We start from the raw sequence: 112726 nt of genomic DNA, 5'->3' as shown, positions 1-112726 counted from the left end.
CGGCTCGGGCAGCTTCTCAGGGCTCATATGGGTTCCAACTCTCCAGTGCGGGCGCCAGCTTCCCGAAACCCTCGGTGAGTGCGGCGAGCGCTTCGCCGATGCGCCAGGCGGCGCGGTCGCGCGGGCCGACGGGGTTGGAGACCGCGCGGAGCTCAAGGACGGGCACACCATGAGCCGCGGCCGCCTCGGCGACCCCGAACCCCTCCATCGCCTCGGCGAGGGCGCGGGGGTGCCGGGCGCGCAGCTCGGCGGCGCGGGCGGCGGTGCCGGTCACGGTGGAGACGGTGAGCACCGTCCCGGTGCGTCCACCCGTGGCCGCAGCGATCGCTCGTACGAGTGTTTCTGGTGGACGGTGGCTGATGGTTCCGAAGCCGAGTCCGGTGACGGGGACGAAACCGTCCGCGGTGTCGGCGCCCAGATCCGCCACGGTGATGTCGTCGGCGACGACGAGCGACCCGACGGGGGCGTCGGGCTGGAAGCCGCCCGCGATACCGGCGCAGACGACCAGGTCGTACGGCTCGCCGCCGAGCGCGGCCGCGGTGAGCGCGGTGGCGGTGGAGGCGGCGGCGCGGGCGGGGCCCACACCGGCGGCCAGCAGGTCGTACCGGTGTGCCGCGCCCGCTCGGTGGAGGGTCACCCCGGGGAGCGGGATCTCACGGGTCGGGGCGGTGAACGCCCCGGCCACCGCGTCCCGCTCGATGGGGACCGCGGTGGCGACGAGGACACGTACTCCTGCGGAAGACGTGGTCAGGAGTCCTTCTTGAGCTTGAAGGACCACAGGCCGGTGACCGTCTTCTCGCCCTCCTTGATGGAGACGAGCGTGGAGTTGCCGCTGGCGCCGTACTGGGCGTTGAAGAAGACGCTGCCCGGGATCGTCCGGTACGTCTTCGTGCTGGAGTCGGTCAGCGGCTGACCGTTCATCAGGATCGTCCAGCCCTTGTCCGCGATCTCCGGGTCCACGCCGAACCGCACGGTCTCGTCGGGGTCGACCTTGATGGACTTGATGTCCTCGGACTTCAGGCACTTCGCCAGCTCCGCGGTCTTCACCGCCTTGCCGTCGTTGTAGCAGTCGGTCTCGGAGCTCACCGAGTTCTTGCCGACCGTGATGGTGGCACGCGGCGTCGGCTTGTCACAGGCGGACAGGACGAGAAGTCCGGCGGATACGGTGCCGACGACGGCAACGGCGCGACGGCGGCGCGCAGCGCTGAGTCCATTAGCGGCTCTGCCGCGGGGCAGGGATGTCATGGTGGAAGGCTATCGGGCACGTCCACCGCTCTCCCCACGTGGGGTACGGCGTGCCGTCCCGTCCCCCGGGCGGGCGCCCGCCTCAGGCCACCCGCGGCCGGGCATGTCCCCCGCGCCGCGCCGAGCTCAGCAGCCCCCGTACGGTCGTCAGCCACCCCGCGGCGACGATCGCGGCCGCCACGGAAAGCCCGAGCGTGCCGTTGAGCGGCAGCGCGATGCCGATGCCGCCGCCGATGACCCAGGCCATCTGCAGCAGCGTCTCGGAGCGGGCGAAGGCGGAGGTGCGGACGAGTTCCGGGACGTCCCGCTGGATCAGCGCGTCCAGGGACAGCTTGGCGAGAGCCTGCGCGAACCCGGCGACCGCGGCGAGGATTGCCACGAGGGCCGCCCCGAAGAACAGCGCGGCGATGATCGCCGCCCCCAGCACGAACGCGACGACCGTCACGATGATGATCTCCGGAGCGCGCTGTTTCAGCCAGGCTCCGACCGCCGTGCCGAGCGCGTTGCCCACGCCCGCCGAGACGCCCACTATCCCGAGCGAGACCGCCGCGCTCTCGCCGGTCAGCGGATGCTCGCGCAGCAGGAAGGCGAGGAAGAAGATCAGGAAGCCGGAGAGACAGCGCAGCGAGGCGTTGGCGCCGAGCGCGTGCGTGACCGCCGTGCCGACGGTACGCAGCCCGGGGCGCGGAACCGGCTTCTTCAGATGCGGCCCATGCAGATGCTCCTCGTCCGCGGCGAGCAGCGCCTTGTCCTCGCCCTTGGCCGAGTCGACCTTGTGCGGCAGCGTGAACGACAGGAACGTACCCGCGATGAAGATCACGAAGGCGCCGTAGAGCGGATAGCGCGGGCCGAGCGCCTGCAGCCCCGCCCCGATCGGCGCGGCGACACCGGTGGCGAGCAGCCCGCCCAGCGTGACCCGGGAGTTCGCCTTCACCAGGGAGAACTTGGGCGGCAGCAGCCGTGGCACGACAGCACTGCGTACGACCCCGTACGCCTTCGACGCCACCAGCACGCCCAGCGCCGCCGGATACAGCTCGATGCTGCCGGTGACGACCGCGCTCGACAGCAGCAGCGCGAGGAAGGCCCGGGCGAGCATCGCGCCCGCCATGGCGGCGCGGCGGCCGTGCGGGAGCCGGTCGAGGAGGGGGCCGATCACCGGCGCGAGGAGGGTGAAGGGCGCCATGGTGACGGCGAGGTAGAGGGCGACGCGGCCGCGGGCCTCGTCGGTCGGGACGGAGAAGAAGACGGTGGAGGCGAGCGCGATGGTGATCATGACATCGCCCGCGCCGTTCACCGCGTGCAGCTCGATCAGCTTCCCGAGGCCCGACTCACCCGCCCCGTGCGCGTGCGTCGCCTTCCGGATCCCGCGCGCCGTCCCTGTCACCGGGAAGTGCAGGGCACGCCCCACCGCACGGACGGACCCGCTCATCCGGCCCGATCCGCCACCCCGACTACTCCCCTTGGCACCACCACCGACTCCGGTGGCTCCCTGGGGCGACCTTGCGGCTGCCACTCCGTCATAGTGCCCCGAGATGGGGGTGCGTAGTGCGGTTACCGCGCGTATGGGGGCCGAGTGGCGCGACGCCGGGGCCGACGGCCGGGCCGGCCGCCGGGGCCGACCGCCCCGGAGGAGCCTGCCTCACGATCCGAGCCGGGCGGGCAACCGGGCGGAGCCCGCGCGGCGGACCGAGCCGAGCGGCCTGCCGGGCGGAGCCCGTTTCACGGACTGAGACAGGTGGGCGGGTGGGAAACACGGCGCGGAGCGCCGAAGAAAACCGCCGCGGAGCGGCGAAGAGCTCGGCGCGGAGCGCAGAAGAACCCGGCTCGGGGCGCAGAAGAGTCCCGCCGGTGTGGGCCCAGGGGCCAGGAGAAGGTAGCGTGCGTAGCGCGCCTGCGGCGATTGTTCTCGGCCGCGCGCCTCTCGGTCATCCCGCAGAATGGATGGAGTAGGTGCGCCCGAGTGCGATCGGGCGCGGACGTCGACGCGGCCCCCCGGTCCGCTCCGTCCGCACCCCCGCCGAGGAATGGCGCACCCGTGAGACGGCGTAGGAGAGAAGCGATACCTGTGAGCGCAGCGACAACGCGAAGCCGCACCCCCGACCGCCTGTGCGCCGAGGCCGTCGACCTCGCCCGCGGCGCCGCCGAGGAGGTCGCCGCACCCGGCGTCGTCGGCGAGCACGTGGGGCTGGTCTCCGAAGGGGACCGTGTTGTCACGCACTTCTTCGAGTGCCAGGAGCCGGGCTACCGGGGCTGGCGCTGGGCGGTGACGGTGGCCCGCGCCTCCCGCGCGAAGATCGTCACGCTCGACGAGACGGTGCTGCTGCCCGGCTCGGACGCTCTCCTCGCTCCCGAGTGGGTGCCATGGAGCGAGCGTCTGCGCCCCGGTGACATGGGGCCCGGGGACCTGCTGCCCACGGACGCCGAGGACCTCCGCCTCGAACCCGGTTTCACGGGCGAGGACGAGCCCCCGCCGAACTCTCCCGTCTCGGAGGAGATGGCCGAGCTGGTGGAGGCGGAGGACGCGGAGGTCGCGGGCGGGACGCCGGCGACGCTGCCGGTCGCGCCGAGGCGCGGGTCGATCGCGGCGGTGGCCGAGGAGCTCGGTCTGCGCCGTGCGCGTGTCCTCTCCCGCTACGGCCTCCATGTCGCGGCCGACCGCTGGGAGGAGTCCCACGGCGCGAAGACGGCCATGGCGCAAGCCGCGCCCGCCACGTGCGTCAGCTGTGGCTTCCTCAACCCCATCGGGGGCTCGCTCGGGCAGGCGTTCGGCGTTTGTGCCAACGAGTTCTCGCCCGCTGACGGGCACGTCGTCTCCCTCTCGTACGGGTGTGGAGGTCACTCCGAGGCCGCAGTGATGCCGAAGCCGCCCCGGCCGGCTCCACCGGTCATCGACGAAACCAGGGTGGACCCCTTCCCCCTCCGGCCCTCCCCGGATTCCGGTTCGGTCTCGATCACCCCGGACGAGACCTCGGCAGAACTGGGCCACTCGTAACCGCGAGGGTGTTTTTCGCCCCCTCCGCCCCTACCCGTCCCGTCCCTGGGGCTCTGCCCCAGACCCCTGGGTGGTTCTTCGGCTGCGGGTGGGTGGGGGCTGGTCGCGCAGTTCCCCGCGCCCCTGAAGGGGCGCGGGGAACGCCCCAGGTACGGGACGGGTAAGGGCGGAGGGGGCGAAAACCCCCCACGCCCGCACCAGCCCAGGGTGCCCGGCCAAGAGAGCCCCGGGCGGAGCCCGGCCCCGCGCGCGGTACCTTCGTGCCGCGACCCGGCGCAGCACTCGCGGTCGCGCCAGGCGAGAGGGAGAGTGAACCGTGAGCAAGTTCGTGCGGCCGGCAGCCGAGGGCGCGGACCCGTTCGGGACGGCGCGCCTGCGACGCGGCGTGCTGGACGCCTGGGCGACCAGCCCGGCCCGGTTCCGCGAGGACGCCAACGCCGAGGAGGACCTCGTCCTCGGCGGCTACCGAGACCGGCTCGTCGTCGAGCTGGCCCAGAACGCCGCCGACGCGGCGGCAAGGGCCGGCGTCCCCGGCCGCCTCCGCCTCACCCTCCGCGGCGACGTACTCGTCGCGGCCAACACCGGCGCCCCCCTCGACGCGGCCGGCGTCGAGTCGCTCTCCACCCTCCGCGCCTCCGCGAAGCGCGACGCGCACGACACGGCCGTCGGCGCCGTCGGCCGCTTCGGCGTCGGTTTCGCCGCCGTGCTGGCCGTCACCGACGAGCCCGCCGTCGTCGGGCGGCACGGCGGCGTCCGCTGGTCCCTCGCCGAGGCCCGCGAACTCGCCGCCGACACCGCCCGCCACAGCCCGGGACTCGGGGACGAGATCCGGCGGCGGGACGGTCATGTGCCGCTGCTCCGGCTGCCGTTCGCGGCCGAGGGCACCGCCCCGGACCCGTACGACACCGTCGTGATCCTGCCCCTGCGCGACCCCGCGGCCGAGGATCTCGCCGAGCGGCTTCTGCAGCACATCGACGACGCCCTCCTGCTCGCCCTGCCGGGGCTGGAGGAAGTGGTCGTGGAGGCCGGGGACGCGGGCGTACGCACCCTTCGGCGCCGTTCCGACCGGCACGGCGTCACCATCGAGGACTCCCGCGACGGGACGACCAGCTACCGCACCGTCTCCCACCACGGCCCCCTCGACCCCGCCCTCCTCGCCGACCGCCCGGTCGAGGAGCGGCTGCGCCCGCACTGGTCCGTGACCTGGGCCGTGCCCGTGGACGGCAGCGACGGCAGCCCCGGCCGCCCCCGCACCAGCCCCGTCGTGCACGCGCCCACGCCCAGCGACGAGCCCCTCGGTGTGCCCGCCCTGCTCATCGCCTCCCTCCCGCTCGACACCACCCGGCGCCACGCCGCCCCCGGCCCGCTCACCGATTTCCTGGTGGAGCGCGCGGCGGACGCGTACGCCGAACTGCTCGCCGCCTGGCAGCCGGTGGGCGCCGGGATCATCGACCTGGTGCCCGGCCCGCTGGGCAAGGGCGAGCTGGACGGCGCCCTGCGTCAGGCGATCCTCGACCGGCTGCCGCGCACCGCCTTCCTGCCGCCCGCGATCGAGCCGGACGAGTCGGACCACGCCTCGGACGCCTCTGCCGACTGGCCCGAAACCGAAACCGAAACCGGCACCGGCACCGGCACCGGCATCGGTATCGGCACCGGAACCGGCACCCGCACCGGTATCGCGGAGAACCCGGCGGCCCTCCGCCCCCGCGACGCCGAGGTCGTCGAAGGCGCCGGTGCCGAAACCGTGCGCGTCCTCGCCGAAGTGCTGCCCAGCCTCCTGCCCGCCGGGCTCGAACGCCGCGTGGAGCTGCGGACATTGGGCGTCGCACGGGTGCCCCTCACCGAGGCCGTGGACCGGCTGGCCGGCCTGGAGAAGGACCCGAGCTGGTGGCGGAGTCTCTACGACAGCCTCGCCGGGGTCGACCCCGACCGGCTCTCCGGGCTGCCCGTGCCGCTCGCCGACGGGCGTACGACCATCGGCCCCCGCCAGGTCCTGCTGCCGGTGCCCGAAGGGCCCACCCCCGACGACACCTGGGCCGCCACCTCCGACACCCTCGCCCGCCTCGGCCTCAAGGTCGCCCACCCGGACGCCGCCCACCCGCTCCTGGAGAAGCTCGGCGCCCTCCCGGCCACGCCCCGCGCCGTGCTCACCACCCCGCAGGTGCGCGCCGCTGTCGCCGCCTCGCTCGACGACGAGGGCGGGGCGTGGGACGAGGACGCCCCGGACGCGGAGGAGCTGGCCGACACCGTCCTCGGGCTGGTCCGCGACGCCGGCCTCGAACCCGGCGACGAGCCCTGGCTCGGTGCCCTCGCCCTCCCGGACGAGGAGGGCGAGCCGGCGCCCGCGGGCGAGCTCGTGCTGCCCGGCAGCCCGTTCGCCCAGGTCATGCGCGAGGACGAACTCGCCTTCGTGGACGCCGAGTTGGCCGCGCGCTGGGGCGAACAGCCGCTCGCCGCCTGTGGTGTGCTCGCCAACTTCACCCTCGTACGCGCCACCGATGTCGTCCTCGACCCGGACGAACTGGAGCCTCGCGACTCCGACTTCGCCGAACCCGACGACGCGGGCCTGCTGGACGCGGTCGACGTGTGGTGCGAGGACGTCCTCGACCGGCTGCCGGACACGCCGGTGCCGCCGGTCGCCACCGAGATCGTCGCCGTACGGGATCTGGACCTGGTGGACGAGGAGCGGTGGCCCGAGGCGCTCGCCCTGCTCTCCCGGCCGCCGCTGCGGGACGCGCTCACCCAGCCGGTGCGGATCCTGCTGCCGGACGGCACGCACGAGATCGTCCGGCCGTACACTGCCTGGTGGTTGCGCGGGCATCCCGTCCTCGGCGGCCGTCGCCCCGCCGGGCTGCGCGCGGAGGGCAGCGATCCGCTCCTGCACGGCCTGTACGACGCCGCCGACGCCACCGGCTTCGAGGACGAGCAGGTGCTGCGGGCGCTCGGCGTCCGCACCTCGGTGGCCGCCCTCCTCGACGAACCCGGCGGCGCCGCCGAGCTCCTCGACCGGCTCGCCGACCCCGACCGTCAGATCTCCGGCGCCCAACTGCACGCGCTCTACGGCGCGTTGGCCGACCTCGACCCCGAGCAGGTGACCCTGCCTGACGAGCTGCGGGCCGTCGTCGACGGTGAGGTGCGCGTCGTGGACGCGGCCGACGCCGTGGTCGTGGACTCGCCCGACCTGCTGCCCTTCACCGGCGGGATGCCGCTGCTCCCCGTCCGGCCGTCGAGCGCCGCCGAGCTCGCCGAGCTGTTCCAGGTACGGCGGCTGAGCGAGTCCGTCACCGGGGAAGTGGACTCCGAGGGCACCGAACACGACGTACCGGAGTCCGTGCGGGTGCTGCTCGGCCCGGCGACCCCCACCTCGTACGTCGAACACGAGGAGCTCGTCGTCGACGGCACCGAGCTGGACTGGCGACGCACCCGGGACGGGGTGCTGCACGCCGCCACCCTGGAGGGCGTCGCCGCCGGACTCGCCTGGGCGGCCGGCCAGTGGCCCCGCCGCTTCGAGGTCGCGGCCCTCCTGGAAGACCCCTCCCGCACGGAGGAACTGGCCCGGGACCGCTGGTTCGACTGACGGGCGACGCCTGGTTCGACTCAGGCGCGACGGCTGGTTCGGCTGACGGGACCGCCGGTTCGGCTGACGGGACCCGTCGGTTCGGCCGACGGGACCCGTCGGTTCGGCTGACAGGGCCGCCGGTTCGACTGACGGGACCGTCGGTTCGGCTGACGGGACCGTCGGTTCGGCTGACGGGACCGTCGGTTCGGCTGACAGGGCCGCCGGTTCGACTTTGGCGGGCGGCTTACGCATGTCTTTACAGCAGGTGTCTCATCGACGTCCTTGCAAGATGGTTGAAATTTCTCCACGACTCGTACAACCAACCACTTCAGCCGCATGTCTGATCACTTGAGTCACCAGACTCCTAGATCACTTGGGCACCGCGGAGACGACGACGACCCGGGGTGCCCCTTCTCCTCCTGGGGAACAACATGCGCATTCGTGCCACTGCGGCCGCCGCGACTCTCACCGGCGCCCTGGCTCTTACCGCTCTCGCCCTGCCGACCGCGCAGGCCGCCGACGCCCCGGCCTTCGACAAGCCGGCTGCCGCGTCGGTCTTCGGTTCGCACGCGAAGTCGGCGTTCGCCGCGACGGCCGAGGCCGCCGAGCCGACGGTTTCGAACGTCACCATCAACGCCGGCAAGGAAATCGTGATGGGCACGGCCACGGTGAAGACGATCAACGTCTCGCTCACGGCCTCGCACGCCGCCGGCATCGAGGACGCCTACATCGACCTGTGGCATGGCACCGACCTGGACCACGTCGACGGCTACCTGGGCCCGAACGAGGACGCGGCGACCTGCACCGCCTCCAGCGCCACCACGTCCACCTGCAAGCTGACGATCACCGTCGACCCGCAGGTCGACCTGTACAAGAACGCCCTGTCGGGTGCCTGGCACGTCACGGCGGCCGCGCTCGCGGGCGACGGCAGCATCTACGCCAACGACTTCTACAAGAACCACTACGTCAAGCGGTACTCCAAGCTCACCGTGAACGCGTCGCCGGAGCCGGTCAGGAGGGGCGCCACCCTCACGGTCACCGGCAAGCTGACCCGCGCCAACTGGGAGACCGGCACCTACACGGGTTACGGCACCCAGAAGATCGCGCTGCAGTTCCGCAAGGCCGGCACCAGCACGTACACCACCATCAAGACGGTGACCGCCGACTCGACCGGCTACGTGAAGACCACCACCACGTCCACCACGGCCGACGGTTACTGGCGCCTGAGCTACGGCGGCAGCGCGACGACCTCGTCCGTCAACGCCACGGGTGACTACGTCGACGTGCAGTAGTCGCGTGTCCGGTTCCCCGCGTCCTGTCAGGAGGGCGCGGGGATCCGTGTTTCCCGACATGAATTTCCCGCGGCGCTTCAGGGGGAGCGCCGCCCCGACTCCCTGGGGGGAAAGCACCATGCGCAAGCGCACCACCACCGTTGCCCTGCTCGCGGCCTTCACGGCGGCAGGCGCCGTGCTGGCGCCCGCGGCGTTCGCGGACGGCAGCCAGGGCGACACGACGATCACCAAGGTCGTGGTGAACGGCGGCAAGAACGTCGTCATCGGCGCGACGACCGCCAAGACGTTCACCGTCTCGGTCACGGCGACCGACAACGAGGGCATCGCGGGCGCCGACATCACGCTCAACGGCCCGAACTACGGCATCTTCACCACGTCCTCGGTGACGTGCGTCGCCGCCAGCGCCACGACCTCGACCTGCTCCGCCTCCTTCACCGTCGACCCGCGGGTGTACGACATCAGCAACGACCAGGCGGGCACCTGGTACGTCGACGCGTGGGTCGACGCCAAGGGCGACGACTCCAACTTCATCTGGAAGGAGAAGGCGGGCAGCTTCAAGGTCCAGCGGGCCTCCAAGCTGACCGTGAACGCCTCGCCGGAGCCGGTGGTGAAGGGCAGGACCGTCACGGTCACGGGCAAGCTCTCCCGCGCCAACTGGGAGGACGGCCTGTACCACGGCTACACCAACCAGTCCGTGAAGCTGCAGTTCCGCAAGGCGGGCACCAGCACCTACACGACGCTGAAGACCATCACGTCGGACTCGACGGGCAACCTCAAGACCACCACCACGGCCGGCGTCGACGGCTACTACCGCTTCAGCTTCGCGGGCACCTCGACCACCCCGGCGGCCAACGCCACGGGCGACTACGTCGACGTGCAGTAAGACGGGCGATACCCGCGCCTCTCAAGGGGCGCGGGGCTGTGTCGATATGCGGCTCCGCCGCGTGGGCGCGACCAGCCACGACGCTCCCGCAGATGACAGGCGGCGTCAGCCTTCCTGGCCGTGCCTGTCGCGGAGCGCTACGCGGGAAAGCGGCGGTCGACCCACCTCCACAGGAACTCCAGGGAGGCCGCTGCCACCGCGGAAATACTCACCGCGATCCACGGCATCGTCGTGCCGACCAGCTTCAGCGCGAAGAAGTGCTGGAGCCCCGGCACCATCAGCACCACCAAAAACGCCCCGCCCATCGCGGCGACGAGGCAGATCCGCCACCAGGTGTACGGCCGCGCGATGATCGCGAGCACCCACATGGAGATCAGGAACAGCGTCAGCGTCGCGGCGCTGGTCTCCGCGTCCAACGAGCCCTCACCGGTGTAGTAGTGACGGGCAATCAGATAGGTCGCGAAGGTGGCGACCCCGGCGACGGCCCCGCCCGGGATCGAGTACCGCATCACCCGCCGTACGAAGTGGGGTCTCGCGCGCTCCTTGTTGGGGGCGAGGGCGAGAAAGAACGCCGGGACGCCGATGGTGAGCGTCGACAGCAGGGTCAAGTGGCGTGGCAGGAAGGGGTATTCGACCTGCCAGCACACCACCAGGATGGCCAGCAGCACCGAGTAGACCGTCTTCACCAGGAAGAGGGTCGCGACCCGGGTGATGTTGCCGATGACCCTCCGGCCCTCCGCGACCACGGAGGGCAGCGTCGAGAAGCTGTTGTTGAGCAGGACGATCTGGGCCACCGCCCGGGTGGCCTCCGAGCCCGAACCCATGCTCACACCGATGTCGGCGTCCTTCAGGGCGAGTACGTCGTTCACGCCGTCGCCCGTCATCGCCACCGTGTGCCCGCGTGACTGCAGCGCGCCCACCATGTTCCGCTTCTGCTGCGGGCTGACCCGCCCGAACACCGTGCCCTTGTCCAGCGACTTCGCCATCTCCACCTGCTCGTCGGGGAGGTGGCGCGCGTCCACGACCGAGCCGCTGAGCCCGAGCTTCCCGGCCACCGCGCCGACCGACACCGCGTTGTCGCCGGAGATGACCTTGGCCCTGACGTCCTGCTCGGCGAAGTAGCGCAGAGTGTCCGCCGCGTCCGGGCGCAGCCGCTGCTCCAGGACGACGAGTGCGGTGGGCCGGGCGCCGTCCTTGACCTTGGCATCGTCGAGGTCCTTCGAGGCCCGGGCGAGCAGCAGTACCCGCAGCCCTCCCTCGTTCAGCCGCTCGGTCTCGGTGAGCGCCGGGTCCCCGTCGGGCAGCAGGACGTCGGGGGCGCCGAGCAGCCAGGTGCTCGACTCGCCGTTGCCCTCGCTGAAGGTGGCGCCGCTGTACTTGCGGGCGGAGGAGAAGGGCAGCGACTCGGTGCAGCGCCACTCCTCGACGTCCGGGTATGAGTCGATGATCGCCTGCAGGGAGGCGTTCGGCCGCGGGTCCGACTCGCCGAGCGCGCCGAGGACCTTGCGTACGTACGTCTGGTCGGCGCCCTGGAGCGGCCGCAGCTCGGTGACGTCCATGCCGCCCTCGGTGAGGGTGCCGGTCTTGTCGAGGCAGACGGTGTCGACGCGGGCGAGCCCCTCGATGGCGGGCAGCTCCTGCACGAGGCACTGTTTCCGGCCGAGCCGGATGACGCCGATCGCGAAGGCGACGGAGGTGAGCAGGACGAGCCCCTCGGGGACCATCGGCACGATCCCGCCGACCGTCCGCGCGATGGAGTCCTTGAAGCCGTGCTCCTTGACGACGAGCTGGCTGATGACCAGGCCGATCGCGGTCGGGATCATCATCCACGTCACGTACTTGAGGATCGTGGAGATACCCGTACGCAGCTCGGAGTGGACGAGGGTGAAGCGTGACGCCTCCTCGGCGAGCTGGGCGGCGTACGCCTCCCGCCCCACCTTCGTCGCGGTGAACGCGCCGCCGCCCGCGACCACGAAACTGCCCGACATCACCTCGTCGCCCGGCTGCTTGACCACGGGGTCGGCCTCACCGGTGAGCAGCGACTCGTCGATCTCCAGGCCGTCGGCCTCGGCGCAGCTGCCGTCGACGACGACCTTGTCGCCGGGCCCGATCTCGATCAGGTCCCCGAGCACGATCTCCGAGGTGCTGACCGTGACGGCGACCCCCGCTCTGCGTACGGTCGGTTTCGCCTCGCCGATCACCGCGAGCGAGTCCAGGGTCTTCTTGGCCCGCCACTCCTGGATGATGCCGATCCCAGTGTTGGCGATGATCACGTACCCGAAGAGGCTGTCCTGGAACGGCGCCACGAACAGCATGATCAGCCAGAGCACGCCGATGATCGCGTTGAACCGGGTGAAGACGTTGGCGCGGACGATCTCGCCCATGGAGCGGCTGCTGCGCACCGGGACGTCGTTCACCTCGCCGCGCGCGATCCGCTCGGCCACCTCGGCGGCGGACAGCCCCTGCACCCGCGCGGAGGCGGGTATGGGCACAGGGTGAACGGGATCGAGTTCGGCGCCCGCGTCGATGTGCGTCATGCATTCGACGGTACGTGCGGATATACGGCTTCACCTGCCGAGTGCCCCAAAGATCCGACCAGGGGAGGACGGCGGCGCGGCCGAGTGATGCCCTGGTTGTAGGGGGAGCCGCTTACTCCGCGGCGGTGGGCGGTTGCCAGGCGGCAGTTGCCGTTACTCGGCGGCGGTGGCGGTCCGGCCCGTGGCCTCCGTGGTCGCGGCGGCGTCGTGCTTGATGGCGGCGTCGCGCCTGCGGACGTACCAGATACCGATCAGGCCGAGACCCGCGCCGGCCAGGCACGTCCACAGCCACCACAGATGCCCGTGGTCGTCGAACCAGCCGTAGAACGGCAGCTGCACCAGGAAGAGGACGAACCAGAGGATCGTGCCGCCCGTGATGGTGGCGACGACGGGGCCCTCCAGGGGCTCCGGCGCCTCGTGCTTGGGGGTCCACTTCGCCATGTGCACAGCTTACGAGGCGTTCCTCTCCACAAGGGCGTGACCCTTGTATACCAACGGTCTACGCGCGGAGATAGCGATTTCGACCTCATATGTTCATACTGAAACGGTCTGAGTCTGGCTCTTTCTGTTCGTACGAAACACCAACGGAAACAGTCAAGAAACCTGCTGGTGATCGCGTAACAGCCAGACTCGATCAAGTTCCCAGCCCGGCGCCCTCCCCCACTCTCGACTCCGCTCGAGCGGGGGGACCCCATCGTCAGGGCGCCCGTACTGGCCCCGCAAGGCCCCGCACTATGAGGTCACGCATGTCCACCTCGGCCGTCACCAAGGCCCCCACCCCAGAGCAGCCGGAGCCGCGGCCCGCGCAGGGCGCCCTGGACCGCTACTTCAAGATCTCCGAGCGCGGCTCCAGCATTCCGCGTGAGATCCGCGGCGGTTTCGCCACCTTCTTCGCGATGGCCTACATCATCGTGCTGAACCCGATCATCCTGGGCAGCGCGAAGGACATGTACGGGCACCACCTGGACAACGGCCAGCTGGTCACCGCGACCGCCCTGACCGCGGCCTTCACCACGCTCCTGATGGGTGTCATCGGCAATGTGCCGATCGCGCTGGCGGCCGGTCTGGGTGTGAACACGGTGGTCGCGCTCCAGCTGGCGCCCCGGATGTCCTGGCCGGACGCGATGGGCATGGTGGTCCTCGCGGGCTTCCTCGTGATGCTGCTGGTGGCCACCGGTCTGCGTGAGCGCGTCATGAACGCCGTGCCGCTGGGGCTGCGCAAGGGCATCGCGATCGGCATCGGCCTGTTCATCATGCTGATCGGCCTGGTCGACTCCGGCTTCGTCACGCGGATCCCGGACGTCGCGCAGACCACGGTCCCGCTCCAGCTCGGCGCCGACGGCCACCTCAACGGCTGGCCCGTCCTGGTCTTCATCCTCGGCACCCTGTTCACTCTCGCGCTGATGGTGCGCAAGGTGCCGGGCGCGATCCTCATCTCGATCGTCACGATGACCGTCGTCGCGGTGATCATCAACGCCGTCGCCACGATTCCGTCCTGGGGTCTGACCACCCCGAAGTGGCCCGGCAACCCCGTCGCCACCCCGGACTTCGGCCTCGTCGGCAAGGTCAGCCTCTTCGGCGGCTTCGACAAGGTCGGCGTGCTGACCGGCATCCTCTTCGTCTTCACCGTGCTGCTGTCGACCTTCTTCGACGCGATGGGCACGATCATGGGCATCAGCGACGAGGCCAAGCTGACCGACGCGCAGGGCCAGATGCCCGGCGTCAACAAGGTCCTCTTCGTCGACGGCATCGCGGTCGCCGCGGGTGGCGCCACCTCCTCCTCGGCCACCACCTGCTTCGTGGAGTCCACCGCCGGCGTCGGCGAGGGCGCCCGCACCGGCTTCGCCAACGTCATCACCGGCGCGCTCTTCGCCGTGGCCCTCTTCCTGACCCCCGTCGCCACGATGGTGCCGTCCCAGGCCGCCACCCCCGCGCTCCTCGCGGTCGGCTTCCTGATCATGTCCCACTCGATCAGGGAGATCGACTGGGACGACTACACGATCGCCATCCCGGCGTTCGTGACGATGCTGATGATGCCGTTCACCTACTCGATCACGAACGGCATCGGCATGGGCTTCATCACCTTCGTGGTGCTGCGGCTGGCCGCCGGCCGCGGCCGCGAGGTCCCGGTCGCGATGTACGTCGTCTCGGCGGTGTTCGCCTTCTACTACCTGATGCCGGCGCTGGGTCTGACGTAAGCCGCAGTGGGTGTACGGGGTCTCACGTGACCCATCGGCTCGCATGACCCATCGCCTCATGTGACCCCGTAGAACTTCTCCGTCTCCTCGACCGCGGCCTGGAACCGCTCGTCGAAGTCGTCGCGAATGAGCGTCCGGACCACATAGTCCTGGACGCTCATTCCGCGTTTGGCGGCGTGGTCTCGGAGCCGGTCGAGCAGCTCCCCGTCTATCCGCAGGCTGAGCACGCTGGTCCCCATGAAGTCGAGGGTCGCCGGACCCCGGCGGGCGAGGGGTCACTTTCGGGAGCGGGCTCACTCGTATGAGTGATGTCGGGGTTCAGTGGCGCGGTTCACGGGCATTGCGGTGGTCTTTAGGGAGGGTAATGAGTTACGCTAAAGACATGCCTGACCTCACCCATGGCGACGACGAGGCCGCCGTGAACGCCTTGCGCTCCGCAGTGATGCGGTTGTCGCGTCGACTCAAGCACCAGCGAGTCGACGAGTCGCTGAGCCCCACCGAGATGTCGGTGCTCGGCACCCTGGCCCGCTGCGGCACCGCCACGCCGGGCGAGCTCGCCCGCAAGGAGCATGTGCAGCCGCCCTCCATGACGCGCATCGTCGCGCTGCTCGAGGCCAAGGGTCTCGTCAGGCTGGAGCCGCACCCCGAGGACCGGCGCCAGAAGGTCGTGACGCAGACCGACAAGGCCGAGGCGATGCTCGAAGAGAGCCGCCGCAAGCGGAACGCGTTCCTGGCCGGACTGGTCGAGGCCCTCGACGAGGACGAGTGGGCGAAGCTCCGCGAGGCCGCCCCCGTCCTGGAGAAGCTCGCGCATCTGTGACCCCCGGCGGCCCTCTCCCGGGGGGCCGCTCCCACGTTCAGAGCACCATCCGTCAGAGCACCATCCGTTGAGAACATCGCCGACGCCCTCCCATGACGCCGACGTCACGACTGCCTAGGAGGCGAGCCCCTTTGAGTACGGGACCCGGAGCAGATTCCGCCCCCGCACCAGCCACCCACGACTCCTCGTCCGCCCCCGATTATTCGTCCGCCTCGGACACGTCCGCCCCCGACCGTTCGAACGGTGCTTCCCGCACCTTCTCCCGTTCGACCGGTGCCTCCGGCGCCACCCCCCGCTCGCCCCGTTCCTCCTCGATGTTCAGCTCGCTGAAGATCCGGAACTACCGCCTGTTCTTCCTGGGCCAGGTCGTCTCCAACACCGGCACCTGGATGCAGCGCATCGCCCAGGACTGGCTGGTGCTGAGCCTGACCGGCTCGTCCGCCGCGGTCGGTATCACCACCGCGCTGCAGTTCCTGCCGATGCTGCTCTTCGGGCTGTACGGCGGTGTCCTCGTCGACCGCCTTCCCAAGCGGCCCACGCTGCTCGTCACGCAGACGGCGATGGCCGTCACCGGTCTCGCGCTCGCCTTCCTCACTCTCTCCGGCCATGTCCAGGTCTGGCACGTGTACGTCGCCGCCTTCGCCGTAGGCCTCGCCACGGTGGTGGACAACCCGGCCCGCCAGTCCTTCGTCTCCGAGATGGTCGGCCCGGGCCAGCTGCAGAACGCGGTCAGTCTGAACTCCGCGAACTTCCAGTCGGCCCGGTTGGTCGGCCCTGCGGTGGCGGGTCTGCTGATCACGGGCGTCGGCACCGGCTGGGCGTTCCTCTTCAACGGCCTGTCGTTCGTGGCCCCGATCGCGGGTCTGCTGATGATGCGCGCCCGCGAACTGCACGTGGTCGAGCGGGCTCCGCGCGGCAAGGGCCAGCTGCGCGAAGGCCTTCAGTACGTGGCGAATCGCCCCGAGCTGATCTGGCCGATCGTCCTCGTCGGGTTCATCGGCACCTTCGGCTTCAACTTCCCGGTCTGGCTGTCGGCGTACGCGGACGACATCTTCCACGCGGGCGCCGGCGCGTACAGCTTCTTCAACACGTTGATGGCGCTCGGCTCGCTGGCCGGCGCGCTGCTCGCCGCCCGGCGGGGCACGGCCCGGCTGCGCATCCTGATCGCGGCGGCCCTGGCCTTCGGCCTGCTGGAAGTGGTGGCGGCCGCGGCCCCGTCCCTCTGGCTCTTCTCGCTCCTCATGGTCCCGATCGGGATCTTCGGCCTGACGGTCAACGTCACCGCGAACACCGCGGTCCAGATGGCCACCGACCCCGCCATGCGCGGCCGCGTCATGGCCCTGTTCATGATGGTCTTCATGGGCGGTTCGCCGCTGGGCGCGCCCCTCGTCGGCTGGGTCACGGACGCCTACGGCCCGCGCGTCGGCTTCGCGCTGGGCGGCCTGGTGTCGGCGGCGGCCGCGGTCACCGTCGGCCTGGTCCTGTCCCGCGTCGGCGGCCTGCGCCTCGCGGTCGGCTGGCACCACGGCCACCCGCGGTTCCGGTTCGTTCCGAAGGAGCGGCGCGAGGAGCAGCTGGCCGCGGCGGTGTAGTGAGGGGTGGAGGGGCTGAGATTTTCAGCCTGCCCGGCGTTTGAGGACGAGCGCGTTAGCGCGATAGCGGGGGTCTGGGGGCGGAGCCCCCAGGTACGGGACGGGTAGGGGCGGAGGGGGCGAAAACCCTTAGGCAGCACCACCCGCTGTCCCGGCGCGCGTCGCCGATAGGGACGTCCCCCCGGTAGACGGGCCTATCACCATGGTGGGTGGGGGTCGCCGGATGATCCATTCCCTGGAAGGGTGACGCCATGAGACTTTTTGCGGCGGTGCTGCCTTCGGAGGGTGCGGTCCGTGAACTCGCCTCGGAGATGGACGAGTTGGAGCGGCTCCCGGAGGCCGACAGGCTGCGGTGGACGGGCCGCCCCGGCTGGCACTTCACACTCGCGTTCTACGGCGAGGTGGACGAGGAGGTCGTCCCGGACCTGTCGGAACGGCTGGAGCGCGCGGCCCGGCACACGGAGTCCTTCCCGCTGGCACTGCGGGGCGGCGGGCAGTTCGGCCGCGGGCGGGCACTGTGGGTCGGCGCGGAGGGCGACCTGGATGCCCTGCGGCTACTGGCCGACCGGGCCGAGGCGGCGGGGCGGAAGGCCGGCGTGCCGATGGGGGAGCACCGCAGGTACAAGCCCCATCTGACGGTGGCGCGCAGCCGCGACGCGGTCGACGTGCGCCCGTACGTCGAGGCCCTCCACGCCTTCACGAGCCCTACCTGGACGGTGACCGAGCTGTGTCTCGTACGCAGCCGACTTCCGAAATCGGGGGTGCCGAGGGAACATCCGCGGTACGAGGTGGTCGCCCGCTGGCCGCTCGGGGCGGCCGGTTAGGCTCGTTGCGTGGACCCGAAGACCCGTAACCGGATCATGGCCGGTGTGCTTGTGCTGATGTTCGTCGTGGTGGCGGTGGCGGCGGCGGTCAAGTAGACGACCGCCACCGCCCGCTCAAGCGTGCCCTGCCGGGCGGCGACCGGGCGGAGGCCGGGTTGCCAGGCGAAGGACGGGGCTACCAGGCGAACGCCTCCGGAGACGGGCCCGGACCCGGGAAGATCTCGTCCAAGGACGTCAGGACCTCCTCCGACAGCTCCAGGTCGACGGCGCGCAGTGCGGACTCCAGCTGCTCGGCGGTGCGCGGGCCGACGATGGGGCCGGTGATGCCGGGCCGGGTCAGCAGCCAGGCCAGCGCGGCCTCGCCGGGCTCCAGGCCGTGCTTGTCGAGCAGATCCTCGTATGCCTGGAGCTGCGCGCGTACGGAGGGGTTGGCGAGGGCGTCGGCGGCCCGGCCGGACGCCCGGCGCCCGCCCTCGACCTCCTTCTTGATCACGCCACCGAGGAGACCGCCCCCCAGCGGGGACCAGGGGATGACCCCGAGCCCGTACTCCTGCGCGGCCGGGATGACCTCCATCTCGGCGCGCCGCTCGGCGAGGTTGTAGAGGCACTGCTCGCTGACGAGGCCGATGGTGCCGCCCCGCCGGGCGGCGATCTCGTTCGCCTGGGCGATCTTGTATCCGGGGAAGTTGGAGGACCCCACGTAGAGGATCTTCCCCTGCTGGACCAGTACGTCGATCGCCTGCCAGATCTCCTCGAAGGGAGTCGAGCGGTCGATGTGGTGGAACTGATAGATGTCGATGTAGTCGGTCTGGAGCCGCTTGAGACTGGCGTCGACCGCCCGCCGGATGTTCAGGGCGGAGAGCTTGTCGTGGTTGGGCCACGGCTGGCCGTCGCCGGCCATGTTCCCGTACACCTTGGTGGCGAGGACCACCTTGTCGCGGCGGTCGCCGCCCTGGGCGAACCAGTTCCCGATGATCTCCTCGGTACGGCCCTTGTTCTCGCCCCAGCCGTACACGTTCGCGGTGTCGAAGTAGTTGATCCCCGAGTCCAGCGCCGCGTCCATGATGGCGTGGCTGTCGGCCTCATCGGTCTGCGGACCGAAGTTCATGGTGCCGAGGACGAGCCGGCTGACCTTGAGTCCCGTGCGTCCGAGCTGCGTGTACTTCATGACTCCTTAGCCAACGCGGTGGAGTGCGCTCTAGGCAAGCGTGGCGAGGAAGGTCCTCCAGGTGGCGGGGGTTACCTGGAGGGTGGGGGCTTCGGGGGTTTTGGAGTCGCGGATGTGGATGAGGTCGGGGGTGGGGGCTATTTCTAGGCATTCGCCGCCCTGGCCGCCGCTGTAGCTGGACTTCGTCCACGTCAGCGCGACTTCTACGCACTCGCCCTCGCTGCCGCTGTAGCTGCTCTTGAACCAGCTGAGGTCCGCGCTCATAGCTTCCGTGCCACCTCTTCGATCAGCTTTGCGGATTCCTCCGGGGTGAGGGCCTGCGCCCGCAGAATGCCATATTTGCCGAACAGGTCTCCCAGGTCAGGCTGTTCGCTGACGAAGTAGCCGCCTCGGTGTCCTTCGATGTAGGCGAGCTGACGTCGTTCGGCTGTCTCGAGGAGGATCATGTTGCCGTTCAGCCCGGCGTGCACATCCCGGTCGTGCGGCATGACCTGGATCTCGACGTGGCGGAGTTCGCCGATGGTGAGCACGTGGTGCAGCTGCTCCTTGAGCGCCGCCTTGCCGCCCAACGGACGTGTCAACGTGCTCTCTTCGAGCACATAGCTGACGGTTGGCGTCGGCTTGCGTTCGAAGAGCCGCTGCCGTTCCACGCGTGAGGTCACCCTGCTCTCGACCTCCTCGTCGTCGAAGGTCGGGCAGCGGTTGGAAGCAAAGATCGCCCGCGAGTACGCCTCGGCCTGAAGCGAACCGGGGATCAGATGGGTCTGGTACACGTGGAGAGCGGAGGCCTTCTTCTCCTCGACCAAGTAGTCCTCGGTCCATGGCGGAACTCCGCCCTTCTCGAACTCCTTCTCAGCCAGCAGCAACAGTGCACCTTGTGCACCCAGCACCTGGTCCGCGATCTCGACCAACTTCCCCTTCGGCGACCGTTCACCCCGCTCCACCATCGCCACCTGCGACTTGGAGTAGCCGACGTGTTTGCCCAGCACTTCCTGCGTCATCCCGGCACGCTCACGGAAGAACCGCAACAACGCCCCGAACGACTCCGATCCGCGATCACCGGAGTGCACAACGACCTCCCCAAGTGCACAACCCCACACGGCCCTTGTGAGCCCCTGGTCACAGTATGTGACCGCACGGAAGCATTTGCGGCATGAACGCCAAAGCCTTCCCCCCTGACATCCACTCCTGGATCCCCGCCAGTGGCCACGCCCTGCGCCACGCGGGCATCCACTTCGACGCCCTACGCATCGCCGCACCCCTCGCCGAGCGCGTCGCCGCTGAGCTCATGCTCTGTACGGACTTCGACGCGGGCCCGATCGTCCGCGAACTGACCGGCGAGCGGAACCACTACTTCCTGTTGCCCCCGCAAACCGTGTCCACGCACACGTGGCCCCCCGGCGTGCGTGCCCTGACGCGCGGTGACCGGGGACTGGCGTACGTCGGCGTACCGGCGCTCACGGGCATGACATGGCTGTTGGATTGGCGGTCGGCACCTACGGCCGACGTTCCTTTCGTGGAACCGGAGTTGATGCGGGAAGTGGTGGGGCGGGTGGCCGGCGTCGTGAAGTGACCGTGGGGGCCGCAGGTGGGGGGTGTGGTGGGGTGGCCCGAATCTGCCAAATTGGGGAGGAGGCGGAGGGGCACCTACCGCCCCGCCCCGAAACCCGGTTGTCCCCGACCCCCTGATCCGCTTGGGTCGGATGCCGTGACTGTCCCTGAACTCGCCGCGCTCGTACGCCCGGAGCGCTACCCGCGCTCCTCCGCCTACGACCCCGCCTGGCTGCTCGGCCTCGACATGGGCCCGAACCCGCTGTGGCTCCTGGAGGACCTCGCCCGGGACCTGGATCTGCGGCCCGGGATGCGGGTTCTGGACCTCGGGTCCGGGAAGGGAGCGACGTCGGTGTTCCTCGCGCGGGAGTACGGCGTACAGGTCGTCGCGGCCGACTGGTGGGTCGGGGCGGACGAGGCGGCGGCCGTCTTCGCTGCGGCGGGCGTCGGCGGGCAGGTGGAGGCCGTACGGGCCGAGGCGCATCAGCTGCCCTTCGAGGAGGGCAGCTTCGACGCGATCGTGAGCATCGACGCGTTCGAGTACTTCGGTACGGCGGACAGCTATCTGCCGTATCTCGTCAAATTCCTCCGGCCCGGCGGCCAACTCGGCATCGCCACCCCCGCGTTGACCCGCGAAGTGCGCGAACTCGGCGCGATACCCCCGCACATCAAGGCCCTGGTCGGCTGGGAGGCCATTGCCTGGCACACCGCCGAGTGGTGGCGGTTTCAGTGGGAGATCACCGAGCTGGTGACGGTGACGTCCGCGCGGCTGCAGGAGGACGGCTGGCGGGACTGGCTGCTGTGGAGCCGGGCGTGTGCCGAGCACTTGGAGGAGGGGCGGGCCGCGCACCAGCCCGTCATCGACATGCTGACCGCCGATGCCGGAGAGTTCCTCTCCTTCGCGCTGGTGACGGCCCGGGAGTAGGGCGTGTTTGAGGTGTGGGCTCGGTGCGGGGCGCCCGCCGGTGCATGCCAAGCGGAGGCTGATCGACGGCATCCGGTGGCGTACCCGGGCCGGGGTGCCGTGGCGGGATGTGCCGCCGTTCTACGGGCCCTGGCAGTGCGTGTACTGGCTGTACGCCGCTGGCAGCTCGACGGGACTGGCTCTGAGCCCGTGAGTCAAACGGACCCTGGGCCGGGTCAGTATCCGATGGCCTCTCGGAGAAGCAGCACGGTGCCGCGCCCTGGGCGGGGTTCCGCGTTGAGGATGAGTAGGCGGTTGACGGCGCTGGGCATCCCGTACACCGCCTGGGCGCGGGCGTTCTCCAGCGGGAGGGCGTGCTCCTCGACGCGGCGCAGCGCTGTGCTCAGGTCAGGCACCACCTTCTGCGCGCCGATGATCCAGACCGCGTGGGCGGCGCCGCCCGCGTTGGCAGGGAGTTGGCTGCCGCTGCCCGAGGCAAGAACGAGCGAGCCGGTCTCGGTTGCCGCGGCGACGCTGTTGACGACGAATTCGGGGCTGGCGACCAGCCTTCGGATCTCGTCGGCGCCGGTGGCACGGTCGATGGCCAGGACGCGCGGCCTGATGGCGTCGTACTGGCCGCTGGCGTTGATGTCCTCGTCGATGCCGGACAGTCGGAGGGTCTCGCTGGCACCGGTGAGCACGCTGGCGCCCTCGGGGACCAGGTCCTTGATGCGGGCGCGCGCGGCCGCGGCGTCGTCGAGGATCTCGGCGGCGAAGCCGCCCGCACGCAGCGCGGCGGCTACCCGCTCCAGTCGTTCGGCCGTTGCCGGGTCGGTGAAGGATGCGGCCGGAGCCGGGGTGGCCGTGGCGTCTGCCGGGTTGGTCCCGGAGCCCTGCGCCGCGTGGGGCGCCGTGCCCGCCAGCGGGGAGGTGTCGAGGTACCTGACCTCGTACACCCGCTCGGCGAACTTCCAGCCCTCCGCGGTGCGCTGGTAACGGTCGTGGTAGACGGCGTAGTTCAGACCCTGGCGTCCGTCGAGGGTGCGCGCGAGCTCTTGGATGTAGGCGCGGCCGGTCGCGGTGTCGCCGTCGAGCAGGATCGTGCCGGGGTGTGTGTTCTGTACGAAGAAGTCCCACAGGCTCTGCAGCCGCTCGCCCCCGGCACGGATCTCCTCTCGGCCGACCTGCTCGGCGGGGATGTTGGGCATACGCAGGGCACCGTCCGGTGTGAACAGCGACGCCAGGCGGGGTCGGTCGCGCATCATCACCGCGTCGGTGAACTCGCCGCGCAGTGCCTCGATCTCGACGCGGTCCGCGACGGCCTGGAAGTCGTTCATCAAAGTCCCCTCTGTCTTGTTGTCGTCCTCACCGGTACGACAACGCAGCCCTTCGGAATGTGAGGCGGCGCGTCGGCCTCACAGCCCGGTGCGCTGTCTTGTCGTAACGGGTAGAGGCACAGAAGCGAGCGAGGGAGACGGCCAGACCATGACCACCAGAGCCGAGCCCGGAGACGATCAGAGCGATCCGGGCCTCAGCGCGATCATGAGCGAGCGGCGCCAGCTGATCAACCTCGGCTATCGACTCCTCGGGTCCCTTGCCGACGCCGAGGACGTCGTGCAGGAGACCTACGCCCGCTGGTACGCCATGTCCGCACGGGACCAGCAGGCCATCGAGTCGCCCGGCGCCTGGCTGGTGACGGTCGCCAGCCGCATCTGTCTGAACCTGCTTGGCTCGGCGCGGGCCAGGCGGGAGATGTACGTGGGCGACTGGATCCCGGAACCGCTGCCCGAGCCCACGGAGTGGATCACCGGGCGCTCCGGCGTCGGCGGGATAGACCCGGCCGATCGGGTCACCCTCGACGAGTCGGTGACGATGGCCTTCCTGGTCGTCCTCGATGCGATGACCCCGGCCGAGCGCGTTGCGTTCGTCCTGCACGACGTCTTCCGCTACCCCTTCGGCGAGGTCGCCGAGATCGTCGGCCGCACTCCGGCGGCGTGCCGCCAACTGGCCTCGTCCGCCCGCCGTCGCATCCGCACTGCGCAGACCCCGGCGGGCCCGAGTGCCGGGCAGGCCGGCATCGTCAGGCAGTTCAAAACGGCGTGGGAGGCCAAGGACATCGACGCCCTGATCAGCCTGCTCGACCCCGACGCCACCGCGACCGCCGACGGCGGCGGGCTGGCCGTCACCCACCTGCACCCGATCGTGGGCGGTGAGCAGATCGCACGTGCCTACGCGGAGATCGCCCGTGTGTCGGGCGACCGCACGACGTTCCTGGAGTGCACGGTCAACGGCCTGCCCGGCTTGGTAGCGCAGCAGGACGGCAACATCGCGACCGTGTTCGCCTTCGAGATCGCGGGCGACCGGATCAGGCATATCTGGGCGGTGCGAAACCCCGAGAAGCTCCGTCCCTGGCGGATCAGCTGAGGAGCGATCCGAGACACCGCAGCGATCGGATCGTGACCAGCACCAACCCGCACCGGGCCCACAGCTCGAACACGCCCTAGGAGGTGCTGTCTCCCTTGACGAGTGCGTGCAGGTGCAGGTCGTGCCAGCCGTCCGCGTGCAGCAGTGCGCCGCGCATGGTGCCTTCGAGGGAGTAGCCGGCCTTGGCCGCCACTCGGCAGGACGCCGGGTTGGCCACCGAGTGGCAGAGCTGTAGGCGGTGCAGTCCGAGGTCCTCCAGGGCCCACCGGCTGAGGCGCTTCACGGCCTCGACCACGACACCGCCGCCACGGGCCGCGGGCAGGATCCAGTAGACGATTTCCGCGCTGCCGCCCGTGAGGTCGATGTCGTTCCAGCCGATGAGACCGATGGCCTCGCCGTCGCCGTTGCCGTCCGACCGTGCGATCGCCCAGATCGCGCCCTGCTCGGCCCGCCAGCGCTCGTGCATCCGCGCGATCCTGTTGCGCGCGTCCTCCGGTGACTCCACATGAAGGAGGTTCCATTGCCGAATCGACGGATCCTGGCCGGCGGCCACCAGAGCGTCGGCGTCACCCGGGCGCCAGGGACGCAGCTCCAGGCCGCGAGGAAGGTCGAGCACTGGTTGCGGGTCCTGGGCCATACGACCCGCGGGAACGACGGGAGGTATGGGCGAGTTGGCGATCATCGCGGCATCGTGCCACATGCCTTCCGCCGCGCGATATCTCTAATCCCGGGGGAACTCGTCGGTCTTGAGGGTGAGGCCGAGGAGGGTGGTGGTCAAGTCGACGTCTGCGCCATAGGCGATGGGGAGGTCGCCGAGGTAGTCGCCGTCTTTGGGCTGGGTGAAGAGGCGGCACTTGCCCACGTAGGGGTCGGCGATGAGGAAGACGGGGACTTCCGCCAGGGCGTAGGCCGTCTTTTTGGGACCGTAGTCGTTCATGGCAGTGCCCTTGGAGATGACCTCGGCGATGAACTCGACGTCCTGGTAGCGCCAACGCCCTTCGGAATCCTTCTGGGAGCCGTCGCGCAGTTTCGCTACATCCGGGCAGAGGCCGTTGAGGTGGCCGGGGAAGTCGATGCGTACATCAGAGAGCACCTTTGCCTTCGTGCCGAGGATGGTCAGAAGCTGGAACACGATCGACTGAATGGTCTCCCAATGAACGTCCCGCTGCGGCGACATGTAGATGGTCCCCTCGACGATCTCGGCCTTGTAGCCCTCGGGGACGTTCATCTGGTCGAACATCTCGTCCAGGATCTGTTCGTTGATGGTGGCCATGGCGATCCTGTCGTTCTCGACGACGGTCATAGTGGCGCTCCTCCCCGGCCACCCCCTCGGACGAGTGCAGCCGCGCAGTCCAACGATACGCACGGTGACCAGGCAACGCCGGGAATCGGTCAGGAGGTTTCGGCCGTGTACGGCTCGCCCAGGTCCCAGGCCTGGTACATGGCCTCCGCGAACCCCTCCGCGATCTTGTGCTCGCCGCTCGCGTTCGGGTGTGTGCCGTCGTACGTGTCGAAGTTGATGTCGTACGAGGGCGGCGGGGAGGCCAGGAGGAGGGGGGAGCGGGGCTCGCCGAGGTCGGCGACGGTCTTGGCGAGGAGTTCGTTGAAGGCGGCGACCTCGGCGGCGAAGGGGGCGTCGGACTCGGCGCGGACGTTCGGGATCACAGGGAGCAGGACCATGCGGATGCGTGGGTTGGCGGCGCGGGCCTCTTCGATGAACGTGTGGGCGTTCGCCGCCGTCTGGGGCGCGTTCGTGTAGAAGCCGAGGTCGATCAGGCCGAGGGAGACCAGCAGGACGTCGGCGCGCTGCGCGCGGACCGCCTCGCGTATCAGCGGGGCCATGTGGAGCCAGCCCTCGCCCCAGCCGGCCAGGTGGGCGCGGGGGAAGTCCGGGTCCGCGTACTCGTACGAGTCGGGGGAGTCGGTCGCCTTGTCGTAGAGCGTCTCGCGCGGACCGACGATCTTGAAGGGTCCCCCGTACGTCGCGCGCAGGTGCTGCCACATTCGGTAACGCCATGTGTGTTCGCCCGCGCTTCCGATCGTCATGGAATCGCCGACGGGCATGAACCTGAGCATCCGCTCATCATGGACGATCAGTGGGGGTGGCATGGGCCGTGGGGGTGTGAGGCTGGACACGCCCCGTGGCGTGCCGATGGCCGGGATCGGCGTGGACCCGGGCGGCCCCATGAGCGGGCACTGCGTGAACCGGCCGCCGGGATGGCAGGCTTGGGGCCATGCGCCGATCGCCCTCGCTTCTCGCCGGAGCCGTCCTCGTCGTCGCCCTGGCGGCGCCGGCCGTCGCCGACAGCGCGGACGACCAGTTCACGATCAAGGACCCCAGGATCACCGAGTCCAGCGGACTCGCCGCCTCGCACGCCCACCCCGGCATCTACTGGACCCACAACGACAGCGACGACGGGGCCTACCTCTATGCCGTCGACAGCAAGACGGGTGAGACGGTCGCGACGATCACCATGACGGGGGTCGGCGCTCCCCGCGACGTCGAAGCCATCTCCATCGGGCCGGACGACAACCTCTACGTCGGCGACATCGGCGACAACCTCGGCGGCAAGTGGGACCACGTGTGGATCTACAAGCTGCCCGAGCCGAAGGTGCTCAAGGACCAGACGATCCGCGCCACGCAGTACGTCGTGAAGTACGCGGACGGGCCGCGGAACGCCGAGGCGCTGATGGTTCATCCGAAGACCGGGCGCGTCTACATCGTCGACAAGAACGAGGACGGCGGTCACCTCTACGAGGGCCCCGCCCAGCTCTCCGCCTCCGGCACGAACGTCTTCAAGTCCGTCGCCACCGTCGACCTCTGGGCCACCGACGCCGCCTTCTCGCCCGACGGCAAGGAACTCGCCGTACGCGGGTACTTCGGCGGGATCGCGTACGACTGGAACGGCGGGAAGCTCAAACGGCAGGGGCGGCTCAACGTCCCCCTGCAGGGGCAGGGCGAGTCCCTCACATACAGCCCCGACGGCTCGAAGCTCATGTACGGGAGCGAGGGCGCGGACAGCAGCGTGCAGCCGGAGGACGCGCCCGGGGCCAGTGGGTCCGGAGCCAAGTCACCCTCGGGGGGTGGCAGTTCGGCCGACGGCGGGGGCAACGACAGCGGAATGAGCGGCGGATTCAAGGTCGGTGCCATCGCGGTCGCAGCCGCCTTCGCCGTCGTCATCAGCTTCAGGCGGCTGCTGCGCCGGAGCTGACCGCTCGTTGAAGCTGCTTCTCGAGTACTGCTGCTTGAGTACTGCTCCTCGCATACTGCTTCTTGAGTACTGCCCGTCGGGTACTACTCCTCCATCGGCTTCACTTCGTAGTGCAGCGTCGGCGTCCGCATCACCTTGTGGGCGAGCGGTACGAAGACGCCCTGCATGAACGGGTACTTGCGCCGCAGCAGCTTGGCGGCGTGCTTGTCCTCCTCACTGCCGTGGTCGAGCAGCCGTGCCCGGGCGTGGATCTCGGGCCCGATGGGCGCGCCGCGGAAGGTGGAGGGAGCGATCTCCACCTCCGGGTTGTTGCGCAGGCGTTTGACCTTCCATGTGCTGCCCGGGGTGCGGAAGTACGCGTGGTCACCCTCGACGGCGATGTTCACCGGGGTGCCGACGCCCGTGCCGTCCTTCTTGTGGCTCGTCAGCAGGACGGCGTACTGCTTGGCGAGCGGGGCGAGCTCGGGGCTCGGAGTCGGGGTACTGCTCATGCTCTCCATACAGGCACTGATCGCCGTGATTGTCATCCTCTGGGCGGGAGTTCCTTGGTTCCGCGCGGGGGGCGCGCCTGGGGGGTGGGGGGACGCCGACGGTGACGTGCGCGGCGGCATGAGAAAGGGGCGCCCGGCGAGTGCCGGGCACCCCCATCAACGTACAGACGACTACAGCTTCTCGATCACGTAGTCGATGCACTTCGTGAGCGTTTCGACGTCCGCCGGGTCGATCGCCGGGAACATCGCGATGCGGAGCTGGTTGCGGCCGAGCTTGCGGTAGGGCTCGGTGTCGACGATGCCGTTGGCGCGGAGGGCCTTGGCGACGGCTGCCGCGTCGATCTCGTCGGAGAAGTCGATCGTGCCGATGACCTGCGAGCGCTTGGCCGGGTCGGCGACGAACGGCGTGGCGTACTTGGAGTCCTCTGCCCAGGTGTAGAGGCGGGTCGAGGAGTCCTTCGTGCGGGCCGTGGACCAGGCGAGGCCGCCCTGGTCGTTGATCCACTCCAGCTGCTCGTTGAGCAGGAAGAGGGTGGCGAGGGCCGGGGTGTTGTACGTCTGGTTCTTACGGGAGTTGTCGATCGCCGTGGGGAGCGAGAAGAACTCCGGGACGTGGCGGCCGGACGCGTGGATGCGCTCGGCGCGCTCGATCGCGGCCGGGGAGAAGACGCCGATCCACAGGCCGCCGTCGGAGGCGAAGGACTTCTGCGGGGCGAAGTAGTAGACGTCGGTCTCGGCGATGTCGACGGGGAGGCCGCCGGCGCCGGACGTGGCGTCCACGAGCACCAGCGCGCCCTCGTCGGCGCCCGCGACCCGCTTGATGGGGGCGGCGACACCGGTGGAGGTCTCGTTGTGCGTGAAGGCGTAGACGTCGACGCCTGCCTCGGCCTGGGGCTCGGGGTGGGTGCCGGGGTCGCTCGCGATCACGGTCGGCTCGGCCAGCCAGGGGGCCAGCTTGGCGGCCTTGGCGAACTTCGAGCTGAACTCGCCGAAGCTGAGGTGCTGCGACTTGTTCTCGATCAGGCCGTGGGTCGCGATGTCCCAGAACGCGGTGGAGCCGCCGTTGCCGAGGATGACCTCGTACCCGTCGGGGAGCGAGAACAGCTCGCGTACGCCGTCACGGACCTTGCCGACCAGGTTCTTGACCGGGGCCTGGCGGTGGGACGTACCGAGCAGAGAGCTACCGGTCGCGGCCAGCGCGTCCAGCGCCTCCGTACGCACCTTGGAGGGGCCCGCGCCGAATCGTCCGTCGGCGGGCTTGATGTCAGCGGGGATCTGGATATCAGCCACGGTCGGGAGCCTAGCCGCTCCAGGAAACCTGGGCGAAACGTCGTCCGTCGGGTGAGACGGAGCCGGGGCTCCGCCCCGTAAGGGGCGCGGGGAACTGCGCGACCAGCCCCCACCACCCGCAGCCGAAGAACAGCCGAGCGGGGTCTGGGGCACAGCCCCAGGTACGGGACGGGTAGGGGCGGAGGGGGCGAAAAAACCCGGTGCTCAGCCCAGTCGTACCGGAAGTTCGAACAGATCGTTCTGCGTCACCACCGGCTTGTTGCGGAGCTCGGACGCGGGGACGGCCAGATCGAGGGCCGGGAAGCGGGTGTACAGGGCCGGAAGGGCGACCGCGGCCTCCAGCCGGGAGAGCGCGGCGCCGGGGCAGACGTGCGGCCCGTGCCCGAAGGAGATGTGCCGGTTTTCGCTCGTGCGGGTGATGTCGAAGTCGCCGGCACTCGGACCATGAGCCTGCTCGTCGCGGCCGATCGCACCGTACGACACGATCAGCGCGTCCCCCGCAGGAAGCACCTTGTCACCGACGGCCACGTCCTCCGTCGCGAAGCGGATGAGGACGTGGGAGGTGGGGGTGGAGTAGCGGAGGGTCTCCTCGATCACCGCCGCCCAGTCGGCCTCGCCGGAGAGGACCAGCGCGCGCTGGTCGGGATGGGTGGAGAGGTTGACCACCGCGTTGACGATCAGCGAGATCGTCGTCTCGTGGCCCGCCGCGACCATCAACTGGAGGGTGGAGACGATCTCCTCGTCGGAGAGGTGGTCGCCGTCCTCGGAGGCCAGGATCAGGGCGGACGTCAGATCGTCCCCGGGCTCCGCCCGCTTCGCCGCGACCGTCTCCGCCATGATCCCCGCCAGCTCCGTCAGCGTCGCGATGACCTCCTCCGGAGGGGTCTGCGTCGAGAAGAACTTCTCGAAGAGCTCCTTGAGGCGGGGAAGCCGGGACTCGTCGATGCCCATGAGGTCGGCGATGACGTACATGGGGAGGGGGTAGGCGAAGTCCGCCTTCAGGTCGATCACGTCCCCCGCGTCCGACAGCCCGTCGAGCAGGCCCTCCGTCAGCTTGGTGATCCGCTCCCGCATCTGCTCCACCCGGCGCGGGGTGAGCGCCTGCGCCACCAGCGTGCGCATCCGCCGGTGGTCCGCGCCGTCCACCGTGAGCATGGAACGGCCGGGGTTCGCGAGCCCGATCAGCGGCCAGTCCGGGGCTATCTCGCCGCGCTGCCAGGCCCCCCAGACGTTGATGTCCTTCACCAGCCGGGGGTCGGTCAGCAGCTTCTTCGCCTCGGCGTGGTGGGTGACCGCCCACACCGGGACCCCGCCGGGCAGTTCGACGGCGGCGAGCGGCCCCGCGGCGCGCAGCGCGGCGCTCTCGCCCTCCAGGTCGGTGACGAAGGGGTCCAAGGCGATACGGGTCTCTTCGGTACCGGTGGTCATGCGGGGGTGCCTCCAAGGGCGGGGGTAGGAGTACTGCGTCCATCTGGGGCCGTGACATCAGCGGCTGCCGTCGCGGGCCCCCGGACCCCCAGCCGGAACAACAGGCCGGCCGGGCGTGGCGGGGTCTCACCGCGCGGGAACCGGCGTGAACCTCACAGGCAGTTCGGTCAGGCCCCGCAGCCACGGGGACGGCCGCCGCGTCAGCGACTCGGCGGGTACGGCCAGGTCGATGTCCGGCAGCCGGTCCAGTACGACCTCGATCCCCGTCCGCGCGATCACCTCCGCGACCTCCTGCGCCGGGAACGGGCAGCGGTGCTCCCCGTGACCGAAGGAGAAGTGGGCGTTGTTGCCGCCGGTGAGCGCGGAGCCGTCGGTGCGGACCTGGGGGTCGGAGTTGGCGCCCTGGAGGCCGAGCAGCAGCAGGTCGCCGGTGCGGACGCGGCGGCCGCCGAGCTGGGTGTCGCGGGAGGCCCAGCGCCCGGCCACGTTCTGGGTGGGGGTGTCCTCCCACAGGACCTCGTTCATGGCCTCGGCGACACTGTGCCGGCCGCCGAAGAGGGACGCCGCGAACCGCTCGTCGGTCAGCATCAGGCGCAGCGAGTTGCCGATCCAGTCGGCGGTCGGCTGGTGGCCCGCCGCCATCATGACCATCAGGTCCTGCATCACCTCCTCGTCCGAGAAGCCGCCGCCATCCGATGAATGCGCCGTCGCGAGCATCCTGGACACGACGTCGTCCGCGGGCTCGGCCTTCCGGTCGGCCAGCAGCCGCGCCATGGAGGTGGCCAGATGCTGCTGGCCCGCCAGGGCGCCCTCCCGCCCGTTGACCATGTCGTTCAGGGCGGTGACCAGGCCGGGCCCCTGCTCCTCCGTGAAGCCGTAGAGCGTCGCGAGGACGCGGACGGGCAGCAGTGCCGCGTACTCCCCGACGATGTCCGACTCGCCCTTGGCGCAGATCGCGTCGATCAGTTCGTCGGCGAACTTCTCGGCCTGGGCGCGCAGTTCGAAGGGATCGACCGCTTCGAGCGCGTCGCTGATCATCGCGGCGCGCTCGCGATGGCGTTCGCCGACCGTGTAGAGGATGGACGGCTGCTTGCGGCCGATCATCGGCAGCAGCGGCCAGTCGTCGGGGATCCGGTCCCACTGGTTCCACAGGTCGGAGTCCCGGCTGAACAGCACCGGATCGCCGGTGACCTGGTGCAGTTCGCGGTAGCCGAGCACCAGCCACGCCGGTACGTCGCCGTCGAGCACGACGGGCACCACGGCACCGTGGTCGCGCCGCATCTCCCGGTACAGCTCGGCGGGTTCGGTCTGGAACCGGGGCCCGCTGAGGGGCACGGGGGCGGGGGTCACAGCGCCAACTCCGGTGATCGTGGGACGTACAGGGATTCGAGGTGCTCGACGAGCGTGATCAGCACCCGCTTGGCGGACTCCCGCGAGCGGGCGTCGCAGTCGAGCAGCGGGACGTGCGGGTCGAGGTCGAGGGCCTCACGGATCTGTGCGGGGGTGTGCGCGGAGCCGCCGAAGTCGTTGCAGGCCACGATGAACGGCGTGCCGTGGTGCTCCAGACGGTCGATCGCGTACCAGGAGTCGTCGATACGGCGGGTGTCGACGAGGACGACCGCGCCGAGCGTGCCGGAGAACAGCCGGTCCCAGAGGAACCAGAACCGCTCCTGCCCCGGCGCGCCGAACAGATAGAGCACATTGCGGGCGTCCAGCGTGATCCGGCCGAAGTCGAAGGCCACGGTGGTCGCGGACTTGCCGCGGACCTCGCTGATGTCGTCGACCGCCGCGCCGGCCTGCGTCATCGTCTCCTCGGTGTTGAGGGGACGTATCTCGCTCACGGAACGGACCAGGGTCGTCTTGCCGACGCCGAAGCCGCCCACGACGACGATCTTGAGGCCGTTGTCGGCCGACGCCACGAGGGGCGTACGGGCGACGGGGTGACCCGTAGACGTACGGGCGGCGGAGGCACCCGTCGACGTACCGGCGTCAGAGGTTACGGAGTCCAACGAGCACCTGCTCCAGGATGTCGGGATCGGGAAGAGCGGCGGGGTGGGGGTGGCGGGCGCTGACGCGGCCCGCGGCGAGGAGGTCGGAGAGCAGGATCTTCGTGATGCTCACCGGCAGCCGCAGCTCGGCCGCGATCTCGACAACCGCCGTGGGCCGCTGGGCGAATCGCAGGATCGCGGCGTGCTCCGACTGCATGCCCACCACCGGATCGCACTCGGCGACCACCAGCGTCACCAGGTCGAAGGGGGTGTCGGGCCCGGACCGGCTGCGCCCTCCGGTGAGGGTGTACAGCCGGTCGGGCGCGTCGTCCCTGCCCGGGCGGCTCATGACGTACGGGGCCGCGCGCTCAGGTGATCGCCGAGTTGCTCCACGAGTTCGCTCATGTTGTGCCCGACCAGACCGGCGTCCGCGTCCTCGGCGGTGACGACGGCGAGGTGCGCGCCGTCGCCCGCCTCCACGATGAACAGGACCCCGCCGTAGAACTCGGCCATGGCCGAGCGCACGCCCCCGCTGCCGTCGCCGAACTCCATGGACGCACCGTGCGACAGCGACTGGATCCCGGCGGCGATCGCGGCGAGCTGGTCGGCCTGGTCGACCGAGAGCTCCGGAGTGCGGCACAACTTCAGGCCGTCGCGGGAGAGCACGAGCGCGTGCCGCGCGCCCGGGGTGCGCTCAAGGAGGCCCTCGATAAGCCAGGAGAGCTTCTCGTCGGCGGTGGTGGTGCCGGTCATGGGGTGGTGTCGCCTTCCGGGTGCGAGTGAGGGGTGACGGCGGTTGTGTCCCGTACGGCTTCCGTGTTTCGTACGGCTTCCGTGTCTCGTACGGCGTCTTCGGCCCGTGCGGCGATTTCGGCCCGTGCAGCGTCCTCGGTGCCCTGCGCCGCGCCGCGTACCGCCTGGCGGAAGCTGCTGAAGCGGGCGGCGGCGCGCGCTTTGGAGTCGTCGGCGGTACGGGGCTCCGGGTCGGCCTGGGGTGGCGGCGTGGCGTGCGCGCGGCTGCGTTCGGCGTGCGCGAGGGTGCGGCCGCGGCGACGCTTGGGGAGGCCACCGGTCGACGGGGGGACCGGCTCGTGCCGGGGCGAGTCGTGGGCGGGGACCGGGTCCGGGTCGAGGTCCTCGGTGGCGCGGGCGGCGGCGTACGACACTTCGGTGGCGGGCGCCGGAGTCACGGTCGGCTCGGGGGCGGGGTCCACCGGCAGGGGCGTGGACGGCGGTGGCGTGGAGGGCAGGGCCGGCAGGGTGAGGATGTCCTGGGGGATGAGCACCAGGACGCCCGTGCCGCCGCGCGCGGACGGGCGGAAGGACACCTTCAGACCGTGTTTGCGGGCGAGCCGGCCGACCACCGCGAGGCCGAGCCGGGTGCCCGTGAGCCCGCCCAGCTCGGCTGTGCTGTCGGCCTCTGCGGACACGGCGCGCTCGGCGCGGCGCAGCTGGACGTCGCCCATGACCAGGCCGCTGTCCTCGACGGAGACGATGACGCCGGCCGGGACCTCCTCGACGTACACATGGACCTCGGCGGTCGGCGGCGAGAAGTTCGCGGCGTTGTCGAGGAGTTCGGCGAGCGCGTGCATCACGCCTTCGGCGGCGTGTCCGGCGACGGCGGCCTCGCTGGCGGAGTGGACGCGGACGCGCTGGTAGCCGCCGATGCGGCCCATCGCTCCGCGCAGGATCGACTCCATGACGATGGGGCGTGCCCAGCGGCGTCCCGAGCGCGCGCCGGCGAGGACGGCGACGGAGTCGGCGAGGCGGCCCGCCTGCGCGGTGCGGTGGTCGAGGTGGAGGAGGTCGGCGAGGACCTCCTCGTCGGAGTGCCTCTCCTCCATGGCGCGCAGGTCGGCGAGCATGCCGGTGGCCAGCGCCTGCATCCGGCCCGCCGCGTTGGCGGTCGCCGAGATCGCGGCGGCGCGGTCGCTCGCGGCCCGCCGGGAGCGCTCGGTCAGCCGGGTGTTCTCCTCGGCGAGGCGGGCGCGTTCGTCGGTGAGGTGCTGCCGTTCGGCCGCGAACTCCTCCGTGAGACGGGCGCGTTCCTGTGCCGCCGCCTCGGTCAGGCGCGCGCGTTCCTGGGCTGCGGCCTCGGCCAGCCGGGCCCGCTCGCGGGCGGAGTCGTCGGCCATCCGGGCCCGCTCCTGGTTGAACTCCTCGGTCAGCCGGGCCCGTTCCTGCAGCAGCCGTCCGGCGTCCTGGGACACGGCGTCGAGGCGGCGGCGTACCAGCTTCGCCGTCTGTACGGCGCGCGCGGCCACCGCGACGGCCGCGCACAGCAGCACCGCGGCCGCGCTCGCGCCCCAGGCGAGGGGGGCGCGCACCGAGTCGGGCGCCAGGGCGACCGCCGCGGCCACCGCGAGCGCGGCCGGGACGGCGACGATGAGGGGAGCGGGCGCGACGGCGCGAAGGGTGGGTCGTTCGCCGGAGGGGAGGGGCGCGGTCATCAATCGGTCCTCGGTCGTGTTCTGGGGGGAGAACGTTCCTCGGTCGTGTTCTCGGGCGTGTCCTCGGCGGGGCCTTGGGCGAGTCCTTCGGTGTTCCCTCGAAGCGTGTCTTCGAAGGTGTTCTGAGCGAGAAGCGACACCTGGTGCTCAACTCGCCGTCACTATATGGGAGTTCGTGATCGAATTGGGAAGGTTCTGGAAGCGGTCGCATGATCGGCCGTAATCGAGCCGCGATCGAGCCGCGATCGAGCCGCGATCGGGTCGCGATCGGGTCCCGATCCATTCGAGTGCGTGGATGAGGGTCACTGTCAGTGCCCGGAGGCATCCTGGGGGCATGACGGATCTCGGAGGGCTGCGGGCCGAGCTGGACAAGGCCATGGCGGGCGAGGTCGCCTTCGACGCGACCGCGCGGGCCCTGACCACCATGGACGCCTCCAACTACCGGCGCGTCCCGCTCGGCGTCGTCTCCCCACGCGACGCCGACGACGTGGCGGCGGCCCTCGCCGTGTGCCGCGCGCACGGCGTGCCGGTCGTGGCGCGCGGCGGCGGCACATCGATCGCGGGACAGGCCACGGGCACCGGCGTCGTCCTGGACTTCACCCGCCACATGAACCGCATCGTGTCGCTCGACCCGGAGGCCCGTACGGCCGTGGTCCAGCCCGGTGTCGTCCTGGACCGCCTCCAGGACGCCGCAGCCCCGCACGGCCTGCGCTTCGGCCCCGATCCCTCGACCCACAGCCGCTGCACCCTCGGCGGGATGATCGGCAACAACTCGTGCGGGTCCCACTCGGTGGCCTGGGGCACGACGGCGGACAGCGTGCGCGAGCTGTCGGTCATCACCGGGCAGGGGACTCCCACGCTCCTCGGCCAGGGCTGGGCGGGCGCCCCCGACGGCCTCCAGGCCCTGGTGGAGAGCGAGCTGGCGCGCCTGCGCACCGGCTTCCCGGACCTCCCGCGCCGTATCTCCGGGTACGCGCTGGACGCCCTCCTCCCCGAGAAGGGCGCGGACGTCGCCCGCTCCTTCTGCGGCTCCGAGGGCACCTGGGGGGTGCTGACCGAGGCGGTCGTACGACTGGTGGAGGCGCCGCGCGCGCGGGCGCTGGCCGTACTGGCGTACGCGGACGAGAGCGCGGCGGCGGAGGCGGCCGCGGGGCTGCTGCCGCACAGGCCGCTCACGGTGGAGGGGATGGCCGCGGACCTCGTGCCGGCCGGCGCGGGGCTGCCGCGGGGCGGGGCCTGGCTGTTCGTGGAGACGGGCGGCGCGACGGAGGCGGAGGCACGCGCGCGTGCGGACGCGATCGTGCGCGCGGCGGACGTCACGGATGCCGTCGTGGTCACCGACCCGGCCGGACAGCGCGCCCTGTGGCGCCTCCGCGAGGACGCGAGCGGTACGGCGACACGGATGCTGGACGGCAGTGAGGCCTGGCCCGGCTGGGAGGACTGCGCGGTGCCGCCGGTCCGGCTGGGCGCGTATCTCCGCGACTCCAGGCGACTGCTCGCCGAGCACGGCCTGCGCGGCACTCCGTACGGGCACTTCGGCGACGGCTGCATCCATGTGCGCATCGACTTCGACCTGATGACGACGGAGGGCGTGGCCCGCTTCCGGCGCTTCTCCGAGGAGATCGCGGCACTCGTCGTGGCCCACGGAGGCTCCCTGTCCGGCGAGCACGGGGACGGGCAGGCGCGCGCGGAGCTGCTGCCCGCGATGTACGGCGCCGAGATGGTGGGCCTCTTCGAGCGGGCGAAGGGCATCTGGGACCCGGACGACCTGCTCAACCCCGGGATGCTCGTACGACCGCACCGGCTGGACGAGAACCTGCGGTTCGCGGTGCTGCCCCGGAAGCCGGTGGACGTGGCGTTCGGCTATCCGGCCGACGGCGGCGACTTCTCGGCGGCGGTGCGCAGGTGTGTGGGAGTCGCCAAGTGCCGCACGACCGAGGCGTCTTCGGGGAGCGTGATGTGCCCGTCGTTCCGGGCGACCGGCGAGGAGGAGCACTCCACGCGCGGGCGGGCGCGGCTGCTGCACGAGATGCTCGCGGGCGAGGTCGTGACCGACGGATGGCGGTCGACGGAGGTCCGCGACGCACTGGACCTGTGCCTGTCCTGCAAGGGCTGCAAGTCCGACTGCCCGGTCGGCGTCGACATGGCCACGTACAAGGCGGAGTTCCTGCACCACCACTACGAGGGCCGCCGCCGCCCTGCCGCGCACTACGCGATGGGGTGGCTGCCGGTGTGGCTGCTGCTCGTGGCCCGGACGCGCACGGCGTGGCTGGTCAACTCCCTCGCGTCCGTACGTCCGGTGGCCGCCGTGGCCAAGCGGCTGGGCGGGATCGCGCCCGAGCGGGAGATTCCGCGGGTGGCGCGGGAGACGTTCAGCGGGTGGTGGAGGCGGCGGTTCAAGGAGCGGGCGCGGGCGTTCGTGCGGGATGCGCGGCGCGGGCAGCAGGGGGCGTTCCCGGGGCTCGGAGGGGACGCCGTCGTGGTGTGGCCGGACACCTTCACCGAGTACCTGTCACCGTCCGTCGGCAAGGCGGCCGTACGGGTCCTGGAGGCGGCGGGGCTGACGGTGCTGCTGCCGCCGACGATCCGGATGAGGTTCGGGCCGGCGCTGGAGAGACTGGCCGAACTGGCGGAGGGCGCGTCTGATGGGGCGCCGGTCGGGGACGGGGTGTCGCACGGCCCCATCGGGGAGGGGGTGTCGCATGGCCCCATCGGGGACGGGGTGCCGCAGCGGCCGATCGCCTTCAACACGCTGCTGTCGCGCCGCCAACGCGTCTGCTGCGGACTGACGTACGTCTCGACCGGCCAGCTCGACCGCGCCCGCGCCGTGCTGCGCCGCACGCTGGACCTGATGGAGCCGTATCTGCTGATGGACGACACCTCGGTTGTCGTCCTGGAACCCAGCTGCGCCGCCGCCCTGCGCACGGACCTCCCGGAGCTGCTGCACGACGATCCCCGCGCGGCGCGTCTGGCGGCGGCGGTGCTGACGTTCGCCGAGGCCCTGGAGCGGCTCGCCCCGGGCTGGACCCCGCCCCGCCTGGACCGCCCGGTCGTCGGCCAGACCCACTGCCACCAGCACGCCGTCCTCGGCGACGCCGCCGACCGCAGGCTGCGCGAGGCGGCGGGCCTGACCGGCACGCTCGCGGGCGGCTGCTGCGGACTCGCGGGCAACTTCGGCTTCGAGAAGGGCCACTACGAGGTGTCGACGGCCTGCGCGGAGGAGCAACTGCTCCCGGCGGTCCGCGCGGCCACCGACGACACGGTGATCCTGGCCGACGGCTTCTCCTGCCGTACGCAGTTGGAGCAGCTGGCGGGGCGGAGAGGGCGGCACCTCGCGGAGGTGCTGGCGGAGGCGCTGACCGACGCGCCGTCGGAGACGCCGGCGGAGGGACACCCGTAGTTACGCTGGCAGCGTCCACCGACCTGAGGGCCCACCGACCCGAGGGCCCCACGGCATCAAGGCCCCCGAGGAGTGCCGCGCATGAGTCTCCGCCTTCAGGCGATCACCCGTGAAGAACACCTGGCCTTCGTCAGGTCGCGCCCCTCGGCCAGTCACATGCAGGTGCCGTCGTGGGGCGATGTGAAGCCGGACTGGCGGGCGGAGAGCCTGGGGTGGTTCGACGACTCCGACGGCGGGCGGCTCGTGGGCGCGGGGCTGGCGCTGCTGCGCCCGCTGCCGAAGCTGAAGCGGTACCTCGCGTATCTGCCCGAGGGGCCGGTCATCGACTGGCACGCGGCCGACCTCGCCGAGCGCTGGCTCGCGCCGATGCTGGCGTACCTCAAGGGGCGGGGCGTGTTCTCGGTGAAGATGGGTCCGCCCGTCGTCGTACGCCGCTGGAGCGCGGACGCGGTCAAGGCGGCGATCGCCGATCCGGCGGCGCGACAGCTGGGGGACGTCGAGGCGACGACGTACGAGCCGGGGGCCGGAGACGTCGCGGAGCGGCTGCGCCGCATGGGCTGGCAGCGGACCGAGCCGGGCGGCGAGGACGGCTTCGCGGCCGGACAGCCGCGCTATGTCTTCCAAGTGCCCTTCGCGGGGCGGTCGTTGGACGAGATCCACCGGGGTCTCAACCAGCAGTGGCGGCGCAACATCAAGAAGGCCGAAAAAGCCGGCGTGAAGGTGGTCCGGGGCGGCTACGAGGACCTGCCCGCCTTCTACGAGCTGTACGCGGAGACCGCCGAGCGCGACCGCTTCATCCCGCGCCCGCTGCCCTACTTCCAGCGTATGTGGACCGCGCTGACGGCCGAGGACCCCGACCGCATGCGGCTCTACCTCGCCCACCACGACGGCGACGTCCTCGCGGCGGCCACGATGCTGACCGTCGGCACCCACGTCTGGTACTCCTACGGCGCCTCCACCAGCCGCAAGCGCGAGGCGCAGCCCAACAACGCCATCCAGTGGCGCATGATGACCGACGCCCACGAACTCGGCGCCGCCGTCTACGACTTCCGTGGCATCACCGACACCCTCGACGAGACCAACCACCTCCTCGGCCTCCTCCGCTTCAAGGCCGGCGCGGGCGGCGAGGCCGTCGAGTACCTCGGCGAGTGGGACTTCCCCCTCAACCGCCTGCTGCACAAGGCGCTGGACCTGTACATGGCGCGCCGCTGACGGGTCACACCCAGGTGCCGTTGACGGGCAACACCCAGGTTCTGTGCCCAAAACCCAGGGTGTACGGGAAGGGACAGCTACAAAACGGGTTCACACACCTGACGGAGTCCATTACCCTGGACCGAGAGGTACAGCACGATGAACGAACCCTGAGCCGATCCCTGGAAGGCCCCGTGAACAGCCCCAGCGCCGCCGCCCCGTCCTCCCCGGCCTCGGCCGCCCCCGCGACGGCACCCGTGCCCACGGCGGGCGAGCCCACAGCGGGCGGCCCGCGCCGACGGGGCGCCCTCGGACCCGTGGGCCTGGTCCTCGCCGGAGGCATCTCCGTACAGTTCGGCGGAGCCCTCGCGGTGAGCCTGATGCCGAGGGCCGGTGCCCTCGGCGTCGTGACGCTGCGACTGCTGGTGGCCGCGATCGTGCTGCTCGCGGTCTGCCGCCCCAAGGTGCGCGGGCACTCGCGCGCCGACTGGGGCACGGTCGTCGTCTTCGGCCTGACGATGGCCGCGATGAACGGGCTCTTCTACCAGGCGGTCGCCCGCATCCCGCTGGGCCCCGCGGTCACCCTCGAAGTGCTCGGCCCGCTCGCGCTCTCCGTCCTCGCCTCCCGCCGCGCGGTGAACCTGATCTGGGCCGGCCTCGCCCTCGGCGGCGTCTTCCTGCTCGGCGGCGGAGGCTTCAGCAGCCTCGACCCCACCGGTGTCGCCTTTGCCCTAGGTGCCGGTGCCATGTGGGCGGCGTACATAATCTTCAGCGCGCGTACGGGCCGACGCTTCCCCCAGGCCGACGGCCTCGCCCTCGCGATGGTGGTCGCGGCGGTGGCGTTCCTCCCGCTGGGGATCGTCGAGTCCGGCTCGAAGCTCCTCGTCCCGACCACGGTAGCGCTGGGCGCCGCGGTGGCCGTCCTCTCCTCGGTCCTCCCCTACACCCTCGAACTCCTCGCCCTGCGCCGCCTGCCCGCCTCCACCTTCGCCATCCTGATGAGCCTCGAACCGGCCGTCGCCGCCACCGCCGGCTTCCTCGTCCTGAACCAGGCCCTCTCGGCCACCGAGGCCCTGGCGATCGCCCTGGTCATCGCGGCGAGCATGGGGGCGGTGCGGACGCAGGTGGGGCGGGGCAGGGCCAAGGGGCCGGGCGCCGCTTCCTGACCGTTGCCGCGACGCATTGAGGTGCGTTGGGACTAGAGTCGGGCTCGTGCCCCGAACCATCCGGCACCCGGCGCGCGGCCGGCCCGTCCGCAGAGGACATGAAGGGAACGGCAGCATGAGTCTGCAGCACACCGAATCAGTCGGCGACCGGCCGCTGATTCCCCGCCCGGAGCGCACGCCGGGCGCCCTGCGCGCCGCCTGCGCCGTCGTCGCCCCGCAGTTCCTGTCCGCTTACGACCAGGCCAAGGACCAGGCCCTGGCCGAGGCCGTGGAACACGGCTCTCTCAAGCCGGTTCACGCCTACCTCGCGCACTGGGCCGCTCTGATCGAGATCGAGCGTCACCCGGAGACGGCCAGGGCCTACCACCGCGCCGAATACCTGGCGCAGATCGCGACCGCGCCGCAGGAGGCGCGTGAGCATCTGGCCACCGCCGGCGGCATCTACCGTGGTGCCGCCAAGGCGGTGCACACCGAGTGACCTGGGCCTGGGAGTACGTCCCGGACGAGGAGACCGTGGCGGCCGGAGCTCCGCACTCGTTCATCGCCGAGGTGGAGAAGAAAGCCGACGAACTGGTCCGGGCCGCTGAAGCCCTCTACCTCCACGGGCCGGGATACCAGGGAGCGGACGAAGGAGCGAAGCACGCGTTCGTGGCCGGTGGCTTCTTCGTCTACATGATCACGCCACGCTCGGAACTCGTCAGCATCTGGCAGGTCACACCCGACCCCCTTCCTTGAGGGCGCTCGGTATCCGTACGCCTCCTCCAGTGGCCTAACCGTCGTCGCCGGCGGCCTTCTCCCAGACCGAGACGTGCTGTCCGCTCTCGCTGGTGAAGGGCTTGCGGGTCCAGTCGTCCCAGCGGTCGCGCAGTCGGAGGCCGGCCAGCTGGGCCATCAGGTCGAGTTCCGCGGGCCACACGTACCGGAACGGGACGGACCAGTAGGAGCCGCGGCCGTTCTCGACTTCGACGTAGTTCGAACTCATCGCCTGCGTCGCGACGTCGTACAGGTCGAAGGACCACCGCGTCGGACTCGTGTGGAACGGTACGGCGTTCTGTCCGGGCGGAAGCCGGCGCAGGTCGGGGACCATGACCTCGATGACGAAGGTCCCGCCGGGCTCCAGATGGTCGGCGACGTTGCGGAAACAGACAACCTGTTCCGCCTGCGTCGTCAGATTCATGATCGTGTTGAAGACCAGATACGCGACGGAGAACGTGCCGTCCACCTTCGTCGTCGCGAAGTCGCCGATCGTCACGCCGATCCCGTCGCCGCCCGGTTTGGCCCGCAGTCGGGCCACCATGGCTCGCGACATATCGATCCCGTGCACCGCGACACCGCGCCGCGCCAACGGCAAGGCGACGCGTCCGGTCCCGATGCCCAGCTCCAAGGCCCGCCCGCCACCGGCCAACTCGGCCAGGACATCGACCGCCGGGTCCACGACGCCGGAGGCGAACATCCCCGCCGACGACTCGTCGTATCGGGCGGCGACGGACTCTCCGAAGTAGCCGTCTGTATCGTCCACCGGCCGACCGTACTGCGGGCGTCAGTCGCAGCGCGCGCCAATTTCCCCGCGCCCGGCGGCCGCCACGAACGCGACGAAGGCCTCCGGGGTGACCGCGAAGGCCCCGGCACCGGGGTTCTTGGAGTCGCGGACGGCTATGTGGGGGGTGAGGTCGGCGACTTCGACGCAATCACCGCCACTGCTCCCGCTGTACGACGCCTTACGCCACACCGCGCCCGTCAGGTCCAGGTTCGTTCCCATACCGTTCCTCCATCACGCGGGCGACCAGGGCCGCCGAGTCGTCCACGGAGAGCGCGTCCGCTTGCAGGTGATCGGGGTCGCTTTCGAAGCGCAGAAGGTTGTACGAGCCCATCAACCCCGCGTGCGCCCCGGCCCCGAACGGCAGCACCTGGATCTTCAGCCACCGGCGCTTCTGCATGGAGAGCAGGTGCGCCAGCTGCTCGCGCATGACCTCCCGGCCGCCGACCTCCTGGTGCAGCACAGCTTCGCTCAACACCACCCACATCACCGGCGGTTGGTCCCGCTCCAGTATGCGACCAGCTCGGCACCTGGCTGCGCAACACCAGTCCCACCAGTCGCGAAAACGCTCCGTCCGTCCCCAGCGCCGCATCCACGCGCTCGGAGAAGTCCCGTTGCGGCACCTTGTACACCGTCTCGATCTGCCCGATCAGACACCCCGTACAGAACACGATCGACCCGAACTGCGCCAGCGTGAGCCCCGCAGCCTCCCGCCTGCGACGCAGCTCGTACCCGTAGTAGTCCAGCGGCGACGCGCTGGGATCGAGTTCCCGGACGGGCATGGCAACCACCTCCAATCACCGAGAGTAGCCAGATGGACGCGCACGGACATCGGGGTTGTGGAAAACAAATCCATGCAAGCGTGCTTGCTTGTTTCAGGCGCCGCTGCCATGCTCCCCCCATGGCCGACCCGACGCCCGTTTTCGACGACCTGCGTGCCGAAAGCGACGAACTCGACCAGCTCGTCGCCGAGTTGAGCCCAGAGCGATGGGCCCTCGCCACCCCCGCCCCGCGCTGGACCATCGCCCACCAGATTGCCCACCTCGCATGGACCGACCGCTCGGCGCTGCTGGCGGTGACCGACGCGGACGCGTTCCAGACTCTGGTCGAGAAGGCCCTCGCCGCCCCCGACTCGTTCGTGGACGAGGGTGCGGAGGAGGGTGCCGGGCTCCCGGCCACCGAACTGCTGTCCCGGTGGCGCGAGGGCCGTATCGCACTCGACAAGGCGCTGCGCGAGTCCGCACCCGGCGCCCGTTTCCCCTGGTACGGCCCGCCCATGTCGGCCGCCTCCATGGCCACGGGCCGCCTGATGGAGACCTGGGCCCACGGCCAGGACGTGGCGGACGCGTTGGGGGCGACCCGTACCCCCACCGACCGCCTCCGTCACGTCGCCCGTATCGGCGTACGTGCCCGGGACTTCGCCTTCGGTGTGCACGGCCTCCCTGCGCCAACGGATGAGTTCCGCATCGAACTGGCAGCCCCGTCCGGCGACTTGTGGACATACGGCCCTGAGGAAGCAGAACAACGCGTAACCGGCCCCAGCCTCGACTTCTGCCTCCTGGTCACCCAGCGCGCCCACCGCACCGACCTTGCCCTGCACGCCGACGGCCCCGACGCCGACCGCTGGCTCGACATCGCCCAGGCCTTCGCGGGCCCGCCCGGCACCGGACGCGCCCCGAAGGGGACCGCACAGTGACCCTGCGCATCGGCAACGCATCCGGCTTCTACGGCGACCGCTTCGACGCCATGCGCGAGATGCTCACCGGCGGCGAACTCGACGTCCTCACCGGCGACTACCTTGCCGAGCTGACCATGCTCATCCTGGGGCGGGATCGGCTCAAGGACCCCGGCGCCGGTTTCGCCCGCACCTTCCTTCGGCAGCTGGAGGAGTGCTTGGGACTTGCCCATGAACGCGGGGTCAAGGTCGTGGCGAACGCCGGTGGTCTCAATCCGGCCGGACTCGCCGACGCCATACGGGAGTTGGCAGCCCGTCTCGGGCTTCCCGTCCGCGTCGCGCACGTCGAGGGCGACGACCTCACCGCCCGGCACGCGGGCAGCCTCGCCGCCCACGCCTACCTCGGCGGCTTCGGCATCGCGGCCTGTCTGCGGGAGGGTGCCGACGTCGTGGTCACCGGGCGGGTGACGGACGCCGCCCTGGTCACCGGGCCCGCCGCCGCCCACTTCGGCTGGCGGCAGGACGACTACGACCGGCTCGCGGGCGCCGTTGTCGCCGGGCACGTCCTGGAGTGCGGGACGCAGGCCACCGGCGGCAACTACGCGTTCTTCCAGGAGGGCACCCGTGACGTCCGGCGGCCCGGCTTCCCCCTTGCCGAGATCCGCGAGGACGGCACCGCCGTCATCACCAAGCACCCCGGCACCGGCGGTTTCGTCAACGTCGGCACGGTGACCGCCCAGCTGTTGTACGAGACCGCCGGCGCCCGGTACCCCGGTCCCGACGTCACCGCCCGCCTCGACACCGTACGGCTGACGCAGGACGGCCCGGACCGCGTCCGTATCGACGGCGTACGCGGCGAGGCCCCGCCCCCGGCCCTCAAGGTCGGCCTCAACCGGCTCGGCGGCTTCCGCAACGAGGTCACCTTCGTCCTCACTGGCCTCGACATCAAGGCCAAGGCCGCACTCGTACGCGAGCAGATGACGGACGCGATGACCAAGTCGCCTCCTTCGGAGGTACGTTGGGACCTTGTTCGCACCGACCGGCCCGACGCCCCGACCGAGGAGACCGCGAGCGCCCTGCTGCGGCTCGTCGTACGGGATGCGGACCAGGAGGTCGTCGGGCGGGCACTGAGCGGGGCCGCGGTCGAGCTGGCGCTCGCGAGCTACCCCGGCTTCCATGTGCTGGCACCACCCGGAAGCGGCGCGCCCTACGGGGTCTTCGAGGATGTATACGTCCCCCATGGCGCCGTCCCACATGTGGCTGTCCTCCATGACGGGCGACGGGTCCCTGTGGCTCCGGCCGACGACACCCTCATACTCGAGGACGTTCCGCAGCCGCCACTTCCCGAACCTTTGTCACCGGTGGGACCGACCCGCCGTGCCCCCCTCGGTCTTGTCGTCGGCGCCCGCAGCGGGGACAAGGGTGGGAACGCCAACGTCGGGGTGTGGGCGCGGACGGATGACGCCTGGCGGTGGCTCGCCCACGCCGTCACCCTCGAGCGGTTCCGGGAACTCCTCCCGGAGACGGCCCACTTGACCGTCGTGCGGCACGCGCTTCCCAACCTCCGCGCCCTCAACTTCGTCGTCGAAGGCATCCTCGGCGAGGGCGTGGCCTCCCAGGCCCGTTTCGACCCCCAGGCCAAGGCCCTGGGCGAATGGCTCCGCTCCCGCCACCTGGACATCCCGGAGGCCCTGCTGTGACCGTCCTCCCCTCCGCGCTGGACACCGCCGCCCCCGACTACACGGCCCACCGCGAAGCCATGCTCACCAAGCTCGCCGAACTGGACGCCGAGCACGCCAAGGCGCTCGCGGGCGGCGGCGAGAAGTACGTCGCCCGGCACCGGGGGCGCGGCAAGCTGCTCGCGCGGGAGCGGATCGAGTTGCTGCTCGACCCGGACACGCCCTTCCTGGAGCTGTCGCCGCTCGCGGCCTGGGGGAGCGACTACGCGGTCGGCGCCTCGCTCGTCACCGGGATCGGCATCGTCGAAGGGGTCGAGTGTCTGATCACGGCGAACGACCCGACCGTGCGCGGCGGCGCCAGCAACCCCTGGAGCCTGAAGAAGGCCCTGCGGGCCAATGACATCGCCCTCGCCAACCGGCTGCCCTGCATCAGCCTCGTCGAGTCGGGCGGCGCCGATCTGCCGTCCCAGAAAGAGATCTTCATCCCTGGGGGCGCGATTTTCCGCGACCTGACCCGGCTGTCGGCGGCCGGAATCCCCACCGTGGCCGTCGTCTTCGGGAACTCCACCGCCGGAGGCGCGTACATCCCCGGCATGTCCGACCACGTGATCATGGTCAAGGAGCGGGCCAAGGTCTTCCTGGGCGGGCCGCCCCTGGTGAAGATGGCCACCGGCGAGGAGAGCGACGACGAGTCCCTGGGCGGCGCCGAGATGCACGCGCGCGTGTCGGGCCTCGCGGACTACTTCGCCGTCGACGAGCAGGACGCGCTCCGGCAGGCCCGGCGCGTGGTCGCCCGCCTCAACCACCGTAAGGCGTACGGCGATCCAGGCCCGGCAGCCCCGCCCAAGTACGCCGAGGACGAGCTCCTGGGGATCGTCCCCGGCGACCTGAAGCACCCCTTCGACCCGCGCGAGGTCATCGCGCGCGTGGTCGACGGTTCCGACTTCGACGAGTTCAAGCCCCTCTACGGGACGAGCCTCACGACCGGCTGGGCGACGCTCCACGGATATCCCGTCGGCATCCTCGCCAACGCCCAAGGGGTGCTCTTCAGCGCGGAGTCCCAGAAGGCCGCCCAGTTCATCCAGTTGGCCAACCAGCGCGACATCCCCCTCCTCTTCCTGCACAACACCACCGGCTACATGGTCGGCAAGGAGTACGAGCAGGGCGGCATCATCAAGCACGGCGCGATGATGATCAACGCGGTGAGCAACTCACGGGTCCCGCACCTCTCCGTCCTGATGGGCGCCTCCTACGGGGCCGGTCACTACGGCATGTGCGGGCGCGCCTACGACCCGCGCTTCCTGTTCGCCTGGCCCAGCGCCAAGTCGGCCGTCATGGGCCCGCAGCAGCTCGCGGGCGTCCTCTCCATCGTCGCCCGGCAGTCGGCCGCCGCGAAGGGGCAGCCCTACGACGAGGACGCCGACGCCGCGCTGCGCGCCATGGTGGAGCAGCAGATCGAGTCGGAGTCGCTGCCGATGTTCCTGTCCGGGCGGCTGTACGACGACGGGGTCATCGACCCGCGCGACACCCGCACCGTCCTCGGCCTGTGCCTGTCCGCGATCCACACGGCGCCCTACGAGGGCGCACGCGGTGGCTTCGGCGTCTTCCGGATGTGAGGGATCCCTTGATTTCGAGTCTGCTGGTCGCCAACCGGGGCGAGATCGCCTGCCGCGTCTTCCGCACCTGCCGTGAGTGGGGAATCCGAACGGTCGCCGTGCACTCGGACGCCGACGAAAACGCCCTCCACGCGCGCGTGGCCGACACGGCGGTACGGCTGCCGGGGGCGGCGCCCGCGGAGACGTATCTGCGCGGCGACCTGATCGTGAAGGCGGCCCTGAACGCCGGCGCGGACGCCGTGCACCCCGGGTACGGCTTCCTCTCCGAGAACGCCGATTTCGCGCGCGCCGTCCTCGACGCGGGCCTCGTCTGGATCGGGCCGCCGCCCGAGGCGATCGAGGCGATGGCCTCCAAGACGCGCGCCAAGAAGCTGATGGGGATCGAACCCCTGTCGACGGTGACCGCCGACGACCTCCCCGTGCTGGTGAAAGCGGCCGCGGGCGGCGGCGGGCGCGGCATGCGCGTCGTACGGGACATCGCTGACCTGGACGGCGAGTTGACGGCCGCCCGCGCCGAGGCACTCCGCGCCTTCGGCGACGGGGAGGTCTTCGTCGAGCCTTACGTGGAGGGCGGTCGGCACGTCGAGGTGCAGATCCTCGCCGACACGCACGGCACCGTGTGGCCGCTCGGCACCCGCGACTGCTCCCTGCAACGCCGCCACCAGAAGGTCATCGAGGAGGCTCCCGCACCCGGGCTCGGCGACCTCACCCAGACGCTGTACGACCTGTCCGTACGCGCCGCCCGGGCCGTCGACTACGTGGGCGCCGGCACGGTCGAGTTCCTGGTCGCCGACGGCAAGGCCCACTTCCTGGAGATGAACACCCGCCTCCAGGTCGAACACCCCGTGACGGAAGCGGTCTTCGGCATCGACCTCGTGGCGCTCCAGATCCGGGTCGCCGAGGGCGCGGCGCTCGAAAACGACCCTCCACGCGCGCGTGGCCACGCGATCGAGGCCCGCCTGTACGCCGAGGACCCCGCCGGTGCATGGGCCCCGCAGACCGGCACCCTGCACCGCCTCACCGTCCCCGACGGCATCCGCCTCGACACCGGCTACACCGACGGCGACCCCATCGGCATCCACTACGACCCGATGCTCGCCAAGGCCGTCGCCCACGCCCCCACGCGCGCGGAGGCCCTCCGCACGCTGTCAGGCGCCTTGGAGAGGGCGACGATCCACGGCCCGGTCACCAACCGGGACCTGCTCGTACGCTCGCTGCGGCACGAGGAGTTCACCACGGCCCGCATGGACACGGGCTTCTACGAGCGCCACCTCGCCGAACTGACGACACCCGCCCCGGACCCGTACGCCCCCCTGGCCGCCGCTCTCGCGGACGCGCACGGACGCTCCAGGTTCGGGGGCTGGCGGAACCTGCCCTCCCAGCCCCAGACCAAGCGCTACCTCATGGCCGGCACCGAACACGAAGTCCACTACCGGCACACCCGACAGGGCCTCACCGCCGACGGGGTGCGCGTGGTGCACGCCGACGCCGGTCTCGTCGTCCTCGAAGTGGCCGGCGTACGACGGAAGTTCGAGGTCGCGCGCTACGACGACCAGGTCTTCGTGAACGCCACCGCCCTCACCGCCCTGCCCCGCTTCCCCGATCCGGCCGCGGACCGCGCCCCCGGCTCACTCCTCGCACCGATGCCCGGCACGGTGGTCCGGGTGTCGGAGGGCCTGGCCGTAGGAGCCGCTGTACGGGCCGGAGAGCCCCTGCTGTGGCTGGAGGCGATGAAGATGGAACACAAGATCTCCGCGCCCGCCGCAGGCACGCTCACGGCCCTCCACGCAACCCCCGGCCAACAGGTCGAGGTCGGCGCCCTTCTAGCAGTGGTTCAGCACAACGCGCCCCTTTAGGGGCGCGGGACTCCCCCACCATGCGGCTCCGCCGCGTGGGCGCGACCAGCCACGAACCAGCCGCACTGTTCAGGAGACCTCATGAGCCCCGTCATCGAAACCGAAGAACACAAGGCCCTCCGCTCCGCCGTAGCCGCCCTGGGCAAACGCTACGGCCGCAACTACCTCACCAAGGTCATCGCCGACGGCGGCCACCCCGACGAGCTCTGGTCCGAAGCGGCCAAGCTCGGCTACCTCGGCGTCAACCTGCCGGAGGCATACGGCGGCGGAGGCGGCGGCATATCCGAACTCTCCATCGTCCTTGAGGAGTTGGGCGCGGCGGGCTGCCCGCTGCTGATGATGGTCGTCTCGCCCGCGATCTGCGGCACGGTCATCGCCCGCTTCGGCACCAAGGCGCAGCAGCAGGAGTGGCTGCCGCCCTTGGCCGACGGCACACGCACCATGGCCTTCGGCATCACCGAGCCCGACGCGGGCTCCAACTCGCACCGGATCACCACCACCGCCCGCCGCGACGGCGGCGACTGGGTCCTCACCGGCCGCAAGGTGTTCATCTCCGGCGTCGACATCGCCGACGCGACGCTCATCGTGGGCCGCACGGAGGACGCGCGGACGGGCCGGCTCAAGCCCTGCCTGTTCATCGTCCCGCGCGACGCCGACGGCTTCGGGCGGCGGCAGATCGACATGGAACTCCAGGGAGCGGAGAAGCAGTTCGAGCTGACCCTCGACGACGTACGGCTGCCCGCCGACGCGCTCGTCGGCGACGAGGACGCGGGGCTGCTCCAGCTCTTCGCCGGGCTCAACCCCGAGCGGGTGATGACGGCCGCGTTCGCGATCGGCATGGGCCGGTACGCGCTCTCCAGGGCCGTCGAGTACGCGCGTGAACGCACCGTCTGGAAGGAGCCCATCGGCGCCCACCAGGCCGTCGCACACCCCCTGGCGCAGTCCCACATCGAGCTCGAACTCGCCCGCCTGATGATGCAGAAGGCGGCGTTCCTGTACGACTCCGGGGACGACATCGCGGCCGGCGAGGCCGCCAACATGGCCAAGTACGCGGCCGCCGAAGCCTGTGTGAAGGCCGTCGACCAGGCCGTGCACACCCTCGGCGGCAACGGCCTCACCCGAGAGTTCGGCCTCGCTTCGCTGATTACGGCATCGCGCGTGTCTCGTATCGCACCGGTCAGCAGGGAGATGATTCTCAACTACGTCTCCCACCAGACCCTTGGCCTGCCCAAGTCGTACTAGACCGCACCGGATCGCACCAGGCCGTACTGGATCGCACCAGGCACTACTGGATCGCACTGGATCGCACCAGGCCGTACTGGCGAGCCGCTCTAGGAGGAACCGTGTTCCGCAGCGAGTACGCAGATGTCCCGGCCGTCGAGGAACCCATCCACGACGCCGTCCTCGGCCGCGCCGCCGAACGCGGCGACACGCCCGCCCTCGTCGACGGCGTCGACGGCACCACGCTCACGTACGAACAACTGGACCGGTTCCACCGGCTGCTGGCCGCCGCGTTCACCGACGCGGGCGTCCACAAGGGCGACGTACTGGCCCTGCACAGCCCGAACACCATCGCTTTCCCCACGGCGTTCTACGCCGCGACGCGCGCGGGGGCGTCGGTCACGACCGTGCACCCGCTCGCCACCCCCGAGGAGTTCGCCAAGCAGCTGCGCGACAGCGCGGCCCGCTGGATCGTCACCGTGTCACCGCTCCTGGAGACCGCCCGCGCGGCGGCCGAACTCGCGGGCGGCGTACGGGAGATCTTCGTCTGCGACCAGGCGCCCGGGCACCGCTCGCTGATCGACCTGCTCGCCACCACCGCGCCCGAACCGCACATCGGCATCGACCCCGTGGCGGACGTCGCCGCGCTCCCGTACTCCTCGGGCACGACCGGCATCCCCAAGGGCGTGATGCTCACCCACCGGTCCATAGCCACCAACCTGGCGCAGCTCGTGCCGTCCATGCCGATGGGCCCCGGCGACCGGATCCTCGCCGTGCTGCCGTTCTTCCACATCTACGGGCTGACGGCCCTCATGAACGCCCCCTTGCGGCAGGGCGCCACCGTCGTCGTCCTGCCCCGCTTCGAACTGGACACGTTCCTCGCGGCCATCGAGAAACACCGCATCAACGTGCTGTTCGTGGCCCCGCCGATCGTCCTCGCCCTCGCCAAGCACCCGGCGGTCGCCCAGTACGACCTGTCGTCCCTGAAGCACATCATTTCCTCCGCCGCCCCCCTGGACGCGCAACTGGCCCGGGCCTGCTCACAGCGGCTCAGCCTGCCGCCCATCGGCCAGGGCTACGGCATGACCGAACTGTCGCCCTGCACCCACCTGGTGCCCCTGAACACCCCGGACGCGCCCCCGGGGACGGTCGGCAGGCTCATCGCCGGCACCGAGATGCGCATCGTCTCCCTCGACGACCCCGACAAGGAACTCGGCGTCGGCGAAGCCGGTGAGATCGTCATCCGCGGTCCTCAGGTCATGAAGGGCTACCTGGGCCGCCCCGACGCCACCGCCGCGATGATCGACCCCGACGGCTGGCTGCACACCGGAGACGTCGGATACGTGGACGCGGACGGCTGGCTGTTCGTCGTCGACCGCGTCAAGGAACTCATCAAGTACAAGGGCTTCCAGGTCGCCCCCGCCGAACTCGAAGCGCTGCTGCTCACCCACCCCGGCATCGCCGACGCCGCCGTCATAGGCGTCTACAACGACGACAACAACGAAGTCCCCCACGCGTACGTGGTCCGTCAGTCGTCCGCAACCGACCTCTCCGAAGGAGAGGTCATGATGTACGTCGCCGAACGCGTCGCCCCGTACAAGAGGGTCCGCGGCGTCACCTTCATCGAGGGCGTCCCGCGGGCGGCCTCCGGAAAGATCCTGCGACGGGAACTGCGGGGCCGCTCATGACCGTCGTGCACACGGCATACGACCGCGCCGTCACCACCCTCACCCTCGACTCGCCCGACAACCGCAACGCCCTGTCCGCCGCACTCGTCGAGCAGCTCGCGGACGGACTCACCCGAAGCGGCAAGGACAGCGACGTACGCGCGATCGTCCTCACCCACACCGGGAACACGTTCTGCGCCGGCGCCGACCTCCGCGACCCGCCGCACCCCGACGCCCTCGTCGGACTGCTGCGGCAGATCGTCGAGCTGCGCAAACCCGTACTGGCCAGAGTGACCGGACACGTACGGGCGGGCGGCCTCGGCCTGCTCGGCGCCTGCGACATCGCGGCCGCCTCCAAGGAGGCCACATTTGCCTTCACGGAGGTACGCATCGGCGTCGCCCCCGCCGTCATCTCCCTGCCCCTGCTGCCCCGCACCGACCCCCGCGCCCTCGCCCGCTACTACCTCACCGGCGAACGCTTCGACGCGGCGGAGGCGGTCCGCACCGGACTGCTGACGGCGACGGGCGACGACGTCGACGCCGTCCTCGCCCCCGTCCTCGACGGCCTGCGCCGGGCCTCCCCACAAGGCCTCGCCGCGACCAAGGAGCTGCTCACGGCTAAGGTGCTGGAAACCTTCGACCGGGACGCGGCCGAACTGACCGCGCTCTCGGCACGGCTGTTCTCCTCCGCACAGGCCCGCGAGGGGATGACAGCCTTCCTCGAACGACGGGATCCCGCATGGGTGGTGTGAGCACGACGGAGCACGCGGCGCGTCTTCCGCATGTCCCCAAACAGGACCGCAGCCGGGCCACCCGGCAGCGGCTCCTGGCAGCCGCCGTGGCCTGCCTCGCCGAACACGGCTGGGCAGGCTCCACGGTCTCCGTCGTCGCCGAACGCGCCGGCGTCTCCCGGGGCGCCGCCCAGCACCACTTCCCGACCCGCGAGGACCTCTTCACCGCGGCGGTCGAGTACGTCGCCGAGGAACGCTCCACCGCCCTGCGCGCCCTCTTCCCCGACGGCGCCGCCGACCGCCGCGTCGTCGTCGCCGCCCTCGTCGACCTCTACACCGGCCCCCTCTTCCGCGCCGCCCTCCACCTCTGGGTCGCCGCCTCCAACGAGGACCAACTCCGCCCGAGAGTGACGGAACTGGAGGCCCGCGTAGGCCGCGAAACCCACCGCATCGCGGTCGACCTGCTGGGTGCCGACGAGTCCCGCCCCGGCGTACGGGAAACCGTCCAGGGCCTGCTGGACATGGCACGCGGGCTTGGCCTCGCCAACCTCCTCACCGACGACGCGGGGCGCCGCAAGCGGGTGGTGGAGCAGTGGGGGCTGCTGATGGAGGAGGCGCTGGGCTGAGGCCGGCTCGGCTGAGGCCGGCTCATATCCCGCTTCCTGCACGGCCACCGCACGGCCTACACCCGGGGCAAACTCTGACCGGACCCCACCGAGCCGGACGAGCTCAGGGACTCAGCCGCTCCACCCGCCAGCTGCCGTCCGGCTCCTCCACGTAGCGGAGGCGGTCGTGGAGTCGGTTCGCGCGGCCCTGCCAGAACTCGACCGTCTGGGGGGCGATGCGGAAGCCACCCCAGTTCGGAGGGACGGGGACCTGCTCGCCCGCCGGGTAGCGGGCGCTCAACTCGGCGTACGAGGCGTCCAGTTCGGCGCGGGAGAAGATGACCGAGGACTGGGCGCTCGCCCAGGCGCCCAGCTGGGAGCCGTGCGGGCGGGTGCGGAAGTACGCGGCGGTCTCGTCACGGCCGGTGCGCCGTGCCGTACCCGTGACGATGACCTGCCGGGCCATCGGATGCCACGGGAAGAGCAGCGAGATGTACGGGTTCTCGGCCAGCTCGCGGGCCTTGCGGGAGTCGTAGTTGGTGTAGAAGACGAAGCCCTGCTCGTCGTACTGCTTCAGCAGCACCGTGCGTGAGCTGGGCCGGCCCTCGGCGTCCGCCGTGGAGACGACCATCGCGTTCGGCTCGTGCACGAACCCGTGCACGGCGGCCTGCGCGGCCTGCTTGAACCAGCGGGCGAACTGGTCCATCGGGTGCGAGGCGAGGTCCGCCTCGTCCAGACCCTCGGCGCGGTAGTGGGCGCGCATCGCGGCGGGGTCGGCGGCGATTTCCTCGGCGGCGGCCTCGGCAGCCTCGGCTGCGCGCTGGACGATGGGCTCGGCGGCGGATTCATCCGGGAAGCGGTCGTTCACGCGGTCATCTTGCCGTACGCACCCTCGCATCCGGCGGGCGTGTGCTTCATCACTGCGTGGCACTGAGTGCCGCACACCCTCCCCAAAGGTGGCACTCGGGGATATCGTGCTGCTGCCGTTCCGGTTGGATGACCGCCAGCCGCACGGGGCATCACCGGAGTGACCGCTTCGGACCGCGAGTCGGCGAGGACCCTTCGAAGAGTTCCCCAGAGCCTTCGAGAGCCTTCGAAAACGACCGTGGAACCGGACCGGCCGACCAATGACCAATGATCATCGACCGTCACCCACGCCTGACACATGGTCGCGAACACCACGAGCACCAGGTAATCCACGAGCACTAGGTAATCCACGAGCACTGGCAGTCCACGTACACCACGACACCACCTGTCGCACACATCATGAGGAGCCGCCTGATGTCCGACTTCGTACCAGGACTCGAAGGAGTCGTCGCGTTCGAAACGGAGATCGCCGAACCGGATAAGGAGGGCGGCGCACTCCGGTACCGAGGCGTCGACATCGAGGATCTGGTCGGCCACGTCTCCTTCGGCAACGTCTGGGGGCTCCTCGTCGACGGCGCCTTCAACCCCGGCCTGCCGCCCGCCGAGCCGTTCCCGATCCCCGTCCACTCCGGCGACATCCGCGTCGACGTCCAGTCCGCGCTCGCCATGCTGGCACCCGTCTGGGGCCTCAAACCCCTCCTCGACATCGACGAGCAGCAGGCCCGCGAGGACCTTGCCCGCGCCGCCGTCATGGCCCTCTCCTACGTCGCCCAGTCCGCCCGCGGCCAAGGCCTGCCCATGGTCCCGCAGAGCGAGATCGACAAAGCCCACTCCGTCGTCGAACGCTTCATGATCCGCTGGCGCGGCGAACCCGACCCCAAGCACGTGGCGGCCGTCGACGCCTACTGGACGTCGGCCGCGGAGCACGGCATGAACGCCTCCACCTTCACCGCCCGCGTCATCGCCTCCACGGGCGCGGACGTGGCGGCGGCGCTCTCCGGCGCCGTAGGAGCGATGTCCGGCCCGCTGCACGGCGGCGCACCCTCCCGCGTCCTTGGCATGATCGAAGAGATCGAACGCACCGGAGACGCCGAGGCCTACGTCAAGCAGGCCCTCGACAAGGGCGAACGCCTCATGGGCTTCGGCCACCGCGTCTACCGCGCCGAGGACCCCCGCGCCCGCGTCCTCCGCCGCACCGCCCGCGACCTGGGCGCCCCCCGCTACGAGATCGCCGAAGCCCTGGAGAAGGCCGCCCTCGCCGAACTTCACGCTCGCCGCCCCGACCGCGTCCTCGCGACGAACGTCGAGTTCTGGGCCGCCATCGTCCTCGACTTCGCCGAGGTCCCGGCGCACATGTTCACATCGATGTTCACCTGCGCCCGTACCGCAGGCTGGTCGGCGCACATCCTGGAACAAAAGCGCACGGGCCGCCTCGTACGCCCCTCCGCGCGCTACGTGGGCCCCGGCGCGCGCAGCCCCCAGGAAATCGAGGGCTACGCGGACATCGCGCACTGAGGGCCGTGCCCCCGCGGTACGCCGGTCATCACGCGGGCGTGAGCAGCTCCGCGTGATGACGGGCGGCGACCAGCGGGTGGGCCCGCAGCTTGCCCTTCAGCTCATTGCGGCCGTACTCGGCGAAGAGCGGATTCGCCGGATCCGACGTCACCCCGGGCGCGGCGGACGCATGCGGGAAGGGCAACGGCTCTACGCGGGCATCGAGCCGCGGATTGTAGAAAAAGGGCACCGAGAACCGCTCGGTCGCCCCCGGCGGACTGACCACCCGGTGATTGGTGGCGATCACATACCCATTGGTGGCCACTTCCAGCAGCTCGCCCAAATTGACGACGAAGGCCCCCGGCAGCGGCGGCACGTCATGGAACAGTCCGTCCTCCCGCTGCACCTGCAACCCACCGACCTGATCCTGAAGCAGCAGCGTCAGAAACCCGTAGTCCTTGTGCGCGCCGACCCCCTGATCGCCGCCGTCACCCGCACTCCCCGGATACCGCACCAGCTTCACATGCGGATGAGCCCGATCCCCGAAGATCGGCTCATAGAAATCACCCGGCGCTCCAATGGCGACCAGCAGCTCACGCAGCAGCCGCGCCGCCACCGAGCTGAGCCGGTCGATCCAGGCCAGCGCGGCGACCCGCAGCTCCGGCAAGGCCTCCGGCCACTGATTCGGCCCCTCCAGCCACCAGTACGGGGGCTCACCCGGACCGGGTATCCGAGCGGCCCGCTCAGCCCCTATGTCCAGCTGATCCCGCCAGTCCCGATTCCCTCCCGTCAGCTCATCGCCGGTACGCGTATACCCGCGAAAATGCGGCGAGTTGACGTTGTCGATCGCAAGCCGATCGGCCTCGGGAAGCGCGAAGAACCGACGCATGGCGTCGAGCAGAGCACCGGTCTCGGCGTCTGTCACTCCGTGCCCGACGAGCTGGAAGAACCCCACGTCATGCGCGGCGCTGTGCAACTGCGCGTGGAGCAGCGCACGGGCCTGGGGCCCGCGGTCGGCTGCGGAGAGATCAATGATCGGAAGCTGCTGATACTGCTGGTACTGGTGGTGCTTCTGTTCCTGGTGGTGCTGCTGGTGCTGAGAAGACGTGTTCGTCGTCATGAGTCGCGTCCGCGGGGTGTACGGGCCCGGGCAGCGCCAAGGGTGGGGCGGGGCCACGGGTGCCAAGTGGAAGGAAGAGAGCAGCACTGCACGAAGTGCAGGAACCGCGAGAAGTGCCAGGGGCTGGGTCAGGCAGAGCGCCGACAGCCCATGCTCGTGACGCGCACGAAGTCCACGTGACGGCGTCGAACGAGCATCGGAAGCATGGCCCAAGAGTACTGCGGGGCGTCAGCTGCAGATGTGCCCCACCTCACACCGCTCCCGAAACGCAGACGACCCGCGAGCTCGGGTCCCTCCGCCTCACGGCGAAGAAGCCGGCCGGACGTACCGGCGAGCTCGCGGGTCGGGTGACTGCGTGGAAATTCGGCCGGCTGCACGCTGAGCGCGCTGGTCCGGCACCGCACTGGATGTGGTGACGGGCCGCTAGCCCGCAGCCACCTCGCTCGTCCGGGTTTCATACATCTGCCGGATCACCTCCTTTCTCAGCGTGGGACCCACCCTAGGAACCGATCGGACGCGACTCAACCGTTTTTCCGATTTGTTGACGGCGCGAGCCCTTCCCGCCGCTGCGCAGGCCACTCCAGCACTCTCAGCTCGAGCCACTCCCGCCTCCACCGCTCCGCCTTCGCTTCGTACATATCCCTGGGCGCGAGGACCGGATTCGGCCGTACGACGAGGTTGAACACGTCGGACAAGCCGTGCGGCGCATCGACCCGCCACCGGCCGTCGGCTTCGAGGCGTACTCCCCGGCAGCACGTCGTTGACGCGAAGGAGTCGATCGCGCACTCGACGCTGTCGTGGGGTGGGCAGGGGGCGCCGAATTTCTCAGGTACCAGTGGGGCAGGGCCAGGGGGGCGGTGGCGCGTTCGAGGATCTTCAGGAGTACGTCGTTGTGGGAGAGCGTGGTTCGAAGGGCGGTGAGCTGGGTGTCCAGGGGGAGGCGGGCGAGGGGTGGGGGTGCTCGGGGGGCGGTTCGTGGGGCGGGTGGGGTGGGAATCCGGCGTACAACGATTTCGTCCAATCTTTGGGGAACGTGGTGTGGGCTGGGTCACGTTCGAGTTGAATGATTGCGAGTGAGCGAACTGTCGCGCCGTACGTGCGGACGCAGCCTGCAGGGGGTCCAGGTGAGTGCTTCCCGGCGTAGTGGGACCACCGATGAGCTGGGGCCCGATGAGCCCGAGCGCGATGGTTCGGATCTGCTTGCCGCGCTGTTGGACGGGATGGACGCGGCGCTGTGTGCCTTTGACGCCGACGGGGTCGTGACCCATTGGAATCGGGAGGCCGAGCGGATTCTGGGGTGGACCGCGGCCGAGGCCGTGGGGCGGCACGGGTTCGCCGGCTGGGCCGTGCGGACCGCGGATGCCGAGGAGGTCGAGGCGCGGTTGATGTCCGCCATGCAGTCTCCTGGGCGGCAGGTGCATGAGTTCGCTCTGCTGACCAAGGACGGCGGGCGGGTGCTCGTACGGACTCAGTCCGCCGCCGTGCGCGGGCCCGACGGGAAGCCGGCCGGGGTGTACTGCGCTTTCAGCGAGGTGCACGCGCAGATCGATCTTGAGCGGTCCATCGCGCTGAGCGAGGCGTTGTTCGAGGACGCCAGCTGGGGTGTGGTGCTGGTGGATGCCGACCTTCGGCCTGCCGTCGTCAATGCGCATGCGGCCCGGGCATTGGGGACCGGGCGTACGTCGGTGCTCGGGCGGCCCCTCGGGGACCTGCTCTCCCAGGGTGTGGAGGAGCTGGAGAGCGCGCTCACGCATGTGCTCGCGGAAGGGGCGCCGCCCGCACCCGCCGAGATGTGGGTGAGTGTGCGGACGCCGGAGGGCGAGAAGCGGCGGTGCTGGCGGAGCGGCTTCCTGCGGCTTGCCTCGCCGCTTGCGGAGGAACCGGTTCCGCTGGGTGTCGGGTGGCTCTTCCAGGACGTGACCGAGGCCAAGCAGACCGAGCAGGAGGCGGCGCTGCTGCGGTTCCGGGCCAATCAGCTGCACCGGGCGGCGCGGGCCGCGGCCGAGTGCGAGGACCCGGGGGAGGCCGCCACGGTCCACCTCGACTTCTCGCTCGCCGGTTTCGCCGACCATGCGCTCATCGACCGCGTGCCGGGGGGTTCGATCGGCGACGACGAGGGGCCCGTACGGCTCGTACGCGCCGCCGCCACGCCCTCCGGGGCGCCGGGGCCGAGTGAGCTCAACGGGAAGGCGGGGCTGCCTGTGCGCTATGGGGCGGGGCATCCCGCGTTGCAGTGCGTGGAGCGCGCCGGGTCCGTACGGGCCAGCGTGGGCGCCGCCGCCGCCGAGCAGGCGCGGGAGTGGGCCGTGGCGCGCCAGTGGCCGCCGGACTCGCGCCACGCCTTGTGCGCGGTGCTGCGGAGCCGGGGGCGGACGTTGGGCGTCGTGACGTTTCTGCGGGGGGCGGGGCGGAGTCAGTTCGAGCGGGCGGATGCGACGTACGCGGAGGATGTGGCCGTACGGATTGCCATGGCGCTCGATCTGGAGGGGCTCGTAGGGCCCGGGTGAGCTGGTTGCCCGGCGTCGGGGCTGGGCTTGGGGATGGGTGGACTGACGCCCGTCTCAGCGCTGTTAGCTGATGCCCGTCTCAGCGGCGGTAGAAGATCCTGTCCCCGTACTCCGTCATCACCCGGTCGTTCCACTCGTGGCCGCCGTCCACGTTGCCCGAGCGGAGGAGGGGTGGCTCGATGCCGCGGTCGGCGAGGGCGCCGGCGGCCGTGGCCATGACGGCCTGGAGCAGGGCCGTGGTGACGACCGTGGAGGCGGGGGCGAAGGGGGCCTCGATCGCGTCCAGGGTGAGTTCCGCGTCGCCGACCGCGATCTTCGAGTCGAGGACGATGTCGCAGTGGTCCTTCAGGTAGGTGCCCGAGACGTGCCGGGACTTCGTCTCGGAGGCGTACGCGACCGAGGTGACGCCTATGACCTTCACTCCCAGCGCGCGGGCGTTCATGGCCATCTCGACGGGGAGCGCGTTGCGGCCTGAGAGCGAGATGATCACGAGGACGTCGCCGGAGCGGACCGGGCTGGAGTCGAGGACGGCGCTCGCGAGGCCGTCGACGCGCTCCAGGGCGGAGCCGAGCGTCGCCGGCATGACGTCGACGCCCACGACGCCCGGTACGGCGAGCAGGTTCATGAGGGCGAGGCCGCCCGCGCGGTAGACGATGTCCTGCGCGGCGAGCGAGGAGTGCCCAGCGCCGAAGGCGAAGAGCCGCCCACCTTCGGCGACGGTGTCGGCGATCAGGGTTCCGGCCGCCTCGATGTTCCCGGCGTCCTCGTCCCGGACCCGCTGCAGCAGGCCGATGGCGGCGTCGAAGAACTGCCCGGCCAGCTTGCTGTCGCTCATCGGCGAAGCCCCTTAGAAGTCTCGTCGGCGTCGGGTGGGCGTCGTGTCGCGGATCACGTTGCGGTCTGGACCAGTGCCCTGTCAATACGGCCCACGGGGGCGACACTGGGGCACGGGGCGCCCGGTCGCGTCCGCCCCGGCCGAGCCCCGGGGTCCGTACAGGCCGAGCCCCGGGCCCGTACAGCCACAGAGCCCGTACAGCAGGCACCCGTACAGCCACAGAGGCAGTCGTCACCGCGTGGTTTCAACGGTGAGGCACGGTTGTCAGTGGTATGCGTCAGAATTGAGTTCAGGGCCAGCGCACACGCCGGTGAGCCATCGAGCCTCCGGCAGAGCTAATCGAGGGGCACGAATGTCCGGACTGATCGATACCACGGAGATGTATCTCCGCACCATCCTCGAGCTGGAGGAGGAAGGCGTGGTCCCCATGCGCGCCCGGATCGCGGAGCGGCTCGACCAGAGCGGGCCGACGGTCAGCCAGACGGTGGCGCGCATGGAGCGCGACGGCCTGGTGGCGGTCGCCAGCGACCGGCACCTGGAGCTCACCGAGGAGGGGCGGCGCCTTGCCACGCGGGTCATGCGCAAGCACCGCCTCGCGGAGTGCCTCCTCGTCGATGTGATCGGTCTGGAGTGGGAGCAGGTGCACGCCGAGGCGTGTCGCTGGGAGCACGTGATGAGCGAGGCGGTCGAGCGCCGGGTGCTCGAGCTGCTGCGCCACCCGACCGAGTCGCCGTACGGGAATCCGATCCCGGGGCTGGAGGAGCTCGGCGAGAAGGACGGCGCCGACCCGTTCCTGGACGAGGGCATGGTGTCGCTGGCCGAGCTCGACCCGGGCCTCGACGGCAAGACCGTGGTCGTACGGCGGATCGGCGAGCCGATTCAGACGGACGCGCAGCTGATGTACACGCTGCGGCGGGCGGGCGTGCAGCCCGGCTCCGTGGTGAGCGTGACCGAGTCGGCGGGCGGGGTCCTCGTGGGCAGCGGCGGCGAGGCCGCGGAGCTGGAGGCGGACGTCGCCTCCCACGTGTTCGTCGCCAAGCGCTAGCGCCACGGTGCTCGCCGCCAAGCGCCAGCGGCACAGCGGTCGCCGCCAAGCCTTGGCGGCACCCGCAGGGGTACGGACTTCCCGGCACCCGCGAGGGGCAGCTCCCGGGCGTCGACCGAGGGGGCCGGCATTCGCCGACCCTCCCCACGTCGGCTCCCGGGCGCACGCCGCCGGGCTCGCGCCGGGTGTGTCAACTCCCGCGACCCCAGAGGCAGTTGTGATATTTCCGCGACCTCACTGAAACCAAGATTCAGTGTGCGGAATCGCAGCGCTGGGACCATTTGCGTGCGAGGCTGTCGCGTGAGGCATATGACCTGAGGGCTCTTGACCGTGTCCGAGAGCGATGGTGCGCGGTCGGGGAGGGGGCGGGGAGGATGTGCCGTAGATGTGGAGAGGGCCCCGGCGCCAGATGGCGCCGGGGCCTGTCCTCCCCTGTGCTGACCCGGAGCCCCGAGCTCTCAGGGTCATTCCCCTCGGACCGGTTTCCCCGAGCGGTCCGCCTCCCGCTGAAGATCTCCCCTTGGCGGCGGCGGTCAATCCTTGTGCGTGGTCACTCGAATGAGGGGTGTTAAGGCCAGGAACGCCATTTTCGAAACCTCATTCGATAACGTGGCGGTGTAGTAGAGGTCCACGCAGAGACACGCAGAGTGGCACACAGCAGGAGCAGCGGTACGACAGCGGTAGGAAGCGGTACGAATGGACCGGCCGGTTCGAGCGGGAGCGAGCCGGTCCGAGCGAGCTAGGGGGGTGCCATTACCGATGGTGCGGCGCATCGACGTGACGGGAGCGGGCGGCGTACGCCTCGCTGCCTGGGAGTTCGCCGATCCTCCCAAGGCCGATCCCGGGACGGACAGGACGGAGCAGACCGGTGAGGCCGCGCAGGCCCCCGGCGTGCTGTTACTGCACGGCCTGATGGGCCGCGCCTCGCACTGGGCGTCCACCGCCCGCTGGCTCTCCGAGCGGCACCGCGCCGTCGCCCTCGACCAGCGCGGCCACGGCCAGAGCGACAAGGCGCCGGAGGCGGAGTACACGCGCGAGGCGTACGTCGAGGACGCCGAGGCCGCGCTCGAACAGCTCGGCCTCTCGCCGGCCGTCCTCATCGGCCATGCCATGGGCGCGCTGACGGCCTGGCAGCTCGCCGCGAAGCGTCCCGATCTCGTGCACGGACTGATCATCTGCGACATGCGGGCGTCGGCGTTAGGGGCCGCGTCGCAGCGTGAGTGGGAGGACTGGTTCAAGGCCTGGCCCGTGCCCTTCGCCACGCTCGCCGACGTACGGAAGTGGTTCGGCGAGGACGATCCCTGGGTGGAGCGGCCGAACCCGTCCCGGGGTGAGTTCTACGCCGAGGTGATGCACGAGTCCGCGGACGGGTGGCGTCCGGTCTTCGAACCCGAGCAGATGCTGAAGTCGCGCCAGACGTGGGTGTACGACGCGCACTGGGAGGAGCTGGCGCAGGTGCGGTGTCCCGCGCTGGTCGTGCGGGGGCTCGATGGTGAGCTCGGGCGGGCCGAGTCGCAGGAGATGGTGCGGGTGCTGCCGTACGGGCAGTATGCGGAGGTGGCTGATGCCGGGCATCTCGTGCACTACGACCAGCCGGAGGCTTGGCGTGCGGCGATTGAGCCGTTTTTGGATGGGGTGCTTACGGGCAGCTGAGCCTGTCTCGTAGCGCGCCCGGCGCCGGGGTTGCCGTCGGGGTGGGAGGGCGAGCCCGCGCCCACAGGATGCCTCCCCCAAGCTCTTCGAGCAGGGGGTACCCCCAGCGCCCACCCGTGCCGCCTGGGGGTCCCCCCACGCCGTTAAGGCAGTGGGGGAGGCACGATTGCCCGCAGGCTAAGCAGGCTGAGCGACCCAAGCGGCGTTCACCCCTTGCTCACCGCCGCCAAGATTTCCGGCAGGCGTCTCGCCGTCCGGGGCGCCGCCAGGCGTAGCCCCAGTACGGTGATCAGCGCGCCGTATCCCGCACCGAGTGGCAGCAGCAGCCAGGTCCATTCGTCGCCGTCGGCGGTCACGTTCAGCCAGATGGTGAGGGCGATGACGGGGGCGGCGAGAAGGGCCGCCGAGACCATGCCGCCGAAGACGGCGATCCAGGCGAGGCCGGCCTGCCCGGGGGCGACGTTCTTGTAGCCCTCCTGCGGGATGGAGTACGGGAAGCGGGCCGAGGACCATGCGCCGGTGGCGAGCATCGCGCCGAGCAGGGCGAAGGAGAGACCGAGCACCTCGGGCAGCTTGGGCCAGTCGCCGAGCATCGCGGTCGTCAGGACGGTCACGAACGTCGCGTACGGCAGGGTGATCACCAGCAGTGCCAGCGCGCGCCCGCGCAGTTCGACGTACGCGTCGCGCGTGGAGGAGATCGTCATCGCGACCATCCAGAACGCGGACGTGTCCTGCCCGAACTGGTTGTACATCTGGATCCCGAGCATCCCGGCCGCGAAGCACGCGAAGTAGATCGAACCGGTGCCCTGCAGCGCGTTGAAGACCGGCACGATCAGGCCGATCGCCAGCGAAGTCACCCACGCGGCCTTGGTCTTGGGGTCGCGCCACACATAGCGGAGGCTGCGCTCCATGACCGTTCCGGTGCGGCCCGTCGGCAGGAGGCGGCCGAGCCCCGACGAAGCCCTCTCCCGGGCGGCGGGTTCGGCCGCCTGCAGTGTCGACCCGTCCGGCGAGGTCATCAGCCGGGTCAGATGACGGGACCACAGCGCCAGCAGCCCCACCAACGCGGCTGCGGCGAGGGCGAGTTGGGCGACGCCCTTCCCGTACGACCCCTCACTCACCGAGTCCACCGCGCCGATCGCCGACGCGGGCGGCACCCACCGCAGTACCTCCGCCGCCGGGTCGAGCTGCGACAGGCCGCCCGCCGAACCGAGGCGCTGCGCCCCGAAGTTGACCAGCTGGGCGCCGATCGCGATCACCAGGCCGCTGAGCACCGCCAGGTCGCGGCCCTTGCGGCTGGACAGCAGCCGGATGTTGGCGGCGGCGACGGCCCGTGCGAGGGCCACGCAGACGAGCAGGGCCAGGACCACGGCGACGACGCCGGTGACGTACGCCGCCGCGCCGTGCGCCACGGAGATAACGGAGCCGGCGAGCAGGCACAGGGTGAACAGCGGCCCGACACCCACCAGCGAGGCCGCGAGCAGCGCCCGTACGAGCGGATGCGGGCGCAGCGGCAGCATCACCAGCCGCGTCGGGTCGAGCGTCTCGTCGCCGCTGGGGAAGAACAGCGGCATCACGGCCCAGCCGAGCGCCAGGACCGCCACGAGCAGCACGGCGACGGCGGTGGCGTGCGCGTTGCCGCGCAGCGCGATCAGGCCGAGCAGCTGGAGGGCGGCGAAGAGGAGGGCGAGGACGACGGAGGTGACGTACGCGGCCCGCCGTCCGGCCGACTGCCGCAGCCCGTTGCGCAGGAGCGACAGCTTCAGGCGTACGACGACGGGGGTGATCGACGCGGCGGAGACACCGGCGTTGGCGCTCATCGGGCGGCCCCGCCGCCCAGCCAGTCGAGATCGGCCCCGGCGGAGCGGCCGTGCGCGCCGACCAGTTCCAGGAAGGCCTGCTGGAGGGAGGGCGCGCTGCCGCGTACGTCCGCGAGCGGGCCGTGCGCGCGGATGCGCCCCGCGGCCAGGACGGCGACCCAGTCGCACAGCGACTCGACCAGTTCCATCACGTGGGAGGAGAAGACGACGGTGGCGCCGGATCCCGTGTACCGCTCCAGGACGCCGCGGATCGTCTGTGCCGACACCGGGTCGACGCCTTCGAACGGCTCGTCGAGGAAGAGGACTTCGGGGTTGTGGAGGAGGGCGCAGGCCAGGCCGATCTTCTTGCGCATGCCCGTCGAGTAGTCGACGACGAGTTTGTGCTGGGCGCCCGCGAGGTCGAGGACGTCGAGGAGCTGGGTGGCGCGCTTGTCGACCTCGGTGCCGGGCAGACCGCGCAACCGGCCGGTGTACGCGAGGAGTTCGCGTCCGGAGAGCCGCTCGAAGAGCCGGAGTCCCTCGGGCAGGACGCCGATGCGCGCCTTCACCTCCACCGGGTCGCGCCACACGTCGTGCCCGACGACCTCGACGCTGCCCTGATCGGGCCTGAGCAGCCCGGTCACCATCGACAGAGTGGTGGTCTTCCCCGCCCCGTTCGGTCCGACGAGCCCGATGAACCGCCCCGCGGGCAGTTCCAGATCGATTCCGCCGACGGCGACCTGCTCCCCGAACCGCTTCCAGAGCCCGCGCACCCGTACGGCGGGCACTGCTTCCCCAGCTACCTCGGTCATGCAAGCACCCTAAGGGGAAGCACCGCTGTCTTCCGGGGCGCGGGACTGCCACATCATGCGGCTCCGCAGCGTGGGCGCGACCAGCCCCAGATTGCCGCAGCCGCCGAACGACCGGGCCGGCCAGGACGGACTGCGACGGCCAGGACCGACTGCGATGGCTACCGATCCCGCCCGCACGCGTAGGCGAGCGGCGAGATCAACTCCTCCGCATCCGGCAGCCATCGATTCGCGGGTGTGGGCCGGCACGCCCACTGCACGGCCCCCTGGGACCCGTACCGGGTCGGCGGGGCGGCGACGTAGGTCCCCTCCCCGAGGGCGACCAGGTCGAGCGACGCAGGCGGCCACCCCAGCTTCCGTACAAGATCGGGAACCTTCGCCGCGGCGCCCGGCAGCACGAAGAAATGCATGCGCCGGTCCGGCGTGCAGGTCACCGGCCCCAGGGTCAGCTCCATGCGCTCCATCCGGGCAAGAGCGAGGAACCCGGCCGTCTCGGGTACATCGATCGCATCGAACGTCCGCCCCGTGGGCAGCAGGATCGACGCCCTCGGCTGCTTCGCCCACATCCGGCGCGCGACGGTCGCACTGCCCGTGGCGAGCGTCGCCCAGTCCTCGCGCGCCGGGTGCGCGCCGGGCAGGGCGCACGCGGGCTCGCCGCAGGAGCAGCGCTGCACCCCGTCGACGGCTTCCAGCCAGGTGCCGGGGAACACGTCCCAGTGGCGCTCCTCGGCATAGCGCACGGCGATTTCCTGCAGCGATTCGCCGCGCTGCTTGGGGATTCGGGCGGTCTCGGTGCCTGCGATGGTGTCGTCCACGTGGAACTCAACTCCCGGGTCCACCTCGGGTTACGGGGGACACGCGCGCGGGGGAGGAGCATCGATTCCGCACGTGGGGCGCATGGATGCACGTGTGGGGGCGCGCATGGGCAACGGCAGCGGGGCGTGGGTAACCAGGGGAGGGGTCGGGCAACCGCCTTTACCCCGGCAATCCTCATATGTCTCGCATCTTCGGTATGTCGGCGGGGCATTGATCTTCGTGGCCGACGTCTTTCGGTGCGGTCGGCCGGTGAAGACACGTCAACTCGGTGCGTGGGCAGGCACCGCAGCCACAGGGGGTACGCCATGGCCGCAAGGCCTCTCGTCGCCAGGCAGCCGAACGAGCGGCTGCAGGCGCTCATTCAGGAAGCGGGCTGCTCGAACGCCGGGCTGGCCCGCCGTGTCAACATGTGCGGCGCGGAGCACGGTCTCGATCTGCGCTACGACAAGACGTCCGTGGCGCGCTGGCTGCGCGGACAGCAGCCACGCGGACGGGCGCCGGCGATCATCGCGGAGGCGCTCGGCCGCAAGCTGGGCCGTACGGTCACGATCGACGAGATCGGCATGGCCAACGGCAAGAACCTCGCGTCCGGCGTCGGTCTCCAGTTCTCGCCGACCGTACTGGGGGCCATCGAGCAGGTCTGCGAGCTCTGGCGCAGTGACGTCGGCCGCAGGGACTTCCTCTCCGGCTCGTCCGTCGCCGCCTCCGCGCTCGTCGAGCCGAGCCGCGACTGGCTGATCTCCGCGCCGGACTCGCAGGTGGCGCGCTCGGCCGGCCCGCGCGTCGGACTCTCGGACGTGGCCGCGGTCCGCGCGATGACCCAGGCGCTCGTCGACCTGGACCACCAGTACGGCAGCGGGCACGTGCGCCCGGTCGTCGTGCACTACCTCAACAGCGTGGTCTCCGGGCTGCTCGCGGGCTCCTACCGGGAGGGGGTCGGGCGCGAACTGTTCGCCGCCGTATCCCGGTTGACGGAACTCGCCGGGTACATGGCCATCGACACCGGCCAGCCAGGGCTCGCCCAGCGGTACTACATCCAGGCGCTGCGGCTCGCGCAGGCGGCGGGCGACCGAGGGTACGGCGGGTATGTGCTCGCCGCGTCCATGAGCCACCTGGCGGCCCAGCTCGGCAACCCGCGCGAGATCGCGCAGCTGGCACGTGCGGCGCAGGAGGGGGCGCGCGGGCGGGTGACACCGCGCGCGGAGTCGATGTTCTACGCCGCGGAGGCGCGCGGGCACGCGCTGATGGGCGACGCGCGCGCCGCCCAGGTGGCGTCCGGGCGCGCGGTCAACGCTCTGGAGGGGGCCGACGCGGCCTCCGGAGACGATCCGACGTGGATCGCGCACTTCGACGAGGCCTATCTGGCCGACGAGTTGGCGCACTGCCACCGGGACCTGGGACAGGCGGAGGCCGCCGCGCGGTGCGCGGAGGAGTCCCTCGCCGGGCACCCCGAGTCGCGGGCCCGCCGCCGGGCGATCGGCTTCGTGCTGCTCGCCACGGCGCAGGTCCAGCAGCGCGAGGTGGAACAGGCCTGCCACACGGGCCTGCGCGCGGTGGAGCTGCTGGGCACCCTCCGCTCCAACCGCGGCGCCGAGTACCTCGACGACTTCCAGGAGCGACTGGAGCCGTACCGGGACGAGCCGGTGGTACGGGAGTTCGGGGCGCGGCTGGATCTGCAGGCGGCGGCGTAGACGTAAGTGCGTAAGTACACGAGCGTGTAAGTGCACGAGCGTGTAAGGGAGGGGTCGCGCGGGTGTGAACATACGGTCCGCGTCGGCGTGAACTCCAGGGAAACGTGGGCGCCGGGGGTGAAAGGAGACATATACAGCGCCTTGGGGGGGCGGTTTCGTTACCCCCGTCACAGGGGCGGGGGTCACGTCCTGTGCTGCGTGGCACCGGGTTGTGGGGACCCGGTAGCGTGAGCCGACGATTCCGAAGGTCCCCCATTCGTAGGAGTCCCGGTGACGCAGAGTGGACAGGGCGAGGAGCCCTCGGCGCGGCCCGCGCACGAAGGCATCGTGCTGCCCTCCGACGGCGGCGAGCCACTGCTGCCGGGTATGACGGGCGACCGTACGACCCCGGCGGGCGGTCAGGCCTGGGGCCAGCCGTGGGGCCCCGACCAGCCGACCGACCCCGCCCCGCAGCCCGGTCAGGGCTGGGGAGCGCCGGTGGACGGAACCCAGACGTGGGGGGCCGGCGAGCCGCCCCAGTCCACCCCCGCCCCGGACTGGGGCACCCCCGACGCGTCCCAGGGCTGGGCAGCCCTGGGCCCGCAGGGGGCCCAGCAGCCGCAGGGCTTCGCACCGCAGTCGGCGCCCGGCGCCGGTCCGCTGCCGCCCGAGGGCGCGCAGCCACCGTCGTACGGCGCGCAGAACGGCTTTGCGCCCCCGGCGCAGGGCGCGCACGCGGGCGGCGGATACGACGCGTACACGGCCCAGCAGGCCCAGCAGGCCCAGCAGGCCCAGCAGGCCGTGCAGCCCCCGCACTCCGGGAATGCTCTCCCGCAGGGGGCGGACGCGTACGGCGCGCCCGGGAACGCTCTCCCGCAGGGGGCGGCGGACGCATACGGTGCCCCCGGGAACGCCCTCCCGCAGGCAGCCGCCCCGTACGGCGCGCCCGGATCCTCGGCCTCCCTGTCGTCCGGCGCGCAGCCCGCGCCGCTGCCGCCCGCCGCCGATGACGGTGCGACCCAGTACATCCCGCACATTCCGCCCGCTCCGGGGGGAGACGAGGGGGCGACGCAGTACATCCCGCCCGTCACCGCCGCGCCGGACGAGGGTGCCACCCAGTACATCCCGCCGGTGGGCCCGGGTGCGCTGCCGCCCGAGGTGCAGGCCGACGCGACGCAGTTTCTGGGACGGGTGCCGCAGGGCGGTCCCGGCGCGGGACCGCTGCCCCCGGCCGCGCACCCGGACGCCGAGGCCACGCAGTTCATCGCCCCCGTGCCCGCGCAGCCGGCCGGGGCGCCGTACGGGATACGCCCGGGTGGGCCGGAGGACCGGCAGCCCCCGGCGGAGTTCGACAACCTCTTCCGCAGTGAGCCGGAGGGGCCCGCGTCGACGCAGCAGATGCCGCGCTTCGACCCGTCGGCCCCGCACGGCGCGCAAGCCGCGTACGGTGCGCAGGCTCCCTACGGGGCGCACGCCTCCGGCGCGCAGGGAGGCCGGGCCGCCGCACGGCGCGGTGGTCTGTCCGACGGTGACGGCGAGGGTGGCGGCGGACGCGGTGGCCGCAGCGGCTCGCGCGTCCCGATGATCGCGGCCGTCGGCATCGGCATCGCCGTGCTCGGCATCGGCGCCGGCGCCCTGCTCAGCGGCGGCGGGGGCTCCGACAGCAAGGACGACAGCAGCAAGACGGTGTCGGCGACGGCCCCCGCCTCGGCGTCGCCGTCCACCGACCCGGCCAAGGCGCAGGCCGTCGAGCTGGACAAGCTCCTCGCGGACAGCGGCAACAGCCGTGACTCGGTGATCAAGGCCGTGGGGGACGTGAAGGCGTGCGACAACCTGGCCCAGGCGGCCAGTGATCTGCGCGACGCGGCCAAGCAGCGCGGCGAGCTGGTCACCAAGCTCTCCGCTCTCTCCGTCGACCAGCTCCCGAACCACGCCGCGCTGACCACCGCGCTCACCAACGGCTGGAAGGCCTCCGCGTCGGCCGACAACCACTACGCCGCCTGGGCCGACCAGGTCGCCGGCAAGAAGGGCTGCAGGAACGGCCACGCCCGCACCACCGCGCAGACCCAGGCGGGCAACCGGGCCAGCGGCACGGCCTCCACGGAGAAGGAGAAGGCCGCGAAGCTGTGGAACTCCATCGCGTCCAAGTACGGCCTGACGCAGCGGACGCGAACCCAGCTCTGAACCATCGGTAGACCCGCAGCGGACCCTCGCGGAGAGCCTTGAGGGTCCGGGCCTCGGGGGCCTCGGGGAGAGCCTTGAGGGGTCGCCCCTTGGGGAAAGCCTTGAGGGTCCGGCCCTCGGGAAAGGCCTTGAGGGGTCGCCCCTCGGGAAAGGCCCCGGGGGTCCGAGGGCCCCGGCAGCCCTCAGTCCGCGTTCTCCAGCGTCTTCGACACATTCACGAACCCGCGCCGCGCCGCCACCAGTTGACCCTGGCGTACGACCTGGAAGGTGACGTCGGCGTTGACGAGGCGCGGGAAGTCGACGGCCGCGATCAGGTCCTCGAAGCGCCAGCTGAGGGTCGGGGTGAGCCCGCCCGTGGTCACCTTGAGGCCGTCGTCGAGGGAGCGCCGGATCGCGTGCGCGGACACCTCGCCGTTGCCCAGCGACTCGATGGCCGCCTTCAGCACGGTGTACGCGATCCAGGTGGTCTGCACTCCGGCGTCCGCGGGGTCGATCCGGTTGTCGCCGAAGGCCTGCTCCTTGATCACCTTGCGCATCGCGTTCCAGCGGGAGTCGTTCGCGTCCGGGTACCAGCCGGTGACGTACGAGCCCTCGTACGGGCTCGACTTGCTGCCGGTCGCGTTGATCTGCGACTGGTCGATGCTGCCGAGCACGGTGCCCATGCGCACCTTCGGGTAGTCCTCGCGGTCGCGCCGGAAGGAGTCCATGAAGGTGTCGGTGCGGTCGCCGAGCGCGGGCACCACGCAGCCCCGCTTGAGCGGGTCGCTGGTCGCGCGCTCCAGCGCATTCTGGGTGTGCCGCGAGTACTCGGTCGCGTCCTCGGCGGCCCGCAGGTCCGAGGCGGACGCGTGGCCCTCCGACTTCAGGCCGGAGTCGAGCAGTACGGGGAGCTCGTCGCCGGCGGTGGTGTCGGGGCGTACGAGCGCGACCGGGCCGCAGTCCTTGCCGAGCTGTTCGCCGAGGCCGGCCAGCAGCGCGGGCTCGCCACCGTTGATGGGGTAGGAGAGGGGGCTGGTGAACTCGTCGTCGGTGACGCCGTAGCCGCCGATGTAGGGGATGCCCGCGCTCTCCAGCGGGGCGAGGAACGTGCGGCCGTGCTGGCTGTAGGAGCCGACGACCGCGACGACGTCCTCGTCGACCGCGCGCTGGGCGCACTTCGCGGCGTCCACATAGTCGTTGTGGTCGTTGCAGGTGAGGACCTTGAGCTGGTGGCCGTTGATGCCGCCGTGGGCGTTGACCCAGCGGGCGTACGCCTTCGCCATCGCGGGCATGCCGGGCTTGTTGGTCGCGGCGGTCTTCTCGGGCGCCCAGGTCATGACGGTGACGGGGTCGTCCCCGGAGCCCCCCGTGGCACCAGGGACGACCCCGCATCCGACGGCGATCGACGCACACGCGGCCAGCGCGCCCGCGGACAGCAACGTGGCCTTGACGGGCCGGGGGAGGACGGGTGAGCTGGTGCGTGTACGTCGCCTACCGGTCATGGACCAGCACGATTCCGTCACATCACTAACCCGGGAGTGACCCTTGGTCAATCAGAGGTGACGCAGAGGTGAATTGCAGGGGTCGGTGATCTGCTCATCGGCGAGAACGTACGATCGGTGACCGTGCAAGGTTCGGAGAACTCTTCCCGTCGCGGCCGTCGCTCATCCACCATGGGCGGCATGCCACTGAACGACATGCCGTGGTGGCGCTGGCGCAGCAATGTGCGTTCCGCGCTGCACATGCTCTCCGACCCCACCTTCCAACGTGACGTCTGGCTCGCCGGTGTCGACGGGTACGGGGACGTCACCGACGCCGTCTACCGCCTGGTCGAGGACACCTGGCTGGACAACTGGTCCGCCGAGAAATACGTCGGCACGATCTTCCGGGACTCCCAGGAGGCGGCCCTCGTCGACACCGCCGTGCTGCGCGTCCTGCGGATCATGCACCAGGTCGGGCCCGACGCGCCCGTCTCCGCGTACCTCGACCACCACGGGTGGCCGGAGGCCGTCCGCGCCGCGCGCGACGCCCACGTGCGCCTGGCGGCGAGCGACGGGGAGGACCCCGACGCGCCGCCGCGGACCCTCGAGGTACTGCGGATCCTGACGCGGTCCGCGTAGGGGTTCCGGAGGGCGTAGGGGCTGGGGACGCCCCGGGCGGTGTGCGGCGCCGGGGACTCTGGTCGGTGTGCGGCGCCGGGGACTTTCGTCCGTGTGCGGCGCCCGGAGACTCTCGTCCGTGTACTGCGCGGGCGACCCCGGAGGGCGTCCGCGTGGCGGGACGATCGCCCCCTCCGGCGCCTGGTATGGGACCCTGTCCTGCATGAATGAGCAGTCCGTCCGCGGGGCCGCACCCGCCGCCGAGCAGTACGTCCTGACCATCTCCTGCCCGGACAAGCCGGGAATCGTGCACGCCGTGTCGAGCTACCTCTTCATGACCGGCTGCAACATCGAGGACAGTCAGCAGTTCGGCGACCACGACACGGGACTGTTCTTCATGCGGGTCCACTTCTCGGCGGAGGCGCCGGTGACCGTGGAGAAGCTGCGCGCGAGCTTCGCGGCGATCGGTGACTCCTTCCACATGGACTGGCAGATCCACCGGGTCGAGGACAAGATGCGGGTCGTCCTGATGGTCAGCAAGTTCGGCCACTGCCTGAACGACCTGCTCTTCCGCGCGCGGATCGGCGCGCTGCCGGTCGAGATCGCAGCCGTGGTGTCGAACCACACGGACTTCGCCGAGCTCGTGGCGTCGTACGACATTCCCTTCCACCACATTCCGGTGACGAAGGACACGAAGGCGGAGGCCGAGGCCCAGCTGTTGGAGCTGGTCCGTGGGGAGAACGTCGAACTGGTCGTCCTCGCCCGCTATATGCAGGTGCTGTCGGACGACCTGTGCAAGCAGCTCAGCGGCCGCATCATCAACATCCACCACTCCTTCCTGCCGAGCTTCAAGGGCGCGAAGCCGTACCACCAGGCGCACGCCCGGGGTGTGAAGCTGATCGGTGCCACCGCGCACTACGTCACGGCCGACCTCGACGAGGGGCCGATCATCGAGCAGGAGGTCGAGCGGGTCGGCCACGGTGTGACTCCCGACCAGCTTGTCGCCATCGGGCGCGATGTCGAGTGCCAGGCGCTGGCGCGGGCCGTGAAGTGGCACGCGGAGCGCCGAATCCTGCTGAACGGGCGCCGCACGGTGGTGTTCGCGTAGGGGTTGTCGCCCCCTCCGCCCCTACCCATTCCCGTACCTGGGGGCTGCGCCCCCAGACCCCCCTGGGTTGTCTTTTGGGTGCCTGCTGGTGGGGGCTTGTCGCGCAGTTCCCCGCGCCCCTTACGGGGCGCGGCCTCTACATGCGGCTCAGTGACGCCGCCGCGAACAGGACCTCTCTGATCGCCTCCCGGTCCCCGTCCTGCCCGGCAGCTGCCTCCGCCGGAGACACATGCCCCGCCGCCAACCGGCAGAACTCCACCCCGTCCAGCGCGACATGAGCCACCTCGCGCTCGGCGGAGCCCACCGCCCCGGGCGAGTCGAGCGGAATCAGCCAGTCCCCACCCCCGGACCCCTCGATCTCCAGCCGCAGGCTGCGCCCCGGAGCCCCCGCCGCCACAAGGTGCCGCGGCGGCGCGGCGGACAGCCCAGCCCGGCGACGGGCGGCCAGCGACCCCGGCAGCATCCGCGCCGCCAGATCGATCATCCGATGCAGATGCCGCGGCGCCGGCGGCTCGTACGGATAGTCCACCGCGTCCGCGATGTCCCCCGCGTGCACCCAGCACTCGAAGGCCCGGTCCAGCATCGAGTCGCGCAACGGCAGTTCGAAACCGCCGTACGGCACGCTCAGCCGCCCAGAACCCCCGCCCGCGAACGACACCGTACGGACGAGGTTGTGGCTCTGCTCCCGCCAGGGCCCGCGCACGGACCGGGTGGGCGGGAAGTGCGAGCCACGCCAGTACGCCTCGGTGCGGCCCTCGGGGGTGTTCGGGACCTTGGACGCCGTGCCGGCCAGGCCGGCCGCGCCGGCCGGGCCGAGCGGGTCGTCCAGGCCCAGCGCGACGGCGACCAGGCCGTCGACGCTCAGCAGATGCGCGATGACCCCGGCGACCGTCGTACGACGGCTCACGGGCCCGTCGCCCTCGAACCAGCGCAGCCGCACGGGCGCGTGCCACTCCGCGCCGCCGATGTCCTGCAGCAGCGCGTCGAGGCGCGCGGTCTCCGCGTCGTACGGAGCCGCCCACTCGGGCACCGGAATCCTCGGCGGGCGCCGGTCGAGGCAGCCCTCCAGGACCCGGGTACGCAGCGTCGGGTCGAGGTCGAGGCTCTCGGCCGGATGCAGCAGCCCGACCGCCTCGCGCAGCCGCAGCGCCTCGTCCGCGCAGGAGCCGCAGTCACCGAGGTGCTCCTCGACGGCCGCCGTCTCCTCCGCCGAGCAGGCGGCCAGCGCCCACGCGCCGAGCAGCGACTTCAGCACCCGGTGCTCGAGGACGAGCGGCGCCGGTTCGGGAGCGGCGGCCGGCTCGGGCAGCGGCAGCCCGGTGTCCTCGACGGAGGAACGCGGCAGCGGTATGCGCGGGGGCTTGTCCGCCCCGGACTCCTCCCCACCACCGTCACCGGGCCCACCGGGCCTGCCAAGCCCGCCAGATCCGCCCGGTCCCCCGGGCCTGCCAGGTCCGCTTGATCCGCCCGGTCCGTCCGTTCGGCCAGGCCCGCCGGGTCGGCCTGGTCCCCAGGGCCCCGCGGTCCCACTGTCGTCCTCGGCTCCTCCGGCTCCGTCAGGTCCGCTCGGTCCGCCCGGTCCGCCAGGCCCGCCGGGTCGGCCGGGTCGGCCTGGTCCCCGGGGCCCCGCGGTCCCACTGCCGTCCTCGGCTCCTCCGGCTCCTCCAGGTCCGCTCGATCCGCGAGTCCCGCCACGCTCACCCGGTCCGCCAGCAGCCCCGCCAGGCCCGCCCGATCCCCGGGACCCCGCGGTCCCACCGCCGTCCTCGGCCCCGCCAGCTCCTCCAGGTCCGCTCAGCCCGCCAGCTTCTCCAGGTCCGCCCGGCCAGCTCGGTCCGCCCGGTCCGTCGTGTCCGCCCGCTCCCCGAGCCCCCGCAGCCCCATCGCCCGCCCCCGCATCGGCCCCCTCCGGGCCCGCGCCACCCCGGCCGCCCGTCGGGCCCGCCGACTCCCCGTATGCGCCGTCGGCGCCCTCCTCGACCCCGTCTGTGCCTTCGTCCCCGTACCCGTCCCGCTCGTCGAAGTACCCGTCCCGTTCGTCGAACGCCTCGAACCGGCCCGCTCCCGCTCCTTCGTTCACCGCGCACCCCCGTATTCGGGCGGCGCGCCGGTGGGGCCGGTGTCGTGGGCGGTGGACAGGAGTTGGAGGCCGAGGCGGAGCCGGCGGCGGGCCTCGTCCTCGGTGACGCCGAGGTCGACGGCGGTCTGGCGGTAGTCGCGGCGCTGGAAGTAGGCGAGCTCCAGGGCGGCCCGCAGCGGGGCGGGCATGGACGTGACGATGTAGTCTGCGCGGGCGGCGACGGACGCGCTGCGCACCTTGCGCTCCAACTCCTCGGTGCTGCCCGGGCCTCCCCGGGCGAGCGCGGCGGTCTCGGTCGCGCGCAGCCGCTGCACGGCGAGGCGGTGGGTCAGCGTGGCGACCCAGGAACGCATCGGGCCCTGCTTGGGGTCGTACGCGTCGGGGTTCTCCCAGACGTGGGCGAACACCTCGCGGGTGATGCCGTCGGCGGCCCGCTCGTCTCCGAGCACGCGGTGGGCGAGGCCGTGCACGAGCGAAGCGAACCGGTCGTAGAGCTCACCGAGCGCGGCCGCCTCCCCGCGTGCGAGCCGCTGCTGCATCTTGCGGTCCCAGCGGGGCGGTGCGTCCTTCTTCGCCATGCGGCCCCCTCACCCGTGATCGTGCCCGGCGCCTGTCCCTGTCTCTGCCTCTGTGCTCAGCGTCTCTGCCCTGCGCTCAGCCTGTGTGCGCTGCCGCTGTCCAGCCTGTGTGCACCGCTGTCCCGAATGTAGTCGGCACGTCTGACAGCGCACGCCCCTTTACATCAATGCACGCCCCCGGAGGGGCCGTGAATGGTAGAAGCCCACCGTCTCCGCACCAGATCTGATCGAGGTATGACCAAGTTCTGATCGAAGCAGACCGTACACGTCCGAAATGGCTCGCTCGCTACGCATTTTCGACCGTAGACCGGCGTTTCTTCCTTCCCGGACCGGTGTTTCATGGAACGACGGCGGGGCAGCCGCGCTGAAGGGAAGCGTAAGGACTGCTTCCGTTTCTGCAGGGCGAGGCGAGCGAGAGGCGTGGCGGTGACGCTCAAGGTGACCGACGTGACCGACGACGAAGCGGGTGAGGCGGGCGAGAGGGGCGAAGGGGCCGAAGCGGGCGGGTGGGCCGTGCTGCGGGTGTCGGGCGAGTTGGACCTCGTGACGTCGCCGGTGCTGCGCCAGCGGGTGCACGACGCGGTGGCCGACGGCCGCCGCAGTCTCGTCCTCGACCTCTCCGATGTCCTCTTCTGCGATTCCAGCGGCGTCGGCGTCCTCATCGCCACCCGCCGCCTCATCCGCTCCTGCCAGGGCCGACTGCGCCTGATCCTGCCCGCCCAGGGCGCGATCGACGGCTCCCACGTCAACCGCGTCCTCGCGGCCCTCGGCGTCCGCCGCCTCTTCGACGTGTACCCGGACGTCCCCACGGCCGTCGGCGAGGAGTCGAGCCCCCTGTCGGCGTGACGGTGGCGACATGACTCCCCGTCGGCATGACGGTGACGACGTGACTCCTCCCACACGGTCCGCGACACATCGCCACACAGTTGTCCCAGAATTCCCGCAGTCTTGGTACAACCGTCGTTTTCCCGCTCCCGCGGTGGCCCCGGCGTCGTACGCTCCGACCCAGATGAACCCCAGTCCGGCGGAGAGTCCGGCTGAGATGTAAGGCGGTCCGAACACACCATGGTCAGCACCGAGTACGAGCGCAGGATTGCCGCCCGGTTCGCCGGCTTCGACCAGGACGGCAATGGCTACATCGATCGAGAGGACTTCAACGTCGCGACCAAGGCGGTCCTCGCCGAGTTCGGTACGACGGCCCGGTCGGACAAGGGCCAGGCCCTGTACGTCGGCGCCGAGGCGTTCTGGCAGGGCATGGCCGGGATAGCGGACCGGGACGGCGATCAGCGCATCACCCGCGAGGAGTTCGTCAGCGGCGCGGTGAAGCGGCTGCGCGACAACCCCGACCGGTTCGCCGAGATCGCCCGCCCCTTCCTGCACGCCGCCCTCGCCGTCGCGGACACCGACGGGGACGGCGCGGCCACCATCGAGGAGACCACGCGCGTCCTCAAGGCCCTCGGCGTGCGCGACGACATCGCCGCCATGGCCGCCGCGGCCCTCGACGCCGACTCCGACGGCAGGGTCGGCGAGGCGGAGGTCGTGTCCGCCTTCGCGCGCTACTTCACCGTCCCGGAATAGCGCTCCCTGAGCTTGTACTTGAGCACCTTCCGCAGGGTCTCGTTGCGCGGCAGGGCGTCCACCACCTCCAACTGCTCCGGCAGCTTGTGCACGGACAGCCCTTCCGCGCGCAGATACGAGACCAGGGCAGCGAGCGTCAACTCCTCGCCCCCCGGCGGCTGTTCGACCACCGCGCAGACCCGCTCCCCGCGCTCGGCGTCCGGCAGCCCGATCACGGCGACGTCCCCGACGGCCGGGTGCCGGTGCAGCAGGTCCTCGATCTCCTTGGCCGAGATGTTCTCGCCCTTGCGGATGATGATGTCCTTCAGCCGGCCGGTGAGCACGAGGTGCCCGCTCTGCGTCAGATGCCCGACGTCCCCGGTGATCAGGAACCCGTCCGCGTCGAAGGCATCGGCCGTCTGCGCGGGATCCAGATAGCCCTGGCACACGGCCTCCCCGCGCAGCCGTACGTCGCCGTCCACGCCGTACGGCTGTGACGCTCCCTCCCCGTCCACGATCCGTATCTCCATGCCCTCCGGGGGCCTGCCCTCCGTTGTCGCCAGGTTCTCGGCCGTGTCGTCCGGCGCCCCCATCGTGATCATCGGGACCTCGGTCATCCCGTACCCGTGGGTGAGCTGCACGCCCATCTCCCGTACGACGCAGTGGTACACCTCGGCCGGCTTGGGCGCCCCACCGCCCGCCAGGAGCCGCAGAGTCGGAATGACCGGCTCGCCGGGCTGCTTGCGCTGCTCGGCGAGGAACATCGAGTAGAAGGCCGTCGAACCGCCCGCCACCGTCACGCCGTGCTTGCGGTAGCCCTCCAGCGCGTCGGGCAGCGCGAAGTGCTCGAACATCACCGCCGGGAAGCCGTACAGCAGCAGCATCACCGTGTAGTCGGGCCCGGCGATGTGCGCGTACGGGAACGCCATCGAGCCCACGTCGTCGGCCGACAGCCGCAGCGCGTGCGCGAGGCACGAGCCGCCCGCGATCAGTGAACGGTCCGTGTGCAGCACGCCCTTGGGGTCGGAGGTGGTGCCCGAGGTCCAGTAGATCCAGCGGACGGAGGTGCCGTCGGCAGGGGGAGCGGGGAGCACGGCGGGATCGCCGTCCGGCAGCATGTCGTACGCCTCGAAGACGCCCTTCGCGCCGAGCCGCCGCGCCATCGCGGTGTGGTCGAAGCCGCGCCAGTCGCCCGGTACGGCGAAGTACTCGGCCTTGGACTCCCTCAGTGCGAAGCCGACTTCGCGGTCGCGGTAGAAGGGGATCACCGGGGACTGTACGGCGCCGAGGCGGGCCAGCGCGAAGGACAGCAGCGCGGTCTCGATCCGGGTGGGCAGCTGCCAGGCGACCACCGCGCCGGGGCGGACGCCCATGTCGTACAGGCCCGCCGCCACCCGCTCGGCGCGGTCGCGCAGTTCGCCGAAGCTCAGGGAGCGGTCGTCCTGGAGGAGGACGGGCCGGTCGGGGGTGAGGTCGGCGCGGCGGGTGACCAGTTCCCAGAGGGTGCGCGAGGCGCCCAGTGCGTGTGCGGTGTCGTTCACAGCGGCCCCCTTCTTTGTGGCTCGGTTCGCCTCCGAGGCGCGCCCCTTCGGCTCACTCACCGGCAGCTGACGGGTTGTCAGATCACGGCCAGAGCGTAGGCCGAACCGCCTTGTCGGTCCATAGGCGCGGGGCTAGCCTGTCTGCCATTGTCGATCTGACGATCCATCAGAAATGTTGCTACAAACGCCGTCGGAAACGCCGTCGGAAACTCGGAAACGTACGCCAGGCGGAGGGGAACCATGACCGAACTGCCCCGCATCATCAGCGTCGACGACCATGTGATCGAGCCCGCGCACCTCTTCGAGACCTGGCTGCCGCGGAAGTACCGCGAGTGCGGGCCGCAGCCCCTCACCGCCGGTATCGGTGAGCTCGCCTCCCCGCACACCAAGGAGGTCGCCCTCGACCATGTGAAGGGCCTCGACGACGAGACCGTCTTCAAGCTGATGCGCGGCAACGCGATCCGCATGCTGGATCTGGACCTGTAGTGGACCTGACGTACACGCGGGAAGAGGAGGAGTTCCGGGCCCGGCTGCGCGAGTGGCTCGCCAAGGTGCTCCCGTCGCTGCCTCCGAAGCCTTCGCCGGACGACTGGCCGGGCAGACGGGCGTACGACCTCGGGTGGCAGCGGATGCTGTACGACGCCGGGTACGCGGGACTGCACTGGCCCCTCGACGCGGGCGGGCGGGGCGCCACCCCGACGCAGCACCTCATCTACCTGGAGGAGACGGAAAAGGCGGGCGCCCCCTACGTAGGGGCCAATTTCGTCGGGCTGCTGCACGCCGGGCCGACCATCGCCTCCGAAGGGACCGCCGAACAGCGGGCGCGCTGGCTGCCACCCGTGCTGCGCGGCGAGGAGGTCTGGTGCCAGGGCTTCAGCGAACCGGACGCCGGCTCGGACCTCGCGGCGCTGCGCACACGCGCGTGGCGCGACGGCGACGACTACGTAGTGAGTGGGTCCAAAATCTGGACTTCCCACGCGGAGGTCGCGGACTGGTGCGAACTACTGGTCCGCACCGACGCCACCGCCCCCAAGCACCGCGGTATCTCGTGGCTCGCGATGCCCATGGACGCGCCGGGCATCACCGTCCGGCCGCTGCGGACGCTCGCGGGCTCCACCGAGTTCGCCGAGGTCTTCCTCGACGAGGTGCGCATACCGGTCGCCAACCGCGTCGGCGCCGAGAACGACGGCTGGCGCGTGACCATGGTGACCTTGTCGTACGAGCGCGGTACCGCCTTCGTCGGAGAGGTCGTCGCCTGCCGACGCGTCCTGGGAGAACTCGCCCGCGAGGCGCGCGAGAACGGCCGCTGGGACGATGCCGCACTGCGCCGACGTCTCGGCAGGCTGAACGCCGAGTTCCGCGCCCTGTGGCGGCTCACGCAGTGGAACGTCAGCGAGTCGCAGAAGACCGGCGGAGTGCCCGGCGTGGGCGGCTCGGTCTTCAAGCTGCGGTACTCGCACACGCGCCAGGAGTTGTACGACGTAGCCGCCGAGGTCCTTGGCCCCGAGGCGCTCGACCTCGGGCGGGAGTGGACCCTCGACCGGCTCTCGTCCCTGTCGTACACCATCGCGGCCGGCACCTCGCAGATCCAGCAGAACATCGTGGCCGAGCGGATCCTGGGCCTGCCGAAGGGGCGGTGAGTTCGAAAAGTGGACTTCCAACTCACTGATGATCAACGAGCGTTGAAGGCGGGTGTGCGGGACCTGCTGACCGCGCGCTTCGGCCGCGACCGGCTGCGGGCCGCCGTGGCCGACGGCCCGCCGGACCTCGACCGGGCGCTGTGGCGCGAGCTCGGCGCGGCGGGGTTCTTCGCGCTGCGGCTGCCGGAGGCGGACGGCGGGGTCGGAGTCGGGCTGCCGGAAGCCGTGTTGGCCTTCGAGGAGGCGGGGCGCGTGCTGCTGCCCGGCCCGCTGATCGCCACGCACCTCGCGGCGGGCGTGGTGGACGGGGCGGCCACCGGCGAGGTCGTGGTGACCGCTGTGGACGCCGGCGGCGGGCTCGTGGAGTGGCTGGACCAGGCCGATGTCGTACAAGGAGACGCGGCCGGCGCCGAGCCGCTGACGTCGGTGGATCCGCTGACCCCATTGCACCGGGTGCCCGCTTCCACTCCCGCACAGCCCGGAGACGTACTCCTCACCTCACTCCTCACCGCCGCCGAGCAGCTCGGCACCGCCTCGCGCACCTGCGAGCTGGCCGTGCAACACGCCCGGACGCGCGAGCAGTTCGGGCAGCCGATCGGGGCCTTCCAGGCGGTGAAACACCTGTGCGCGCAGATGCTGGTGCGGGCGGAGGTGGCGCGCGCGGCCGTCTACGCCGCCGCCGTGACCGCCGACCCGACGGATGTCGCCGCGGCCCGGCTGCTCGCCGACGAGGCGGCCGTGCGCGGCGCCCGCGACTGCCTCCAGGTGCACGGCGGCATGGGCTTCACCTGGGAGTCCGACGTCCATCTGTACCTGAAGCGGGCGTGGCTGCGGACGCAACGTACGGGCGGCGCTACGGAGAGTGAGGAAACCTTGGCGGGGGATCTCTTGGCCGGGACGGGCTGAAGGGGCTCTGTGCAGGCAAGGCGCGGAAAGGGCTTAGATGAATGTCGCGGATCGTGGCATACCGGAATTACAGAGCGTTGATATCGGGTTGTGTCCTAGGCGTGACTTGTCACGGCCTGGAGTCGGCGCCGTGCTCCGGTACCTTGTGTGGGATGCGAGTGGTTCTGAGGCTGAGCCATCCCGGTGTTGCCCCTGAGGCGACTCCGGACCCGGCGATGCACGCCGCTCGCAGGGCAGGGCGGACCCCCGTGCCTGCCTGTTCGACTCCCCGTGGCGAGCGTCGCACAGTATGCCGCACGCGTACTCCTTCGCGCTGGAATATGCCCGAAGCGCTTGTTGGGGTGACTGTACGTCAACCATGCTGTCTCGCAAGGGAATCACGTTCCGTGATCCTTGTTCTGGCCATGCAAAAAATGGCTACGATCGTGGCCCTTGTGAGGCGCGAGGCGATGTGTCCGCCGGTTCGGATGGTGTGAGCGGTGCAGGTGCTTCAAGTGCAGCTGGAGATCCGGCCCGACCCCGCGGAGGTGGGGCGAGCCCGGCGGTGGGCCCGTTCGCGGCTTGCCGGGTCCGGGATAGGGGTCGATGAACCGCTCGCCGAGACGCTGATCCTGCTCGTCTCCGAACTCGTCACCAACGCCGTGGTGCACACCGGTTGTCCGGCCGTGCTGCGGCTGTCCCTGCCGGGCGGGGCCGAGGCCGCCACCGTGCGCCTGGAGGTGGCCGACTCCAGCGCCCGGCCCCCGATCCCCCGGCACGCCGAGGGCGACGAGACCAATGGCCGTGGCCTGGAACTGGTCGATGGTCTGGCGGACCGCTGGGGCTGGAACCCCGAGGGCGTCGGCAAGCGCATCTGGTGCGAGGTGGACCGCTGCACGCCGAGTGCCGCGGCGGGGGCCGCGTATCCGGCGTACGAGGACTTCGCGTACGAGGCGGTGTAGCGGGGCTGTGTAGCGGGGCGGTCCGGCTTCGCGTGGGGTGTGGGCGCACGGATTCGTGCATGTATGCACGAATCCTATGTACAGGGCTGCGGTTGTGGCCGAATGCGCCGGGCAATGCTTCTGTACGCGCTGTTACAAATCAGGCCTTAAGTGATAAATCCCCGAACGGGTGTTGACGTGACGTGTCCGTTTGATCACCCTTGTGTTCAGCGATTCGCCGCGAGGGGACGGCGAGGGTTTCGGTGACGGGAGCCCTCGGCGAGTGTGGGTCGTGATTCGGCGTCGGCTCCTAAGGGCCAGGAGGAGCAGGGCGGGTACGCCGGAGCCGGATGGCGGCGCGCGGTGCCGTGCTCGGGGCGAGCAGTGACGCGCCGCCAGCCGATGCTCTCCTGGGGTGACTTCTCCGGCAGAGCGTCTATGGCAGGGCTTCTCCGGCAGGGCTTCTCCGGCAGGGCTTCTACAGCAGGGCGACGGGTGCCACTGGTGTGCCCGTGCCGCCCACGAAGGGTTCGGGCATCGCCGACAGCAGGAAGGTGTAGCGCCCCTCTTCTCCACAGGCTGTGGACAACTCTTCGAGATTCCAGTTCTGGCCCTGCAGCATTCCCATCTCGACCAGGTCGAGCGCGTGCACGGGCAGCCACAGATCGTCGATCTCGGGCGGAAAGATCTCGAAGGTGAGGGTGTCGTTCGCGACCGCCGCGACATCGCGCGCGTGGAACCACTCCGGGGTGCGCACGGACAGCCCCGGTGACGGATACCCGTATCCGTCTTTGTCGCCCGCGAGATACACCTGGACCTGCCCCGTCCGTACGAGGACGATGTCGCCGGCCCGTACCCGCGTACCCGCCAACTCCTCGGCCGCGTCCAGTTCTTCGGGCGTCACGGCGTGCCCGCCGTCCAGCCGGTCCTTGCCCCGCGCCCGCGCGACGTCGAGCAGCACGCCGCGCGAGACGATGTGCCGAGGCTTGTCGATCCCACTGAACTCGGCGCCGCCGTGCGGGGTGATCGTGTCGGCCGGACGGCCGTTGTAGAGCTTCCCCGAGTGGGAGACATGGGTGAGCGCGTCCCAGTGGGTCGCCGCCTGGAGCCCCATCGTCACGGCGTCGTCGCTGCACGCGACCGTGCCGGGACCGAAGATCTCCTGGTTGATCTGCACCATGGCGTGCAGCGGGTTGACGCGCCCCGGGATCATGCCGGTCTGCACGCCGTCCTGTTGGAGCGGGAGAGCGAGCGGAACGCGGCGACCCGTCCGCACGGTCGCGGCGGCCTCCCGTACGACCTCGTCGGTGATGAGATTCAGGGTCCCGATCTCGTCCTCGGCCCCCCAGCGCCCCCAGTTGCTCACGCGTTTGGCGATCTCGTGGAACTCGGCCGGCAGTGACATGAGTCCTCCCCGGGGGCTTGTCTCCAGGTATCTGACGGGTCGTAGAATCCGAGTTGAATCTAACGGACCGTCAGAAACTGCGGGAAGGGGCCGGGCGTGGGGAACTTCTTGGCAGGCAAGGTCATCGCCGTCACGGGGGCGGGGCGGGGGATCGGCCGGGCCGTCGCCCTCGCCGCGGCGGCCGAGGGCGCGCGCGTCGTCGTCAACGACTACGGCGTCTCCATCGAGGGCGCCGAGCCGACGAGTTCGATCGCCGACGCCGTGGTGAAGGAGATCGAGGCGGCGGGCGGCGACGCGGTGGCCGTGGCCGACGACATCTCCACGATGGCGGGCGGCCAGCGGGTCGTCGACACCGCGCTGGCGTCGTACGGACGTGTCGACGGCGTGGTCTGCGTGGCCGGGATCCTGCGCGAGCGGATGCTCTTCAACATGTCCGAGGAGGAGTGGGACCCGGTGGTCGCCACCCACCTCAAGGGCACGTTCACGCTCTTCAGGGCCGCCTCGGCGGTGATGCGCAAGCAACGCTCCGGAACGCTCATCGGCTTCACCAGCGGAAATCACCAGGGATCGGTGTCGCAGGCCAACTACAGCGCCGCGAAGGGCGGAATCATCTCGCTCGTCCGCAGCGCGGCGCTGGGCCTGCACAAGTACGGGGTGACGGCGAACGCGGTCGCGCCCGTCGCGCGGACCCGCATGTCGGCGAACGTGCCCATGGAGCTGAAGGAGATCGGCGAGCCCGAGGACGTCGCTGCCCTGGTGGTCTATCTGCTCTCCGACCGGGCCCGCGCGGAACGCATCACCGGCCAGGTGTACACCATCGCCGGCCCCAAGATCGCGGTGTGGGCCCAGCCCCGCGAACTGCGCGCCGGGTATGCGGAGGGTTCGTGGACTCCGGAGAAGATCGCGGACTTCCTGCCCGGGACGGTGGGGACGGATCCGATGCCGCTCTTGGGGCAGCTGGAGGCGATGACCCGAGCGGCAGCGGAGAAGACGCGGCCGAACGGGTAGGGGGGCGGCAGCCCTTCCCCTCCTGGCTAGCTGTGGGCAATCGTGCCTCCCCCACTGCCTTAACGGCGTGGGGGGACCCCCAGGCGGCACGGGTGGGCGCTGGGGGTACCCCCTGCTCGAAGAGCTTGGGGGAGGCACCCTGCAAGCGCCGGTAAGCGCACCCGCCCCGAGCTCAGCACCCGCCCCGGGCAACCGGGCAAGAGACGTCGAGCAGGCCAACGTAAGGCGGCAACCGTGGAGTTCGGATTCGGCCCGGAGGACGAGGCGTTCCGGGGTGAGGCGCGGACCTGGCTGAAGGCCCACCTCACCGGCACCCCACCCCGTCGGGCCTGGGAGCGAGACCTCGGCCGCGCCGGCTGGATCGGCCTGGGCTGGAGCGAGGGCGGCTACGGCAACCGGCGGGCGACCCTGACCCAACAGGTCGTCTGGGCCGAGGAGTACGCGAGAGCGAAGGCCCCTGCCCGCTCGGGCCACATCGGCGAAAACCTCCTGGCGCCCACCCTCATCACCCACGGAACGCAGCAACAGAAGTCCCGCTTCCTGCCCCCCATCGCCCGAGGCGAGGAACTCTGGTGCCAGGGGTACAGCGAGCCGGGAGCGGGTTCGGATCTGGCGGGAGTGCGGACCGCCGCCGTACGCGACACCGACTCCTACCGCATCACGGGCCAGAAGATCTGGACCTCCCTCGCCCACGAGGCCGACTGGTGCTTCGTACTGGCCCGTACGCAGCCGGAGTCCACCCGCCACCACGGCCTGACTTTCCTGCTCGTCCCGATGGACCAGCCCGGCCGCATCGAGGTCCGCCCGATCCGCCAGCTGACCGGCACGAGCGAGTTCAACGAGGTCTTCTTCGACGGGGCGGTGGCCCGCGCCGAGCACGTCGTCGGCGGCGAGGGAAACGGCTGGCGCGTCGCGATGAGCCTGCTCGGTTTCGAGCGGGGCGTGTCGACGCTGGCCCAACAGATCGGTTTCGCCGAGGAGTTGGGCCGGGTGGTGGAGACGGCCGTCGCGACCGGCGCGGTCGCCGATCCCGTCGTACGCGACCGGCTCGTACGCCAGTGGGCCGAGCTGCGCACGATGAGGTGGAACGCCCTGCGCACGCTGGGGAGTTCAGAGGGGGGCCCTGGAGATGCCGGGGCATCCAGCGTGGCGAAGCTGCTGTGGGGCGGCTGGCACCGCCGCCTGGGTGAGCTGGCGGTGGCGGTGCGGGGTGCCGGCGCGGCGGTGGGCCCGGCGGACTGGTCGGCGGCGGCACCGTACGAACTGGACGCGTTCCAGCATCTGTTCCTGTTCAGCCGGGCCGACACGATCTACGGCGGCTCGGACGAGATTCAGCGCACGATCATCGCCGAGCGCGTGCTCGGCCTGCCTAGGGAGCCGAAGGGCTGAGTGAGTCGCGATGCGAGGCGTGATCTTCGACGGGAAGCAGACTCAGGTCGTGGACGATCTGGAGATACGGGACCCGGGGCCGGGGGAGGTACAGGTCGCGATCTCCGCGGCCGGGCTGTGCCACAGCGATCTCTCTGTGGTGGACGGGACCATACCTTTCCCCGTTCCTGTGGTGCTCGGCCATGAGGGCGCGGGTGTGGTGGAAACGGTGGGCAGGGGCGTCACTCACGTCCAGCCCGGCGACCATGTGTCCCTGTCCACGCTCGCCAACTGCGGGGCCTGCGCCGAGTGCGACCGGGGGCGCCCGACGATGTGCCGCAAGGCGATCGGGATGCCGCAGCAGCCGTTCGCGCGGGACGGGCAGCCGCTGTACCAGTTCGCGTCCAACTCGGCTTTCGCGGAACGGACGTTGGTGAAGGCGGTCCAGGCAGTCCGGATTCCGAAGGACATCCCGCTGACGTCCGCCGCGCTGATCGGTTGCGGGGTCCTGACGGGCGTCGGTGCGGTGCTGAACCGCGCCCGGGTGGACCGCGGGGACCGCGTCCTCGTGATCGGCACGGGGGGTATCGGCCTCAACGTCATCCAGGGAGCGCGGATCGCGGGCGCCCTGAAGATCGTCGCGGTCGACTCCAACCCGGCGAAGGAGTCCGTGGCCCGCCGGTTCGGCGCCACGCACTTCCTCACGTCGACGGAGGCCGTCAAGGACATCCTCCCCACGGGCGCGGACCACGCCTTCGAGTGCGTCGGCCGCGTCGAACTCATCCGCCAGGCCATCGACTTGCTCGACCGCCACGGCCAGGCCGTCCTCCTCGGCGTCCCCCCGGCGACAGCCGAGGCCTCCTTCCTCGTCTCCTCCATGTACCTGGACAAGTCGATCCTCGGCTGCCGCTACGGCTCGTCCCGCCCCCAACGCGACATCGCCCTGTACGCAGAGTTGTACCGGGAGGGACGGCTCCTCCTGGACGAGCTGGTGACCCAGACCTATCCGGTCGAGAACTTCGAGAAGGCAGCGCAGGACGCGCACGAGGGAAGGGTGGCCAGGGCGGTGCTGACGTTTTAGGTTTTAGCCCGTCCGGCGTTTGAGGACGAGGCCGTTCAGGCCGATGCGGGGTCTGGGGGCGGAGCTCCCAGGTACGGGACGGGTAGGGGCGGAGGGGGCGAGAAAACCCCTCACCCGCCGCCGCACCCGAAGTTGTCCACAGGCCAGGAAATCCCGTGGGCCACTGTCAGCCCCGTCCCCTAACGTCATCGCATGACCTACCGAGACGTCGCGTCCAAACAGGCCCTGGCCTGGGCCATCGTGGCCATCGGCGCCCGCATGCCGGTCGCCATGGCCCCCCTGGCCCTGGTGTTCCTGACCCGCGAGCGCCCCGGCGGCTACACCCTCGGCGCAGCCCTGGCAGCGGCGTACGTGATCGGCGAGATCGTGGGCGCCCCCCTCCTGGGCACCCGCATGCGCCCCCACCGAGCCCGCCCCCACCTGGCCGCGGGCCTCGCGGCGGGCGCGACCGGCTTCGCGGGCCTGGCCGCGTTCCCGGACGCGCACCCGGCGATACTCGCGGCGTTCGCCGCCCTCGCCGGCGCCGCCCCCGCCGCGGCCCCCGGCGGCCTGCGCGCCCTGCTCACCGGCATGGTCCCGAAGCGGGCCGTGGCCCAGGCCCTGTCCGCCGAGTCGATGCTGACGTTCGGCATATGGTCCCTGACCCCGGCCGCGGTCACCGGCCTCGCGCTGGGCGTCGCCCCGAGGATCCCGCTGCTGCTCGCGGCCGCCCTGATGGCGTCGTCGGTCGCGGGCCTGTGGATGCTGCCCGCGGGCTGGGCCGCGGACGAGACGGACCGCGACGGCGAGTCGATCTCACGAATCCTGGCCAGGGCCTGGCCCGCGTACGTCACGGGCGCGGCCGGCCTCTCACTGCTGGCCCTCGCCGAACTCGTCCTGCCCGCCCTCCTCGAACAGCGCGCGATGGGCGTCGGCTGGGCGGGCCCGCTGCTCACGGGCCTGTCACTGGGCTCGGCGGCCGGCGCCTTCGTCTACGGGCTGCGCAACTGGCCGGGCCAACTGCGCACCCGGAGCGTGCTGCTGCTCTGCGCGATGTCCGGGTGCGTGGCGCTGGTCGCGCTGATACCGGCCCTCGCCTGGATGGCGGCCGCGCTTGTCCTCGCGGGCGTGCTGCAGGCCGGCGCCATGCTCACCCGCAACCTGTCGCTGCGCGAGATCCTCCCGCCGAGCGCGCTGGCCGCGGGCTATTCGGTGATGTACGCCGCCGTGGGCGCGGGGTACGCCGCGACGGGTTCCCTCGCGGGCGCCCTGCTCCACTTCGTGGCGCCCTCCACCGCGATCCTGGCGGGCGTCGCACTCACCCTGCTGCTCACCTTCGTGGGCGCACTGGGCGAGAGCCGCCGGGTGGCGAGCGCCGCCGGCCACTCAGCCCCCGGAGGACTGGAGGAAGCCGTCGGAAACCCTGGTGTTCCCGGCCCCGGCCCCAGCTCCGACCCCGGACCGGAAGGTTCGGCGATATGTCGTGGGGGTGACACCGAGCGCCGCCTGTAGGTGCTGCCGCATCGACTGGGCCGTGCCGAAGCCGGCGTCCCGCGCCACCTGGTCGATCGACAGGTCGCTGGACTCCAGCAGGTGCCGGGCCCGTTCGACGCGCTGCTGGGTGAGCCACTGCCCGGGGCTGACACCGACCTCCTCGCGGAACCGGCGCGTGAAGGTGCGTACGGACATGGAATCCTGCTCGGCCATGTCGCGCAGCTGGATCGGCTCGTGGAGGCGGCCGAGCGCCCAGGCGCGGGCGGCGGTCGTGGTGGCGGTCTGCGCCTCCGGCACCGGGCGCTGGATGTACTGCGCCTGGCCGCCGTCGCGGTGCGGTGGTACGACGGTGCGGCGGGCCACCTCGTTGGCGACGGCGGCGCCGTGGTCACGGCGTACGAGATGGAGGCACAGGTCGATCCCGGCCGCGACACCGGCGGAGGTGAGGACGTCGCCGTCGTCGATGAAGAGCACGTCCGCGTCGACCCTGACCTTGGGGAAGAGCTGCTGGAAGTGCTCCGCGTGCATCCAGTGCGTGGTGGCCGGGCGGCCGTCGAGATAGCCGGCGGCGGCGAGTACGTATCCGCCGGTGCAGATGGAGACGAGACGGGTGCCGGGGCGGATGTGGGCGAGGGCGGCGGCCAGTTCGGGGGTGAGTACGCCTTCCTCGTGGACGGGGCCGAGCTCGTACGAGGCGGGGATGACGACGGTGTCGGCGGTGGCCAGCGCCTCCGGGCCGTTCGCGACGAGGACGGCGAAGTCGGCGTCCGTCGCGACGGGGCCGGGCGGCCGGACCGAGCAGGTCGCGACCTCGTACAGTGGCCGCCCCTCCGCGTCGCGCGCCTTGCCGAAGATGCGCTGCGGGATGCCCAGTTCGAAGGGCAGCAGCCCGTCGAGGGCGAGGACGACGACGCGATGCCTGGAGGGAGCGTCCTGCGAAGGGATCTTTCGGGCGGAGGCCTGGTCCGTGGGCGCCTTCTGGGCGGGCGGAACCTGAGGCGGGGGCGTCGTCTGGCTCGGTGTCTGCGGCGGCGGTGTCGTCCGCTTCGGCGTTCGCGCCTGCCGCGAGGGTGTCGTCCGCGTCCGTGCCTGCTGTTCGGCCATGGCCCGATCATAGCGAATGCTGTCCTTCGGGCCAGTGGTTCGCCGGGATCCGATCCCCGAAGCTCTATGGCGTGACCCAGACAACCGATGCCACCGCAGCCGCAGAGGAATCCCGGCCCACCCGCCCCTCCCCTCATCGCATCCACCGCGCGTGGTTCGTCGCCGCCGTCACCTTCGTGACGATCATCGGCGCGGCGGCCTTCCGTTCGCTGCCGGGGCTGCTGATCGATCCGCTGCACGACGAGTTCCACTGGTCGCGCGGCACGATCAGCGCGGCGGTCTCGATCAACCTCGCGCTGTACGGGCTGACGGCGCCGTTCGCGGCCGCGCTGATGGACCGCCTCGGCATCCGGCGCGTGGTGGCGGTCGCGCTGACCGTGATCGCGCTCGGTTCCGGGCTGACCGTGTGGATGACGGCAGCCTGGCAACTGCTGCTCTGCTGGGGCCTGTTGGTGGGCCTGGGCTCCGGCTCGATGGCGCTCGCCTTCGCGGCGACGGTCACGAACCGCTGGTTCACGGAGCGGAAGGGCCTGGTGACCGGCATCCTGACGGCGGCCTCGGCTTCCGGCCAGCTGATCTTCCTGCCGCTGCTCTCCTGGATCGTCACGGAGCACGACTGGCGTCCCGCCGCGGTGACGGTGGCCCTCGCGGCCCTCGCGGTCGTCCCCTTCGTCTGGCTGCTGCTGCGGGACCACCCGGCGGACGTGGGCCAGAAGCCATACGGGGCGAAGGAGTTCGTGCCGAAGCCCGAGCCGGTGCCGGGGGCCGCGCGGCGCGCGGTGACCGTTCTGTTCTCCGCGGTCCGCACGGGCCCGTTCTGGCTGCTGGCCGGGACGTTCGCGATCTGCGGCGCCTCCACGAACGGCCTGATCCAGACCCACTTCGTGCCCGCCGCCCACGACCACGGCATGCCGATCACGGCCGCCGCCTCGCTCCTCGCGGTCATCGGCGTCTTCGACGTGGTCGGAACGATCGCCTCCGGCTGGTTCACCGACCGCTTCGAGCCCCGCCGGCTGCTGGCGGTCTACTACGCGCTGCGCGGCATCTCGCTCCTCTTCCTCCCGATGCTCCTGGCGCCGACCGTGCACCCCCCGATGATCTTCTTCATCGTCTTCTACGGTCTCGACTGGGTCGCCACGGTCCCGCCCACCCTGGCCCTGTGCCGCGAGCAGTACGGGGAGGACAGCGCCATCGTCTTCGGCTGGGTCCTCGCCTCCCACCAGGTCGGCGCCGCCCTCGTCGCCTTCCTCGGCGGCATGGCCCGGGACACCTTCGGCTCGTACGACGTCGTCTGGTACGCCTCGGGCGCGCTGTGCGCGGCGGCGGCGCTGATGGCGCTGGTGATCCGACGCCGGCGGCCGGTGGTGGCCGTACCGGCGGTCGCCTGAGGACGGCCGGCCTGGCATACGCCCTGAACCGGCTTCGCCGGAGGTCGGCCGGCCTGGAACCGCGGGCGCGCCCACACGCCGAACCGGCTCCGCCGCACCCCGCTAGAGGAACCGGCCCTTGTGGAACAGCAGCGGTGCCACGTCGCCGTCACCGGTGGTGCCGAGCGCGTCCACCCGTCCCACCACGATCAGGTGGTCCCCGCCCGTGTGCACCGCGTGGATCGTGCAGTCGATCCAGGCCGCGGCGCCCGCGAGGCGGGGTGAGCCGGAGACGGGCGCCGCGTCGTACACGACCCCGGCGAACTTGTCCGCGCCGCTCACCGCGAAGCCGCGGCACAGCTCGCCCTGGTGCGCCCCGAGCACGTTCACACAGAACACGCCCGCGCGGGCGATCCGCGGCCAGGTCGTCGACGTACGACCGACCATGAAGCAGACCAGCGGAGGGTCGAGGGAGAGGGAGGAGAAGGACTGGCAGGCGAAACCGGCGGGCCCCGCGCCGTCTCCGGCTCCGCTAACGGCCCCGTCCCAGGCCCCGCTTCCGGCCCCGTCACCGGCTCCGCTTCCGGCCCCGTCCTCGCTGCCCATGGCCGGTGCGGTCACAACGGTCACGCCTGTCGCGAAGGTCCCCAACACCCGCCGGAACTCAGCCTGATCGACCGGTGCCCGTTCGTCGTCGCCGACCGCGCGCAGGTCCGGGCGCGGCAACGCCTCGACGGGCCCCGCGACGGTGGGGGCCCCGGCCGACCTGAGGTAGCGGACGGCGGCGGCGGCCATCCCTGCGTGTCCCATCACATCAACCATTGAAGCTGACGGAGTGTCAGATGGGAAGGGGCGCGAACCCCTCCCGCAGCGCTCTCCCGCACCCCCTGGCACTGTCCCGCGCACCCCCTGGCACTGCCCCGCGCACCCCCTGGCACTGCCCCGCGCACCCCCGCGTATCTTTCGCCCCATGGGGTGGGGAGACACATGGCGGCCCAAGCAGCGCTCCCGGCTGACCTGGGCGAACGCCGACCTGAACGCGGCCGCGGCGGTCTGCGCGGCGCAGCTCGCGGTGGCCGGGGCGATCTGGTGGGTCGGGACGTTCGACGACGACACCCACGGCGCGGGGTCCGGCGGTGGTCTGGCCGCCGCCGGACTGCTGTGCATGCTCGTCTTCGGCCCGCTATTCCTTGCCGTCGTGGGCCTGCTGCACGCGGTGGCGCACACGATGCCGGCCGCCACGCTCGCCCGCCTCGCGACCCGGCGCGTGCGCGGCCCCGAGGGAGCCTGGCATCTGGCGTTCGTGGCCGTACTCGGTGTGCTCTGGGCGGCCGTCGCCGTCGTACTCGGCGTCTCGCCCACCAGCACGACAGCCCTGCTGATCGCGGCGTCCGGCGTCCTGCCCGCGCTGGGCGTCGCGTATGTCCGCAGGCGGGAGCGCGCCACAGGTCACGCCCCGCGCAGCCGCCGCATCTGGATCCGCTCGGCGCTCGCGTCGTTCGGAGTGTGCGTGCTGGTCGCCGTCGCGGGCGCGGTGGGCCTGTCCACGGGACTCATCGAGGAGTACGAGCCCCCGAAACTCACCGCCGCGCAACTCACCGGCGTCTGGCGGGGCGACGGCGGAGCCGTACTGCGGCTGCGCACGGGCGGCCGGGCCGAGTTCACGGCGCTGCCCGCCCAGCCCGAGTTCGAGGACGTGACGACCAAGGACTTCACGCGGTGCGACGGGACCGGCAGCTGGTTCCTCGACAACGAGGGCCGTTACGACCCGTACGCCGACGAGGGCGGGCCGTCGGAGCGGGACGGTGTCGTCGTACACATCGAAGACTGCGGCCACGACACGTACTGGACCATCGGCGGCAGCGAGGCCGCCCCCGAGCTGTTCGTGCTGTTCGGCGACCCCGACTCGGGGGACCTGCGCATCCTGAAACGGGACACCACGACCACGCCCTGAGTCAGCGTCCTTCGTACCGGGGGCTCCGCCGCTCCACGAAGCTCGCCACCCCTTCGTTGGCGTCCGCCGTCGTCATGTTGATCTCCTGTGCGGCCGCCTCGGCGGCGAAGGCGGCCGCCCGGTCGGTGTCGAGGGAGGCGTTGACCAGCTGTTTGGTGAGGGCGAGGGCGCGGGTCGGGCCGGTGGCGAGACGCTCGGACCATGCGCGGGCGGTCTTCTCCAGATCGTCCGGCGGTACGACCCTGTTGACGAGGCCGATCCGTTCGGCGTCCGCGGCCGTCAGCGCGTCGCCGAAGAACATCAGCTCCTTGGCACGCTGCGGGCCAATGAGGCGGGGCAGAAGGTAGGCCCCGCCGCCGTCGGGGACGAGACCGCGGCGCACGAACGCCTCGATGAACTTGGCCGACTCGGCGGCCAGTACGAGGTCGCACGCGAACGCGAGGTGGGCGCCGATCCCGGCCGCCGTGCCGTTGACCGCCGCGATCACCGGTTTCTCGCAGTCGAGGACGGCGGCGATCAGGCGCTGGGCGCCGAGGCGGATGGTGCGGGCGACGTCGCCGGGCACCCGTTCCCCGGCCGTCGGCGGCCCCCCGCGCAGGTCCGCGCCCGCGCAGAAACCGCGACCGGTCGCCGTGATCACAACGGCCCGTACGTCCGGGTCGGCGGACGCCTCCGCGAGCAGCCCGATCACGCGTTCCCGCTGGTCCCAGGTGAGGGCGTTCATCGCCTCGGGGCGGTTGAGGGTGATCCACGAGACGGCGTTGTCAGTGGCGTGAAGTATCAATGAGTCGAGGGACTTTTCGGCAGATGCAGGGGATTCAGGAGCTGCACGGGTTTCACGGGTTTCACGGGATTTATGGGATTCGCTGGATTCATGGGATTCACGGGGGGAGTCGGACATGGGGGTACTCCGTTTCGTACGGGAGGTGGTGAGCCTCGTGCTCAGGAGCAGGTGGGAGGACCGCTCAGCGGCACACCACCAACGCGTCCAGCGCGACGGCCCCCTGCCCTCTGGGCAGCACCATCAGCGGATTGACGTCCAACTCCGCGATGTCGTCCCCGAGTTCGAGCGCCATGCGCTGCACCCGGAGCACGACTTCGACGAGCGCGTCGATGTCCACGGGCGGCCCCCCGCGCACCCCGTCGAGGAGCGCCCGCCCCCGCAGCTCGGACAGCATGGCCCGTGCCTGGTCCTCGCCGAAGGGCGGCACGCGGACGGCCGCGTCGCGCAGCACCTCGACGAGGACGCCGCCGAGCCCGACGGTCACGGTCGGCCCGAAGAGCTGGTCGTGCGTCACACCGACGACCATCTCGACGCCCCGCTCGACCATCTGGCACACCAGCACCCCGTCGAGCGTGATCCCTTCGTAGCGCGCGATGTCGGTCAGCTCGCGATAGGCGTCGCGGACCTGGCTGGCGGAGGTCAGCCCGATCTTCACCAGGCCGAGTTCCGTCTTGTGGGCGATCTGCGCCCCGGAGGCCTTCATCACCACCGGGTAGCCGACCAGGCTCGCCGCCCGGACGGCCGCCGCCGCGCTGGTCACCAGCTGCTCGCGCGGCACGCGGATTCCGTACGCGCGCAGCAGCTGCTTGGCCGCGTGCTCGCTCAGCTGCTGGCCGGGGCGCATCAGCGCCTGCGCCTTGCGGAAGGAGGGCGAGGGGGTGCGCGGCGCCTCGTCGAAGGGGGAGCGGTACGCGGAGACGAACCGGTGGTGGTCCAGGTAGGCGCGCACGGCGGTGATGCAGTTGGCGAACGTACGGAAGGTGGCGACCCGAGAGGACCCGAGCAGCGTCTCGCGGTACGCGGCCTCCGTGCCGACCGGCGACCCCCACACCACGCACACCAGCTTGTCCGTCTGCTCCGCCGCGTCCACCAGATCCTGGGCGAGCTTGTCGCTCATGGGCGGGAAGGGGCCCGTGATCGGGCAGATCAACACCCCTACGGCCGGATCGGCGAGGATCGCGTCGATGATCTTCCGGCCGCGCCAGTCGCCGACGGGATGGCCGCCGTTGTCGACGGGGTTGGCGACGTTCAGGTAGGCGGGTATCCACTCGTGCAGCTCGGTCTGCTTGGCGTCGGAGAGGACCGGCAGAGGCAGCCCCGCCTCGCTCGCCAGGTCGGCGAAGTGCGCGCCCGTGCCGCCCGAGATCGAATAGACGACAACGCCGTCGGCGCGCGGGGTGCGGGCCCTCGCCAACAGGGCGGCGGTGTCCTGGAGTTCGTCGAGTCCGTCCACGCGGATCACGCCGTACTGCCGCATCGCCGCGTCGACCACCGTGTCGGCGCCGGTCAGCTTGCCGGTGTGTGAGGCGGCGGTGCGGGCGCCGGTCTCGGTGCGGCCGACCTTGACCGCGACGACGGGCACCCCGCGACGGGCGGCGCGGTCGGCGGCGAGCAGAAAGGAGCGACCGTCCTTGAGCCCCTCGACGTAGCAGGCGATGGCGCCGACCTCGGGCTGTTCGGAGAAGTAGGAGATGAAATCGGCGGTCTCCAGGTCGGCCTCGTTGCCGGTGGGTGCCCAGTGGGAGAGCCGCACGCCCAGCTCCTGCAGCGCGAACACCGGCCGTCCCTGGTGGCCGGACTGGGTGATGAGCGCGATCGCGGGGCCGCCTAGGTCGTCGCGGAACTTCTCGAAGGCGTTGAGGTTGGTGTTGGGCCCGAGCAGCCGGAGGCCGGAGCGGCGGACGGCGGTGGCGAGCCGGGTCTGCGCGGCGGCGCCCTCGGCTCCGGTCTCGGCGAACCCGGAGGCGAAGGCGACGGCGAACTTCACCTTGGCCTCGGCCAGTTCCTCGATCACGGGAAGGGGATCACCGACCAACAGCACGGCCAGGTCGACCTGTTCGGGCAGGTCCGCGACGGAAGGGGAGCAGGGTATGCCGAAGACGGACTGACGGGTGGGGTGGACGGGGTGCAGCCGGGCGCCGACCCGCTCGGCCCAGGCGAGCAGTTGCCGCGTGATACCGGTGTTCGCCCGCCCCTCGGTGTCCGAGGCGCCGATCACGGCCACGGACTCGGGCCGGAAGAAGCGGTCCAGATCGGGTGCGTCGGCGTAGAGGGGACGCCCGCTGACGTCCAGGTCGTCGACCTCGGCCGGCCGGCCGTGCACGACCGGTGAGGGCTGCTCGCCGCAGGCGATGACCCGGGCCCGGCGGGAGTCGGTGGTGAGGGTGCCGTGGGTTGATCCAAGCATCGGTCCGCCCGCTCCTGTGTGACAGCCAACTTCTAACTGACGCAGTGTCAGATTACTTAACTGACGCCGCGTCAGGAACCGTTGTGCAGGCAAAGACCTGTGGCGGGCACCTTGGTGGTACCCGCCACGCGGAAGTCGGGAACCCGTCAGTAACCCGTCAGCGCACCGCGGAGGCCGTCACAGCGCCGCCAGGACCTCCTTCGCCACTCGCTCGCCGGAGCGGACGGCGCCGTCCAGGTAGCCGATCCAGTAGGTGGAGATCTCGGCGGCTACGGGCGGTCGGGCTCAGCGCGTGGTGGCCGACGCCTTCCGCTCCGTCGCGCGGGCCACCGCCTTCGCGATCTTCTGGGCGTCGAGGGCGAGTTCGCGGAACATGCCGCTGATGGGGTTGGTGAAGCCGGTGAAGTACAGGCCGGGGGCGTTCTTCGGGGTGTGGCCGCCGTGCACCACCGGGCGGCCACGGGTGTCGAGCACGCCGAGGTGCCCGACGATGCCCTCCAGCGCGCGCTCGTACCCCGTCGCGGCGATGACCACGTCCGGGTCGATCCGCTTGCCGTCGGCGAGGGCGACCTTGCCGTCCTCGAACCCGTCCACCGCGGCCACGATCTCCACCCGTCCCTTGCGGACGGCGTCGATGAGACCGACGTCCTGGACGGGGACGGCGCCCTCGTTGACGCGGGAGTACAGCCCGGTGTCGGGGCGCGGCAGCCCCTGCGCCGACAGGTCCGGCACGCTCAGCTTGGCCATCGGACCGGCGAGGCGGTCGACGAGGCGCACCGGCAGCCGCCGTACGAGAATCCCGTTGAACTGGGCGGCCCAGCCGGCCGTGGAGCGGCGCACGATGTGCGGGGTGGTGCGGACGGAGAGGCGTACGCGCTGGGCGCCACCCTCGATGAGGTCGACGGCGATCTCGGCGCCCGTGTTGCCGACGCCGACGACCAGGACGTCGCGGCCGGTGTAGGGGGCGGGGTTGCGGTACTCACCGGCGTGCAGGAGTTCGCCGGTGTAGGTGTCGCGGCCGGGCCAGTCGGGGACATGGGGTGTGTGGTTGTAGCCGGTGGCGACGACCACGGCGCTGCCGGTCAGTTCGCGGCCGCCGGTGGCGTGCAGCAGCCAGCCGTCGCCGCCCGGGGCGGGCTCGATACGCGAGACCTCGACGCCCGTGACGATCTCCAGCTCGTGGTACTCGGCGTACTTCTCCAGGTAGCGCACCACGTTGTCCCGCGACACCCACCGCCCGAATGAGCGCGGCATCGCAAGGCCCGGCAGCGCCGACAGCCGCCGCGTCGTGTGCAGGTGCAGCCGGTCGTAGTGGCGGCGCCAGGACGCCCCGACGTTGTCGGACTTCTCCAGCACGACGGCCCGTACGCCCTGGGCGCGCAGCGCGTACGCCGCCGCGAGTCCACCGGGGCCGCCGCCGATCACGTACACGGGCCGGTCTTCGTGGGACGGCACCGTGCGGGGCGTGGAGGAAGCAGTCGAGTCGGCCATGAGCGCGAGCGTAATCACGCCCCCGCTTGATAGGTCTCGGTCAAGACCGGAATCGGTTGCGAACTGATCACGGGTGTAGGAGGAGTGGGTGGGGCTGGTGGCGTAGGTCACTTGGTTGTGGTGGGGGCGTGGAGGGGCGGGCGGCCCCTGCCTCTTGCGTAGACATCCTCCGTACGCTGAACTGACGTACCGTCAGATTCTGGTGCGGCAGGAGGTTCGGCCATGGACACGATCTGGCTCAGCGGCGCGGAATGGCTGGCCGTGCTCCGCATCGGGCTCGGGCTGTTCTCGTGAGCGGGTCGAGCGGGTCGAGCAAGGTGATCGGGGTGAGCGGGGTGAGTGGTGCGCGGTTCGATCTGCCGGAGGTGGACGCGTTCACGCGGCCGTACTGGGACGCGGCGGCGGAGGGGCGGCTGCTGATCCGGCACTGCGGTGCCTGCGACCGCGCCCACCACTACCCCCGGGAGTTCTGCCCGTACTGCTGGAGTGAGGACGTGCGCTGGCAGCCCGCGAGCGGGCGGGCCACGCTCTACACCTGGTCCGTCGTGCACCGCAACGACCTGCCGCCGTTCGGCGAGCGGGTGCCGTACGTCGCCGCCGTGGTCGACCTCGCGGAGGGGCCGCGGATGATGACCGAGGTGGTGGACTGTGCGGAGGGCGCGCTGCGCGTCGGGATGGAGCTGGAGGTCGCCTTCCGTGCGGGGGTGCCCGTCTTCCGGCGCGCCCGGGCGTGAGCCGGCGTGAGTCAGGCGTGAGCCGGGCGTGAGCCGGGCGTGAGCCGGGCGTGAGCCGGGCGTGAGCCGGGTGTGCCCCGGGGTGTGCCGCGTACGGGGCCACGCGTTTGAATGGCCGGATGGCTGACGTCCACGAGCAATCCGCCACCCACACCTTCCCCGAGCCGACCGGTCACGGTCTGCGGCTGCGCCTCTGGAACGCGGAGTCCGACGCCGACGCGGCGGCGTATCTGCGCGGGCTGTCCGACCCGGAGTTCCAGCGCTGGAACACGCCGCTCAGGCTGATCCATGACCTCGACGGCGCCCGTGAGTCGCTCCGTTCGCGCGCCGTGAGCACGGCGGACGGCACCGGGGTCTCCTTCTGCGTCACGGACGCGGACACCGGCGCGATCCTCGGCCACGTCGGCATCAACGAGATCAATCACGTCATGAGTCGCGCCATCGTCGGCTACTGGGTCCTCCCCGAGGCCCGCGGCCGCCAGGTCGCCACCCGTGCCCTGGCCCTAGCCGCCCGCTACGCCTTCACCCACCTCGCCCTGCACCGCCTGGAACTGGGCCACGCCCTCGGCCACGACGTGTCCTGCCGCGTCGCCGAGCGCTGCGGATTCCGGTACGAGGGGACGCTGCGGGGCGCGATGTTCGAGGCGGGGCGGCACGACACGTTCCGGGACGTGCATCTGCACGGGCGGCTCATGACGGATCCGGAACCGACCGTGCCCGTCGGGTGGGATGGCCGGCAGTGAGGCTGGACTGCCGGAACTTCGGCGCGCCCGACCTGCCCCGACGCGGGCACACCCCGGCGACGGCGTCGGCCCACGAGCACGCAGGGGTGTCGGCGATCGGGATCGAGCGCGCCCTGATTCTTGATCTCTGACGGCTATGGGATGCGGTCTGCGGGGGCGCGATAAATCGAAGGCATGGTGCGGCGGGCCCACGGGATCATGGGGCATGGCCCCTGGTGCGTATGACTGGCAGCTCACCCATGACCTGGACGTCTTCCTCGGACGGGCCGGGGAGTTCCTCCGCTCGCGGCCCGCGCAGCACACCGTGACGCTGACGGTGACGGACGCGCTGCGCAGGCGCGGACCGCACGGGTTCGGGGAGGGGACGCCGGTCTTCGGTTTCCTGGAGCGGGACGGTGCCGTACGGGCGACCTTCTTCCGTACGCCGCCGTACCCGCTGAGTCTCACGCCCGTGTCCGAGAGGGACGCGGACGCCCTCGCCGCCCTGCTCGCCGGCGCCGGGCACAGCCTGCCCGGTGTCTCGGCCGACCGCGCCACCGCCGGGGCCTTCGCCGGGGCCTGGCAGCGGCGGGCGGGAGCCACGGCCACGCTGCGCCGCCGTGAGCGGCTGTACCGGCTCGGCAGCCTGACCGTGCCCGAGCCCGCGCCACCCGGCCGCGCAAGGGTCGCCACCGAGGCGGACCGGGACCAACTCTCCCGCTGGTACGGGGAGTTCGTGGAGACCATCGGCGAAGGCGTCTCCCGCGACGGCGGCGCCTGGGCCGACGACCGGATCTCCTACGGCGGCGTCACTCTATGGGAGACCCCCGACGGCACCCCCGTCTCGATGGCCGGCGCGACCGCCCTGATCGCCGGACAGGTCCGCGTCGCCCCCGTCTACACCCCGGCCCCCCACCGCGGCCACGGTTACGCGGGCGCCGCCACCGCCGAGGTCAGCCGCGCCGCGCTCGCCTCCGGCGCCGAGGAGGTACTGCTCTTCACCGACCTCGCCAACCCCACCAGCAACGGCCTCTACCAGCGCATCGGCTACCGCCCGGTCTCCGACTTCGCGACGTACGACTTCACGACGTAAGAGAGGGCACGACGTAGGACGTCACGGCCACAGCAGCTCCTTGAGCCAGCCGTCGGCGTCCGTGCGGCGGTAGGTGAGGCGTACGTGTCGTCGCCGGGCGTCGCCCTGGAAGAACTCCACTTCCTCCGGGCGGAGGCGGTAGAGCGTCCAGGTGGGGACCGGCGCGTCCGGCTCCCGCTGCGCCCGGTCCCACGCCACCTCCGACGCCCGCGCCAACTCCTCCCGCGACGACAGGACTTCGCTCTGGTGGCCCACCAGCGCCGCGGCCAGCGCCCCCGTGGAGCGGGCGTGCAGATCCGCCTGACCTTCCTCCGGCGGTGCGACGGTGACCGGACCGCGCAGCCGGATCTGCCGGCCCTGCACCGGCCAGTAGAAACCCAGCGCCGCGTACGGCCGTGCGGCCAGCTGCCGGCCCTTGCGGCTCGTGGCGTGCGACGCGAAGGCCCATCCCTCGGCATCCGCGCCGTGCAGCATCACCGTCCGTACGTCCGGCAGCCCGGCCTCGTCCGACGTCGCCAGCGACACGGTGTGCGGCTCGGTCTGCCCGGCCGCCACCGCCTCCGCGAACCACCGCGTGAACAGGGCCAACGGCTCCTCCGGCGCCTCCTCCGGCTCGAAGCCGGGCAGCTCCGTGTCCCACACCCGCAGCGACCGCAGCAACTCATGAAGATCCGGTTCCATGCCCCCGAGTATCACCCGGGGGTCACTCCGGGGTCGGTCCGGCACAGCTGCGCCATCAACACCCCGTGCAGCAGCTCCGCGTCCACGAACTCGCCGACCTCCGGCGCGCCGCAGCGCCAGCTGAGCGGGTACGTGTTGCCTTCCGGCGCCGGTACGCCGATGTACTCGTCCCGCGCCGACCGCCCGAACCGGCGTGCGCCCGGCGGCCAGTCGTGCTCGGCGCCTTCGCCGGGGGCGAGGAGGAAGTACGTCCACCGGCAGCCGTTGATCTCCCGCACGACGGGTCCAGGGCGACCTTCGGTCAGCTCGGAGAGGTGGTGCAGTACGGCTTCCCCCCGGATGCCGCATACGCGGACGGCGTCGAAGTGGATGCCCGCGAGGCGGAGTTGGAGACCGGTTCTGGGGACCCAATTCGGGGTGAGTTTCTGCGTCATGGCTAAGAGAGTTGCGGTGATTGCGTAGCGTGACCAGACGGACACGATTCACATTGGCTGTTGTGGCGAGGACGGTGGTCGTTGTGGGGGCGAATGGTGGGGCGTCGATGGGGCGGAGGCTGGTGGGGGAGTTGTTGCGGATCCATCGGGGGCGGCTGGGGTTGACGCAGAAGGAGGCCGGGGAGCTGCTGTTGGTCTCCGAGTCCCTGTTCGGGGCGTACGAGCGGGCGGAGCGCATCCCCGCGATCGAGTTCCTGAAGGACGCCGACAAGGGGCTCGACGCGAGGGGGGCGCTGATTGCGTGCGTCGAGATGATGGAGGAGGAGAAGTATCCGCCGACGTTCGTGAGTTGGGTACGGCTGGAGCGTGCTGCTCTGGTGATCAGCGGGTACGAGACGATGCTCATCCCCGGTCTGCTTCAGACAGAGGAGTACGTAAGGGCGCTGTATGGGGTCCGCGTACCGGCGTACACGAGGGACGAGATCGAGCAGCATGTCGAGGCTCGACTTGAAAGGCAGGCTGTGCTGACCCGCAATCCGCCTCCGCTCGTGGCGATGGTCGTAGAGGAGTCGGTGCTGGAGCGACCGATCGGCGGCGCGGAGGTACTGAAAGAGCAGCTCTGGCATCTGCTGGACTGCATGCGGACGATGAACCACCTGACGCTGCAGGTGATGCCGACCCAGCGCCACGCGCATGCCGGGCTGCGAGGGCCGATGCAGCTAATGAGTACGGAGGAGGGGCGGAACTTGGTGTACACCGAGGGGCACGGCGGCAGTACGTTGATCTCTAAGCCGGAGCGGGTCAACGAACTGATGCACCTCTTCGGCATCCTGCGGGCTCAGGCACTCACGCCTTGGGAGTCCGGGGAGTTGATCGAGAGGAAAGCGGGGCAGCTGTGAGTGCGGAACTGGCGTGGTTCAAGTCGAGCTACAGCGACAACGAGGGCGGCGCCTGCCTCGAAGTCGCCTACACCTGGCGGAAGTCGAGCTACAGCACCAACGAGGGCGGCGCCTGCCTCGAAATAGCCGCCACCCCAGCCGCCATCCACATCCGCGACTCCAAGAACCCCGAAGACGCCCCCACCCTCGCCGTAACCCCCACCACCTGGACCGCCTTCCTCCGCACGGTCCGTTGAAGCCCAGGCCCATAGTGGGCGCCGCCCTCACCGGCAGCCTCCTGCTCGGCCTCACCGCATGCGGCGGCACCGGGAAGCCGGCGCCCTGGATCACCGCTCCCGAGGTCTTCTATCTGCGTCCCCTCGGCGACAAGTCAGGGCCCTCGGACAAGGAGCCCTTCCATCTCAGGGCCGAGGACGGCAGAGGCGCAGGCAGCCGTCGGCTCACCGTGGACGTACTGGGCGGCTCGGAGGACGCGGTTCGGCTGCGCGGCAGCGGCGGCTGCAAGGGCGGCGCCACACACGTCACCTGTGAGGTTGGCGCCCAGTACAACAACTGGGTGGACGCGGCGCGCGTCGCCCCGGTCGCCGCCAAGGGCAGCAAACCCGGTGACACGGGCGTCGTGCGCTTCACGTACAGCACCAAGGACGGGAAGAAGCTCACCGCACGTACCCGGTTCGTCGTCGGTGAGCCCGTGGTCGAGGCGCTGGTTCCCAAGTTCCTGGACGGCGTCCGTCCCGGCGCCGAGGTGACCAGCCCAATCGTCGTCCGGAACACCGGCGAGGTGCCGGTCAAGGGGCTGGGGCTGGAACTCAGCTCGGGTGGCCTGGAGTTCGAGGAGCGATACGCCAATTGCCGCTACCCGGAGATCAGCCACCACCACACTGCTGTGTGCCGTTTCCCGGACCTCCGGATCGCGCCGGGGGAAACCGTCGTCCTCAGGCCCGCCCTGCGGCTCCGCGCTTCGAAGACGGAGATGTACACCTCCTTCGGCCGCGATGTCTGGGCCCTGGACATGGGCCCGGGCCAGTACGGCAGCTATACGAAGGGCGGCGACTACGGCAACGGCCCGACCCTGGTAGCCGAGGTCACCAAGGACACGAAGGGCACCTTCGCGAAGGGCGGCGGTCACACTTACGTGGCCCTCGACACTCACGCCGACTACGAGGTCTCCGGCGTCGACCTGCGCGGCGCCCCCGGCGCCAAGCGCACGCTCCGCCTCACCGTCCGCAACAACGGTCCCGCCGACTCCGGTTCCTCCACTCAGCTGGTGTTCAGTCCCCCCTTGGGTCTGACGCTGGTGAAGCAGCCCAGGGAGGAGTACGACGATGGCGTCTTCAAGCCCTACTGCGACAGCAACGGCTTCGCGTACACCTGTGACATCGACGTGCTCAAGCCGGGAAAGTCCCGCACCTTCGAGTTCACCGTGCGCCTCGGCGAGCCGGGGGAGGGGACCGTGAGCCTGTTGGACAAGGACCCGCCCGGCGAGTTCGTCTCCGGCCGCCACGACCCGAACCCGTCCAATGACGAGGCCACCATCAGCGTACGGCCGTAGACCCGCTCACCCGCGGCCCAGCACCACCGTCCCCGACGAGCAGAACCAGCCCCCGGTGCCGGAGGCCACGGCCAACTGCGGCAACCCCCCGTCCGCCCTCCGCACCTGCCGTCCCTCGCCCGCCTCCCCACGCAGTTGACGCACGGCCTCGACGATCAGGAACAGCCCCCGCATTCCCGGGTGTTGGGCCGACAGCCCGCCCCCGTCCGTGTTCACCGGCAGCTCCCCGCCCACCAGCAGCCGCCCCTTTCCGGCGTCCACGAACGCACCCCCCTCCCCTTTCCCGCAGAACCCGAGATCCTCCAGGGTCACGAGGGTCATGTAGGTGAAGGCGTCGTAGATCTCGGCGAGGTCGATCTCCTCCGGGCGCACCCCCGCCCGCTGGAACGCCAGCCGTCCGCTCACCGCCGCCGGGGACACGGTGAAGTCCTCCCACTCGGACATGGTGGTGTGCGAGACGTGCTCGCCGGTGCCGAGGACCCACACGGGTGTCGTACGGCAGTCGCGTACGTACTCCTCGGCCGCCAGCAGCACCGCCGCGCCGCCGTCGGAGCGGATGCAGCAGTGCAGCTTGGTGAAGGGGTCCGCGATCATCGGGCCGGACAGGACGTCGTCGACGGTGATCGGGTCGCGGAACATCGCCTCCGGGTTCGCCGCCGCGTTCGCGCGTGCCTGGACCGCGACCGAGGCGAGCTGCTCCAGGGTCGTGCCGTACTCGTGCATGTGGCGGCGCGCGGCCATCGCGTACTTGGCGATCAACGTGTGGCCGTACGGGACCTCGAACTGCACCGGCCCGCGTGCGCCGAAGGAGAGGTTGCCGGTCCGCCGTCCCGCCCTGATGTCGGCGCGAGCCGTCGATCCGTAGACGAGGAGCACCGCGTTCGCGTGGCCCGCCGCGATCGCGTCGGCCGCGTGCGCCGCCATGACCTCCCAGGTGGAGCCGCCTACGGAAGTGGAGTCGACCCACGTGGGCTTCAGACCCATGTATTCGGCCACTTCTATGGGGGCCAGGGTGCCGAGGCCCGCTGACGCGAAGCCGTCGATCACCGACCGGTCCAGTCCCGAGTCGGCCAGCGCGCGGCGGGCGGCCTGGGCGTGCAGGGCGTACGGGGTCGCCTCGTCCACCCGGCCGCAGTCGGAGAGGGCTATGCCGACGACGGCGACCTTCCGCTGTCCTGTCCGCTGTCCTGGAGTCATGAATCTGACGGTACATCAGATAGACACTCTGTCGGGAGGTGGTCGCACCCCTGTGCATCTGCCACCCCTCGCCCTAACATGACGGCCCGTCAGATCCGGGAGGAGCCCATCCATGGACGCCCGTTTCACCGCCGAGCAGGACGAGATCCGGCGCACTCTGCGCGAGCTGCTGGTCAAGCGCTGCGGCCCGGAGGAGCTGCGGGCCGCCGTGCTGACCCCCGCCGGGTACGACCCGGCGCTGTGGGAGGCGCTCGCGCAGCAGCTCGGGCTGCCCGGGCTCGCCCTTCCCGAGGCGTACGGCGGTGTCGGCTGCTCGGTGACCGAACTCGCCCTCGCCTGCGAGGAGTCGGGGCGCGCCCTCGCGCCCTCGCCGCTGCTCGCGACCGCCGTCCTCGCCGCCCCGCTGATCCTGGCCCTCGGCACCGGGGCCCAGCGCTCCGCACTGCTGCCGTGCCTCGCCTCCGGTGAGCTGACCGCTGCCCTCGCCGTACCGGGCACGGGGCTCGCCACCGCCCTCGGCCTGGTCGGCGACAACCGCGGGGACTGGGCGGGCGGCGGGCGCGCCGGGGGCGTACAGGCGCGGCGGGCAGACGGTGTGTGGCGCCTCTATGGGCAGGCGGCACAGGTGCTCGACGGACACAGTGCGGGGCTGCTTGTGGTGGCCGCACACACAGGGGGGTTCGCTCGGTCACGCACGCTGCTGTTCCTCGTACGGGAGGGGGCCGAGGGGCTCGTACGCGTGCGGCAGACGTCGTTGGACGAGACGCGGCCGCAGGCCCGGATCGAACTGCGCGATGTGGACGCCGAGTTGCTCGGCGACGACGGCTCCGATGTGCCCGGCGTGCTCGCCGCCGTCGGGGACACGGCCGCCGCCGTACTCGCCACGGAGGCCGTGGGCGCCGCCGATCGCGCACTGGAGCGGACCGTGGAGTACGTCCGCCAGCGCGAGCAGTTCGGGCGGGCGATCGGCTCCTTCCAGGCGGTGAAGCACCGGCTCGCGGACGTGTATGTGGGGGTACAGGCGGCGCGGTCGGCGGCGTACTACGCGGCGTGGGCGAGCGGCAGCGGGGGCGAGAAAGTCGGGGGGCTCGCGCTCGCCCAGGCGCTGGAGGCGCTGCGCACCGCCGCCTCCGAGGGCATCCAGTTGCACGGCGGCATCGGCTTCACCTGGGAGCACGAGGCCCATCTCTACTTCAAGCGCGCGTCCGGCGACGAGCTGCTCTTCGGGCCGGTGCACCGGCTGCGGGCGCACGCCGCCGACGCGGCGCGACTCTTCGAGAACCGAGAGGTGACGGTGTGATGGCGGCCATCGGTGTGCGCGTGGTGCAGAAGGTTTCGTCGACCCGGACGTTCGCGCGCGTCGCGCCGCACGTCATCCCCGCGCTGGACCGGGCCGTACACCGGCTCACCCGCGGAAAGGTGCTGCTCAGCGCGCAGATGCTGCCGGGGGTGATCCTCACCGCCACGGGGGCGAGGAGCGGGATGCCGCGCCGTACGCCGCTGGCCTGCATGCCCGAGGAGAGCGGGCGGAGCTGGATCCTCATCGGCTCCAACTTCGGGCGCACGGACCACCCCGCCTGGACCCACAACCTCCTCGCCCATCCCGACGCCGAGGTCAGCTGGAAGGGCGAGGACGTCCCGGTCACGGCCCACCTGCTGGAGGGCGAGGGGCGGGCGGCGGCCTGGAAGGCGGTGTTGGCCTTCTGGCCGCCGTATGCGACGTATCAGGCCCGGGTGCAGCGGGAGATACGGCTCTTCAGGATCGTGCGGCGTTGACCGCCTGCCATGGGTGACTCAGTGTGTCGAGACCTCGAAGCAGGCCGTGTCGTACTGGGAGACCGAGTGGGTGTTGTTGGAGTTCTGCGGCTGCTCGCCGGCGTAGTGGGTGCCGGAGACGCCGTCGGGGTTGAAGGCGGAGCCGGGGGCGCTCTCGGAGTGCCCGGGGCGGGTGGGCTGGTCTTCGCAGGACTGGCCCGGCTGGCCTACTGCGAAGACGGGGGCGGCGGCGATACCCGCGGCGCCGGTGACCAGGGCGACCGAGGCCAGGGCCAGGGCCGCGCGCTTCAGGAGGTTCATGGTCGCCTCTCCTTTCGCAGATATCTCCCTATACGTAAGCAAACCGGGCGTGGATTGTTCACCGTGACTACAGCGTCGCCAGTCGCTGCACCAGCAGGAACGCGCCGATGCCGAGCATCGCGGCACCCGACGTGCGGGTGACCGCCCGGGCGGCGGCGGGGCGGGCGCTCAGTACGGCCCGCGCCAGGACGCCGACCGTCAGATACACGGCGGCGCAGCACGCCATGTGCAGCAGTCCGAGTACGGCGGTCTGCGTGGCCACGGGCAGGTGCCCGCCCCCGGCGACGAGGAACTGCGGCAGCACGGACAGGTAGAGCAACAGCCCCTTGGGATTCAGGCCGCTGATCGTGGCGCCGCGCAGGAAGACGCGGGCGCGACTCGATTCGCCGTACTCCTCGTCTGCCGCCCCCGGAGCGCCGGGCCGCCGCAGCACCCCCCATCCCAGCCACACCAGATACCCGGCCCCCGCCGCCGTCAGCGCGGTGAGCAGCCCGGGCGACCCCGCCACCAGCACCGCGAGCCCGGCCACCGCGAGCAGTGTGTGCACGGCGTACCCGACGACGAGTCCCGAGACGGCGGGGAGCACGGAGCGGCCCCGCAGCCCCGCGGAGATCACGTACGCCCAGTCCGCGCCCGGCACGCACACCAGCAGCAGATCCACGGCCATGAACGCCGTGACCATTCCCCAGTCCATTCCCCAATCCATGCTGGGAACATTAGGCGCGATTGCCCCAAAAGTGCTCCCGAAGTTTGCCCATGACCGGTGCGTCTGGGGGAAAATCTGCCCCATGGACTCCGTGGACCAGAAAATTCTTGCCGAGCTGCAGCAGGACGGGCGGCTGACCGTGACCGAGCTGGCCGCGCGGGTGCGGCTGAGCGTCTCGCCGTGTCATCGGCGGCTGCGGGAGCTGGAGCGGTCCGGCGCCATCCGGGGCTATCGCGCGATCGTGGACCCGGCCGCCGTGGGTCTGACCTTCGAGGCGCTGGTCTTCGTCTCGATGCGCCAGGAGGACCGGGACACCGTCGCCGACTTCGAGCGCGCGCTGGCCGACATCCCGCACGTACTGGACGCGCAACGGCTCTTCGGGGAGCCGGACTATCTGCTGCGGGTCGCCACCGCCGACCTCGCCGCCTTCCAGCGGCTCTACGACGACCGGCTCGCGACGCTGCCGGGTGTGCAGCGGCTGACGTCGACGCTGGTGATGAAGCACGTGGTGACGGACCGCCCGCTGCCCGCGTAAGGATCCGCCCACAGCGCAGCAGGCGGCAGTCCACACTGGTGGACTGCCGCCCGCATGACAGGAGTTGGGCCGATAGGGCCAATAAGAGCCGACAGGGCCAATAAGAAGGGGCGCGTTACTTCGTCGGCTTCTTCCCGGTCACGCCGAGATGCACCAACAGCGCCAGATTCGGCTTGAGTTCAGCCTGCTTGACGCCCCATGTCTGGAAGCCCTTCTGGTGCGAGGCCACCGCCGCGAGCATGGCGACGAGGGAACCGGCCATCGCGGCAGGGTTCACGTCCTTGTCGACCCTGCCCTTGGCCTGAAGCTCGGCGACCGTGTCCGTAAGGGAGTTGTTCACGGAGTTCAGGATCTTCATGCGGATCTTGTAGAACCGCTTGTCGCCCTCGGCGGCGCCCAGATCGACGACCCTGAGGATCGCGTCGTTCTTGCGCCAGAACTCCAGGAAGCCGTCGACGAGTTCCTGCGCGGTCTGCCAGCCGGCCTTGCCGACCCAGGAACGTCCTTCGAGCAACTGGGTCAACCCCGCGCCCTCCGCGGCCATTTGCTCGGCGATCTCCAGGACGGCGCCTTCGACGTCCGGGAAGTACTGGTAGAAGGTCGCCGGTGAAGTCCCCGCCTTCCGGGCGACATCAATGACTTTGACGTCCCGGTAGGGCGAGGAGCTGAGCATCTCGCTGAGGCAGTCGAGCAGCTTCTGCCGGGTCGCCTGCCCACGCCGTCCGGCCACGCGGCCGTCGACGGTACGCACTTGTCCTGTCATGCCGTCAGCTTACCGAGGGGTGATCGGAGCGCGATTCGGCCGACTGCAAATGGGGTGCGGGAGTGGATCGGGGGGATACGGAAGGGGTGCCGGGGGAGCGCGAGCCGCCGAGCGCTGGGGATAAAAGCCCGTTAGCTTGACCGCATGGCCGTATTCACAGAAGGCGTCCCCTGCTGGGTCGACGCACAGCTCCCCGACGTGGAGGCGGGCAAGCGCTTCTACGGCGAGCTCTTCGGCTGGACCTTCGCCCAGGGGTACGGCCCCTCCGGCCTGGCACACCTCGACGGCGAGCCCGTCGCCGGTCTCACGCGCAAACGGGACGGCCGGATGCCCACCGTATGGACGGTGTACTTCGCGACCCCCGACGCCACCGCGCTCTGCCGGCGGATCACGGACGCGGGCGGGCAGATCATCACGGCCCCGACGCCGGTCGGCTCGCTGGGCACACTGGCGCTCGCGACCGACCCGGAGGGCGCCGTTTTCGGCCTCTGGCAGGCCGGCACCCATCCCGGCTTCGGCAGACGGCACGAGCGGGGCACCTTCTGCTGGGCCGAGCTGTACGCGCGGGACACGGCGGCCGTCGACCGTTTCTACGGTTCCCTCTTCCACGACGCCCTCTTCGGCCCCGACGCGTCCCCCGACTTCGGCCGCGCGCGCGTCTCCGACGTCTTCCCGGCCGAAATGCCGCCCCACTTCCTTGTCCACTTCGGAGTCGAGGACTGTGACGCGGTCCTCGGGACGGTGAACCGGCTGGGCGGACGGGTCCAGGCGGCACCCTTCGACACGTCGTACGGACGTCTGGCCGTGGTCACGGACAATCAGGGGGCGTCGTTCGCCGTACTTGAGCGGTGAAGACACGGAAGGCGTAAGGCGATTTGCCCCGAGACACCCCGATTCGCCCCCGGGTTCGCAACCTGTGGCTCGGCCAGGAAGAATCGGGGTGCGTGCCGCCATGGCGGTGCGGTGGTGAGACGCTGCACGGGGCCGCGTTCATACGTGGATGACGTGGCCCGTACGGGGAGGTGGCAGGCAAGTGGTGGATCAGCTGACGCAGCACGATCCGCGGCGGATTGGGCCGTTCGAGGTGCTGGGACGGCTGGGTGCCGGCGGCATGGGGCTGGTCTATCTCGCGCGCTCGGCGTCCGGCCGGCGCGTGGCGATCAAGACGGTCAGGACGGAACTCGCCGAGGACCAGCTGTTCCGGGTCCGCTTCACCCGCGAGGTCGAGGCCGCGCGGGCGGTCTCCGGCTTCTACACGGCGGCCGTGGTCGATGCCGACCCGCGCGCGGCCGTGCCGTGGCTGGCCACCGCGTATGTGCCCGCGCCCTCGCTCGAGGAAATAGTGAATGACTGCGGGCCGCTCCCGGCCCAGGCGGTGCGCTGGCTGGCGGCGGGTGTGGCCGAGGCCCTCCAGTCCATCCACGGCGCCGGGCTCGTCCACCGTGACCTCAAGCCCTCGAACGTCCTGGTGGTCGAGGACGGGCCGCGCGTGATCGACTTCGGCATCGCGTCCGGCGTCTCGAACACCCGTCTGACGATGACGAACGTCGCCGTCGGTACGCCCGCGTACATGTCGCCCGAGCAGGCCAAGGACTCGCGCAGCGTGACCGGCGCGAGTGACGTCTTCTCGCTCGGCTCGATGCTGGTGTTCGCCGCCACGGGGCACGCGCCCTTCCACGGCGCCAACCCGGTCGAGACGGTCTTCATGCTGCTGCGCGAGGGCCCGGACCTGGAGGGCCTCCCGGAGGAACTCCGTCCGCTCATCGAGTCCTGCATGCAGATGGAGGCGACGGCGCGTCCCAATCCCGCCGACCTCCAGGCGCAGCTGGCTCCTCATCTCTTCGGCTCCGGCTCCGACGACAGCGGTACGGCGTCGGCGTGGCTGCCCGAGCGGGCGGTGGGCCTCATCGAAGCGCGCCGTGGGGGCCGTCCGGCGGTGAAGCCGTCGTCCAGTGGCGGGGGGCGCAGTGGCGGGCGCGCCGTCGTGCCGCCGCCTCCCTCGCACGCCCCCGTGCCCGTCGGGGCGCCCGACAGCGGTCCGGTGCGGCTCGCGGGCGCCCAGGTGCCCATCGGCCCGGGGCCGCGCGTCGCCGACGCCCGCGCCGCCGCCGTCAAGGCGCCTCCTCCCGAGGCGGGCCTCGCCGCGTCCTGGTCCCGGCCGCGCACCGGCGTGAACGGCGCCGATCCCGCGCCCACCGTGGCACCGCCCCCGCCCGCCGAGTCGGCCTCCGGCTGGCGCCCCTGGCGTTTCCGTATGTCCAACGACGTCTGGGGTACGCCGTCGGTGGCGGACGACCTCGTCTACGTCACCTCCTTCGAGGTCCACGCACTGGACGTCGCGACCGGCCGGCGCCGCTTCAAGACGCGCGACGTGGCGTGGTCGATGGCGGTCGCGGACGGCCGCATTCACGCCTCGGACGGCCCCACGCTCTTCGCCCTGGACGCCCGCGAGGGAGCCGACCTGTGGCGGCTGTCCACGGACGCCTGGGTGTACTCGCTCAAGGCCGACCGCGGCACGGTCCTCAGCGGCACGCGCGGCGGCGGCGTACAGGCCTGGGAGGCCTCCAACGGCCAGAAACTGTGGGAGATCACCGGCGCCCAGACCGACTTCGAGTCCCCGGAGGCCGGGCCCGCCCTCCACGACGGCACGGTGTACGTCTGGAAGGACGCCCGCCTGCGCGCCCTGGAGGCCCGCACGGGCGACGAGCGCTGGTCGTACCCGATCGGCGACGCGGCGTCGTGCGGCGGCGTACCGGTCCGCCTGACCCAAGCCCCCGACGGATACGTGTACGTCTCCGCCGGCACCCGCGTGCTCGCCATCGACGTGGCGAGCGGCCATGTCCGCTGGCACTTCGAGGCACCCGCCGTCTTCCTCTGCCCGCCGACCTTCGTCCCCGGCCCCGCGGTGACGGGCGGCGGGGTGTACCTCGCCGACTACCTCGGCACGGTGTACGCCCTCGACGCCACCGACGGCCGCGACCGCTGGCGCATCGCCACCGAGTCCCGCGCCTCCATCGAGCCGGTTCTCGTCGCCGCCGGTCACGTCCACGTCGGCAGCGGCAAGGGGCTGTACACGCTGGACGCCGTCACCGGCACGCCCAAGTGGCGCTTCCAGGCCGGGGGTGACCTCGTGGGCGCGCCCGCCGTGGCCGAGGGCCGTATCCACTTCGGCTCCACGGACCACCTCCTCTACACCCTGAAGGCCGACGACGGCCGCCTGCGCTGGAAGCTCGCCACGGGCGGCGAGATCACCGGCGCCCCGGTCGTCAAGGACGGGGTCGTCTACGCCTGCAGCAAGGACCGATGCGTGTACGCGTTGGACGCGGAGAAGGGAACGGGGACGGCGCGGACGACGTGAGTGGGGGCTGGGGGTGGCCAGCCTTTCGGCTGCGGGTGCGTGGGGGCTTGTCGCGGGGGTGCCCCCCCCCCCCCCGGGGGGGGGGGGGGGGGGGCCCGGGTTTTTGGGGGGGGGGGGGGGGGGGGCCCCCCGGGG

Annotated in this window: 101 protein-coding genes and 4 pseudogenes (1 of these 105 only partly in view); 57 read left to right on the top strand and 48 right to left on the bottom strand. The window is 71.1% G+C overall.

Going from position 1 to position 112726, the window contains the following annotated elements; all coding sequences use genetic code 11:
* The 4 genes from ACFY0T_RS33935 to ACFY0T_RS33920 all read right to left on the bottom strand — a co-directional run.
* On the bottom strand, positions 1-27 hold the start of the coding sequence (locus ACFY0T_RS33935) for a 1,4-dihydroxy-6-naphthoate synthase (protein ID WP_388879304.1). The gene continues 849 nt to the left of window position 1, outside the view; 27 of the gene's 876 nt are visible here — the first part of the coding sequence; the start codon lies at positions 25-27; its stop codon lies off the left edge, out of view.
* Positions 17-778, bottom strand: a complete 762-nt coding sequence (locus ACFY0T_RS33930) for a futalosine hydrolase (protein WP_388879301.1) — start codon at positions 776-778, stop codon at positions 17-19. Before ACFY0T_RS33930 ends, ACFY0T_RS33935 begins: the two co-directional genes overlap by 11 nt.
* Positions 748-1245 carry a DUF2771 domain-containing protein gene (locus ACFY0T_RS33925; protein WP_388879298.1) on the bottom strand — a complete coding sequence of 166 codons (498 nt, stop codon included), beginning with the start codon at positions 1243-1245 and terminating at the stop codon, positions 748-750. The genes ACFY0T_RS33930 and ACFY0T_RS33925 overlap by 31 nt, the downstream gene beginning before the upstream one ends.
* An 82-nt stretch (positions 1246-1327) precedes the next feature.
* A complete protein-coding gene (locus ACFY0T_RS33920; protein WP_388879295.1) occupies positions 1328-2758 on the bottom strand; it encodes an MFS transporter in 1431 nt (476 codons plus the stop codon).
* Positions 2759-3310: 552 nt separating this feature from the next.
* On the opposite strand from ACFY0T_RS33920, the gene ACFY0T_RS33915 reads away from it, so the two are divergent.
* The 4 genes from ACFY0T_RS33915 to ACFY0T_RS33900 all read left to right on the top strand — a co-directional run bounded on the left by ACFY0T_RS33915 (position 3311) and on the right by ACFY0T_RS33900 (position 9971).
* Positions 3311-4237, top strand: a complete 927-nt coding sequence (locus ACFY0T_RS33915; protein ID WP_388879292.1) for a DUF3027 domain-containing protein — start codon at positions 3311-3313, stop codon at positions 4235-4237.
* Between the two features lie 316 nt (positions 4238-4553).
* On the top strand, positions 4554-7814 hold the full coding sequence (locus ACFY0T_RS33910; RefSeq protein WP_388879289.1) for a sacsin N-terminal ATP-binding-like domain-containing protein: 3261 nt from the start codon (positions 4554-4556) through the stop codon (positions 7812-7814).
* Positions 7815-8227: 413 nt separating this feature from the next.
* On the top strand, positions 8228-9088 hold the full coding sequence (locus ACFY0T_RS33905; protein WP_388879287.1) for a calcium-binding protein: 861 nt from the start codon (positions 8228-8230) through the stop codon (positions 9086-9088).
* Positions 9089-9206: 118 nt separating this feature from the next.
* Positions 9207-9971 (top strand): calcium-binding protein, encoded by a 765-nt coding sequence (locus ACFY0T_RS33900; RefSeq protein WP_388879285.1) that lies wholly within the window; start codon positions 9207-9209, stop codon positions 9969-9971.
* 137 nt (positions 9972-10108) lie between these two features.
* On the opposite strand, the gene ACFY0T_RS33895 is transcribed toward ACFY0T_RS33900, so the two are convergent.
* Positions 10109-12508, bottom strand: coding sequence for an HAD-IC family P-type ATPase (locus ACFY0T_RS33895; RefSeq protein WP_388879282.1), 2400 nt, complete (start codon positions 12506-12508; stop codon positions 10109-10111).
* A 153-nt stretch (positions 12509-12661) separates the two neighbouring features.
* A complete protein-coding gene (locus ACFY0T_RS33890) occupies positions 12662-12949 on the bottom strand; it encodes a DUF2530 domain-containing protein (RefSeq protein ID WP_388879278.1) in 288 nt (95 codons plus the stop codon).
* 305 nt (positions 12950-13254) lie between these two features.
* Here ACFY0T_RS33890 and ACFY0T_RS33885 point away from each other — a divergent pair, with 305 nt between their 5' ends.
* Positions 13255-14706, top strand: coding sequence for an NCS2 family permease (locus tag ACFY0T_RS33885; RefSeq protein WP_388879275.1), 1452 nt, complete (start codon positions 13255-13257; stop codon positions 14704-14706).
* 56 nt (positions 14707-14762) lie between these two features.
* On the opposite strand, the gene ACFY0T_RS33880 is transcribed toward ACFY0T_RS33885, so the two are convergent.
* Positions 14763-14945 carry a ribbon-helix-helix protein, CopG family gene (locus tag ACFY0T_RS33880; protein ID WP_388879272.1) on the bottom strand — a complete coding sequence of 61 codons (183 nt, stop codon included), beginning with the start codon at positions 14943-14945 and terminating at the stop codon, positions 14763-14765.
* A gap of 143 nt (positions 14946-15088) precedes the next feature.
* On the opposite strand from ACFY0T_RS33880, the gene ACFY0T_RS33875 reads away from it, so the two are divergent.
* The 3 genes from ACFY0T_RS33875 (at position 15089) to thpR (ending at position 17942) form a co-directional block, all read left to right on the top strand.
* A complete protein-coding gene (locus tag ACFY0T_RS33875; protein WP_362519914.1) occupies positions 15089-15526 on the top strand; it encodes a MarR family transcriptional regulator in 438 nt (145 codons plus the stop codon).
* 131 nt (positions 15527-15657) lie between these two features.
* The gene (locus ACFY0T_RS33870; protein WP_388879269.1) at positions 15658-17118 is read left to right on the top strand and encodes an MFS transporter; all 1461 of its coding nucleotides are present in this window, start codon (positions 15658-15660) and stop codon (positions 17116-17118) included.
* Between the two features lie 251 nt (positions 17119-17369).
* Positions 17370-17942, top strand: a complete 573-nt coding sequence (gene thpR / locus ACFY0T_RS33865; RefSeq protein WP_388879266.1) for an RNA 2',3'-cyclic phosphodiesterase — start codon at positions 17370-17372, stop codon at positions 17940-17942.
* A 175-nt stretch (positions 17943-18117) separates the two neighbouring features.
* Here the strand turns inward: thpR and ACFY0T_RS33860 are convergent, their stop codons facing one another.
* The 3 genes from ACFY0T_RS33860 to ACFY0T_RS33850 are packed head-to-tail and all read right to left on the bottom strand — an operon-like array spanning position 18118 to position 20180.
* The gene (locus ACFY0T_RS33860) at positions 18118-19110 is read right to left on the bottom strand and encodes an aldo/keto reductase (protein ID WP_388879263.1); all 993 of its coding nucleotides are present in this window, start codon (positions 19108-19110) and stop codon (positions 18118-18120) included.
* A gap of 30 nt (positions 19111-19140) precedes the next feature.
* The gene (locus ACFY0T_RS33855; protein WP_388879260.1) at positions 19141-19374 is read right to left on the bottom strand and encodes a DUF397 domain-containing protein; all 234 of its coding nucleotides are present in this window, start codon (positions 19372-19374) and stop codon (positions 19141-19143) included.
* Positions 19371-20180, bottom strand: a complete 810-nt coding sequence (locus tag ACFY0T_RS33850) for a helix-turn-helix domain-containing protein (protein WP_388879257.1) — start codon at positions 20178-20180, stop codon at positions 19371-19373. Before ACFY0T_RS33850 ends, ACFY0T_RS33855 begins: the two co-directional genes overlap by 4 nt.
* A gap of 83 nt (positions 20181-20263) precedes the next feature.
* On the opposite strand from ACFY0T_RS33850, the gene ACFY0T_RS33845 reads away from it, so the two are divergent.
* From ACFY0T_RS33845 to ACFY0T_RS33835, 3 genes are all read left to right on the top strand, one after another.
* The gene (locus ACFY0T_RS33845; protein ID WP_388879254.1) at positions 20264-20683 is read left to right on the top strand and encodes a hypothetical protein; all 420 of its coding nucleotides are present in this window, start codon (positions 20264-20266) and stop codon (positions 20681-20683) included.
* Positions 20684-20818: 135 nt separating this feature from the next.
* A complete protein-coding gene (locus ACFY0T_RS33840; protein ID WP_388879251.1) occupies positions 20819-21586 on the top strand; it encodes an SAM-dependent methyltransferase in 768 nt (255 codons plus the stop codon).
* A gap of 40 nt (positions 21587-21626) precedes the next feature.
* The gene (locus tag ACFY0T_RS33835) at positions 21627-21779 is read left to right on the top strand and encodes a transposase (RefSeq protein ID WP_388879248.1); all 153 of its coding nucleotides are present in this window, start codon (positions 21627-21629) and stop codon (positions 21777-21779) included.
* Between the two features lie 22 nt (positions 21780-21801).
* Here the strand turns inward: ACFY0T_RS33835 and ACFY0T_RS33830 are convergent, their stop codons facing one another.
* Positions 21802-22902: a nuclear transport factor 2 family protein gene (locus tag ACFY0T_RS33830; protein WP_388879245.1), complete on the bottom strand. Its 1101-nt coding sequence runs from the start codon at positions 22900-22902 to the stop codon at positions 21802-21804.
* A gap of 148 nt (positions 22903-23050) precedes the next feature.
* On the opposite strand from ACFY0T_RS33830, the gene sigJ reads away from it, so the two are divergent.
* Positions 23051-23989, top strand: a complete 939-nt coding sequence (sigJ, locus tag ACFY0T_RS33825; protein ID WP_388879242.1) for an RNA polymerase sigma factor SigJ — start codon at positions 23051-23053, stop codon at positions 23987-23989.
* A gap of 76 nt (positions 23990-24065) precedes the next feature.
* Here sigJ and ACFY0T_RS33820 read toward each other — a convergent pair whose 3' ends face one another.
* The 3 genes from ACFY0T_RS33820 to ACFY0T_RS33810 form a co-directional block, all read right to left on the bottom strand.
* Positions 24066-24671: a GNAT family N-acetyltransferase gene (locus ACFY0T_RS33820; protein ID WP_388879239.1), complete on the bottom strand. Its 606-nt coding sequence runs from the start codon at positions 24669-24671 to the stop codon at positions 24066-24068.
* A gap of 39 nt (positions 24672-24710) precedes the next feature.
* Positions 24711-25292 (bottom strand): Uma2 family endonuclease, encoded by a 582-nt coding sequence (locus ACFY0T_RS33815; protein WP_388879236.1) that lies wholly within the window; start codon positions 25290-25292, stop codon positions 24711-24713.
* A gap of 89 nt (positions 25293-25381) precedes the next feature.
* A complete protein-coding gene (locus tag ACFY0T_RS33810) occupies positions 25382-26065 on the bottom strand; it encodes an SGNH/GDSL hydrolase family protein (RefSeq protein ID WP_388879233.1) in 684 nt (227 codons plus the stop codon).
* A 158-nt stretch (positions 26066-26223) separates the two neighbouring features.
* Between ACFY0T_RS33810 and ACFY0T_RS33805 the strand changes: the two genes are divergently transcribed.
* Entirely contained in the window at positions 26224-27201 is a 978-nt protein-coding gene (locus ACFY0T_RS33805; protein ID WP_388879230.1) for a WD40 repeat domain-containing protein, read from the top strand.
* Between the two features lie 83 nt (positions 27202-27284).
* Here the strand turns inward: ACFY0T_RS33805 and ACFY0T_RS33800 are convergent, their stop codons facing one another.
* The 8 genes from ACFY0T_RS33800 to ACFY0T_RS33765 all read right to left on the bottom strand — a co-directional run bounded on the left by ACFY0T_RS33800 (position 27285) and on the right by ACFY0T_RS33765 (position 34848).
* Entirely contained in the window at positions 27285-27692 is a 408-nt protein-coding gene (locus ACFY0T_RS33800) for a PPOX class F420-dependent oxidoreductase (protein ID WP_388879227.1), read from the bottom strand.
* Positions 27693-27863: 171 nt separating this feature from the next.
* On the bottom strand, positions 27864-28982 hold the full coding sequence (gene serC, locus ACFY0T_RS33795) for a phosphoserine transaminase (protein ID WP_388879224.1): 1119 nt from the start codon (positions 28980-28982) through the stop codon (positions 27864-27866).
* A 204-nt stretch (positions 28983-29186) separates the two neighbouring features.
* On the bottom strand, positions 29187-30410 hold the full coding sequence (locus ACFY0T_RS33790; protein ID WP_388879221.1) for a cytochrome P450: 1224 nt from the start codon (positions 30408-30410) through the stop codon (positions 29187-29189).
* 126 nt (positions 30411-30536) lie between these two features.
* The gene (locus ACFY0T_RS33785) at positions 30537-31760 is read right to left on the bottom strand and encodes a cytochrome P450 (protein ID WP_388879218.1); all 1224 of its coding nucleotides are present in this window, start codon (positions 31758-31760) and stop codon (positions 30537-30539) included.
* The gene (locus ACFY0T_RS33780; RefSeq protein WP_388879215.1) at positions 31757-32419 is read right to left on the bottom strand and encodes an ATP/GTP-binding protein; all 663 of its coding nucleotides are present in this window, start codon (positions 32417-32419) and stop codon (positions 31757-31759) included. The genes ACFY0T_RS33785 and ACFY0T_RS33780 overlap by 4 nt, the downstream gene beginning before the upstream one ends.
* A complete protein-coding gene (locus ACFY0T_RS33775; RefSeq protein WP_388879212.1) occupies positions 32400-32747 on the bottom strand; it encodes a DUF742 domain-containing protein in 348 nt (115 codons plus the stop codon). The genes ACFY0T_RS33780 and ACFY0T_RS33775 overlap by 20 nt, the downstream gene beginning before the upstream one ends.
* A complete protein-coding gene (locus tag ACFY0T_RS33770; protein WP_388879209.1) occupies positions 32744-33151 on the bottom strand; it encodes a roadblock/LC7 domain-containing protein in 408 nt (135 codons plus the stop codon). Before ACFY0T_RS33770 ends, ACFY0T_RS33775 begins: the two co-directional genes overlap by 4 nt.
* On the bottom strand, positions 33148-34848 hold the full coding sequence (locus tag ACFY0T_RS33765) for a sensor histidine kinase (RefSeq protein ID WP_388879206.1): 1701 nt from the start codon (positions 34846-34848) through the stop codon (positions 33148-33150). Before ACFY0T_RS33765 ends, ACFY0T_RS33770 begins: the two co-directional genes overlap by 4 nt.
* Positions 34849-35182: 334 nt before the next feature.
* On the opposite strand from ACFY0T_RS33765, the gene ACFY0T_RS33760 reads away from it, so the two are divergent.
* From ACFY0T_RS33760 to ACFY0T_RS33740, 5 genes are all read left to right on the top strand, one after another.
* Positions 35183-38248 carry an FAD-binding and (Fe-S)-binding domain-containing protein gene (locus ACFY0T_RS33760; protein WP_388879203.1) on the top strand — a complete coding sequence of 1022 codons (3066 nt, stop codon included), beginning with the start codon at positions 35183-35185 and terminating at the stop codon, positions 38246-38248.
* Between the two features lie 81 nt (positions 38249-38329).
* Entirely contained in the window at positions 38330-39460 is a 1131-nt protein-coding gene (locus ACFY0T_RS33755; protein WP_388879200.1) for a lipid II:glycine glycyltransferase FemX, read from the top strand.
* 173 nt (positions 39461-39633) lie between these two features.
* Positions 39634-40605 carry a DMT family transporter gene (locus ACFY0T_RS33750; RefSeq protein WP_388879197.1) on the top strand — a complete coding sequence of 324 codons (972 nt, stop codon included), beginning with the start codon at positions 39634-39636 and terminating at the stop codon, positions 40603-40605.
* A gap of 115 nt (positions 40606-40720) precedes the next feature.
* Positions 40721-41083, top strand: a complete 363-nt coding sequence (locus ACFY0T_RS33745; protein WP_388879195.1) for a DUF6247 family protein — start codon at positions 40721-40723, stop codon at positions 41081-41083.
* Entirely contained in the window at positions 41080-41340 is a 261-nt protein-coding gene (locus tag ACFY0T_RS33740) for a hypothetical protein (protein WP_388879192.1), read from the top strand. The genes ACFY0T_RS33745 and ACFY0T_RS33740 overlap by 4 nt, the downstream gene beginning before the upstream one ends.
* A 34-nt stretch (positions 41341-41374) precedes the next feature.
* On the opposite strand, the gene ACFY0T_RS33735 is transcribed toward ACFY0T_RS33740, so the two are convergent.
* The 3 genes and pseudogenes from ACFY0T_RS33735 to ACFY0T_RS33725 form a co-directional block, all read right to left on the bottom strand.
* Positions 41375-42124 (bottom strand): class I SAM-dependent methyltransferase, encoded by a 750-nt coding sequence (locus ACFY0T_RS33735; protein ID WP_388879190.1) that lies wholly within the window; start codon positions 42122-42124, stop codon positions 41375-41377.
* A gap of 21 nt (positions 42125-42145) precedes the next feature.
* Positions 42146-42364 (bottom strand): DUF397 domain-containing protein, encoded by a 219-nt coding sequence (locus ACFY0T_RS33730; protein WP_388879187.1) that lies wholly within the window; start codon positions 42362-42364, stop codon positions 42146-42148.
* Positions 42324-42924: pseudogene (locus ACFY0T_RS33725) on the bottom strand (helix-turn-helix domain-containing protein). Before ACFY0T_RS33725 ends, ACFY0T_RS33730 begins: the two are co-directional and overlap by 41 nt.
* A gap of 119 nt (positions 42925-43043) precedes the next feature.
* Here ACFY0T_RS33725 and ACFY0T_RS33720 point away from each other — a divergent pair.
* From ACFY0T_RS33720 to ACFY0T_RS33685, 8 genes are all read left to right on the top strand, one after another.
* The gene (locus tag ACFY0T_RS33720) at positions 43044-43838 is read left to right on the top strand and encodes a TIGR03084 family metal-binding protein (protein ID WP_388879184.1); all 795 of its coding nucleotides are present in this window, start codon (positions 43044-43046) and stop codon (positions 43836-43838) included.
* Positions 43835-45517 carry an acyclic terpene utilization AtuA family protein gene (locus ACFY0T_RS33715; protein ID WP_388879182.1) on the top strand — a complete coding sequence of 561 codons (1683 nt, stop codon included), beginning with the start codon at positions 43835-43837 and terminating at the stop codon, positions 45515-45517. The genes ACFY0T_RS33720 and ACFY0T_RS33715 overlap by 4 nt, the downstream gene beginning before the upstream one ends.
* Positions 45514-47112: an acyl-CoA carboxylase subunit beta gene (locus tag ACFY0T_RS33710; RefSeq protein ID WP_388879179.1), complete on the top strand. Its 1599-nt coding sequence runs from the start codon at positions 45514-45516 to the stop codon at positions 47110-47112. The genes ACFY0T_RS33715 and ACFY0T_RS33710 overlap by 4 nt, the downstream gene beginning before the upstream one ends.
* An 8-nt stretch (positions 47113-47120) precedes the next feature.
* Positions 47121-48968 (top strand): acetyl/propionyl/methylcrotonyl-CoA carboxylase subunit alpha, encoded by a 1848-nt coding sequence (locus tag ACFY0T_RS33705; RefSeq protein ID WP_388879176.1) that lies wholly within the window; start codon positions 47121-47123, stop codon positions 48966-48968.
* An 81-nt stretch (positions 48969-49049) separates the two neighbouring features.
* On the top strand, positions 49050-50210 hold the full coding sequence (locus tag ACFY0T_RS33700) for an acyl-CoA dehydrogenase family protein (RefSeq protein WP_388879173.1): 1161 nt from the start codon (positions 49050-49052) through the stop codon (positions 50208-50210).
* A gap of 101 nt (positions 50211-50311) precedes the next feature.
* Positions 50312-51877 carry a 4-coumarate--CoA ligase family protein gene (locus ACFY0T_RS33695; protein ID WP_388879170.1) on the top strand — a complete coding sequence of 522 codons (1566 nt, stop codon included), beginning with the start codon at positions 50312-50314 and terminating at the stop codon, positions 51875-51877.
* Entirely contained in the window at positions 51874-52608 is a 735-nt protein-coding gene (locus ACFY0T_RS33690; RefSeq protein WP_388879167.1) for an enoyl-CoA hydratase family protein, read from the top strand. Before ACFY0T_RS33695 ends, ACFY0T_RS33690 begins: the two co-directional genes overlap by 4 nt.
* Positions 52596-53213, top strand: coding sequence for a TetR/AcrR family transcriptional regulator (locus tag ACFY0T_RS33685; protein WP_388879164.1), 618 nt, complete (start codon positions 52596-52598; stop codon positions 53211-53213). Before ACFY0T_RS33690 ends, ACFY0T_RS33685 begins: the two co-directional genes overlap by 13 nt.
* Positions 53214-53316: 103 nt before the next feature.
* Here ACFY0T_RS33685 and pdxH read toward each other — a convergent pair whose 3' ends face one another.
* Positions 53317-53955 carry a pyridoxamine 5'-phosphate oxidase gene (gene pdxH, locus ACFY0T_RS33680; RefSeq protein ID WP_388879487.1) on the bottom strand — a complete coding sequence of 213 codons (639 nt, stop codon included), beginning with the start codon at positions 53953-53955 and terminating at the stop codon, positions 53317-53319.
* A gap of 518 nt (positions 53956-54473) precedes the next feature.
* On the opposite strand from pdxH, the gene ACFY0T_RS33675 reads away from it, so the two are divergent.
* Positions 54474-55574 carry a citrate synthase 2 gene (locus ACFY0T_RS33675; RefSeq protein ID WP_388879161.1) on the top strand — a complete coding sequence of 367 codons (1101 nt, stop codon included), beginning with the start codon at positions 54474-54476 and terminating at the stop codon, positions 55572-55574.
* 28 nt (positions 55575-55602) lie between these two features.
* Here the strand turns inward: ACFY0T_RS33675 and ACFY0T_RS33670 are convergent, their stop codons facing one another.
* Together ACFY0T_RS33670 and ACFY0T_RS33665 are read right to left on the bottom strand one after the other, a co-directional pair.
* Positions 55603-56673: an isopenicillin N synthase family dioxygenase gene (locus ACFY0T_RS33670; protein ID WP_388879158.1), complete on the bottom strand. Its 1071-nt coding sequence runs from the start codon at positions 56671-56673 to the stop codon at positions 55603-55605.
* Between the two features lie 521 nt (positions 56674-57194).
* Positions 57195-57725 (bottom strand): nucleotidyltransferase family protein, encoded by a 531-nt coding sequence (locus ACFY0T_RS33665; protein WP_388879156.1) that lies wholly within the window; start codon positions 57723-57725, stop codon positions 57195-57197.
* Positions 57726-57797: 72 nt separating this feature from the next.
* Here ACFY0T_RS33665 and ACFY0T_RS33660 point away from each other — a divergent pair, with 72 nt between their 5' ends.
* A complete protein-coding gene (locus ACFY0T_RS33660) occupies positions 57798-59180 on the top strand; it encodes a PAS domain-containing protein (RefSeq protein ID WP_388879153.1) in 1383 nt (460 codons plus the stop codon).
* A 79-nt stretch (positions 59181-59259) separates the two neighbouring features.
* Here ACFY0T_RS33660 and ACFY0T_RS33655 read toward each other — a convergent pair whose 3' ends face one another.
* Positions 59260-60015, bottom strand: coding sequence for an SIS domain-containing protein (locus tag ACFY0T_RS33655; protein ID WP_388879150.1), 756 nt, complete (start codon positions 60013-60015; stop codon positions 59260-59262).
* A 352-nt stretch (positions 60016-60367) separates the two neighbouring features.
* On the opposite strand from ACFY0T_RS33655, the gene ACFY0T_RS33650 reads away from it, so the two are divergent.
* Together ACFY0T_RS33650 and ACFY0T_RS33645 are read left to right on the top strand one after the other, a co-directional pair.
* Entirely contained in the window at positions 60368-61060 is a 693-nt protein-coding gene (locus tag ACFY0T_RS33650; protein WP_327429616.1) for a metal-dependent transcriptional regulator, read from the top strand.
* Positions 61061-61819: 759 nt separating this feature from the next.
* Entirely contained in the window at positions 61820-62713 is an 894-nt protein-coding gene (locus ACFY0T_RS33645) for an alpha/beta fold hydrolase (protein WP_388879146.1), read from the top strand.
* A 206-nt stretch (positions 62714-62919) separates the two neighbouring features.
* Here ACFY0T_RS33645 and ACFY0T_RS33640 read toward each other — a convergent pair whose 3' ends face one another.
* The 3 genes from ACFY0T_RS33640 to ACFY0T_RS33630 all read right to left on the bottom strand — a co-directional run bounded on the left by ACFY0T_RS33640 (position 62920) and on the right by ACFY0T_RS33630 (position 66136).
* Positions 62920-64533, bottom strand: coding sequence for a transporter (locus tag ACFY0T_RS33640; protein ID WP_388879143.1), 1614 nt, complete (start codon positions 64531-64533; stop codon positions 62920-62922).
* Entirely contained in the window at positions 64530-65324 is a 795-nt protein-coding gene (locus ACFY0T_RS33635; RefSeq protein WP_388879140.1) for an ABC transporter ATP-binding protein, read from the bottom strand. The genes ACFY0T_RS33640 and ACFY0T_RS33635 overlap by 4 nt, the downstream gene beginning before the upstream one ends.
* Positions 65325-65482: 158 nt before the next feature.
* On the bottom strand, positions 65483-66136 hold the full coding sequence (locus ACFY0T_RS33630) for a bifunctional DNA primase/polymerase (protein WP_388879137.1): 654 nt from the start codon (positions 66134-66136) through the stop codon (positions 65483-65485).
* Between the two features lie 306 nt (positions 66137-66442).
* On the opposite strand from ACFY0T_RS33630, the gene ACFY0T_RS33625 reads away from it, so the two are divergent.
* Together ACFY0T_RS33625 and ACFY0T_RS33620 are read left to right on the top strand one after the other, a co-directional pair.
* A complete protein-coding gene (locus ACFY0T_RS33625; RefSeq protein ID WP_388879134.1) occupies positions 66443-67828 on the top strand; it encodes a transcriptional regulator in 1386 nt (461 codons plus the stop codon).
* 270 nt (positions 67829-68098) lie between these two features.
* Positions 68099-69991 carry a hypothetical protein gene (locus ACFY0T_RS33620; protein ID WP_388879130.1) on the top strand — a complete coding sequence of 631 codons (1893 nt, stop codon included), beginning with the start codon at positions 68099-68101 and terminating at the stop codon, positions 69989-69991.
* Between the two features lie 182 nt (positions 69992-70173).
* On the opposite strand, the gene ACFY0T_RS33615 is transcribed toward ACFY0T_RS33620, so the two are convergent.
* A complete protein-coding gene (locus tag ACFY0T_RS33615; RefSeq protein ID WP_388879127.1) occupies positions 70174-71472 on the bottom strand; it encodes an ABC transporter substrate-binding protein in 1299 nt (432 codons plus the stop codon).
* Between the two features lie 117 nt (positions 71473-71589).
* Here ACFY0T_RS33615 and ACFY0T_RS33610 point away from each other — a divergent pair, with 117 nt between their 5' ends.
* The gene (locus ACFY0T_RS33610; protein ID WP_388879124.1) at positions 71590-72090 is read left to right on the top strand and encodes a hypothetical protein; all 501 of its coding nucleotides are present in this window, start codon (positions 71590-71592) and stop codon (positions 72088-72090) included.
* 202 nt (positions 72091-72292) lie between these two features.
* A complete protein-coding gene (purU, locus tag ACFY0T_RS33605; RefSeq protein WP_388879121.1) occupies positions 72293-73177 on the top strand; it encodes a formyltetrahydrofolate deformylase in 885 nt (294 codons plus the stop codon).
* Positions 73178-73313: 136 nt separating this feature from the next.
* Here purU and ACFY0T_RS33600 read toward each other — a convergent pair.
* Positions 73314-74651 (bottom strand): annotated as a pseudogene (locus ACFY0T_RS33600) (zf-HC2 domain-containing protein); the annotation flags it as partial.
* A 602-nt stretch (positions 74652-75253) separates the two neighbouring features.
* Entirely contained in the window at positions 75254-75835 is a 582-nt protein-coding gene (locus tag ACFY0T_RS33595) for a sigma-70 family RNA polymerase sigma factor (protein ID WP_388879118.1), read from the bottom strand.
* Between the two features lie 420 nt (positions 75836-76255).
* On the opposite strand from ACFY0T_RS33595, the gene ACFY0T_RS33590 reads away from it, so the two are divergent.
* Positions 76256-76681, top strand: a complete 426-nt coding sequence (locus tag ACFY0T_RS33590) for an STAS domain-containing protein (RefSeq protein ID WP_388879115.1) — start codon at positions 76256-76258, stop codon at positions 76679-76681.
* Positions 76682-76900: 219 nt separating this feature from the next.
* Positions 76901-77413 carry an EF-hand domain-containing protein gene (locus ACFY0T_RS33585; RefSeq protein ID WP_388879112.1) on the top strand — a complete coding sequence of 171 codons (513 nt, stop codon included), beginning with the start codon at positions 76901-76903 and terminating at the stop codon, positions 77411-77413.
* On the opposite strand, the gene ACFY0T_RS33580 is transcribed toward ACFY0T_RS33585, so the two are convergent.
* Positions 77392-78933, bottom strand: coding sequence for a class I adenylate-forming enzyme family protein (locus tag ACFY0T_RS33580; RefSeq protein WP_388879108.1), 1542 nt, complete (start codon positions 78931-78933; stop codon positions 77392-77394). The two genes, ACFY0T_RS33585 and ACFY0T_RS33580, sit on opposite strands and share 22 nt — an antisense overlap.
* A 240-nt stretch (positions 78934-79173) precedes the next feature.
* Here ACFY0T_RS33580 and ACFY0T_RS33575 point away from each other — a divergent pair.
* The 4 genes and pseudogenes from ACFY0T_RS33575 to ACFY0T_RS33560 form a co-directional block, all read left to right on the top strand.
* Positions 79174-79308 (top strand): annotated as a pseudogene (locus ACFY0T_RS33575) (amidohydrolase); the annotation flags it as partial.
* A 110-nt stretch (positions 79309-79418) separates the two neighbouring features.
* On the top strand, positions 79419-80573 hold the full coding sequence (locus ACFY0T_RS33570; RefSeq protein ID WP_388879104.1) for an acyl-CoA dehydrogenase family protein: 1155 nt from the start codon (positions 79419-79421) through the stop codon (positions 80571-80573).
* Between the two features lie 9 nt (positions 80574-80582).
* Complete coding sequence (locus ACFY0T_RS33565) at positions 80583-81479, top strand: acyl-CoA dehydrogenase family protein (protein ID WP_388879101.1); 897 nt, start codon at positions 80583-80585, stop codon at positions 81477-81479.
* Between the two features lie 479 nt (positions 81480-81958).
* The gene (locus ACFY0T_RS33560; RefSeq protein ID WP_388879098.1) at positions 81959-82420 is read left to right on the top strand and encodes an ATP-binding protein; all 462 of its coding nucleotides are present in this window, start codon (positions 81959-81961) and stop codon (positions 82418-82420) included.
* A gap of 457 nt (positions 82421-82877) precedes the next feature.
* Here ACFY0T_RS33560 and ACFY0T_RS33555 read toward each other — a convergent pair whose 3' ends face one another.
* Positions 82878-83804 carry a cyclase family protein gene (locus ACFY0T_RS33555; RefSeq protein WP_388879095.1) on the bottom strand — a complete coding sequence of 309 codons (927 nt, stop codon included), beginning with the start codon at positions 83802-83804 and terminating at the stop codon, positions 82878-82880.
* 96 nt (positions 83805-83900) lie between these two features.
* Between ACFY0T_RS33555 and ACFY0T_RS33550 the strand changes: the two genes are divergently transcribed.
* The 3 genes from ACFY0T_RS33550 (at position 83901) to ACFY0T_RS33540 (ending at position 87261) form a co-directional block, all read left to right on the top strand.
* Positions 83901-84812, top strand: a complete 912-nt coding sequence (locus tag ACFY0T_RS33550) for an SDR family NAD(P)-dependent oxidoreductase (RefSeq protein ID WP_388879092.1) — start codon at positions 83901-83903, stop codon at positions 84810-84812.
* Positions 84813-85046: 234 nt separating this feature from the next.
* The gene (locus ACFY0T_RS33545) at positions 85047-86201 is read left to right on the top strand and encodes an acyl-CoA dehydrogenase family protein (RefSeq protein WP_388879089.1); all 1155 of its coding nucleotides are present in this window, start codon (positions 85047-85049) and stop codon (positions 86199-86201) included.
* Positions 86202-86211: 10 nt separating this feature from the next.
* Complete coding sequence (locus tag ACFY0T_RS33540) at positions 86212-87261, top strand: Zn-dependent alcohol dehydrogenase (RefSeq protein WP_388879086.1); 1050 nt, start codon at positions 86212-86214, stop codon at positions 87259-87261.
* Positions 87262-88626: 1365 nt separating this feature from the next.
* Here the strand turns inward: ACFY0T_RS33540 and ACFY0T_RS33535 are convergent.
* Positions 88627-89838, bottom strand: coding sequence for a GlxA family transcriptional regulator (locus tag ACFY0T_RS33535; protein WP_388879083.1), 1212 nt, complete (start codon positions 89836-89838; stop codon positions 88627-88629).
* Between the two features lie 71 nt (positions 89839-89909).
* On the opposite strand from ACFY0T_RS33535, the gene ACFY0T_RS33530 reads away from it, so the two are divergent.
* A complete protein-coding gene (locus tag ACFY0T_RS33530; protein WP_388879080.1) occupies positions 89910-91226 on the top strand; it encodes an MFS transporter in 1317 nt (438 codons plus the stop codon).
* A gap of 102 nt (positions 91227-91328) precedes the next feature.
* On the opposite strand, the gene ACFY0T_RS33525 is transcribed toward ACFY0T_RS33530, so the two are convergent.
* On the bottom strand, positions 91329-92015 hold the full coding sequence (locus ACFY0T_RS33525; RefSeq protein WP_388879077.1) for a flavin reductase family protein: 687 nt from the start codon (positions 92013-92015) through the stop codon (positions 91329-91331).
* Between the two features lie 160 nt (positions 92016-92175).
* On the opposite strand from ACFY0T_RS33525, the gene ACFY0T_RS33520 reads away from it, so the two are divergent.
* Positions 92176-93159, top strand: a complete 984-nt coding sequence (locus ACFY0T_RS33520; protein WP_388879074.1) for a hypothetical protein — start codon at positions 92176-92178, stop codon at positions 93157-93159.
* 1 nt (position 93160) lies between these two features.
* On the opposite strand, the gene ACFY0T_RS33515 is transcribed toward ACFY0T_RS33520, so the two are convergent.
* The 3 genes from ACFY0T_RS33515 to ACFY0T_RS33505 form a co-directional block, all read right to left on the bottom strand.
* The gene (locus tag ACFY0T_RS33515) at positions 93161-94060 is read right to left on the bottom strand and encodes an enoyl-CoA hydratase/isomerase family protein (RefSeq protein ID WP_388879071.1); all 900 of its coding nucleotides are present in this window, start codon (positions 94058-94060) and stop codon (positions 93161-93163) included.
* 64 nt (positions 94061-94124) lie between these two features.
* Entirely contained in the window at positions 94125-96350 is a 2226-nt protein-coding gene (locus ACFY0T_RS33510; protein ID WP_388879068.1) for an acetate--CoA ligase family protein, read from the bottom strand.
* Positions 96351-96635: 285 nt separating this feature from the next.
* A complete protein-coding gene (locus ACFY0T_RS33505; RefSeq protein ID WP_388879064.1) occupies positions 96636-97841 on the bottom strand; it encodes a flavin-containing monooxygenase in 1206 nt (401 codons plus the stop codon).
* A 222-nt stretch (positions 97842-98063) separates the two neighbouring features.
* Between ACFY0T_RS33505 and ACFY0T_RS33500 the strand changes: the two are divergent.
* From ACFY0T_RS33500 to ACFY0T_RS33485, 4 genes and pseudogenes are all read left to right on the top strand, one after another.
* Positions 98064-98129: pseudogene (locus ACFY0T_RS33500) on the top strand (DoxX family protein); the annotation flags it as partial.
* A gap of 47 nt (positions 98130-98176) precedes the next feature.
* A complete protein-coding gene (locus tag ACFY0T_RS33495; RefSeq protein ID WP_388879484.1) occupies positions 98177-98575 on the top strand; it encodes a Zn-ribbon domain-containing OB-fold protein in 399 nt (132 codons plus the stop codon).
* Between the two features lie 119 nt (positions 98576-98694).
* On the top strand, positions 98695-99318 hold the full coding sequence (locus ACFY0T_RS33490) for a GNAT family N-acetyltransferase (protein WP_388879061.1): 624 nt from the start codon (positions 98695-98697) through the stop codon (positions 99316-99318).
* Positions 99319-99523: 205 nt separating this feature from the next.
* On the top strand, positions 99524-100390 hold the full coding sequence (locus ACFY0T_RS33485) for a GNAT family N-acetyltransferase (RefSeq protein ID WP_388879058.1): 867 nt from the start codon (positions 99524-99526) through the stop codon (positions 100388-100390).
* A 21-nt stretch (positions 100391-100411) separates the two neighbouring features.
* Here the strand turns inward: ACFY0T_RS33485 and ACFY0T_RS33480 are convergent, their stop codons facing one another.
* Entirely contained in the window at positions 100412-101071 is a 660-nt protein-coding gene (locus ACFY0T_RS33480) for a pyridoxal 5'-phosphate synthase (protein ID WP_388879055.1), read from the bottom strand.
* 11 nt (positions 101072-101082) lie between these two features.
* Positions 101083-101505, bottom strand: a complete 423-nt coding sequence (locus tag ACFY0T_RS33475; RefSeq protein WP_388879052.1) for a hypothetical protein — start codon at positions 101503-101505, stop codon at positions 101083-101085.
* A gap of 62 nt (positions 101506-101567) precedes the next feature.
* Here ACFY0T_RS33475 and ACFY0T_RS33470 point away from each other — a divergent pair, with 62 nt between their 5' ends.
* Genes ACFY0T_RS33470 through ACFY0T_RS33460 form a run of 3 tightly spaced genes read left to right on the top strand, consistent with a single transcriptional unit; the run spans position 101568 to position 103956 of the window.
* Entirely contained in the window at positions 101568-102404 is an 837-nt protein-coding gene (locus tag ACFY0T_RS33470) for a helix-turn-helix transcriptional regulator (protein WP_388879049.1), read from the top strand.
* Entirely contained in the window at positions 102401-102640 is a 240-nt protein-coding gene (locus ACFY0T_RS33465) for a DUF397 domain-containing protein (RefSeq protein ID WP_388879046.1), read from the top strand. The genes ACFY0T_RS33470 and ACFY0T_RS33465 overlap by 4 nt, the downstream gene beginning before the upstream one ends.
* Positions 102637-103956 carry a hypothetical protein gene (locus tag ACFY0T_RS33460; RefSeq protein WP_388879043.1) on the top strand — a complete coding sequence of 440 codons (1320 nt, stop codon included), beginning with the start codon at positions 102637-102639 and terminating at the stop codon, positions 103954-103956. The genes ACFY0T_RS33465 and ACFY0T_RS33460 overlap by 4 nt, the downstream gene beginning before the upstream one ends.
* A 6-nt stretch (positions 103957-103962) precedes the next feature.
* On the opposite strand, the gene ACFY0T_RS33455 is transcribed toward ACFY0T_RS33460, so the two are convergent.
* Entirely contained in the window at positions 103963-105153 is a 1191-nt protein-coding gene (locus tag ACFY0T_RS33455; RefSeq protein WP_388879039.1) for an acetyl-CoA acetyltransferase, read from the bottom strand.
* Positions 105154-105265: 112 nt separating this feature from the next.
* Here ACFY0T_RS33455 and ACFY0T_RS33450 point away from each other — a divergent pair, with 112 nt between their 5' ends.
* Positions 105266-106453, top strand: a complete 1188-nt coding sequence (locus ACFY0T_RS33450) for an acyl-CoA dehydrogenase family protein (RefSeq protein WP_388879036.1) — start codon at positions 105266-105268, stop codon at positions 106451-106453.
* Positions 106453-106929 carry a nitroreductase/quinone reductase family protein gene (locus ACFY0T_RS33445; protein ID WP_388879033.1) on the top strand — a complete coding sequence of 159 codons (477 nt, stop codon included), beginning with the start codon at positions 106453-106455 and terminating at the stop codon, positions 106927-106929. The genes ACFY0T_RS33450 and ACFY0T_RS33445 overlap by 1 nt, the downstream gene beginning before the upstream one ends.
* A gap of 18 nt (positions 106930-106947) precedes the next feature.
* Here ACFY0T_RS33445 and ACFY0T_RS33440 read toward each other — a convergent pair whose 3' ends face one another.
* Together ACFY0T_RS33440 and ACFY0T_RS33435 are read right to left on the bottom strand one after the other, a co-directional pair.
* On the bottom strand, positions 106948-107229 hold the full coding sequence (locus tag ACFY0T_RS33440) for a hypothetical protein (RefSeq protein ID WP_388879030.1): 282 nt from the start codon (positions 107227-107229) through the stop codon (positions 106948-106950).
* Positions 107230-107296: 67 nt separating this feature from the next.
* A complete protein-coding gene (locus tag ACFY0T_RS33435) occupies positions 107297-107923 on the bottom strand; it encodes a LysE family translocator (RefSeq protein WP_388879481.1) in 627 nt (208 codons plus the stop codon).
* 94 nt (positions 107924-108017) lie between these two features.
* Here ACFY0T_RS33435 and ACFY0T_RS33430 point away from each other — a divergent pair, with 94 nt between their 5' ends.
* A complete protein-coding gene (locus ACFY0T_RS33430; RefSeq protein WP_388879027.1) occupies positions 108018-108470 on the top strand; it encodes an Lrp/AsnC family transcriptional regulator in 453 nt (150 codons plus the stop codon).
* 115 nt (positions 108471-108585) lie between these two features.
* Here the strand turns inward: ACFY0T_RS33430 and ACFY0T_RS33425 are convergent, their stop codons facing one another.
* The gene (locus ACFY0T_RS33425) at positions 108586-109221 is read right to left on the bottom strand and encodes a TetR family transcriptional regulator (RefSeq protein ID WP_388879478.1); all 636 of its coding nucleotides are present in this window, start codon (positions 109219-109221) and stop codon (positions 108586-108588) included.
* A gap of 156 nt (positions 109222-109377) precedes the next feature.
* Between ACFY0T_RS33425 and ACFY0T_RS33420 the strand changes: the two genes are divergently transcribed.
* Both ACFY0T_RS33420 and ACFY0T_RS33415 read left to right on the top strand, forming a co-directional pair.
* Positions 109378-110085 (top strand): VOC family protein, encoded by a 708-nt coding sequence (locus ACFY0T_RS33420; RefSeq protein ID WP_388879024.1) that lies wholly within the window; start codon positions 109378-109380, stop codon positions 110083-110085.
* Positions 110086-110266: 181 nt separating this feature from the next.
* Positions 110267-112591: a PQQ-binding-like beta-propeller repeat protein gene (locus tag ACFY0T_RS33415; protein WP_388879021.1), complete on the top strand. Its 2325-nt coding sequence runs from the start codon at positions 110267-110269 to the stop codon at positions 112589-112591.
* Positions 112592-112726: the final 135 nt, after the last annotated feature.

The organism is Streptomyces sp. NPDC001530 (assembly GCF_042894545.1).
In the GTDB taxonomy this organism is placed as follows: domain Bacteria; phylum Actinomycetota; class Actinomycetes; order Streptomycetales; family Streptomycetaceae; genus Streptomyces.
This window is presented reverse-complemented; position numbering and strand designations above follow the sequence as displayed.

Excerpts from the sequence above, each read along its gene's own strand:
- ACFY0T_RS33925 (WP_388879298.1), bottom strand. The coding sequence starts at position 1,245 with ATGACATCCCTGCCCCGCGGCAGAGCCGCTAATGGACTCAGCGCTGCG.
- ACFY0T_RS33905 (WP_388879287.1), top strand. The coding sequence starts at position 8,228 with ATGCGCATTCGTGCCACTGCGGCCGCCGCGACTCTCACCGGCGCCCTG.
- ACFY0T_RS33900 (WP_388879285.1), top strand. The coding sequence starts at position 9,207 with ATGCGCAAGCGCACCACCACCGTTGCCCTGCTCGCGGCCTTCACGGCG.
- ACFY0T_RS33895 (WP_388879282.1), bottom strand. The coding sequence starts at position 12,508 with ATGACGCACATCGACGCGGGCGCCGAACTCGATCCCGTTCACCCTGTG.
- ACFY0T_RS33890 (WP_388879278.1), bottom strand. The coding sequence starts at position 12,949 with ATGGCGAAGTGGACCCCCAAGCACGAGGCGCCGGAGCCCCTGGAGGGC.
- ACFY0T_RS33885 (WP_388879275.1), top strand. The coding sequence starts at position 13,255 with ATGTCCACCTCGGCCGTCACCAAGGCCCCCACCCCAGAGCAGCCGGAG.
- ACFY0T_RS33880 (WP_388879272.1), bottom strand. The coding sequence starts at position 14,945 with ATGGGGACCAGCGTGCTCAGCCTGCGGATAGACGGGGAGCTGCTCGAC.
- ACFY0T_RS33875 (WP_362519914.1), top strand. The coding sequence starts at position 15,089 with ATGCCTGACCTCACCCATGGCGACGACGAGGCCGCCGTGAACGCCTTG.
- thpR (WP_388879266.1), top strand. The coding sequence starts at position 17,370 with ATGAGACTTTTTGCGGCGGTGCTGCCTTCGGAGGGTGCGGTCCGTGAA.
- ACFY0T_RS33860 (WP_388879263.1), bottom strand. The coding sequence starts at position 19,110 with ATGAAGTACACGCAGCTCGGACGCACGGGACTCAAGGTCAGCCGGCTC.
- ACFY0T_RS33855 (WP_388879260.1), bottom strand. The coding sequence starts at position 19,374 with ATGAGCGCGGACCTCAGCTGGTTCAAGAGCAGCTACAGCGGCAGCGAG.
- ACFY0T_RS33845 (WP_388879254.1), top strand. The coding sequence starts at position 20,264 with ATGAACGCCAAAGCCTTCCCCCCTGACATCCACTCCTGGATCCCCGCC.
- ACFY0T_RS33830 (WP_388879245.1), bottom strand. The coding sequence starts at position 22,902 with ATGAACGACTTCCAGGCCGTCGCGGACCGCGTCGAGATCGAGGCACTG.
- sigJ (WP_388879242.1), top strand. The coding sequence starts at position 23,051 with ATGACCACCAGAGCCGAGCCCGGAGACGATCAGAGCGATCCGGGCCTC.
- ACFY0T_RS33820 (WP_388879239.1), bottom strand. The coding sequence starts at position 24,671 with ATGATCGCCAACTCGCCCATACCTCCCGTCGTTCCCGCGGGTCGTATG.
- ACFY0T_RS33815 (WP_388879236.1), bottom strand. The coding sequence starts at position 25,292 with ATGACCGTCGTCGAGAACGACAGGATCGCCATGGCCACCATCAACGAA.
- ACFY0T_RS33810 (WP_388879233.1), bottom strand. The coding sequence starts at position 26,065 with ATGCTCAGGTTCATGCCCGTCGGCGATTCCATGACGATCGGAAGCGCG.
- ACFY0T_RS33805 (WP_388879230.1), top strand. The coding sequence starts at position 26,224 with ATGCGCCGATCGCCCTCGCTTCTCGCCGGAGCCGTCCTCGTCGTCGCC.
- ACFY0T_RS33800 (WP_388879227.1), bottom strand. The coding sequence starts at position 27,692 with ATGAGCAGTACCCCGACTCCGAGCCCCGAGCTCGCCCCGCTCGCCAAG.
- ACFY0T_RS33790 (WP_388879221.1), bottom strand. The coding sequence starts at position 30,410 with ATGACCACCGGTACCGAAGAGACCCGTATCGCCTTGGACCCCTTCGTC.
- ACFY0T_RS33775 (WP_388879212.1), bottom strand. The coding sequence starts at position 32,747 with ATGAGCCGCCCGGGCAGGGACGACGCGCCCGACCGGCTGTACACCCTC.
- ACFY0T_RS33770 (WP_388879209.1), bottom strand. The coding sequence starts at position 33,151 with ATGACCGGCACCACCACCGCCGACGAGAAGCTCTCCTGGCTTATCGAG.
- ACFY0T_RS33765 (WP_388879206.1), bottom strand. The coding sequence starts at position 34,848 with ATGACCGCGCCCCTCCCCTCCGGCGAACGACCCACCCTTCGCGCCGTC.
- ACFY0T_RS33760 (WP_388879203.1), top strand. The coding sequence starts at position 35,183 with ATGACGGATCTCGGAGGGCTGCGGGCCGAGCTGGACAAGGCCATGGCG.
- ACFY0T_RS33755 (WP_388879200.1), top strand. The coding sequence starts at position 38,330 with ATGAGTCTCCGCCTTCAGGCGATCACCCGTGAAGAACACCTGGCCTTC.
- ACFY0T_RS33745 (WP_388879195.1), top strand. The coding sequence starts at position 40,721 with ATGAGTCTGCAGCACACCGAATCAGTCGGCGACCGGCCGCTGATTCCC.
- ACFY0T_RS33730 (WP_388879187.1), bottom strand. The coding sequence starts at position 42,364 with ATGGGAACGAACCTGGACCTGACGGGCGCGGTGTGGCGTAAGGCGTCG.
- ACFY0T_RS33720 (WP_388879184.1), top strand. The coding sequence starts at position 43,044 with ATGGCCGACCCGACGCCCGTTTTCGACGACCTGCGTGCCGAAAGCGAC.
- ACFY0T_RS33700 (WP_388879173.1), top strand. The coding sequence starts at position 49,050 with ATGAGCCCCGTCATCGAAACCGAAGAACACAAGGCCCTCCGCTCCGCC.
- ACFY0T_RS33690 (WP_388879167.1), top strand. The coding sequence starts at position 51,874 with ATGACCGTCGTGCACACGGCATACGACCGCGCCGTCACCACCCTCACC.
- ACFY0T_RS33685 (WP_388879164.1), top strand. The coding sequence starts at position 52,596 with ATGGGTGGTGTGAGCACGACGGAGCACGCGGCGCGTCTTCCGCATGTC.
- pdxH (WP_388879487.1), bottom strand. The coding sequence starts at position 53,955 with ATGCGCGCCCACTACCGCGCCGAGGGTCTGGACGAGGCGGACCTCGCC.
- ACFY0T_RS33675 (WP_388879161.1), top strand. The coding sequence starts at position 54,474 with ATGTCCGACTTCGTACCAGGACTCGAAGGAGTCGTCGCGTTCGAAACG.
- ACFY0T_RS33670 (WP_388879158.1), bottom strand. The coding sequence starts at position 56,673 with ATGACGACGAACACGTCTTCTCAGCACCAGCAGCACCACCAGGAACAG.
- ACFY0T_RS33655 (WP_388879150.1), bottom strand. The coding sequence starts at position 60,015 with ATGAGCGACAGCAAGCTGGCCGGGCAGTTCTTCGACGCCGCCATCGGC.
- ACFY0T_RS33650 (WP_327429616.1), top strand. The coding sequence starts at position 60,368 with ATGTCCGGACTGATCGATACCACGGAGATGTATCTCCGCACCATCCTC.
- ACFY0T_RS33645 (WP_388879146.1), top strand. The coding sequence starts at position 61,820 with ATGGTGCGGCGCATCGACGTGACGGGAGCGGGCGGCGTACGCCTCGCT.
- ACFY0T_RS33640 (WP_388879143.1), bottom strand. The coding sequence starts at position 64,533 with ATGAGCGCCAACGCCGGTGTCTCCGCCGCGTCGATCACCCCCGTCGTC.
- ACFY0T_RS33635 (WP_388879140.1), bottom strand. The coding sequence starts at position 65,324 with ATGACCGAGGTAGCTGGGGAAGCAGTGCCCGCCGTACGGGTGCGCGGG.
- ACFY0T_RS33625 (WP_388879134.1), top strand. The coding sequence starts at position 66,443 with ATGGCCGCAAGGCCTCTCGTCGCCAGGCAGCCGAACGAGCGGCTGCAG.
- ACFY0T_RS33615 (WP_388879127.1), bottom strand. The coding sequence starts at position 71,472 with ATGACCGGTAGGCGACGTACACGCACCAGCTCACCCGTCCTCCCCCGG.
- purU (WP_388879121.1), top strand. The coding sequence starts at position 72,293 with ATGAATGAGCAGTCCGTCCGCGGGGCCGCACCCGCCGCCGAGCAGTAC.
- ACFY0T_RS33595 (WP_388879118.1), bottom strand. The coding sequence starts at position 75,835 with ATGGCGAAGAAGGACGCACCGCCCCGCTGGGACCGCAAGATGCAGCAG.
- ACFY0T_RS33585 (WP_388879112.1), top strand. The coding sequence starts at position 76,901 with ATGGTCAGCACCGAGTACGAGCGCAGGATTGCCGCCCGGTTCGCCGGC.
- ACFY0T_RS33555 (WP_388879095.1), bottom strand. The coding sequence starts at position 83,804 with ATGTCACTGCCGGCCGAGTTCCACGAGATCGCCAAACGCGTGAGCAAC.
- ACFY0T_RS33540 (WP_388879086.1), top strand. The coding sequence starts at position 86,212 with ATGCGAGGCGTGATCTTCGACGGGAAGCAGACTCAGGTCGTGGACGAT.
- ACFY0T_RS33535 (WP_388879083.1), bottom strand. The coding sequence starts at position 89,838 with ATGGCCGAACAGCAGGCACGGACGCGGACGACACCCTCGCGGCAGGCG.
- ACFY0T_RS33525 (WP_388879077.1), bottom strand. The coding sequence starts at position 92,015 with ATGGGACACGCAGGGATGGCCGCCGCCGCCGTCCGCTACCTCAGGTCG.
- ACFY0T_RS33520 (WP_388879074.1), top strand. The coding sequence starts at position 92,176 with ATGGGGTGGGGAGACACATGGCGGCCCAAGCAGCGCTCCCGGCTGACC.
- ACFY0T_RS33515 (WP_388879071.1), bottom strand. The coding sequence starts at position 94,060 with ATGTCCGACTCCCCCCGTGAATCCCATGAATCCAGCGAATCCCATAAA.
- ACFY0T_RS33510 (WP_388879068.1), bottom strand. The coding sequence starts at position 96,350 with ATGCTTGGATCAACCCACGGCACCCTCACCACCGACTCCCGCCGGGCC.
- ACFY0T_RS33505 (WP_388879064.1), bottom strand. The coding sequence starts at position 97,841 with ATGGCCGACTCGACTGCTTCCTCCACGCCCCGCACGGTGCCGTCCCAC.
- ACFY0T_RS33490 (WP_388879061.1), top strand. The coding sequence starts at position 98,695 with ATGGCTGACGTCCACGAGCAATCCGCCACCCACACCTTCCCCGAGCCG.
- ACFY0T_RS33485 (WP_388879058.1), top strand. The coding sequence starts at position 99,524 with ATGGCCCCTGGTGCGTATGACTGGCAGCTCACCCATGACCTGGACGTC.
- ACFY0T_RS33480 (WP_388879055.1), bottom strand. The coding sequence starts at position 101,071 with ATGGAACCGGATCTTCATGAGTTGCTGCGGTCGCTGCGGGTGTGGGAC.
- ACFY0T_RS33475 (WP_388879052.1), bottom strand. The coding sequence starts at position 101,505 with ATGACGCAGAAACTCACCCCGAATTGGGTCCCCAGAACCGGTCTCCAA.
- ACFY0T_RS33455 (WP_388879039.1), bottom strand. The coding sequence starts at position 105,153 with ATGACTCCAGGACAGCGGACAGGACAGCGGAAGGTCGCCGTCGTCGGC.
- ACFY0T_RS33450 (WP_388879036.1), top strand. The coding sequence starts at position 105,266 with ATGGACGCCCGTTTCACCGCCGAGCAGGACGAGATCCGGCGCACTCTG.
- ACFY0T_RS33445 (WP_388879033.1), top strand. The coding sequence starts at position 106,453 with ATGGCGGCCATCGGTGTGCGCGTGGTGCAGAAGGTTTCGTCGACCCGG.
- ACFY0T_RS33440 (WP_388879030.1), bottom strand. The coding sequence starts at position 107,229 with ATGAACCTCCTGAAGCGCGCGGCCCTGGCCCTGGCCTCGGTCGCCCTG.
- ACFY0T_RS33435 (WP_388879481.1), bottom strand. The coding sequence starts at position 107,923 with ATGGACTGGGGAATGGTCACGGCGTTCATGGCCGTGGATCTGCTGCTG.
- ACFY0T_RS33430 (WP_388879027.1), top strand. The coding sequence starts at position 108,018 with ATGGACTCCGTGGACCAGAAAATTCTTGCCGAGCTGCAGCAGGACGGG.
- ACFY0T_RS33420 (WP_388879024.1), top strand. The coding sequence starts at position 109,378 with ATGGCCGTATTCACAGAAGGCGTCCCCTGCTGGGTCGACGCACAGCTC.